The 115,343-nt window shown below is 47.0% G+C and carries 108 protein-coding genes and 1 riboswitch (1 of these 109 running past the window's edge); of the genes, 40 read left to right on the top strand and 68 right to left on the bottom strand.

Annotated elements, in window-relative coordinates; translation table 11 throughout:
- Positions 1-702 carry the 3' portion of an HAD family hydrolase gene (locus L6I86_RS28685; protein WP_236291877.1) on the top strand. The gene continues 33 nt to the left of window position 1, outside the view, so the window shows 702 of its 735 coding nt (coding positions 34-735); its start codon lies beyond the left edge, outside the window; the stop codon is at positions 700-702.
- Between the two features lie 51 nt (positions 703-753).
- Here L6I86_RS28685 and L6I86_RS28680 read toward each other — a convergent pair whose 3' ends face one another.
- Both L6I86_RS28680 and L6I86_RS28675 read right to left on the bottom strand, forming a co-directional pair.
- Complete coding sequence (locus L6I86_RS28680) at positions 754-1,665, bottom strand: ABC transporter permease (protein ID WP_236291876.1); 912 nt, start codon at positions 1,663-1,665, stop codon at positions 754-756.
- Between the two features lie 19 nt (positions 1,666-1,684).
- A complete protein-coding gene (locus L6I86_RS28675; RefSeq protein ID WP_236291875.1) occupies positions 1,685-2,620 on the bottom strand; it encodes an ABC transporter ATP-binding protein in 936 nt (311 codons plus the stop codon).
- 273 nt (positions 2,621-2,893) lie between these two features.
- Here L6I86_RS28675 and L6I86_RS28670 point away from each other — a divergent pair, with 273 nt between their 5' ends.
- Both L6I86_RS28670 and L6I86_RS28665 read left to right on the top strand, forming a co-directional pair.
- Positions 2,894-4,096, top strand: coding sequence for a sensor histidine kinase (locus L6I86_RS28670; protein ID WP_236291874.1), 1,203 nt, complete (start codon positions 2,894-2,896; stop codon positions 4,094-4,096).
- A gap of 39 nt (positions 4,097-4,135) precedes the next feature.
- On the top strand, positions 4,136-4,819 hold the full coding sequence (locus L6I86_RS28665) for a response regulator (protein ID WP_236291873.1): 684 nt from the start codon (positions 4,136-4,138) through the stop codon (positions 4,817-4,819).
- 67 nt (positions 4,820-4,886) lie between these two features.
- On the opposite strand, the gene L6I86_RS28660 is transcribed toward L6I86_RS28665, so the two are convergent.
- The 3 genes from L6I86_RS28660 to gltB all read right to left on the bottom strand — a co-directional run bounded on the left by L6I86_RS28660 (position 4,887) and on the right by gltB (position 11,664).
- A complete protein-coding gene (locus L6I86_RS28660) occupies positions 4,887-5,363 on the bottom strand; it encodes a hypothetical protein (protein ID WP_236291872.1) in 477 nt (158 codons plus the stop codon).
- 197 nt (positions 5,364-5,560) lie between these two features.
- Positions 5,561-7,045: a glutamate synthase subunit beta gene (locus tag L6I86_RS28655; protein WP_236291871.1), complete on the bottom strand. Its 1,485-nt coding sequence runs from the start codon at positions 7,043-7,045 to the stop codon at positions 5,561-5,563.
- Between the two features lie 26 nt (positions 7,046-7,071).
- Positions 7,072-11,664, bottom strand: a complete 4,593-nt coding sequence (gltB, locus tag L6I86_RS28650; RefSeq protein ID WP_236291870.1) for a glutamate synthase large subunit — start codon at positions 11,662-11,664, stop codon at positions 7,072-7,074.
- Between the two features lie 374 nt (positions 11,665-12,038).
- On the opposite strand from gltB, the gene L6I86_RS28645 reads away from it, so the two are divergent.
- The 4 genes from L6I86_RS28645 to L6I86_RS28630 are packed head-to-tail and all read left to right on the top strand — an operon-like array spanning position 12,039 to position 15,358.
- Entirely contained in the window at positions 12,039-13,016 is a 978-nt protein-coding gene (locus L6I86_RS28645; RefSeq protein ID WP_236291869.1) for an HD domain-containing protein, read from the top strand.
- 26 nt (positions 13,017-13,042) lie between these two features.
- Positions 13,043-13,618, top strand: a complete 576-nt coding sequence (locus L6I86_RS28640; RefSeq protein ID WP_056608434.1) for a thymidine kinase — start codon at positions 13,043-13,045, stop codon at positions 13,616-13,618.
- 33 nt (positions 13,619-13,651) lie between these two features.
- Positions 13,652-14,830 (top strand): MGDG synthase family glycosyltransferase, encoded by a 1,179-nt coding sequence (locus tag L6I86_RS28635; protein WP_236291868.1) that lies wholly within the window; start codon positions 13,652-13,654, stop codon positions 14,828-14,830.
- A 27-nt stretch (positions 14,831-14,857) separates the two neighbouring features.
- Entirely contained in the window at positions 14,858-15,358 is a 501-nt protein-coding gene (locus tag L6I86_RS28630; protein ID WP_236291867.1) for a hypothetical protein, read from the top strand.
- Positions 15,359-15,470: 112 nt separating this feature from the next.
- Here the strand turns inward: L6I86_RS28630 and L6I86_RS28625 are convergent, their stop codons facing one another.
- Positions 15,471-16,661: a WD40/YVTN/BNR-like repeat-containing protein gene (locus tag L6I86_RS28625; RefSeq protein WP_236291866.1), complete on the bottom strand. Its 1,191-nt coding sequence runs from the start codon at positions 16,659-16,661 to the stop codon at positions 15,471-15,473.
- Positions 16,662-16,851: 190 nt separating this feature from the next.
- On the opposite strand from L6I86_RS28625, the gene L6I86_RS28620 reads away from it, so the two are divergent.
- Together L6I86_RS28620 and L6I86_RS28615 are read left to right on the top strand one after the other, a co-directional pair.
- Positions 16,852-17,868 carry a M23 family metallopeptidase gene (locus L6I86_RS28620; protein WP_236291865.1) on the top strand — a complete coding sequence of 339 codons (1,017 nt, stop codon included), beginning with the start codon at positions 16,852-16,854 and terminating at the stop codon, positions 17,866-17,868.
- Positions 17,865-18,317: a bactofilin family protein gene (locus tag L6I86_RS28615; protein ID WP_236291864.1), complete on the top strand. Its 453-nt coding sequence runs from the start codon at positions 17,865-17,867 to the stop codon at positions 18,315-18,317. The genes L6I86_RS28620 and L6I86_RS28615 overlap by 4 nt, the downstream gene beginning before the upstream one ends.
- 76 nt (positions 18,318-18,393) lie before the next feature.
- Here the strand turns inward: L6I86_RS28615 and L6I86_RS28610 are convergent, their stop codons facing one another.
- From L6I86_RS28610 to L6I86_RS28585, 6 genes are all read right to left on the bottom strand, one after another.
- Positions 18,394-19,419, bottom strand: a complete 1,026-nt coding sequence (locus L6I86_RS28610; protein ID WP_236291863.1) for an ABC transporter substrate-binding protein — start codon at positions 19,417-19,419, stop codon at positions 18,394-18,396.
- A gap of 13 nt (positions 19,420-19,432) precedes the next feature.
- A complete protein-coding gene (locus L6I86_RS28605) occupies positions 19,433-20,197 on the bottom strand; it encodes an ABC transporter permease (RefSeq protein WP_171632455.1) in 765 nt (254 codons plus the stop codon).
- Positions 20,130-20,969 (bottom strand): ABC transporter ATP-binding protein, encoded by an 840-nt coding sequence (locus L6I86_RS28600; protein WP_236291862.1) that lies wholly within the window; start codon positions 20,967-20,969, stop codon positions 20,130-20,132. Before L6I86_RS28600 ends, L6I86_RS28605 begins: the two co-directional genes overlap by 68 nt.
- Positions 20,970-20,995: 26 nt before the next feature.
- Positions 20,996-22,255, bottom strand: a complete 1,260-nt coding sequence (locus L6I86_RS28595; RefSeq protein WP_236291861.1) for a DUF445 domain-containing protein — start codon at positions 22,253-22,255, stop codon at positions 20,996-20,998.
- Positions 22,256-22,799: 544 nt separating this feature from the next.
- Complete coding sequence (locus L6I86_RS28590) at positions 22,800-23,447, bottom strand: HD domain-containing protein (RefSeq protein WP_236291894.1); 648 nt, start codon at positions 23,445-23,447, stop codon at positions 22,800-22,802.
- The gene (locus L6I86_RS28585; RefSeq protein ID WP_236291860.1) at positions 23,447-24,463 is read right to left on the bottom strand and encodes a TrmB family transcriptional regulator; all 1,017 of its coding nucleotides are present in this window, start codon (positions 24,461-24,463) and stop codon (positions 23,447-23,449) included. Before L6I86_RS28585 ends, L6I86_RS28590 begins: the two co-directional genes overlap by 1 nt.
- Before the next feature lie 164 nt (positions 24,464-24,627).
- Between L6I86_RS28585 and L6I86_RS28580 the strand changes: the two genes are divergently transcribed.
- Positions 24,628-25,080 (top strand): flavodoxin, encoded by a 453-nt coding sequence (locus L6I86_RS28580; protein WP_236291859.1) that lies wholly within the window; start codon positions 24,628-24,630, stop codon positions 25,078-25,080.
- A 273-nt stretch (positions 25,081-25,353) separates the two neighbouring features.
- On the opposite strand, the gene L6I86_RS28575 is transcribed toward L6I86_RS28580, so the two are convergent.
- The 17 genes from L6I86_RS28575 to arfA all read right to left on the bottom strand — a co-directional run bounded on the left by L6I86_RS28575 (position 25,354) and on the right by arfA (position 44,631).
- Complete coding sequence (locus L6I86_RS28575; protein WP_236291858.1) at positions 25,354-26,040, bottom strand: MgtC/SapB family protein; 687 nt, start codon at positions 26,038-26,040, stop codon at positions 25,354-25,356.
- 143 nt (positions 26,041-26,183) lie between these two features.
- A complete protein-coding gene (locus L6I86_RS28570) occupies positions 26,184-26,873 on the bottom strand; it encodes a response regulator transcription factor (protein WP_236291857.1) in 690 nt (229 codons plus the stop codon).
- On the bottom strand, positions 26,870-28,345 hold the full coding sequence (locus tag L6I86_RS28565; RefSeq protein WP_236291856.1) for a sensor histidine kinase: 1,476 nt from the start codon (positions 28,343-28,345) through the stop codon (positions 26,870-26,872). Before L6I86_RS28565 ends, L6I86_RS28570 begins: the two co-directional genes overlap by 4 nt.
- 4 nt (positions 28,346-28,349) lie before the next feature.
- On the bottom strand, positions 28,350-29,102 hold the full coding sequence (locus tag L6I86_RS28560) for an ABC transporter permease (RefSeq protein ID WP_236291855.1): 753 nt from the start codon (positions 29,100-29,102) through the stop codon (positions 28,350-28,352).
- Positions 29,095-29,832 (bottom strand): ABC transporter ATP-binding protein, encoded by a 738-nt coding sequence (locus tag L6I86_RS28555; protein ID WP_236291854.1) that lies wholly within the window; start codon positions 29,830-29,832, stop codon positions 29,095-29,097. Before L6I86_RS28555 ends, L6I86_RS28560 begins: the two co-directional genes overlap by 8 nt.
- Positions 29,833-29,900: 68 nt before the next feature.
- The gene (locus tag L6I86_RS28550) at positions 29,901-30,836 is read right to left on the bottom strand and encodes a hypothetical protein (RefSeq protein WP_236291853.1); all 936 of its coding nucleotides are present in this window, start codon (positions 30,834-30,836) and stop codon (positions 29,901-29,903) included.
- A 348-nt stretch (positions 30,837-31,184) separates the two neighbouring features.
- Positions 31,185-32,345 carry a Ger(x)C family spore germination protein gene (locus L6I86_RS28545; RefSeq protein WP_236291852.1) on the bottom strand — a complete coding sequence of 387 codons (1,161 nt, stop codon included), beginning with the start codon at positions 32,343-32,345 and terminating at the stop codon, positions 31,185-31,187.
- Positions 32,342-33,793, bottom strand: a complete 1,452-nt coding sequence (locus L6I86_RS28540; RefSeq protein ID WP_236291851.1) for a spore germination protein — start codon at positions 33,791-33,793, stop codon at positions 32,342-32,344. The genes L6I86_RS28545 and L6I86_RS28540 overlap by 4 nt, the downstream gene beginning before the upstream one ends.
- Entirely contained in the window at positions 33,790-34,884 is a 1,095-nt protein-coding gene (locus tag L6I86_RS28535) for a GerAB/ArcD/ProY family transporter (protein ID WP_236291850.1), read from the bottom strand. Before L6I86_RS28535 ends, L6I86_RS28540 begins: the two co-directional genes overlap by 4 nt.
- Before the next feature lie 309 nt (positions 34,885-35,193).
- Positions 35,194-37,518, bottom strand: a complete 2,325-nt coding sequence (gene helD / locus L6I86_RS28530; protein WP_236291849.1) for an RNA polymerase recycling motor HelD — start codon at positions 37,516-37,518, stop codon at positions 35,194-35,196.
- 36 nt (positions 37,519-37,554) lie between these two features.
- Positions 37,555-38,526 (bottom strand): ABC transporter ATP-binding protein, encoded by a 972-nt coding sequence (locus tag L6I86_RS28525; RefSeq protein ID WP_236291848.1) that lies wholly within the window; start codon positions 38,524-38,526, stop codon positions 37,555-37,557.
- Positions 38,527-38,558: 32 nt separating this feature from the next.
- Positions 38,559-39,350: an ABC transporter permease gene (locus L6I86_RS28520; protein ID WP_236291893.1), complete on the bottom strand. Its 792-nt coding sequence runs from the start codon at positions 39,348-39,350 to the stop codon at positions 38,559-38,561.
- Complete coding sequence (locus tag L6I86_RS28515; RefSeq protein WP_236291847.1) at positions 39,347-40,123, bottom strand: ABC transporter permease; 777 nt, start codon at positions 40,121-40,123, stop codon at positions 39,347-39,349. The genes L6I86_RS28520 and L6I86_RS28515 overlap by 4 nt, the downstream gene beginning before the upstream one ends.
- A gap of 18 nt (positions 40,124-40,141) precedes the next feature.
- Positions 40,142-40,294: a hypothetical protein gene (locus tag L6I86_RS28510; RefSeq protein WP_236291846.1), complete on the bottom strand. Its 153-nt coding sequence runs from the start codon at positions 40,292-40,294 to the stop codon at positions 40,142-40,144.
- Between the two features lie 178 nt (positions 40,295-40,472).
- Positions 40,473-42,413 (bottom strand): LTA synthase family protein, encoded by a 1,941-nt coding sequence (locus tag L6I86_RS28505; protein WP_236291845.1) that lies wholly within the window; start codon positions 42,411-42,413, stop codon positions 40,473-40,475.
- Between the two features lie 186 nt (positions 42,414-42,599).
- Positions 42,600-42,932: a c-type cytochrome gene (locus L6I86_RS28500; protein WP_236291844.1), complete on the bottom strand. Its 333-nt coding sequence runs from the start codon at positions 42,930-42,932 to the stop codon at positions 42,600-42,602.
- 184 nt (positions 42,933-43,116) lie between these two features.
- Positions 43,117-44,631 carry an arabinosylfuranosidase ArfA gene (gene arfA / locus L6I86_RS28495; protein ID WP_236291843.1) on the bottom strand — a complete coding sequence of 505 codons (1,515 nt, stop codon included), beginning with the start codon at positions 44,629-44,631 and terminating at the stop codon, positions 43,117-43,119.
- A gap of 167 nt (positions 44,632-44,798) precedes the next feature.
- Between arfA and L6I86_RS28490 the strand changes: the two genes are divergently transcribed.
- Complete coding sequence (locus L6I86_RS28490; protein WP_236291842.1) at positions 44,799-45,704, top strand: ArsR/SmtB family transcription factor; 906 nt, start codon at positions 44,799-44,801, stop codon at positions 45,702-45,704.
- Between the two features lie 101 nt (positions 45,705-45,805).
- Here L6I86_RS28490 and L6I86_RS28485 read toward each other — a convergent pair whose 3' ends face one another.
- Positions 45,806-47,203 carry an MATE family efflux transporter gene (locus tag L6I86_RS28485; RefSeq protein WP_236291841.1) on the bottom strand — a complete coding sequence of 466 codons (1,398 nt, stop codon included), beginning with the start codon at positions 47,201-47,203 and terminating at the stop codon, positions 45,806-45,808.
- Between the two features lie 158 nt (positions 47,204-47,361).
- Between L6I86_RS28485 and L6I86_RS28480 the strand changes: the two genes are divergently transcribed.
- From L6I86_RS28480 to L6I86_RS28470, 3 genes are read left to right on the top strand one after another with little or no spacing between them, the layout of a single operon-like run.
- Entirely contained in the window at positions 47,362-48,252 is an 891-nt protein-coding gene (locus tag L6I86_RS28480; RefSeq protein WP_236291840.1) for a helix-turn-helix transcriptional regulator, read from the top strand.
- A gap of 60 nt (positions 48,253-48,312) precedes the next feature.
- Entirely contained in the window at positions 48,313-49,512 is a 1,200-nt protein-coding gene (locus L6I86_RS28475) for an MFS transporter (RefSeq protein ID WP_236291839.1), read from the top strand.
- 49 nt (positions 49,513-49,561) lie between these two features.
- Positions 49,562-50,239 carry a TIGR00266 family protein gene (locus L6I86_RS28470; protein WP_056608336.1) on the top strand — a complete coding sequence of 226 codons (678 nt, stop codon included), beginning with the start codon at positions 49,562-49,564 and terminating at the stop codon, positions 50,237-50,239.
- Between the two features lie 152 nt (positions 50,240-50,391).
- Here L6I86_RS28470 and L6I86_RS28465 read toward each other — a convergent pair whose 3' ends face one another.
- Both L6I86_RS28465 and L6I86_RS28460 read right to left on the bottom strand, forming a co-directional pair.
- Complete coding sequence (locus tag L6I86_RS28465) at positions 50,392-50,802, bottom strand: MerR family transcriptional regulator (RefSeq protein ID WP_236291838.1); 411 nt, start codon at positions 50,800-50,802, stop codon at positions 50,392-50,394.
- Positions 50,803-51,783, bottom strand: a complete 981-nt coding sequence (locus L6I86_RS28460; RefSeq protein ID WP_236291837.1) for an aldo/keto reductase — start codon at positions 51,781-51,783, stop codon at positions 50,803-50,805.
- A gap of 360 nt (positions 51,784-52,143) precedes the next feature.
- Between L6I86_RS28460 and L6I86_RS28455 the strand changes: the two genes are divergently transcribed.
- From L6I86_RS28455 to L6I86_RS28440, 4 genes are all read left to right on the top strand, one after another.
- Positions 52,144-52,344 (top strand): hypothetical protein, encoded by a 201-nt coding sequence (locus L6I86_RS28455; protein WP_056608318.1) that lies wholly within the window; start codon positions 52,144-52,146, stop codon positions 52,342-52,344.
- 315 nt (positions 52,345-52,659) lie between these two features.
- A complete protein-coding gene (locus L6I86_RS28450; protein ID WP_236291836.1) occupies positions 52,660-53,088 on the top strand; it encodes a GreA/GreB family elongation factor in 429 nt (142 codons plus the stop codon).
- Between the two features lie 90 nt (positions 53,089-53,178).
- Positions 53,179-54,063, top strand: a complete 885-nt coding sequence (locus L6I86_RS28445; protein ID WP_236291835.1) for an AraC family transcriptional regulator — start codon at positions 53,179-53,181, stop codon at positions 54,061-54,063.
- A 111-nt stretch (positions 54,064-54,174) separates the two neighbouring features.
- Entirely contained in the window at positions 54,175-55,464 is a 1,290-nt protein-coding gene (locus L6I86_RS28440; RefSeq protein WP_236291834.1) for a glycoside hydrolase family 27 protein, read from the top strand.
- 66 nt (positions 55,465-55,530) lie between these two features.
- On the opposite strand, the gene L6I86_RS28435 is transcribed toward L6I86_RS28440, so the two are convergent.
- The 13 genes from L6I86_RS28435 to coxB all read right to left on the bottom strand — a co-directional run bounded on the left by L6I86_RS28435 (position 55,531) and on the right by coxB (position 71,048).
- A complete protein-coding gene (locus tag L6I86_RS28435; RefSeq protein ID WP_236291833.1) occupies positions 55,531-56,811 on the bottom strand; it encodes an ABC transporter permease in 1,281 nt (426 codons plus the stop codon).
- Complete coding sequence (locus L6I86_RS28430; protein ID WP_236291832.1) at positions 56,804-57,709, bottom strand: ABC transporter ATP-binding protein; 906 nt, start codon at positions 57,707-57,709, stop codon at positions 56,804-56,806. Before L6I86_RS28430 ends, L6I86_RS28435 begins: the two co-directional genes overlap by 8 nt.
- A gap of 102 nt (positions 57,710-57,811) precedes the next feature.
- Positions 57,812-59,437 carry an extracellular solute-binding protein gene (locus tag L6I86_RS28425; RefSeq protein ID WP_236291831.1) on the bottom strand — a complete coding sequence of 542 codons (1,626 nt, stop codon included), beginning with the start codon at positions 59,435-59,437 and terminating at the stop codon, positions 57,812-57,814.
- Positions 59,438-59,481: 44 nt separating this feature from the next.
- Positions 59,482-61,842: a helix-turn-helix domain-containing protein gene (locus L6I86_RS28420; RefSeq protein ID WP_236291830.1), complete on the bottom strand. Its 2,361-nt coding sequence runs from the start codon at positions 61,840-61,842 to the stop codon at positions 59,482-59,484.
- A gap of 146 nt (positions 61,843-61,988) precedes the next feature.
- Positions 61,989-62,870, bottom strand: coding sequence for a carbohydrate ABC transporter permease (locus L6I86_RS28415; RefSeq protein WP_236291829.1), 882 nt, complete (start codon positions 62,868-62,870; stop codon positions 61,989-61,991).
- Positions 62,871-62,880: 10 nt separating this feature from the next.
- Positions 62,881-63,837, bottom strand: a complete 957-nt coding sequence (locus L6I86_RS28410) for an ABC transporter permease (RefSeq protein ID WP_420851945.1) — start codon at positions 63,835-63,837, stop codon at positions 62,881-62,883.
- 85 nt (positions 63,838-63,922) lie between these two features.
- On the bottom strand, positions 63,923-65,542 hold the full coding sequence (locus L6I86_RS28405; RefSeq protein WP_236291828.1) for an extracellular solute-binding protein: 1,620 nt from the start codon (positions 65,540-65,542) through the stop codon (positions 63,923-63,925).
- A gap of 229 nt (positions 65,543-65,771) precedes the next feature.
- Positions 65,772-66,227 (bottom strand): DUF420 domain-containing protein, encoded by a 456-nt coding sequence (locus tag L6I86_RS28400; RefSeq protein WP_171632365.1) that lies wholly within the window; start codon positions 66,225-66,227, stop codon positions 65,772-65,774.
- Positions 66,228-66,243: 16 nt separating this feature from the next.
- Complete coding sequence (locus L6I86_RS28395) at positions 66,244-67,101, bottom strand: cytochrome c oxidase assembly protein (protein ID WP_236291827.1); 858 nt, start codon at positions 67,099-67,101, stop codon at positions 66,244-66,246.
- Positions 67,102-67,200: 99 nt separating this feature from the next.
- Positions 67,201-67,518, bottom strand: coding sequence for a cytochrome C oxidase subunit IV family protein (locus tag L6I86_RS28390; RefSeq protein ID WP_057315113.1), 318 nt, complete (start codon positions 67,516-67,518; stop codon positions 67,201-67,203).
- A complete protein-coding gene (locus L6I86_RS28385; protein ID WP_173121103.1) occupies positions 67,519-68,133 on the bottom strand; it encodes a cytochrome (ubi)quinol oxidase subunit III in 615 nt (204 codons plus the stop codon).
- Positions 68,130-69,965 carry a cytochrome c oxidase subunit I gene (gene ctaD / locus L6I86_RS28380; RefSeq protein WP_420851946.1) on the bottom strand — a complete coding sequence of 612 codons (1,836 nt, stop codon included), beginning with the start codon at positions 69,963-69,965 and terminating at the stop codon, positions 68,130-68,132. Before ctaD ends, L6I86_RS28385 begins: the two co-directional genes overlap by 4 nt.
- 66 nt (positions 69,966-70,031) lie before the next feature.
- Positions 70,032-71,048: a cytochrome c oxidase subunit II gene (gene coxB / locus L6I86_RS28375; protein ID WP_236291825.1), complete on the bottom strand. Its 1,017-nt coding sequence runs from the start codon at positions 71,046-71,048 to the stop codon at positions 70,032-70,034.
- Positions 71,049-71,326: 278 nt separating this feature from the next.
- Here coxB and L6I86_RS28370 point away from each other — a divergent pair, with 278 nt between their 5' ends.
- From L6I86_RS28370 to L6I86_RS28355, 4 genes are all read left to right on the top strand, one after another.
- Positions 71,327-72,022, top strand: coding sequence for a hypothetical protein (locus tag L6I86_RS28370; protein WP_236291824.1), 696 nt, complete (start codon positions 71,327-71,329; stop codon positions 72,020-72,022).
- Positions 72,023-72,232: 210 nt separating this feature from the next.
- Positions 72,233-74,347: a DEAD/DEAH box helicase gene (locus L6I86_RS28365; RefSeq protein ID WP_236291823.1), complete on the top strand. Its 2,115-nt coding sequence runs from the start codon at positions 72,233-72,235 to the stop codon at positions 74,345-74,347.
- A 159-nt stretch (positions 74,348-74,506) separates the two neighbouring features.
- Positions 74,507-75,094 carry a guanylate kinase gene (locus L6I86_RS28360; protein WP_056608264.1) on the top strand — a complete coding sequence of 196 codons (588 nt, stop codon included), beginning with the start codon at positions 74,507-74,509 and terminating at the stop codon, positions 75,092-75,094.
- A 150-nt stretch (positions 75,095-75,244) separates the two neighbouring features.
- The gene (locus L6I86_RS28355) at positions 75,245-76,384 is read left to right on the top strand and encodes a conserved virulence factor C family protein (RefSeq protein ID WP_236291822.1); all 1,140 of its coding nucleotides are present in this window, start codon (positions 75,245-75,247) and stop codon (positions 76,382-76,384) included.
- A gap of 88 nt (positions 76,385-76,472) precedes the next feature.
- Here L6I86_RS28355 and L6I86_RS28350 read toward each other — a convergent pair whose 3' ends face one another.
- Positions 76,473-77,720 carry a M48 family metallopeptidase gene (locus tag L6I86_RS28350; RefSeq protein WP_236291821.1) on the bottom strand — a complete coding sequence of 416 codons (1,248 nt, stop codon included), beginning with the start codon at positions 77,718-77,720 and terminating at the stop codon, positions 76,473-76,475.
- A gap of 190 nt (positions 77,721-77,910) precedes the next feature.
- Here L6I86_RS28350 and L6I86_RS28345 point away from each other — a divergent pair, with 190 nt between their 5' ends.
- Positions 77,911-78,753, top strand: a complete 843-nt coding sequence (locus L6I86_RS28345; protein ID WP_236291820.1) for a C39 family peptidase — start codon at positions 77,911-77,913, stop codon at positions 78,751-78,753.
- Positions 78,754-79,386: 633 nt separating this feature from the next.
- On the opposite strand, the gene infC is transcribed toward L6I86_RS28345, so the two are convergent.
- Complete coding sequence (gene infC / locus L6I86_RS28340; RefSeq protein ID WP_236291891.1) at positions 79,387-79,872, bottom strand: translation initiation factor IF-3; 486 nt, start codon at positions 79,870-79,872, stop codon at positions 79,387-79,389.
- A 117-nt stretch (positions 79,873-79,989) separates the two neighbouring features.
- Between infC and L6I86_RS28335 the strand changes: the two genes are divergently transcribed.
- Positions 79,990-80,298: a hypothetical protein gene (locus L6I86_RS28335; protein ID WP_056608254.1), complete on the top strand. Its 309-nt coding sequence runs from the start codon at positions 79,990-79,992 to the stop codon at positions 80,296-80,298.
- Between the two features lie 30 nt (positions 80,299-80,328).
- Here L6I86_RS28335 and L6I86_RS28330 read toward each other — a convergent pair whose 3' ends face one another.
- The 5 genes from L6I86_RS28330 to L6I86_RS28310 form a co-directional block, all read right to left on the bottom strand.
- Positions 80,329-81,360, bottom strand: coding sequence for an LLM class flavin-dependent oxidoreductase (locus L6I86_RS28330; RefSeq protein ID WP_236291819.1), 1,032 nt, complete (start codon positions 81,358-81,360; stop codon positions 80,329-80,331).
- 131 nt (positions 81,361-81,491) lie between these two features.
- Positions 81,492-82,151 (bottom strand): class I SAM-dependent methyltransferase, encoded by a 660-nt coding sequence (locus L6I86_RS28325; RefSeq protein WP_236291818.1) that lies wholly within the window; start codon positions 82,149-82,151, stop codon positions 81,492-81,494.
- A gap of 41 nt (positions 82,152-82,192) precedes the next feature.
- Positions 82,193-82,891 (bottom strand): phosphatase PAP2 family protein, encoded by a 699-nt coding sequence (locus tag L6I86_RS28320; protein ID WP_236291817.1) that lies wholly within the window; start codon positions 82,889-82,891, stop codon positions 82,193-82,195.
- A 42-nt stretch (positions 82,892-82,933) separates the two neighbouring features.
- Complete coding sequence (locus L6I86_RS28315; RefSeq protein ID WP_236291816.1) at positions 82,934-83,599, bottom strand: TVP38/TMEM64 family protein; 666 nt, start codon at positions 83,597-83,599, stop codon at positions 82,934-82,936.
- Between the two features lie 226 nt (positions 83,600-83,825).
- Positions 83,826-84,056, bottom strand: a complete 231-nt coding sequence (locus tag L6I86_RS28310) for a hypothetical protein (RefSeq protein ID WP_236291815.1) — start codon at positions 84,054-84,056, stop codon at positions 83,826-83,828.
- Positions 84,057-84,214: 158 nt separating this feature from the next.
- Between L6I86_RS28310 and L6I86_RS28305 the strand changes: the two genes are divergently transcribed.
- Both L6I86_RS28305 and L6I86_RS28300 read left to right on the top strand, forming a co-directional pair.
- A complete protein-coding gene (locus L6I86_RS28305) occupies positions 84,215-85,645 on the top strand; it encodes an FAD-binding oxidoreductase (protein ID WP_236291814.1) in 1,431 nt (476 codons plus the stop codon).
- 1 nt (position 85,646) lies between these two features.
- Positions 85,647-86,198 carry an MFS transporter gene (locus L6I86_RS28300; RefSeq protein WP_236291813.1) on the top strand — a complete coding sequence of 184 codons (552 nt, stop codon included), beginning with the start codon at positions 85,647-85,649 and terminating at the stop codon, positions 86,196-86,198.
- Positions 86,199-86,250: 52 nt separating this feature from the next.
- On the opposite strand, the gene L6I86_RS28295 is transcribed toward L6I86_RS28300, so the two are convergent.
- Positions 86,251-86,811, bottom strand: coding sequence for a hypothetical protein (locus L6I86_RS28295; protein ID WP_236291812.1), 561 nt, complete (start codon positions 86,809-86,811; stop codon positions 86,251-86,253).
- A gap of 250 nt (positions 86,812-87,061) precedes the next feature.
- Here L6I86_RS28295 and L6I86_RS28290 point away from each other — a divergent pair, with 250 nt between their 5' ends.
- The 6 genes from L6I86_RS28290 (at position 87,062) to L6I86_RS28265 (ending at position 93,108) form a co-directional block, all read left to right on the top strand.
- Positions 87,062-88,102, top strand: a complete 1,041-nt coding sequence (locus L6I86_RS28290) for a BMP family lipoprotein (protein WP_236291811.1) — start codon at positions 87,062-87,064, stop codon at positions 88,100-88,102.
- Between the two features lie 95 nt (positions 88,103-88,197).
- On the top strand, positions 88,198-89,697 hold the full coding sequence (locus L6I86_RS28285; RefSeq protein ID WP_236291810.1) for an ABC transporter ATP-binding protein: 1,500 nt from the start codon (positions 88,198-88,200) through the stop codon (positions 89,695-89,697).
- A complete protein-coding gene (locus L6I86_RS28280; RefSeq protein ID WP_236291809.1) occupies positions 89,690-90,757 on the top strand; it encodes an ABC transporter permease in 1,068 nt (355 codons plus the stop codon). Before L6I86_RS28285 ends, L6I86_RS28280 begins: the two co-directional genes overlap by 8 nt.
- Complete coding sequence (locus tag L6I86_RS28275; protein ID WP_236291808.1) at positions 90,741-91,664, top strand: ABC transporter permease; 924 nt, start codon at positions 90,741-90,743, stop codon at positions 91,662-91,664. The genes L6I86_RS28280 and L6I86_RS28275 overlap by 17 nt, the downstream gene beginning before the upstream one ends.
- Before the next feature lie 33 nt (positions 91,665-91,697).
- Positions 91,698-92,375 (top strand): sulfite oxidase-like oxidoreductase, encoded by a 678-nt coding sequence (locus L6I86_RS28270; RefSeq protein ID WP_236291807.1) that lies wholly within the window; start codon positions 91,698-91,700, stop codon positions 92,373-92,375.
- A gap of 1 nt (position 92,376) precedes the next feature.
- Positions 92,377-93,108, top strand: a complete 732-nt coding sequence (locus L6I86_RS28265) for a nucleoside phosphorylase (RefSeq protein WP_236291806.1) — start codon at positions 92,377-92,379, stop codon at positions 93,106-93,108.
- Between the two features lie 350 nt (positions 93,109-93,458).
- Here the strand turns inward: L6I86_RS28265 and L6I86_RS28260 are convergent, their stop codons facing one another.
- Positions 93,459-94,310 carry a sugar phosphate isomerase/epimerase family protein gene (locus L6I86_RS28260; RefSeq protein WP_236291805.1) on the bottom strand — a complete coding sequence of 284 codons (852 nt, stop codon included), beginning with the start codon at positions 94,308-94,310 and terminating at the stop codon, positions 93,459-93,461.
- Between the two features lie 142 nt (positions 94,311-94,452).
- Between L6I86_RS28260 and L6I86_RS28255 the strand changes: the two genes are divergently transcribed.
- Positions 94,453-95,304, top strand: a complete 852-nt coding sequence (locus L6I86_RS28255) for an AraC family transcriptional regulator (RefSeq protein WP_236291804.1) — start codon at positions 94,453-94,455, stop codon at positions 95,302-95,304.
- Between the two features lie 61 nt (positions 95,305-95,365).
- Positions 95,366-95,755 carry an MmcQ/YjbR family DNA-binding protein gene (locus tag L6I86_RS28250; protein WP_056608201.1) on the top strand — a complete coding sequence of 130 codons (390 nt, stop codon included), beginning with the start codon at positions 95,366-95,368 and terminating at the stop codon, positions 95,753-95,755.
- 71 nt (positions 95,756-95,826) lie between these two features.
- On the opposite strand, the gene L6I86_RS28245 is transcribed toward L6I86_RS28250, so the two are convergent.
- The 8 genes from L6I86_RS28245 to L6I86_RS28210 all read right to left on the bottom strand — a co-directional run bounded on the left by L6I86_RS28245 (position 95,827) and on the right by L6I86_RS28210 (position 103,083).
- Entirely contained in the window at positions 95,827-96,942 is a 1,116-nt protein-coding gene (locus L6I86_RS28245) for an aminopeptidase (RefSeq protein WP_236291803.1), read from the bottom strand.
- 3 nt (positions 96,943-96,945) lie between these two features.
- Positions 96,946-97,557, bottom strand: coding sequence for an ArsR/SmtB family transcription factor (locus L6I86_RS28240; protein WP_056608195.1), 612 nt, complete (start codon positions 97,555-97,557; stop codon positions 96,946-96,948).
- Positions 97,558-98,450: 893 nt separating this feature from the next.
- A complete protein-coding gene (gene thiE / locus L6I86_RS28235; RefSeq protein WP_236291802.1) occupies positions 98,451-99,110 on the bottom strand; it encodes a thiamine phosphate synthase in 660 nt (219 codons plus the stop codon).
- A complete protein-coding gene (gene thiD / locus L6I86_RS28230) occupies positions 99,107-99,949 on the bottom strand; it encodes a bifunctional hydroxymethylpyrimidine kinase/phosphomethylpyrimidine kinase (protein WP_236291801.1) in 843 nt (280 codons plus the stop codon). The genes thiE and thiD overlap by 4 nt, the downstream gene beginning before the upstream one ends.
- Positions 99,950-100,279: 330 nt before the next feature.
- Entirely contained in the window at positions 100,280-101,047 is a 768-nt protein-coding gene (locus L6I86_RS28225; protein ID WP_056608186.1) for a thiazole synthase, read from the bottom strand.
- Positions 101,048-101,051: 4 nt separating this feature from the next.
- On the bottom strand, positions 101,052-101,255 hold the full coding sequence (thiS, locus tag L6I86_RS28220) for a sulfur carrier protein ThiS (protein WP_056608183.1): 204 nt from the start codon (positions 101,253-101,255) through the stop codon (positions 101,052-101,054).
- A complete protein-coding gene (gene thiO, locus L6I86_RS28215) occupies positions 101,239-102,462 on the bottom strand; it encodes a glycine oxidase ThiO (RefSeq protein WP_236291800.1) in 1,224 nt (407 codons plus the stop codon). Before thiO ends, thiS begins: the two co-directional genes overlap by 17 nt.
- A gap of 15 nt (positions 102,463-102,477) precedes the next feature.
- The gene (locus L6I86_RS28210; RefSeq protein WP_236291799.1) at positions 102,478-103,083 is read right to left on the bottom strand and encodes a thiamine phosphate synthase; all 606 of its coding nucleotides are present in this window, start codon (positions 103,081-103,083) and stop codon (positions 102,478-102,480) included.
- Between the two features lie 143 nt (positions 103,084-103,226).
- Positions 103,227-103,325, bottom strand: a riboswitch (TPP riboswitch).
- Between the two features lie 182 nt (positions 103,326-103,507).
- Here L6I86_RS28210 and hflK point away from each other — a divergent pair.
- Positions 103,508-104,515, top strand: a complete 1,008-nt coding sequence (gene hflK, locus L6I86_RS28205) for an FtsH protease activity modulator HflK (RefSeq protein WP_236291798.1) — start codon at positions 103,508-103,510, stop codon at positions 104,513-104,515.
- Positions 104,512-105,384 carry a protease modulator HflC gene (gene hflC, locus L6I86_RS28200; RefSeq protein WP_236291797.1) on the top strand — a complete coding sequence of 291 codons (873 nt, stop codon included), beginning with the start codon at positions 104,512-104,514 and terminating at the stop codon, positions 105,382-105,384. Before hflK ends, hflC begins: the two co-directional genes overlap by 4 nt.
- A 336-nt stretch (positions 105,385-105,720) precedes the next feature.
- On the opposite strand, the gene L6I86_RS28195 is transcribed toward hflC, so the two are convergent.
- Positions 105,721-106,470 (bottom strand): MBL fold metallo-hydrolase, encoded by a 750-nt coding sequence (locus tag L6I86_RS28195; RefSeq protein WP_236291796.1) that lies wholly within the window; start codon positions 106,468-106,470, stop codon positions 105,721-105,723.
- A gap of 108 nt (positions 106,471-106,578) precedes the next feature.
- On the opposite strand from L6I86_RS28195, the gene L6I86_RS28190 reads away from it, so the two are divergent.
- Complete coding sequence (locus L6I86_RS28190; RefSeq protein WP_236291795.1) at positions 106,579-107,028, top strand: Lrp/AsnC family transcriptional regulator; 450 nt, start codon at positions 106,579-106,581, stop codon at positions 107,026-107,028.
- A gap of 45 nt (positions 107,029-107,073) precedes the next feature.
- On the top strand, positions 107,074-108,057 hold the full coding sequence (locus tag L6I86_RS28185) for a bile acid:sodium symporter family protein (RefSeq protein WP_236291794.1): 984 nt from the start codon (positions 107,074-107,076) through the stop codon (positions 108,055-108,057).
- A 43-nt stretch (positions 108,058-108,100) separates the two neighbouring features.
- Here the strand turns inward: L6I86_RS28185 and L6I86_RS28180 are convergent, their stop codons facing one another.
- Positions 108,101-108,739: an SdpI family protein gene (locus L6I86_RS28180; protein WP_236291793.1), complete on the bottom strand. Its 639-nt coding sequence runs from the start codon at positions 108,737-108,739 to the stop codon at positions 108,101-108,103.
- Positions 108,736-109,014 carry an autorepressor SdpR family transcription factor gene (locus L6I86_RS28175; RefSeq protein ID WP_056608162.1) on the bottom strand — a complete coding sequence of 93 codons (279 nt, stop codon included), beginning with the start codon at positions 109,012-109,014 and terminating at the stop codon, positions 108,736-108,738. Before L6I86_RS28175 ends, L6I86_RS28180 begins: the two co-directional genes overlap by 4 nt.
- Before the next feature lie 217 nt (positions 109,015-109,231).
- Here L6I86_RS28175 and L6I86_RS28170 point away from each other — a divergent pair, with 217 nt between their 5' ends.
- Positions 109,232-110,572 carry an MFS transporter gene (locus L6I86_RS28170; protein WP_236291792.1) on the top strand — a complete coding sequence of 447 codons (1,341 nt, stop codon included), beginning with the start codon at positions 109,232-109,234 and terminating at the stop codon, positions 110,570-110,572.
- A gap of 178 nt (positions 110,573-110,750) precedes the next feature.
- Positions 110,751-112,748, top strand: a complete 1,998-nt coding sequence (locus L6I86_RS28165) for a hypothetical protein (protein WP_236291791.1) — start codon at positions 110,751-110,753, stop codon at positions 112,746-112,748.
- Between the two features lie 55 nt (positions 112,749-112,803).
- Here the strand turns inward: L6I86_RS28165 and L6I86_RS28160 are convergent, their stop codons facing one another.
- The 3 genes from L6I86_RS28160 to L6I86_RS28150 form a co-directional block, all read right to left on the bottom strand.
- Positions 112,804-113,346: a GNAT family N-acetyltransferase gene (locus L6I86_RS28160; protein ID WP_236291790.1), complete on the bottom strand. Its 543-nt coding sequence runs from the start codon at positions 113,344-113,346 to the stop codon at positions 112,804-112,806.
- Positions 113,347-113,371: 25 nt separating this feature from the next.
- Positions 113,372-114,460, bottom strand: coding sequence for a low temperature requirement protein A (locus L6I86_RS28155; RefSeq protein WP_236291890.1), 1,089 nt, complete (start codon positions 114,458-114,460; stop codon positions 113,372-113,374).
- Positions 114,461-114,527: 67 nt separating this feature from the next.
- Complete coding sequence (locus L6I86_RS28150) at positions 114,528-115,058, bottom strand: P-loop nucleotide/nucleoside kinase family protein (RefSeq protein ID WP_236291789.1); 531 nt, start codon at positions 115,056-115,058, stop codon at positions 114,528-114,530.
- Between the last annotated feature and the right edge of the window lie 285 nt (positions 115,059-115,343).

Raw genomic sequence — 115,343 nt, 5'->3', positions numbered from 1 at the left:
GACACGTTGGTGCATTGCAATAAATACTTTGACTTCGTCATTGACCAGTTCGTAGATTTGATGCTTACTTGGTATTCAGGCCATGGTCTAACTAAGCAGGATATCAGGCAAAAACAGTTGCAAATCGACCTTGCTGGTATCCAAATTCATGGCTTTATGCCGGAGCGGTTTCCGCAATCGTTCGTTGAGACATACCAATGGTTCGCGCAGCACTACAACCGTCCAGTAAGTAGCAAAGAAGTTGACTGGCTCATGCAGCTAGGTCACACGGTTTACAGTTACACCGTCGAGCCATACCCACTGATGAATGAAACCCTTCACAATCTTCAACAAGCTGGTCACAACTTGTTTCTGTATACAGGCGGAGATGTTTCTATTCAAATGAAGAAAATCAAGGATGTCGGTCTAGATCAATTTTTTCAGGATCGTATCTTCGTTACCGTCCATAAGACACGTGAGTTTATGAATACATTGATGCAGGAGAAGCAATTTGACCGACAGCATACGTGGATGATCGGCAACTCCATCACAACAGACGTGCTGCCAGCGCTCCATGCAGGCATCCATGCGATTCATATCCCCGTTGCAGATGATTGGGTATTTAACAATGGGACGATTGACGTCACGCCGAAGGGCGCGTTTTACCAACTGCCTTCCCTGCTGGAAGTGCCAGAGGCCATCCAATCGTATATTAACAAATAAAAAAGAACAATCCCCCGGTGAAAACTGTACCGGAAGGATCGTTCTTTTTCATTATGCCGCGACGTCACGTCTGCGAAATATTCCCCAGGAAAGGACATTAAATAACAAGAAGTAGCACACAAGCATAGTAATGGAGAATCCCAACGTCATTCCCTCCGCTAGCGGCTGTCCCTCTAAATACTGAGTGAGATCCGTATTCGCGAATAGGAAGTATTTGCCCCACGTATACCGCAAGAACAATAAGGTAATCACTTGGCCAGCGAACATGATGAAAATGCTAAGGCCGATCGCAAGAGAAGCACTGCGAAACACGGTGGAAATCATAAAAGCTAGTGTAACGATCATCACGAGCTCAATCAATTTAAGTCCATAAGTCGCCAACACATAGAACAGCATGTTCTTCTCTTGCACCTGCCCTGCGGCATTCACAATTAAATGAGGGAGACTCAGTCGCTCAAAGCCATAGGAGAAGCCGTTCACAATCAGAGCAGTAATGAACAAAATGACCAGTAACGTAGCTGCAAAAATAAGTGTTGTCAGATACTTCGACAATAAGATCTTCGACCGGCTAGCAGGACGAATGAGCAACAGCTTAATGGTTCCCCAAGTAAACTCCCCTGCTACCATATCTCCAGCAATAATGACCGTGAAGAGCGTAACCACAATGATTAACCCAGAAGCAGTGAGCATACCTTCCCATAATGTGTTATCAATCGGTGGGTAATTGTGATCCAGCATGTATTGCTGAAGCGCACTTTGTTCCCGCATCTGCTTCTTAAAATTCTCTGGGATATCCGCATTTGCAAGCTCTGTCTTATTGTGTTCAATCGTTTCTGCAGCCCTTATTTTCCAGCTATCATCATTGTTGTTCGTATCGGAATGCGATAACACACCAGTGAGCACGACAATGACAATTAACAAGACCACTAGAATCCATGTTCGAAGCCGATTATAAATCTTCATATGCTCATTCTTGATGAGATTAAGCAATAGGATCACTTCCCGTCATTTCTAAAAATTGATCTTCCAGCGACTTCATGGTTTTGCGGATGCCATAAACAGAAATTCCCGCCTCTACGAACCGCTTATTCAACAAAGCTATCTCTTGTTTGTCGAGATCCATAACAAGTTCGGCATCGATAACTTCCACTGGATACCCTTGAGCAGAAACTAACTTCACTGCTTGTTCAATTGCGTCCACCTCATAGACGACCCGCTGTTTGCCGTCCTCCTGAACATATTCCTTGATAAGTCTAACATCAACTAATTTCCCATTTTGAATAATGGCCACGCGGTCACACATCAGTTCCATTTCTGCTAAAAGATGCGAAGAAACAATAACTGAAATTCCTTCATCACGGGTAAGCTTACGCAAATGATCTCGAAGCTCCCGTATGCCAGCTGGGTCCAACCCGTTAGTCGGCTCGTCCAAAATAAGAACTGACGGTTTATGCAGAAGAGCTTGCGCAATCCCTAGTCGTTGCCGCATGCCCAGCGAGTAGGTTTTCACCTTGTCATGAATACGATTCGTCATCCCGACAAGATCGATCACCTCCCCAATTCGCTCCTCGCCAATACCTGGAATCATCCTGGCATAATGAACCAAATTCTTATAGCCGCTTAAAAATTTATACATTTCCGGATTTTCTACAATCGCACCAATATGACGAATCGCTTGTTCAAAATGCGTGCGAATCGAATACCCACCAACACGGATATCCCCCTCCGAAATCGACATCAATCCTACCATCATACGGATGGTAGTCGTTTTTCCCGCACCATTGGGCCCGAGAAATCCGAACACATCGCCACGCGGCACCTCGAAACTTAGCTTATCAATAATGGTCTTGGAACCAATGCGTTTGGAAATATTATCCACGTTAACAATGGGTGTACCAACCTCTTGTGATGCTGACATTCGACATCTCCTCTCTTTTTTAACCAATATAATCCAATCCTAGCTTACTTCCGCTGTCATGCCTAGTGATAAAATCTCTATCGATGCCAATCATAGGTGTGCGACCGCGTTTAAAGGTAGATTTTATCGCCAATAGGAAAGTGGTTTTCGGTTCCCGAAAACTGATCTTTCCTATGTGGAGATATTTCAGTCATATGACTGCGCTCACTATGGCTTTTTCCTAATTTTATGTACAATGGTAAGATACGAACTGTTAGTAAAAGGAGCTCATCTATGATCCAAAGAAGACCGTGGCACGGTGTAGAGTGGTCACTGTTTATCGTCTTGACCGGCGCTGCACTACTTGGTTTACTGTATAGCTGCCTTCACATCTATGAACAACCATTCTCCCACATCCTGTTAACCATATTGGCCATTTTACTCTCTTATGGGGTTCCTTTTATATTCTGGCGACCCCACTACATTAATCCGACATGCTATCCGATTGCTGTTCTACTAACCGGTATCCCCCTGCAAATTTACTTGGCTTGGATGGAGCAAGACGCCTTACTTACCATTAATTGCCCAATTATGGTTATTGGATTCCTCACCGATCGAAAAAATGCGTGGTGGACCGCCCCTATTTTCATGTTAGGCATGCCGATGACTTACTTTTTCCTTTTACATAGCGGCATGGGAGTCGGACAACTATTTAGTTTTATCCTGAATGCTGTTCTCTTCTTCGCAATCGGATTAAGCTTACAACGCGCCGTTACTTCGAACGAGAAGACCGAGAAGCTTCTAGGCGAGAACCAACGTCAATACCATTTGATCCATGAGCAAAATAACGTCCTTGAGCAGTACGCGAATCAAATTGAGCAGCTTACTTTAGTTGAGGAGCGCAATCGGATGGCTCGTGAGCTTCACGATACGGTAGGACATACGTTCACATCCGTCATCATGGGAATGGACGCCGTCTCGTATTTGATCGAAGTTTCGCCCGAGAAAGCCAAGGAGAAGCTCGACGTCCTGCGCAATGTGACTAGAGGTGGTCTAGAAGAAGTGCGCCGCAGTATTCATCAGATGGTCCCCCAAGAGGGCGATCTGCTGCTATCTCAGCAACTGGCACGACTTGCCAATGAATTTGCCTTGCACACAGGAACACAGATTCACTTCACAACGGTTAGTGACGAGTTCGAAATTCCCAAACAAACCAAGCTTTCATTAATTCGTTGTCTACAAGAATCACTGACGAATGCCAAACGCCATGGTAAAGCAACTTCTATCGAAATTGTACTAACCTATGCCGATGACCAAATCTCCCTTCGCATTGAAGATGACGGAATAGGCACCGATCAATTGAAAATGGGCTTCGGTATTGCAGCGATGCAAGAACGGATAACGGCGCTGCAAGGCACTTTACAAGTACGCTCTTTGCCTGAAGAAGGGACCGTTGTCCATTGTTTTATTCCTGTCAAACGTTTTCCAACCTTTTAAACCTATAAACCCTTTTAATCGCTGTGAGGAGGATTTGCTATGACTGTAACCCAAGCTCCGCTCAAACTGCTCCTGGTCGATGATCAGGATTTGATTCGTGAAAGCTTACACATTGTACTGGGCATGGACCCCGATATTGAGGTTGTTGGCTTAGCTGAAAACGGGCATGTCGCTGTAAAACTGAGTGAAGAAGTGCAACCCGATGTCGTTCTAATGGATATTCATATGCCGATTATGGATGGCGTTGAGGCTACACGTCAGATTAAAGCTACCTGGCCGCATATTCGTGTCATCATTTTGACTACCTTCCAAGAAATTGGATACGTCGTAGATGCACTTAGTGCTGGAGCTGAAGGCTACTTGCTCAAAGCCATTCATCCCAAAGATCTTGCTACAGGGATTAAATGGGTTCATCAGGGCGGCACCTTAATTCCGCATGATATTGCCAAAATGCTTGTCCAGCAAGCTCGTGACGGTGGAAGCGGGGCTTCCACAGAAGATAAGGAAGAGAGCAATATTCGAACAGAGACTTACGGCCTCAGCGAACGTGAGTTACAGGTACTTCACAGCATCGCCGACGGCCTCAATAATCGTGAGATCGCAGAGAAGCTATTCTTGTCTGAGGGTACAGTGAAAAACTATATCTCCAACATCTATTCGAAAATGGACGTCCGAGACCGTGTTCAAGCTTCGAAAAAAGCACATGATGAGGGAATTCTGTAATCGAGGGGAATTTCATAAATAAAGACCGCTCTTCATCTAAGAAGAAGCGGTCTTTGCTATTACACGACTATTCAAAGAGCTTCTCGAGAAAACCCTTTTTTCTTTTGCGAATCTTACTATAGCTCTTTACTCTTGAAAAGGGTAGGGGCGTATCTTCCGTTGACGAATCATGGATTGGCCCAGCGCTAAGGCTGCCTTCTTCCGATATCACTGGCGTATATTGAAGCTCCATCTTATCTTCTTGATTCGCCGCATGCTGATGGACAACAATGGTGTTAACCAGCTGCTCATGCAGTTTGTTCTCAAGCTGGTGCCTGCATAGTCGTAGAAATTGCTCTTGCTGTCTATTCTGGAGTTCAAACTGCTCATGAAGTTGCGCTTGGAGCTCTTTTACCTGCTTGGAAAGTAGCATGACGGTCTTTTGCAAAGAATGCAGATCCTGCGCCCTGACTGGCTCATCGCTGCCAACCTCATCAGAATATTCCTCATTCCCGACCATTAATGCTTGTAACTCCTCAGCTGTAAGAAGATCTTCTTTCCTCATGCGCTTCCCTCCATTCCGTACAACTTGCAGCCTATGCTTGGACTGCTCTTTCTTCTATTGTACATGAGTTTACAGAAATGTTCACGTTTATTAGTCTAATAAAACGAACCAACTGATGGGCACAATCTCGCTTTCTCCACTAGACAAGAAAAAACTGCTCACAGGTAACTCTCTACCCGCAAGCAGTCTAACAAAGCTTATGGCAAATTCGACGATCCCATCAAGAAGCGATCCACTTCGCGTGCTACAGCACGACCTTCGTTGATCGCCCATACCACGAGACTTTGTCCGCGACGCATGTCGCCAGCAGCGAAAACGCCATCTACGTTCGTAGCGAACTTCCCGTAATCCGCTTTCGCGTTGGAGCGCTCGTCTTTGGCTACGCCGAGCTGATCTAATACCGTGCTTTCTGGTCCCGTGAAGCCCATCGCAATCAACACCAGCTGCGCCGGATAAACCTTCTCGCTGCCAGGCACTTCAACAGGCACGAACGCGCCTTTATCGTTCTTCTGCCACTCGATCAAAACAGTGTGCAACTCCTTCAAGTTGCCGTTCTCATCCCCCACGAATTTCTTCGTGTTGATTAAGTACGTCCGCGGGTCTTCGCCCTGAAGCGCAGCTGCCTCTTGCTGACCGTAGTCCACTTTCAACACCTTCGGCCACTCTGGCCAAGGGTTGTTCGCTGGACGTGTCTCCGGTGACTTCGGCATGATCTCAAACTGCGTCACGCTCTTACATTTATGACGAATGGAAGTTCCCACGCAGTCGGTTCCGGTATCACCACCACCGATAACGATTACGTCTTTGCCCTCAGCGGAAATGAATTCACGATCCGCATGCTCGGAATCAAGCAAGCTCTTCGTGTTCTTGCTCAGGAATTCCATCGCCAGATGCACGCCGCCGAGCTCACGACCCTCGATCGGTAGATCACGGCCCTTCGTAGCTCCGCCGCACAGGACGATCGCATCGAATTCCTCTTGCAGCTTCTCAATCGGGTAGTTCACACCAACGTGAGCGCCCGTTACGAAAGCAATGCCTTCGGCTTCAAGCAGATCTACACGACGCTGGACATACTTTTTGTCCAGCTTCATGTTCGGGATACCGTACATCAACAAGCCGCCAACGCGGTCTGCCCGTTCAAATACGGTAACCCAATGTCCAGCTTTGTTCAACTGCGCTGCTGCCGCAAGTCCGGAAGGACCTGAACCCACAACGGCAACCTTCTTCCCCGTACGCGTTTCCGGCGGTTCAGGCTTGATCCAGCCTTCATCGAAGCCTTTGTCGATGATCGCTTTCTCAATGCTTTTGATCGTAACCGGCGTGTCCTTCAAGCCTACTGTACAAGAGCCTTCACAAGGCGCCGGACATACACGGCCTGTAAACTCTGGGAAATTATTCGTCTTGTGCAGACGGTCCAAGGCTTCACGCCATTGACCGCGATACACGAGATCATTCCATTCTGGAATGAGATTGTTCACTGGGCAACCAGCGGCCATGCCGCTGATCAATGACCCTGTGTGGCAGAAAGGAATCCCACAATCCATACAGCGGGAGCCTTGTACCTGTAATTTATCTTGCGTTAGTGGTGTCGCAAACTCTTTCCAATGGCCGATTCGGACCAATGGAGAAGCTTCGGATGCCACTTCACGAGCATGTTCTATAAAACCGGTTGGTTTACCCATTTACGTTTAATCCCTCCTGAGTTTCGTTAATTTCCACCGACACGGGAAACATCTCTCATATTCGCCTCGAAAGCAACCATGACCGCTTCTTGTTGGCTTAGACCGGAGCGTTTCACTTTCTCGATAGCATCAAACATCCGTTTGTAGTCCTTCGGTATAACCTTCACGAACTTCCAAACGTACTCATCCCAGTGCTGAATAACCTGGTGGGCAACGCTGCTATCCGTAAATGTGGCATGATGCTGGATCATCGTTTTCAATTCATTCATCTCATACGTTTCTTCCAGCTGCTCGAGGTAAACCATCTCTTTATTCACTTTGCTTTGGAAGTCACCATTCACATCCAGTACGTAGGCAATACCGCCTGACATACCCGCTGCGAAGTTACGCCCTGTTGGACCAAGGACAACGACTCGACCACCCGTCATATACTCACAGCCATGATCGCCGACACCCTCAACGACGGCACGCACACCACTATTTCTTACGCAGAAGCGTTCGCCAGCGATACCACGGATGTAAACATCTCCATCTGTAGCACCATATAGGGCCGTATTGCCGATAATCACGTTATCTTCCGGTACAAAAGTCGACTTACTGGATGGGAAAATCGCCAGCTTACCGCCAGACAATCCTTTCCCTACGTAGTCATTGGCATCTCCTTCGAGGGAAAGTGTGATCCCTTTGGGTACAAAAGCACCAAAGCTTTGACCTGCTGATCCTTCAAAATGTAGACGAATCGTATCGTGCGGCAAGCCATCTACACCGTGACGGCGTGTGACTTCGCTTCCCACGATCGTTCCGACAACACGGTTCACGTTCGTAATTGGCAGAATCGCGTGTACATGCTCTTTGCGCTCAATCGCTGGCTCACAAATAGCAAGCAGCTTCGTCATATCCAAGGAGCGATCTAAGCCATGGTCCTGCTCCATTTGGCAGAAGCGACCGACTTCTTCGCCCATGTCCGGTTGGTGCAGCAGCGGCGTAAGATCGACGCCTTTGGCTTTCCAATGCTCGACCGCTGGCTTGGACTCCAAGATATCGGTACGTCCAACCATCTCCTCGATCGTGCGGAAGCCAAGCTCTGCCATCATCTCACGCACATCGTTGGCGATGAAGGTCATGAAGTTCACAACATGCTGAGGATCTCCAGCAAATTTCTTGCGAAGCTCCGGATTTTGCGTAGCGACCCCAACCGGACAAGTGTCCAAGTGGCAGACGCGCATCATCACGCAGCCGATCGTAATCAATGGAGTCGTTGCGAAGCCGAACTCCTCGGCACCGAGCAGCGCAGCAACGATAACGTCGCGCCCGGTCATAAGCTTGCCATCCGTCTCAACGACGATACGGCTGCGCAGGTTGTTCAGTACGAGTGTCTGATGCGTCTCCGCCAGACCGAGCTCCCACGGCAGACCCGCGTGACGAATACTCGTCTGTGGTGACGCGCCTGTGCCTCCGTCGTAGCCGGAGATGAGGACAACGTCCGCTTTCCCTTTGGCTACGCCGGCAGCGATCGTGCCAACTCCGACTTCGGATACCAGCTTAACGCTGATCCGTGCCCGTGGGTTGGCATTCTTGAGATCGTGGATCAGCTCTGCGAGATCCTCGATCGAATAAATATCATGATGCGGCGGCGGCGAAATCAAGCCTACGCCTGGCGTCACTCCGCGAACCTCGGCTACCCACGGGTACACCTTGGTTCCCGGAAGCTGACCGCCCTCGCCGGGCTTCGCGCCCTGCGCCATCTTGATCTGAATCTCGTCAGCATTGACGAGATAATGGCTCGTGACGCCGAAGCGGCCGGACGCCACCTGCTTGATGGCACTGCGGCGAAGATCGCCGTTCGCATCTGGCGTGAAACGCTCCGGATGCTCGCCGCCTTCGCCGGTATTGCTCTTGCCGCCGATGCGGTTCATCGCAATCGCGATGGTTTCGTGCGCTTCTTTGGAGATGGAGCCGTAGGACATGGCTCCCGTCTTGAAGCGCTTGAAGATTGATTCGATCGGTTCCACCTCTTCGATCGGAATCGGTGTGCGTCCCGCTTTGAAGCTCAGCAGCCCGCGCAAAGCCATATATTTCTCGTCTTCTCGTTTGACGAGCTTACTAAAGTTTTTATACATGCCGTAATTGTTCGTACGAACAGCTGATTGCAGAGCATGCACCGTTTCTGGGGTGTAGATGTGATCTTCCCCGTCTCTGCGCCATTGCAAGTCGCCGCCTGTATCCAGCACACGATCGCGTCCCTCTTGCTCAGAGAACGCACGGCTGTGACGCATTAGGGCTTCCTTCGCCACCATTTCGATACCGATACCACCCACTGGGGTATACGTCCAAGTGAAGTAGCTATCTACCAGCTCTTGGCTCAAGCCAATCGCTTCAAAGATTTGCGCCCCGCGATAGCTCTGAATGGTGGAAATTCCCATTTTCGCTAACACTTTGACGACACCCTTCGTGACAGCTTTGATGTAGTTATAGACTGCCTTCTCATGATCGACGCCAACTAACTGCTTACGCTGAATCATGTCATCAAGCGTTTCTAACGCCAGATATGGGTTGATTGCACCTGCGCCATAGCCGAGCAATAGGGCAAAATGGTGCACTTCACGCGGCTCACCAGACTCGACAAGCAAGCTGACTTTCGTCCGCGTGCCTTGACGGATCAAGTGGTGATGTAAGCCTGATGTTGCGAGAAGTGCCGGAATCGGCGCGTTCGCACTATCTACACCACGGTCAGAGAGAATAATCAACGTAGCGCCGTCGATGATTGCTTGATCGGCAGCCACGTACAAATCTTGCATCGCACTCTCAAGCCCAGCAGTACCTGCCGATGCTTCGAAAAGCGTCGACAACGTGACCGTTTTGAAACCATCACGCTGAATATGACGCAGCTTCGCTAGTTCTTCATTGGAGAGGAACGGCGACTTCAAACGAATTTGGCGGCAGCTCTCTGGCTCCGGCTTAATCAGGTTGCGCTCTGGCCCAATCGTGGTGCCCTGCGCCGTAATAATTTCTTCAAAGTTCGCATCAATTGGCGGGTTCGTTACTTGTGCGAACAATTGTTTAAAATAGTTATAAAGCAGCTGCGGACGGTCTGAAAGCACCGCAAGCGGCGCATCCGTACCCATGGAACCGATCGGATCCACACCTGTTTTGCCCATAGGCTCAAGGGTCTTACGCAGTTGTTCGAAGGTATAGCCAAACGCTTGCTGACGCTGAAGAATCGTGTCCTGGTCAGAGCCAAGTACAATTGGCGCATCTTCCAGATCCTCTAGGGATACGAGATGCTCATTCAACCAATCCCGATACGGCTGCTCGCTAGCGATGCCGCTCTTGATTTCTTCGTCGGTCACGATGCGGCCTTCTACCGTATCCACAAGCAGCATGCGTCCCGGTCTTAGACGGTCTTTGTACAAAATGCGCTCAGGCTCGATATCCAGCACGCCTACTTCAGAAGCAAGCACAATCAAATCATCCGTTGTCACATAGTAACGAGAAGGACGTAAGCCATTTCGATCGAGTATCGCTCCGATCTGACTGCCATCTGTGAAAGCAATAGCTGCAGGACCATCCCACGGCTCCATCAAGGTGCTGTGATATTCGTAGAACGCCTTTTTATCATCATCCATACCTTCATGCTTAGACCAAGGCTCGGGTACCATCATCATGGCGGCATGCGGCAATGAACGGCCTGAAAGCATTAGGAACTCTAGTGTATTATCAAACATTTGGGAATCGGAACCATCCGTATCAATTACAGGTAGAATACGTTTGAAATCTTCACCAAATAATTCAGAGTCACACATCGCTTGACGCGCGTGCATCCAGTTGACATTACCACGAAGTGTATTGATTTCACCATTATGAATCAAATAACGGTACGGATGCGCACGTTCCCAGCTCGGGAACGTATTGGTACTAAAACGGGAGTGAACGAGCGCTAAGGCAGACTCTACCTTCTCATCTTGCAATTCCACGTAATACGCGTCCACTTGCTCAGGTGTTAGCATCCCTTTATAGACAATCGTTCTGCTAGACAAGCTAGAATAGTAAAATTGCGATCCCCGATGGGATAGTTTGATAGCGTTTTCAGATAATTTACGAATAATGTATAATTTGCGCTCAAAATCAAGATTCGTCGCAGTATCTGCGCTTTGGCCGATAAACACCTGACGAATATATGGTTCAGCGGATATTGCAGAATCCCCCAACGAACTGTTATTTGTTGGAACGGTTCTCCATCCAAGAAATTGTTGCCCTTCTTGTTTGACTATTCGCTCAATGGTACTTTCACAAGCTTGACGTGCCTCTAATTCTTGAGGCAAATAGACCATACCTACGCCATAGCTACCAGCAGTTGGAAGTTTAATGTTCTCTTGTTCACAGGCGGATTGAAAATACGTGTCTGGAATTTGCATCAAAATGCCTGCGCCATCCCCCGTATTCGGGTCACTGCCTTGCCCGCCTCGATGATCCAAATTGCAAAGTACACGAAGCGCTTGCTTGACGATGGCATGAGATTTGACACCCTTGATATTGGCAACAAAGCCTATACCGCAAGCATCATGCTCATTCCTCGGATCGTACAGTCCCTGTTTGGGCGGTAATCCTTTAATAGTCATGTTGTGCAACCTTTCTTCCCTCGTTTTTCGCTGGACTTTGTTAAACGCATGCTTTAAAGTGCTAAAAAGTAAGAATTCAATGCTTCATATTTCGACTACATCCGCAATAAGTAGAGGAAATATTCTCAATATTTTTTCTATTATATTAACACTTGGTTTCCTATAGTTCAATTTAAAAATATTTAAATTGAAAAGGTTTTCATTTTAATAGAATCGCTAGTTGCATCATATTGTATAGGCACGATAAATGTTCTCATTTCCTATATAAATACAACTGGCTGTGCATGTGATAGCAAACTTTCTATGTTTCATGCTATGATAGCTAATACCGCTAGAACATACATCCAGATTCCACATCTTAGGAGGAGCTCTGTTTGAGTATACAGCATACTTTTGGGGACGGCATGATTAGGGAGCCTCTTTATCAATGGCAGCTAGAAGCTCATCCGGTTGAAATTGAGCTTTTCCGCTCAAAGCCGGTACGCCGCCTGAAGTTTTTACATCATTTCGGAGCATCGGCTCTATTTTCACCACTTACACATTCACGCTTCGAACATACGGTTGGCGTTTGGTCACTCATGGCTCACTTTTGCCCAGAAGAATCTCATCTGCGCATTGCGGCACTGCTCCATGATATCGGGCACCTGCCTTTCTCCCATGCGGTTGAGCGGACACTTGGGTATAATCATCACCGTCAAACCGAACAATTAATCGGGCAAGGCATCATCGCGGATATTCTAGTCAAGCACGGCATTTCGCCGCGGGCAATTATTGATCTTTTGAAACAAGAAACACCGCTAACGAACAAATCAACGGTTCTTGGACTCGATCACTTGGATAGCTTCCTGCGCGATACTTACTATGCTGGTCGTCAGACGCTGCCGCCTTCGGAAGTAGTGAAAGGACTTCGCTTACGCGGACCCTACATAGAAGCGAATGAGGCTTCAGCTACAGCGCTTATTGATGCGATTGTTGAAGAACATCGACTCATCCTGCACCCGCAATTTCTAGCAATGGATGCACTGCTGGCGAAAGCAACGGCACATCATTGCGAGGCAAATCCAGGCATGAAGGATCGAATCCCCGCACTCATGGATCATGAGTTGATTCAGGAGCTGCTGCAGAGCAATAATGAGACGGCTCGCGAAATAATTCATGTGCTCATGTATGAGCCCCATCGCATTCAAATTGCCCAAGAACCTGTACCAGGCAGCATCGAAGTCAAGATCGGGAAGGTTTACAAAAAACAACCGCTAATTGGCGAAAAACTCGCCACTGAAGTCAGCTTTCAAGCTGCTGTGAAACTGGCTGAACTAGATAGCATGGCCGCAACTTATTTTTTCACCATATAAACATCCGCAGAAGGGACTGTCCCAGCTTGGCAAAATTGTACTTTCGTTATGGCACGATGAATAGCGGTAAATCGATTGAAGTCTTACGCGTAGCTCATAATTATGAGGAACAGGGCAAAAAAGTACTTCTCCTCACTTCCGTTATGGATGATCGTTTCGGTGTTGGTAAGGTCGCTTCCCGCATCGGTATGCAAAAAGGAGCCATCGTCGTAGACGAACATTTGGATATGGTCGCTTTGGCGCAGACTGAACGTCCAAATTGCATTTTGGTCGACGAGGCTCAGTTCTTGAACAAAGCCCAAGTCTCTCAATTGATTGAAGTCGTCGATGAACTGGATATTCCCGTTATCGCTTACGGACTTCGCGCTGATTTCATGGGACAATTATTTGAAGGCAGTAATGCACTTTTGGCTGTGGCGGATACGATCGAAGAAATTAAAACCGTTTGTTGGTATTGTGATAAAAAGGCAATCATGAACATGCGTTGCAAAGACGGCGTTCCTATCTTCCATGGTGAGCAGATCCAGATCGGTGGGAATGAAAGTTACGTTCCTGTGTGTCGCAAATGCTATGCATCTAAGAAAAAAACAGATCACACCTAGGATAGATATGATTTACAAAGAAAGGTGAGTTCCTTGCGTAAAACACGGATTTTGCTATTATCTGAGGGCTTCGGGAAAGGACATACACAAGCTGCTCATGCGCTGGCTGGCGAGCTTCGGCAATCCTCGTCAGACATGATTACCCGAGTGATTGAGCTTGGCGCTTTTTTGCATCCTACCTTAGCACCTTGGGTCTTCTCGGCATACCGCCGCACGGTAACATCACAACCCAGACTGTACGGTATGCTCTATCGAAATCATTATGATAAAAGGCCGAGTCGTGTAGCCAGTCTTGTGCTGCATCGTATATTCTATTCACGAACGAAAGCGGTTATTAAGCAGTTGAATCCGGATTTGATCGTCTGTACGCACCCATTTCCTAGTATTATTGTCTCTAGATTGAAACGCGCAGGACTGAATGTACCTCTCTTTACCGTGATCACCGATTACGATGTTCATGGGACGTGGATAGACGCAGCAGTAGACAAATATTTGGTATCCACGCCCCTTGTTAAAGAGCGTCTCCTGAACTGTGGCGTTCAGGACAAGCGTATTGAGGTTACCGGTATTCCGGTTCATCCTAATTTCCGCAAAGCTCATAGCAAGGAGCAGATTCGGCAGGAATTCGGTCTCAAAGCCATGCCTACGGTCATGGTTATGGGTGGCGGTTGGGGTGTTTTTAAAAAGGAAGAAAAGGAAGAGCTGCTGACCTATCTGGCAAGTTGGAGCCAAGATATTCAACTGCTAATCTGTCTCGGCACGAATGTGAAAGCACGCCTCCAGCTGCTGGAGGAGGATGTCTTCCGTCAGCCGAACATCCATCTCATTGGCTATACCACCGAGATTAGCAAGCTGATGGATATCTCCGATTTGCTGATTACGAAGCCTGGCGGGATGACCTGTACAGAGGCAATGGCCAAAGGTATCCCCATGCTGTTCTACAGCCCGATTCCCGGGCAAGAAGAAAAAAACTGCACTTATTTTCAGGAAAATGGCTACGGACAGCGCATCACATCCGTCGCGATGATTGACCACTGGTTTAAACTGCTGCTCGAGCAATATCCCGAGCTTGCCAAGCGGAGAACAGACATCCGTGAAGAGCAGAATGAGGAAGATCAAAGCTGTGCAACAGCGATCATTGCGTACTTGGAGCAATCGGATAAGCGTTCCTATATTCAGGCATCATCAAAAACACCGCTCATACAATGGTAGTAACCATTGTGAGGGCGGTGTTTTGTTATGAATCCCATTCACCGATTCGGCAAGCAAGCTATTTTTGCTTATTTAATGATCTGGTTTGTTGGCAGCCTATGGATGATGGCCGTGCTTGGCAGCAGTTCTTTTGAGCGTAAAATACTGGGCGTGGATTTCGTCCTCTATCATGAGTATGCTTGTTTCGGCTTTGCAGGAGCGCTTGGTGGTGCGCTTTATGGTTTGCGCATGTTTCATGAGCATTATCAAGAGCTCACCACACAATGGATCTACTGGTACCTCATGCGGCCTATCCTGTGCTTCGGTTCTGCGATTATCACAATTATCCTATTCGCGAGCGGCATTATGCTGCTAGAAGTTGGCGATTCGATGTCAGCGCGTATCAGCATAGCCTTTCTGACCGGTTATGGCTACGGGAAGTTCATGGAGAAGCTGCGTGATCTAACCTCCACGTTCTTCAATGGGAAGAATACAAATGGAACGAGTGGGAATGGAAATGGAAACGGGAGTGATACACCTACGAAGTGAGTTGGTTATGTGTCGTGCGAATAGACATGTGGTGCAGATTGCGATGGGGGTGAGGAGTAGCTAGCTGCATATAAAAAAGCCACCGCGCAAATACAGCCGCGGTGGCTTTCAATCAAGGTGCATCGAAAGTATGCACCTTATTCCAGTTCACACCACCGCTGCGGGTGGTGTACATCACACTCGGCTGCTCATTATCATTCGTGATGAGCCAGCCGTTATTCGCATCTGCCATACCAAGCAGCAGCTCGCCGTACCCCGTGAACGACTCCGTACCGTTCACCCAGGTCTTGCCGCCGTCCTTCGTCCAACCGACGGAGTTCGGCTTGTCGCATGCCGGGCAAGTGCCGCCCATGAACGCTACGTCGGTGTTCACGACGTAGAGAGGGCCGGGCTTAGAGCCCGTGTTCTTCGGCCCCGTCGTATCCCCCATAGGGAATCCAGGGGCCGGTCCTCCACCAGCAGTGCTGTTCACCAGCACGGTCTGCCAGGTCTTCCCGCCGTCTTTCGTGTGAAACAGCGAATAGGAGGTTTGTGTCATCCCCGATTCCCCAATCAGCTCAATCCACGCGTCATCCACGCCAACGGAGCGAATGACATTGCCTGTCAATGTCGCCACGGTTTTGCGTGACATGACGGGTTTCCAATTTTGCCCGCCATCCTGCGTCCTCAAGACTTCGATCATGTCTTCTACTTGTCTAACGGCCCAACCGTTCTTGTTATCATGAAAATAAGCATCCCCTTGCATACCTGTTGGAACTGGCAGCTTCACCCATTTGACACCACCATCCATGGTCTGTGCATTGCCGCTAAAGGCTTCCTGCTTCGACACGAAGTGAAGGAACGCTTGATTGGGAACGATACCGACTGTCGACCAATGAGCCCCGCCATCCTGCGTATTGAACAGCTTCCCTGTACCTTCCTCCGTTGCCCAAGCATCCTGATCATTCAAGGCAAATAGTTGCCCAACTTCTCCAATACCCGTGTATTGCACCTTCCACTTCCCACCACCGTCATCGGTATGAGCGATCCACCCTTTGCCGCCAATCCAGCCCTTCCCAGCATCCGCTAGTCTCAGCGCAGTTACCCCTTTCATAAGAGCCGTTGTTCCCTCACTGCCTTTGGTCGGTAGGGTTGTCGGCTCTGCGCTAGGTGTCGCGGGTGTTGTTGTTGGCTCCGCCCCCGCCACTGAACTCGATATCGGTGATTCTGAAACGGTCACATGACCACTCGTCTGTCCGGAAGATTTACACCCAGTTAAGGCAAGACTTGATATGGCTAACAGCAGCAGTGTTCTTTTTAACATCATCCGTACTCCCTTCACTTTCATGTGTAGTTGATATTTCATAGACGTTACCAAGGAGGGAAAAGTTGAACTCACTTCCTTACCATCATCCCCCATTTCAGAGAAATTAGGCATGACTCACCCGACTGAGGAATACAATCGTAAACAAGAAGGGGGACATTGTTAGGTTACGGAAAGGGAGGAGGATCTGTTGAAATTCATTTGGGGCAAAAAAGAACTCACCTTCATGATCATTCCGGGTGCCAACCGCCGTACGGTGAGGTTCAAGCTTCCACACAGCTCTTTGTATATTGTGCCTAGTGTGATCCTACTTGTGCTGATCGGGTTTTTCCTGACGATTTATATCATGAATACCCAATCTCATCAAACTCAAAACAGCATGCAGCAAGCTTTCGATGGACAAGAACGTCAGTTGGTTGATCAAATTACACACAAAACAAGTGAAATTGAGCAGCTGCAAATTGATTTGATTGATCTCGCTCAGCAGGCCGATGAATTTAAGGTAAAGCTAGAGGAAATTAAGAAAATAGATCATGTGATAGAACTCATGAGTCAACCAGAAACCGTAAACGGGACAAGCAAAAAAGTAGCAAGCACCCCGAGCTCTAAGCCCGTGAATGGAACGAATGTTGATATTGGCGGTACCGATGTACCTATCACTACGGATGATGTATCTACCCTCGTTAGCAGCACGAAGCAAGGGCTTTTTTCTTTAGTTGGCGATATTAATGAACTCCTCGTCAATCTAAATGAATCCGAAGCCAAAATTAAAGAAGCTGAACACTTACGCAGTATTACGCCTACACTATGGCCTATCGCTTCGCACAGCATTACTTCCGGCTTCGGCATCCGTATAGATCCTTTTACATTCAGGCCCTCCATGCATACAGGCTATGATATCGATGGTGAATACAATGATCCAGTCTATGTAACTGCCGCAGGAAAAGTCATTGCTGTGGGCTTTGATGGCGAGCTCGGCAACTATATCATCGTTGATCACGGCAGAGGTATTGAAACGGAGTATATGCATTTGAATAAAATATTGGTAAAACGCGGAGAATCTGTAACAAAAGGTCAGCATATCGGTCTCGTTGGTTCTACTGGACGCAGCACGGGCTCCCATCTTCATTATGAAGTTCATAAAAACGGAATCCAGATTGACCCTAAACCTTATCTCATTTCAGATCGAAAGGATGAACGTAAATGATTGGAAGCTCGAAATTAAAACGAATTGATACGAAAAGTACAGACACGCTGATTGGCGCCAGTACGATCTGTGAAGGCAAAATAATGTCCGAAGCCAGCCTTCGCATTGAGGGTCAAATGAACGGTGACATTGAATGTGCTGGTGACATCACCATTGGTGAAAACGCTGTCGTCCAATCGAATATCCACGCACGTGATGTGATCGTAGCTGGCAAAGTGAAAGGCAACATTTATACCAAAGGCAAATTGATCGTGACAAGCTCTGGGGTCTTGATTGGAAATATTGATGTGCGGTCCTTCATTATCGAGGAGGGTGGCATCTTCCAGGGAACTAGTGCGATGAATGCAGCTGCGGTGCAAAATGATAAAAGCGGAGGCGGCAAGGTCATCGATGCCAAGGCGCACAAGCAGCAAAAAAGTGAGCAACAAGCTGCTTCTGGTGGAAATTAGAGCAGCATTATATACAAAGAGCTCGTCTTCATCCGCTGGCGGCGGGTGTTACGAGCTCTTTCTCATTTCCCTGATCTTATTTCCCGGCCTTGACTTCGGACAGCATGGAGAGATCCACAAACCGGCTAAGATCCAGCTCCTCTGGCTTAATACCTTTGATATATCTAGCGCCGATAGACACCTTCACCATCTCTTCCATCACTTTGACATTAACGTCAGTGGTCAGCTTGAGGCGGCTAAGCGAAGCTTTAATCAAGCTTTTGTCCATGCCTTTGCCGCTGTATTTCTTCAGCTGGTTATTAATCAGATCGTATGCTTGGTCAGGACTGCTTTGAATGAACGTAATGCCATCCAGATTAGCCTTAATCGCGCCCTTCACAATGTCACGATGCTTGGCAATAAACGTATCGCTGGCCACCATAATAACCGTTGGATAGTCGCCATTGTTAGGCGGGATCGCCTGCCAATCGGCAACGACTTTACCGAGCCCAGCCTTCTCAATCTGAGTTCCCCATGGTTCAGGGACTAAGGCGGCATCGATTTCTTTCTGACGGAAAGAGATCAGCGTATCCGCTGGTGAGCGGACGATGAGATGTGCGTTCTCCTTGCCTCTGCCGAGCGAAATGCCTGCTTGCTGAAGCAGCAAACGCAGTGAAATTTCGTTCGTATTCCCTTTGGCAGGGATCGCGATGGTTTTATCTCGCAAGTCTGCGGTCGTCTGGATACCTGCGTCCGATCTCGCAACCAACACGGCACCGCCGTTATTGGATCCGGAGACCACGCGGAAATTACCGCTTTTCAGAAAAAAAGTCGTCGCAGGTCCTGGACCTACGAATCCTACATCGATATCCCCCGTCGCCATCGCGATAGACAGATCGGAACCGTTATCGAAAGGTGTCACTTCGATCTTGACTTCGTCGCCCCATTCTCGGGCAAAGTAACCTTTTTCCAGCGCGATGTAGGCGGCGGCATGGGTCACATTTTTGAACACACCAACTCGAACGACTTGTGGTTTACCAGAAGCTGTCAACTTTTCCTCACAGGCACTCAGGAGTGTTATAGCGAAGAGTAGTAGCAGAAGTACTTTAATGCGACTTGTCATCACGCCCACTCCTCTACGACTTGGAGCCAGCGAGGCCGTAGCGCTCTAGCACTTTATCTTCTAGTTTTTTGAAACAGAAATGGTCTGAAACCGTGCCTAGTACAGCGATAATAATGACGATACAGAGCATCAGCGAGGTGTCACCGAGATTACGCCCATCCTGCAAAAGCTGACCTAACCCCGCGCCTTTGGCAATTAACTCACCCGCTACAAGAGCCCGCCAAGCAAATGCCCATGCTGTACGTACACCGTTGATCAAATGAGGGAAAGCAGCCGGAATCATGACCTGAAGGAACAAGTTAAAGCCATTCCCCGTTCCCATCGTCTGAGCGGCGCGCAAATAAATCGGCGGGATATTCTTGATCCCTGTACGGCTTGCCAATGCCATCGTCCAAGTAGCTCCAAGTGTCGTGATGAAAATAACGGAGGTTTCGTTTAATCCGAACCAAATAATAGCAAAAGGCAACCAAGCAATACTCGGAATTGTCTGCAAAGAAACGACTAAGAAGCCTAGCGTGTCATCAAGCAAACGATATCTAGCAAATAGAAAGCCTAATGTTGTCCCTATCGCGAGTGATAAAGCAAAGGAAATGAGTAGCCGCAGCATACTCGCTCCAGCAGCCTGCAGCAGCTCCCCATGCACGATGCCATCATAGAAAGCTTGCAGTGTCTGGGAAACCGATGGGAATTTCCATCCCCAGCCGAAGATCCTATATCCCGCCTCCCAAGCTATCAGAAGCAGTACCAGAAAAATCGTTCTTCTTAATGCTGTACTCATCGCCAGTCTCCTCTCTCACAACTTTCTCCAGCTCATCCGCCAGTGCGTCCATAATCAACGCCTCCATATGATGGAGCACGGAATCTGCGCTGTCCCGAGGTCTCGCTGCTTTGACAGAGAACTCCTTCTTGATCGTGCCAGGTCGTGTGGACATCACCAGAACCCGATCCGACAGGATAACTGCTTCGCGAATATTGTGGGTAATGAAGAGAATCGTTTTGCGCGTACGCATCCATATTTCTTCCAATTCTTTATGCAAAATAAGGCGTGTTTGCTCGTCTAATGCGGCGAAAGGCTCGTCCATCAGCAAAATTTCCGGATCCATCGCGAGCGCTCTGGCAATCGCTGCCCGCTGTTTCATCCCGCCGGAAAGCTCATGCGGATATCGATCCGCGAACCGGCTTAGATGCACAGACTTAATCTGCTCCATCGCCATCTCGTGGCGCTCTTTCTTCGCAATTCCCTTCTGCTTGAGGCCAAAGGCGACATTGTCTAGAACCGTCAGCCATGGGAACAACCCATGCTCTTGAAAAACAACGACGCGATCCGCTCCAGCGCCTGTTACCTTTTTACCATTGACCTGAATGATGCCTTCAGATTGCGTATCAAACCCCGCTACAAGGTTCAGAACCGTCGATTTTCCACAGCCTGAAGGGCCCAGTAGCGAGACGAACTCCCCTTTATTAATCGTCAATGTGATGTCATCCAACGCCTTATAGCTGCCCCCAATGCGCTGAACGAACGTCTTGCTGACTCCCTTAATCTCGATCAAGCTCTCTCATCCCCCACGTTGTCGCATTAGAATAACATTTTCAAGCCTGCCAAGCCTAACCCAATGATGAATCCGCAAATCGCACCATTCACCCGAATCCATTGTAGATCGCTGCCGATCTTCTCTTCCATGAGCACCGTCAACTTCTCGTTGTCGAGTTTGTCTAGGTTCTCTTTCACCAGTTGGCCGATTTTACTGTGATTTTGTTCCACATAGGACGCGATCTGCTCTTGAATCCAGTCTTCACCCTTGTGCAGCATATCAGGGTTTTCGCGAATGGATGTAAGCATTTTGCGTATAATGGGCACCACATGCTGAGGAACAAAGTCGGGCTCATCGATGAAGGCTTCCGCTTTTTCTTTTAGTTTAGTTAGTAAATGCGCTAACTTCTCATCAAGGTCGAACAGTTCAGGAAGCTTCGCTTTCAGTTTTTCCAGCTCTGCTAACAGCTGTGGATTACGCTCTAACTTGTGCAGTTCGCTCCGAATAAACGTGAGCACAGATTCCCTGCGCGGGTGGTTTTTCGTGCGCATTTGCTCGATGTAGCTGAGTACGAAATTCTGAATAATCCCGCCAATTTTCTCCTCGTTCACCATACCAATAAACGCATTCACGGCAAAAGCCATGAACCCATTCGACTGCAAGCCTTCAAACGCTTTGATCGCCATAGCCCCCAGCTGATCACGCGTGTCTGCTTTAATTGCCCAGGCCGCTACTTTGTCTAGGACAAAATCGAACGTTTTGCCGTCATAGCCGCCATCTTCGATGCTTTCCACAATAGTGCGTACGAGTCGGCTAGTATCAACGTCTTGGAGCGCTTTATGTATTTCCTCTGCTAGAAGAGGTGTTAATTTCTCTAGGTCAATCGCTTGAAGCGCTTGTTTCGCTAGCGCCGTGAGCCCTTTGTGTAAGGACGCATTATCCAGCTGCTTGTCTGCCAGCTCTAGGCCGCGCTCCAAGAATCGAATTTGCTGCAAACGTGCACGAATGGTTTCTTTGGAGAGCAGCTCATTCTGTACGGTGGAGACGAGCGCCTTCGTAATCTTCTCCCGATTGTTCGGCAGCAGCGCCGTGTGTGGGATGGGAATGCCCAGCGGATGACGGAAAAGGGCGCTAACTGCGAACCAGTCAGCCAAGCCGCCGACAACGCCTGCCTCGAACCCACCTTGCAGGAATGTGCCCCATACGGTAGAGGACACGGCTGTTGGCAGCGTAGCCAGAAAGCCCGCGCCCATAACACCAAGTGAAACCGTTGCTATATACTTTGCTTCTTTTTTCATCGTCATAACATCTCTTTCCTCGTGTGGTTGATGAATCATTCTTTCTATTTTATCACATATTGGAAAGAAACGTGGTACGGGGGTTAGAGGGGGAGGAAATTAGGGAGAGTGAGTACGGCGAAACGTGATTATTGCTGGCTCAGTAGCACATCTGCACGAATCTCACTCAGAGACGTCAAAATGGCTCGCTCGCTAAACTAATTAGACTCAAATGATGTAACTCTGACGTGAGAGGTCGATTATTGCTGTCTCAGTAGCGCATCTGCACGAATCTCACTCTGAGACGTCAAACATGGCTCGCTCGCTGAACTAATTAGACTCAAATGATGTAACTCTCACGTGAGACGTCGATTAATGCTGGCTCAGTAGCGCATCTGCACGAATCTCACTCTGAGACGTCAAACATGGCTCGCTCGCTAAACTAATTAGACTCAAATGATGTAACTCTCACGTGAGACGTCGATTAATGCTGGCTCAGTAGCGCATCTACACGAACCTGCTCTTACGACCAAAAAAAAGAGAGCCACCGTCGGCTCTCCCCCTATAAATCTTATCGCTCGCCTTCCCACTCTGCATAAAACTCCTGCAGATACAGCTCCATGAAGCGATGCCGCTCCTCCGCGAGCTGCCTCGCGTAGGCCGTATTCATAAGCTCCTTCAGCTTGAGGAGCTTCTCATAAAAGTGATTGATCGCAGTGTCATTGCCCCCGCGATATTCCGCCTCTGTCATCTGCTCGCGCGCGATAACGGAAGGATCATGAATCGGGCGGCCTTTCCAGCCCGAATAAGCAAACACGCGCGAGATACCCACCGCGCCAATAGCATCCAACCGGTCGGCATCCTGCACGACCTGGCCCTCTAGCGTGCGCATCTTCGGTCGCGCGCCGCCCTTGAACGACATCGTGCTGATAATCTCCAGCACGTGCTCTACCTGCGCCGCCGGCGTGCCGCTGGCGGCGAGCCAAGCCTCCAGCTCGCGCTGCGCCGCAGCTGGATCGGCGTTGAGCTTCTCGTCGACAACGTCGTGAAGTAACGCCGCAAGCTCGCAGACGAAGCTGTCAGCGCCCTCTTGGGCGGCAATGCGCTTCGTCGTCTGCACCACGCGATAAATATGCCACCAATCGTGGCCGCTGCTATCGCGCTCTAGCTTCTCCTTCACGAGCGTCTCCGCCGCGAGTAGTATCCGTTGTTGTTCCATCATTTCTTCTTCTTCCTCTTTCCTTGTCCAGACTTTCTTTGTTCAGGCTTTTCTTGTTCAGACTTTCCTTGTTCCAACTTTTCAGGATTATCTTCTCTAGCGCTCTCATCACTCAAAAGCTCTCCGCCAGATACGCCTTCATCCAGATGTCCGAGCTCTCCGGCAATCTCATTGCCCGCATGAAGCTTGAGCGCAACCACTTTGCCCTCATCTGATTTCTTGGGTTCAGGCACTTTTCCATCTATCTGTTTTTGTATGATTTTCTTGAAATTTTTGCCGTATTTATCCTCAAGCTTCGTACCCATATCTTGCTGAAGCTCCTGTAACACGACACTACTGCAAAAATGATTATACAGCAACTCCACCATCGCAGGATGCTCGGTTATCATCGCTACCGTGGGATCTTCGACACCTCGCGTGCCAATAATCGCCAGTTTACGATCAATAAGTATCGCGAATTTGCGCCCCTGCTGCCCTTTCAGACCCTCTCCACGTTTACGTGCAAATGGGTAGAATCCAGTTCCGGCATCGCGCGTCGGCATGACAATGACACGCACGCCCTGTGCAGACACCTCGCGGATATCATCCCTCAGCAGCTTCGCTTCCTCTGGAGACAGATCACAGAACGCTTCCTCGTGCGCTTTCCTAAGCTCCGAACGAATACGTTCGATAACCTTGGTTTCACCCTCCAAGCTGAAATACTCCGACATCTGCGTCTCTTGCTTGGGCAGATGCTCTTTCACATAACGGATGGAGGCTTGCAGCTCCGCTTCCATTCGCTCGCCTATTTCCTCAATCGGCACACTTTGATATACGGTGGGTTCACCATGACTCGTGAGCACTGCTCCCTTTTCTGCGAGCTTTTGTAAAGCTGCATATACGTTCGAACGCGATACGCCAAGCCCCTTGGCGATTTCATAGCCAGTTTGCGTGCCACTCACTGCTAGTACGTGCAGACACTTCGCTTCCAAATCCGTGAAGCCAAGGTTTTTCAAATGCTGTAGAACATTCTCCATGGCGCAGCCCCCCTCATATCCCTATTGTAGCATGATCAAAAGCATAGTCGTATCGTTTCACAGTACGTCCTACAGAATTTTTTATATTGACAATGATAATCATTATCAAATAATATGATGGAAGTTAATGGGTTGCTTTTTATATAACCAATAGGAGGTCCATCATGTCCAAAGTTATCATCGTATACGCAAGCATGTCTGGAAATACAGAAGAACTCGCCGAGGCGATTGCAGCCGGCATTCAAGAGGCAGGGATCGAGCCTGTTCTCAAAAACGTTATGGATACGAACGCAAGTGAGCTCCAGCAATATGAAGGTGTTTTACTTGGAGCTTATACGTGGGGAGATGGCGACTTACCAGATGAGTACGAAGATTTCTACGCCGAAATGGATGACATTAATCTCGAGGGACGCAAGTTCGGCGTATTCGGTTCTGCTGATTCCTCTTACACGTATTTTGGCAAAGCGGTGGATACACTCGAAGAGAAGCTAGCTGAAATTGGCGGGGAAAAAGTATTCGATGGCTTCAAAGTGGAACTTAATCCGTCCAAGGATGAGAAACAATTGTGCCATGAGCTGGGTCTTAAATTTGCTGCAGCACTGAGTCTTTCAGCCTAAATAAAATAGCCATCTGCTCCGAAAACGCAATTTCGGGGCAAGCGGCGGGCGGCGGCAGACCCATCTGACTTCCTTGCGCACAATTTTTGTGCGCTAGCCGGCGACGGCAGGCCCCGCTGTCTTCCTTGCGCACATCTTTTGTGCGCTAGCGGGCGATAGACTAGCAGAGCCCGCAAGACCGCCACGTTCAGAAGGTTAACCTGCTCTGCTCTTTTACTTTTCCAAAATGAAAGACCGGAAAGCAGCCTCTGTGGCCACGATCCGGTCCCCTTCTTACAACGTTTCTACTTCGGCAATCTCGATATATGCCATACTTTTCATCTCATCATACACTTCAGAAGCATATTTCCGATCCACATACACGATGAAATTTAGCTCCTGCAGTTCTTGGTTCAATTCTTTGATGTGAACACTTTTCATTTTGTACCCTTTAGCAATAATCGCCTTGATAATCGTCGTTAAATTCCCCTCATGGGAAACGATCAGACGCACGCGAAGATCTTTCATGATCAGCGGTCTCGGCCCCATTTTTTTAATAAAATAAGGTAACACGATTACGCTGATGAGAATGAGCATGAGTCCGAAGAAGGCTTCAACGTAGAATCCAGCTCCAACTGCAATTCCAAGGCCCGCAGCTCCCCAGATCATAGCAGCCGTTGTCAGTCCAATAATGACATCATTGTGCTTGCGAAGAATAACACCTGCGCCAAGAAAACCGATCCCGCTCACCACTTGCGCCGCGAGCCTCATGGGATCCATAACATGCAAACCAGCAACAGCGTACTTATTCGCCGATTCAATCGATACGATTGTCAATAAGCAGCTGCTTAAGCAAATGACAAGTGACGTCTTCAATCCCAGCGGTTTATTCCTAATTTCCCGTTCCAATCCAATAATTAATCCAAATATTGCTGAAATCCCAAGTTTCATTAAAATATGCAAATCTACAGTAAATTCCATCATCGCCGCTCCCCTAGTTAAGTAACCTTTACAATATCTTAACAAAGTGACGATGTAAATAAACATTTGTCAAATGGGAAAATGTTTATGCCGAAAACCAAAAAGCCCGCGAAGAGTTAGGCAACGCTCCCAGGCTTAGTTAATTAGATTCGGAAGCGATAGCCCGCTCCCCATATGGTTTCAATATACTGTGGATTGGAAGGATCCTGCTCCACTTTCTCTCGCAGCTTGCGGATATGCACGGTCACTGTGGCGATCTCCCCCATGGCATCCATGCCCCACAGAAGATCAAACAATTGCTCCTTGCTGTATACCCGATTGGGATTCATTGCTAGATGAGTCAGCAGATCGAATTCTTTGGTCGTGAACATGACCTCCCGCTCATTCACAAACACGCGCCGCGCTGTTTTATCAATCATCAACCCGCGAATGCGAACCTCATCATTCTTCGTCTCACGACGTCCCATCAACCGTTCGTACCGGGCCAAATGGGCCTTCACTCTAGCTACCAGCTCACTTGGGCTGAACGGTTTGATCATGTAATCATCGGCACCAAGGCCGAGTCCGCGTATCTTGTCGATGTCTTCTTTTTTAGCCGAAACCATGACGATTGGAATATCCTTCACACTCCGAATACGTCGGCAAATTTCAAAACCATCCATAATCGGAAGCATAAGATCGAGTATCACGAGATCATAGTCGATCGACAGCGCCCGCTCCAACCCACGTTCGCCACTCGTTTCAATATCAACCTCATACCCGTTAATTTCCAAATAATCACGTTCTAGCTCGGCAATGCTTTGTTCATCTTCTACGATTAAAATCCGACTCATGTTTCGCTTCCCTTCCCCTGATAAAGTGGTAAGGCCATAAACACGGTAGTGCCCAGCCCTAACACGCTAGTCGCACCAATGCGCCCGCTATGCTCTTCAATGATTTGCTTCGCAATTGCCAGTCCTAGTCCGCTGCCTCCTGTTGCCGTATTGCGTGAAGGATCTGCGCGGTAGAAACGGTCGAAAATATGCGGAAGCGCCTCCTCCGAGATGCCCTGACCATTGTCCTTGATTTGAATAACGGCGAATTCATCCTGTCGCGACACACTTAACGTAATCTGACAGTTGCTTTCATCACTGTATTTAATTGCATTCTCTATTATGTTTAGAAGCACGCGTCGAAGCTTATCGCGATCTGCAGTAACCAGTATCGGCTCTTGTGGCAGATCGGCAAGTGTAAACTGGACTCCTTTTTTCTCCATATCAAATTGCAATTCCTGCGTACAATCCTGCACGTAGTTCCCTAGATCGACGGTCTCGAATTGAAAAGGAACTTTCCCCAGATCCAACTTGGAAAATAGAAATAGCTCATCAATCAGCCGATCCATATCCGCCGCTTTGTTATAAATGGTTCGTATATATTTATCCAGCTTATCCGGCGAATTCGAAACACCGTCCATGATGCCTTCCACATAACCTTTGATCGCAGTGACTGGCGTTTTTAAATCATGCGAAATATTCGAAATAAGCTCCTTGCGGTTCTCCTCATATTGGAGTTGAAGCTCCACGGATTTCTTGAGTTTACGGCGCATTTCTTCAAAAGCAACGCTGAGCTCGCCAAGCTCATCCTTGCGATGTGGGACGATTTCGAAGTCCAAGTTGCCTTCTTTAATGTCTTCAGCCGCTCGTTTTAACGCACGTAACGGCCTTATAATGCTCCGGGAAACGAAGTAGGTCAACACGCCATTGGTAGCGATGAGTATAAATATAAAAGTTAAAAAAACCGTTTTGGAGAATTGGTGTAAATATTTCTGAAAAGGACCGCCATCTAGAAACACGAATACCGTTCCTTTACTCTGATCCGAAAACAAAAAATCCTGCTGTCTAGTTATCCACAGGGAACCTTGATTACGCTGAAATTTCCCTGGTGGTGTACCATAAAGTGGGAGCAGCGAGGTGTCACCAGCTTCTTTATCTTTGAGATAGGAAGATAAATACGTAATACTTTGATCCTTCCGAATGATCAGCCCCATATTGATTTTGTGAAAACGCTCGTTCAAATCCTTCACAAACGTTTCCTGTAGAAAAGCATCGGGATCCGTTTCAATCTTGGCCTTGATATAAGCAACATTTTCCGCTTCCTGATCGACGACGCGCTTAATGGGATTGCCATGCGAAAAGTCGACATCAAAACCGGATTTCAAGCTTCCGAAAGTGGCGATGCTGATCAGAATGACGGCTAGCCCAAAGAGCACAAGCGGTACAAGCAGCATGGCAATATAGGATAGGACTAGCCGTACGCGAATCGACATCGGGTCAGAGCTCCTTTTTATCAAACAAATAATAACCTGCTGTAAAAAATAGTATACTGCACGCTGTCAAAAACATAAAGATCGAGAAGATCTTGCTCGTCACCATCGAACCGCCGACCCAAAGCATATGCCAATCCATGTAGGCTGTTGGTGAGTAAGTTGCGATTTGTGGGAGGAAGAACGCCGCTACTTTGAATGCCAAGTATAACAGGATGCTGACCGTCAGCGCCGAGCTGCTGCTCGAGAAAAACTGCGCCAGACATACCGCGGCGACACTCAATGCTAGCAGGGGTACAAAGGCAGCGCCGTAGGCGAGCAACCAATTGCCGATTGTGCCTATCCCACCGAAATGCTGAAATAATAATGCGGAGAGTATCGATGCGACGAGGGCCACGACTAAATATAGAGCAATATAGATGGCCAGCGCTAATTGTTTGGATGCGAATACTTTAAAGCGGGAGAGTGGTCGGGTTAGGATATTTTTCATCGTGCGGTCCCCCATCTCACCGGAGAACACATCCGCGGCACCCATGAACACGAACAGAGGCAGGAAAATCGTCGTAAACAAGCCCAGCATGACGATGGGGAAATCCTTCGCCGAGATCGCACCGATCCCAATACCATCCTGGAACCTCGAGAGCAGAATACCTGCTAGAATGGGTAGCAGCAAGGTGACCGCTAGAAAGAAGATCGTTTTCTTTTTGTAGGCAAGTTTCAACGTCTCATTCCATACATTGGCTGTTAAAATACTAGGCATTAGCGGCAAGCCCCCTAACTTCTTGAATTTCCCGTAGGTAAGCGGCTTCCAAGGATGGGCTGCCATTGATTAAATCGGAGACGAGTCCCTCACGGACGAGCTTCCCTTGATGGATAATGCCAATGCGATTGCACATCAGCTCCATTTCGTGGATGAGGTGAGAGGAGATTAAAAACGTGATCCGTTCTTCTCGTGCTAGCCGCAGGATGATTTCACGAATATGAACCATCCCCTCGATGTCGAGACCGTTCGTCGGTTCATCGAGAATGAGAAGTTCCGGCTTTGAGAGCATCGCGGCCGCCAGTCCGAGCCTTTGCTTCATGCCCAGTGAGTAACCTGCTACCTTTTCATGCTGGAAAGGGGTTAAATCCACGATCTCGAGCACTTCGTCTATTCGCTGCTTGCTCACACCTGGATACAACCGCGCTGCTTGCTCCAGATTCCGTCTGCCGCTCATGTAGGTGTAGGCTTCTGCCGTTTCGATTAATACGCCAACCTTCGCCATCGCTTGCTCATACTGTGTTTTCACGTCGTAGCCAAACAGCTTTACCTGACCTTGCTGCGCCTGAGATAGGCCAGTCATGATCTTCATGACGGTTGTTTTCCCCGCTCCGTTTGGCCCAAAGAAGCCATATATATCACCACGCTGCACCGTCATATTCACTTGATGGATGCCGCGGAGGTTACTAAATATTTTCGTTACATTACTGAGTTCCACAACGTGTTTCATGCCGTTCCGCCTTTCAATAGGGAAATGGGGAGGAGGGCCGAGGTTGACGGCTCCCCCTTTGGTGCTTATTAGTGCTTGTCGCCCCATTTTTTGTGGCCCGACATCTCATCGAATTTCACGTTCTCTACTTGCTTCCCGCTCAAATCAACCGTATCCGGTGTTGTCGAGTTCAAGCTGGACAATGTCATGTCAATGCGAAGCACAACATCATGTTCGGCACCTTGCTCATCTTTACCAGACAAATGAATTTGTGCCGATTGACTCGTAATGTGGTCGTCTCCATCCACGCTCGCATTCACTTCCACTTCATCCATAGAAATATCGGAAGAAAGCTGCGGCAGGCTGTTCCTTAATGTCGTGAGATCAATCCCCAGCGTGTTCGCTTTGGTTGGCATTGGCTCATCTTTGGCCATCGTGCCATGTTTGATGACTAGTGAACCTACGGTATTCACAATCGGAGAGATCTGGCTGCCGGAAAGCTTGAAATGAATTTCCTTCCCGTTACCCGCTGCGTCGTCCATCGTGACATAATTTTTCAAGTTGCCGACTAGGGCATCCACCACATTTTCCACTTCGCTGATGACTTCTGGGTCTGCGGTATGGTTGCCGTTGTTATGTCCTTTGAACTTCGCTGGCGCGTTGTCACCTTCAATGACTTTGTAAACATCAGAATCGGCTGTTTTGATAATCTGCTTGCCATCTTGGCTGAAGAATTGAATCGTTTGTTGCTCATTAGTGCCATTAATTACATTCACTTGTGCACTTCCAGCGTGGTCGGTTCCGCCGGTTTTGATCGTTGATTTGACTTGGAGCAAGGATGCTCCATTGTCTTGCAAAGACACATTTACTTGGCGTGTTACGTTCGTAATCGTCGCTGTTTGTTTTACCGCTGTTTTGAACGCTTCATATCCGGGAGCCTCTCCCACACCTGCATATACGGAAGTCACTAGCATCATGCTGCCAACTGCTACACCTAATCCCAACATCGCTAACTTCTTATTCATCTCGTCCTGCCTCCGCGTAATCCATACGCTTTCTCTAATTTGGCTGCGCCTTGCGCTTCCATATTGACTATCTTAGCCCTCAAGAGTTAATTGCCACTAAACCGCCTATTAACACCTCCTAAAACAATTCTTAAATATTTCTAAACTGGTGGTAAGAGCGTTTTGGGCGTTAACTAGTTAGCAGTCATGGTCCAGCTAATATTGCATTGTCCCTCAAAATGAACAATAGATGTAAAAAGTACATGAGGGGCGGACCCGGCGCGGGGAGTTAGGTATACCAGTAAAATAAAAAGCCGCCTCCTGAGTATCGAACCGTCAGTGGGCAGCCTATATAAGCCTATATATAAACTAATATTGTTTCGTTTTTTCATTCATTTTGAGCATACCAGAATGGAGAACCTTCACTTTCACCGTAATGTTACCGAGCTCATAGTCACTAATTGGTTTTTCACCATAGTTGGTTAATTTCGCCCATACTTTGAACTCATCTCTATACAAAACATGCTCTAAAGAATACACATCAATGCTGAGGCTTTTACCAAGCTTAAATGTCTGCTCAACCTCCTCCTTGATTTGATTGGAAACTAATTTTTCCAACTCCATCTCATTGATCTCTTCAAAAATTTCAGCAACGCCAATGGGTGCTTTAATCTCAACATCGAAGATGGCTTGCCCTCCCTGCGTTCGTACCTTGATATGAGACTTCGGTTTGCTATTCACAGTTTGAACTGCCTTCCCCTCTCTATACACAACGATCGGAGTACGACTCGTATATTTATTTAACCATCTAGCACCAATAAATTGCTTTTCAGATAACCATTCTAATTTATTTTGCTTGTTCATGGTATAAGCGCCGTTCACTCTTAGTTTCGGATCTGGCTTTTCATTTTTGGCCCATACCTTTTTTTCGATATCTAGCGTGGGGAGCATCACGGTATACCCAGGTTCACGTAATTTAGAAGCCACCCAGAACAAGCGATGCGGAGTAATGAACGAATGTTGACGATAAGTTTCTACCGGTTGCATTAAAATAGAGTTTACAGGTGAGACATTAAAGAAGGGGATCACGGAGAAAATGGCCTCGATCGACTCATCCGTGCTGTACACCCATTGCGTAAACCTCGTTTCACTATACCGAACGGACCCGTCTGTATATTTACCAATCCCTTGATCTAGTGCACTCTTTGAGAACAAATATGCACCCACATGGCCCCAAAAAACGCGCTGCTGAGATGTGCGATAAAGCTTATTAAACGCATCGCTTACCGTTGTTCCTTCCTCTTTACCAACCCAAATTAAAGGCGGTTGCGAAGATTGCCCCCCTTCTTGTTTCGCCACGCTGGCGAAATCCAGCATTTGTCCATAAACAATGTATTTCCCATCTTTAAAATCAAAACCAATCGCCGTCATGTAATTCGTATCTTGAATGGTTTTCATATCCCAACAGCCTGTTTGGCTAATCAATACGACTACGCCCGCAACCAATTTCAACAGAGCTGTTTTCCTCATGAAGGTCCCCCGCCTTGCCGGGTGTCATCTTTCGGACTGAGAGCATGCGGTCGTCGTCTTAACTTCTTCCAAGGCTTGGCCAATAAAGAGGTGATCATTTCCCCGAATTGAGGAGGCGAGAGTGGAGATAGATAGGGTACTCCAAACGACTCGAGCGTAGACATGAAGAGAATAAGACCCATGAGAGAGATCATGAAGCCGTAGATACCAAACACAGTGGAAATCAAAAGAATAACGATACGTAATACTGTAATTGTACCGGCGAGAGATTGATTAACCAGCGTGTACATCGAGATTGTGGACAAGGAAGTAACAACCAGCGTTGTAGGACTAGTAATCCCCGAGCGGATCGCCGCATCCCCAACAATTAAACCACCTACTACTGTGACGGTTTGTCCAACAACTTTAGGCAATCTGGCACCCGCTTCTCTGAACAATTCAAATAACATCAGCATAACGATAAAATCCATCGGTCCGGATAAAGGCAATCCTAACCTTGAGGAGGAGATGGTGGCCACGAGTTGATACGGAATTTGATCTAAATTAAAACTGGAAACCGAAATCCACAATCCAGGTAATAATACCGAGATCAGCAAACCTAGCACTCTCAGTATTCGCTCAAATGCGACGAAATAGAAGGGATTATGAACATCTTCAGGAGAGTCTAAAATAAAGCTCAAGGAAGCTGGCGCAATGAGTGCCATCGGCGAGCCGTCTACGATGACCGCAAATCGCCCGCGAAGCAGGCTGTCCGCCACAAAGTCTGGTCTCCCCGTATAATTTAACAGCGGAAATAAAGAAAAAGCTCGCCCTGATAAGGCATCATTGAGCTGCGCACTGCTAATAACCGCATCGACATTAATCGTTTGCAATCGGTCTCTCGCCTCTTGGATAATCGACTCGTTGATGACGTCGCCTAGATATAATAAGGCAACTACTGTGTTGCTTTTTCGCCCCAAATGTATCTTCTCACAGCATAAGCTCGGTGTGGCCAACCGTTTGCGGACTAGGGCGATATTTGTGATTACTTCTTCCGTAAATCCATCGCGTGGTCCTTTAATGGAAGTTTCCGTACTAGATTCTTCGGGAGAACGATTTGGAGGTGCAGCAATATCCATGGCATATATAGCTTGGGTATTTTCAAAAAATAAGATCAGTTGTCCCGCATAAACAGCTAATTTCATGTCGGATATCATTTGATTACCCGTCAACTGCACCAGTTGCAGCATCGAGCTTACATCCATAGCGTCTTCATTTCGATTAAAATCACTTTCAACAAAAGCCTGCATCTTAGGCAGTACGAGACCATTAATCATGTCGGTCCTTACCATGCCTTCGCAATACAGCATCGTAACACGCTCGGTCATTTCCCCGTACGTCACTGGATATGTTTTGATAATGATGTCGTCCGAAAGAGCAAACCATTCACGGAAATCTTGCTCATTCACAAAGCATCCTTCTCCTTTCGCCGTATAGGCAGCATCGCGACTACAAGCAAGAACGACAGCAATACCAAGCCAACTGCAAGCATGACTGTATAGTGATAGTTTTGCAGCCACAGCACCATTTGGTTATCAGATATGGGGTACATGCATAGACCTAGCAGACCTAAACTAATCCAAATGAGGATGTGCGTTCTGGTCGATTTCTTCTGCACTTTCAACATATCCACAATAATGAACATCAATATCGAGGTACGCATGCAGGCACCAGAAATCCATTGAAAAATAGATAGAAAGTCCAAGTGGGAAACATATTTCCCAAGTGTCACCATTCGCCATTGTTCAAAAGCTGGGAACCGTATATCTGCCGCCTCGAAAGGTCCAAATATGGCGATCGCTCCGGTTAAAGGACCAATTGTAAGCCCAATTACACAAGTGGACAGAATCAACAATCCTCGTAATCGGATACGGGTTCGAACATGATGCTGTATAACGAGAATACTCAAAATCTCGAAGGAAGCACTGCAGGTTAGAAGCACACAAATGAAAGTCGGACCATACCCATGTGTAAAAAGTGGCGTGAGCAGCGTGTAATCCTTATATTGAAAGTTCGCCCCCATTACAAAGTAACCAAGGACAATAACAGCTGGTAACAAGATACCCGATGTAATCGCAATCGCTTTAATTCCTTCTCTTGCCGCGAAGAAGCAAAATACAATAAACAACAACATAATCAGAAATACAGGAGTTCTTGGAAGATAAGTAATATGGGTCCACATGGTTACATCTTTGATGGTAACCACGGCATGCGTAAAACAGATCAATATGAAGATCAATTGAACGAAATACGTCCCCCATTTTCCCACTCTCATTCTGATCCATTCGATCAACTCTCCCTGTTTCGTTCGTCTCACGAGGAAATAGATCAGACAGGCCATCATCAGCATGGGGATAAGCGCCAATGTGGCCCCTATCCAAGAGTCCCTCTTCCCGTAGTGCAGCAGCACAGGGATAAGCAGGACATGATTCGTTATCGCAATCGAAATGATTACAATACAATATAGTTGAAGTGTAGTTATCCGATTTTTTACTGGCATAAGGTTCTCCCACTTTGATATGAGGTGAATATATAACAACGGTATCGTTAAGTTTTCCCGCAACTGGGAATTTATGCGTATAAACACAACAAAGCCGCCTCCCGTGGGTCGGAAGGCGGCTTATGCGGCCGATTACATTAATAGAATGTTGCCAATATGATAACCAACAAAATGTACAATACCAGTACAACTGCTGTGCTGGAGTATCCAACGTTTGACATGGTTAGTTCCCCCTTCCGCCTGCTATACCTGATCTTGGTTGCTCCATATATTCTATGTTAGGCAGGGCGGATGGGTATGGACGGATGTCTATTTATCGGGAAGAAAAGGGGTTAATTCACCTAGAAAACAGACATCCAGATAGTGAAGTGCCCGGGTGCAAGCCGTGTAAAACAGCTTGCGTTCCTTCGCCTCCGCGTAGACAGCCGCTCCGGCGTCGTAGAGAATAACCGCGTCGAACTCGAGCCCTTTGGCGAGGTACGCCGGCAGGATCATCACGCCTGCTTCGTAGTGCAGCGTGTCTTTGCTGATCCGCGCGAGCTCCGGCAGCAGCGGCTTCAAGCGCCCGTGCGCAGACTCCGTCTCGCGCTCGGTCTTGCAGATGATCGCGATGGAGCTTGCGCCGCCATCGCGTCTCAATGCCGCCGCCTCTGCGACGAGGCGGATCAGATCTTGCTCGCTTGCTGCGCGCAGCAAGCGCGGCTCTTCGCCGCTGCGGCTGAACGGTTCCACCGGTTCGCCGCCCGGCAAGACCTGACACGCGAATTCGGTGATCTCGCGTGTTGAGCGGTAACTCTTGACGAGACGGATCGTCTCGGTCTCGTCTTCCCCCATCAGCTCGCTAATCGAGCTGTAGGATTGTTCTTGCTGCGTGGCGTCTGATCCCCCACCAGCACTGACGAGCTCGCTCACATTCGCGTTCGCGTGTGTGAAGATCCCTTGATTCCAATCGCCGAGCAGTGTGAAGCGGGCGCGTGGGAACATCTTCTTCAAATAGGCATAGTGAAAAGGTGAATAATCCTGCGCTTCATCGACCAAGCAATAACGAATCGTACCCACACGCAGTTGGCCTTCGACGAGTCCTTTCAAATACACAAGCGGTGTTGCATCCTCATAGCGCAGATGGCCTTGCTCTAGCGCTTGCACTGTAAAGGTGCTGATCGTCGCCCATGCTTCAGGCAGAGGCTGACCAGCACGCTTCACCAGTTCATGTTGAAGGCTCGTATCCGTAAACAAGGCTTGATACATGCCGAGCACGTCAACATAGGCTAATTTCTGTGCTTTTTCGCGGAGCGGCGTGATCGCTTTGTGCGCTTTGACTCTGCTCATTTTCTTCATCTCGGGCTCTGAGCCCATGTATTTCGGCTCACGCACAAGTTTGCGATAAAACCGCTTCTGCACATCCGCTTGAAACACGTCCAGCTGTTCCAATATCCATTCTGACAGCTGCTCCATGCGCTCACCGATAGCAAGAATCGAAGACTTACCGTAGAATCGTTCGCTCAACTCCTCTGCGGTGATCAACACCTTCTTACCCACAGCCAAGTCAACGAATCGGATCCCGCCTTCTTTGAGCTTATCCCCATAGGCTTCAATCACACTTAGGAAAGCCTCGGAAGTTTTGTAGGTAATGCTCTGCAATCGTGCAGCGTACAAAGGATCCTGTTCGGTACCTGTCAAAATAAATTCGAGCTGATCATACGGATCCTCCAGCTTCAGTCCGGTATCCGTTAATTTATGTGTTAAATAATCTTGGAAGGTCGTTTGCTGCATGGTCGCTTCCCCCAGCTCTGGCAGAACGCGAGAAACGTAATCGCTGAACAGCGAGTTCGGCGAAAAGAGGATCATATTATCGGCACTAAGTGTCGTCCGATACTTATAGAGCAAATACGCGATGCGCTGCAGCGCAACGGACGTTTTGCCGCTGCCCGCCGCGCCTTGGACGACCAGCACCTTGTGATGATCATCACGGATAATCTGATTCTGTTCACGCTGAATCGTGGTCACGATGGAGCTCATCTTCTCATCCGCGCTGCGGCTGAGCATCTTCTGCAGCATCTCATCACCGATCGAGATGCCCGTATCGAACACATCCTGCAGCTCCCCAGCTTTGATGATATATTGGCGCTTGAGCCATAGCTCGCCGCTTACGTCCATCTCTGGCGTGCGGTATGTCGCCGGACCCGGCGGATAGTCATAGAACAAGCTGGCAATCGGCGCTCGCCAGTCATAGATGAGAATTTCATCGGTCTTACTGTCGATGAACGACGTCAAACCGATATAGATTTTCTCCCGCTCCTGCTCGCCCTTCTCTTGAAAATCTATCCTGCTGAAATAGGGCGCATCGACCACACGCTCTAGCTTACGCAAAGCATCCTGTGCTAGCCGGTAGCTGCGCTCCTGCCCTTGCAGCACATGCTCCTGCTGAGCCATACTCGCAGCCGTTTCAATCAAATCATCGTCATTGTCAGCATTGACGGAAATATCGTCCCAGAAGCTACGGCCAATCGCCGTCGCTTCCGATCTCCGATCATCTACTGTTTGGCGTAGTTCTATAATACGCCGCTGAATATTAGATCGCACCACAGAGACGCGCTGCGCTTCCTTCTCTCGTTCTTCATTCCCTATCGCCATGGTTCAGTCCACTCCACTCCCAATGATTTCTATATTTTAAAGATACACGTTCTGAATGACTTCTTCAAATTCCGGTTCTTCCATATGTACATCATCCATATCGCCCCAACTGCTCACAATCCGAAGAACGTCCATCGCCTTCAGCTCTTGTCGGTTACACGCAATCGTCAGCCTGTTCGATTCTTGTGCGATCACACGAAACGGCAGCTCCCAGCTATCCGGCACTTGAATCGCCCCCCGATAGGAAACCTTCATCATCGTAGGTAGCCCAATACGATCTCTCAGCTCGTCTATGGAACCATCATAGCCGATTTGCCCATGATTAATGACAATAACTCTTGGGCAAAGCTGCTCAATATCATCCATGTCATGCGTCGTTAACAAGATCGTTTTCCCGAAATCCCGATTCAGTGTCTGTAGGAAACCGCGGATATTTCTTTTGGCTACCACATCCAGGCCGATCGTAGGCTCGTCCAAGAACAAAATATCCGGATCATGCAGCATCGAAGCTGCCAAGTCGGCTCGCATTCGCTGTCCGAGGGAGAGTTTGCGAACGGGAGTATCTAGAATCTCTTTTAAATCGAGCAGCTCCGTCAATTCACCTAATCGTCTGTGCGCATCCGCCGCTTCTACGCGATACATCGCGAGGAGGATTTCGTAGGAATCCTTCACAGGGAGATCCCACCATAGCTGGCTTCGTTGTCCAAAGACAACACCAAGCTGTCTAACGACCTGCTTCCGTTGTTTCTGCGGGCTTTTGCCATGAATCAAAACCTCACCAGAGGTGGGGTGCAGGATGCCTGTGAGCATTTTGATCGTCGTCGACTTCCCCGCCCCATTTGGACCAATATACCCGACGAACTCCCCGGTCTCAATCTCGAAGCTCACATCGCGCACGGCTTCTTTCTCTTTATACTGCCTGGAGAATAAAGTCCTAAGCCCCGAAACCATGCCTTCCTGGATGACGGGGGATTGAAAGGTTTTGCGTAAATGCTTGACCGTTATCATTAGGGCCTTGCCCTCCCTTTTGGTTAATATGATTAACTACCTGTACTTTGATAGCGAGAAAGTCCTAACTTCCAGAATCGCATGGCTAGCCAAAGAACAGCTGCAGCGACTATTAATGTGCCTAACAACATGCCCACGCCACCTTCATTCCTCAATACATAGAGGGCAGGAATGTAGTTGACGAAGCCTACTGGAACGAGCACTAGCAGCGCGCCTTGCAACCATTTGGGATAGATGCTAAGCGGATAGCGGGCTGCTGTTTGGGAGGCGTCCTCGGTCATATTTTGCAAAGACTCAATACGTGTGAGCCAGAAACCTGCAGCCGCCGTCGCCAGCCCAATGGCGAATAAAATCACAGCACCAGTGAGGATGATAAACCCCGTTAATGGAATAGCGATCCAGCCAATTTGCCCGCTCCAAATAAGCGCTTTCATTGAAATAATCAACAGGATCAAGCCTTGGCCGATTTCAGCAATGAGAATCCTTGAATTTTGGGTCATTAAGGCAAGCAACACAGGGACAGGACGAATCAGAATCGCATCCAGATCGCCGGACACGAGATATTTCTCCAGATGGTGCACATCGGAGGCGAGCGTGCGATAAATCGCTTTGGAAATCATCATCACCCCGTACAAGTAACTCACCTCATACAGTGTCCAGCCATGAATTTGGCCAAACTTCATCATCACCAGCGCCACCATCAGAAATTCAGAGATTTGAATGAACGAAGACATGAGGGTCGAGAACACAAAATTAAACTTATACTGCATGCGACTTCGGAAACTTGCCCGAATGAGCAGCATAAACAGCCGAATCGAGATCATCCGCCTTGCACCTCCAGCTTCTTGCGAACCACCTGGGTAACGGCCAAGCAGACACAAGTAAACCCGATGCCCCAAAGAATTGCACCTAGCACTACAGTGCCATGTTCAAGTCCAAGGTAGATTCGAGTTGGGTAATAGAGTAAATAGGGATATGGCGTGTACAAGCTAATGGTCCGAAGCCAGCCTGGCAGCCATTCCACAGGGATAAAAAAGCCAGATAACAGCATAGCGAACGAATAGTTAACCCAGTACAACCAACGGGATTCCGTCGTCCATAGGGCGGCTACACCAATTAAGTAATTCAAACAGATGGAAATATAAGAGGCCGTGACGAGTGAGAGAGCTGTCCATCCATACACCGAGGCGATCTGTGGCAGCTGTAAGGAGAAGATGAAGACATAGAGGACATAAATCGGAATGCTTTTATATAAAAATTGATACCACACTTGGCCCCATTCACGGCTCATCGCTTGATAAAATAAATGCACTGGCCGCATCAGATCGACCGCTATTTGACCCGTCCTGACCGATTGCTCGAGCCCGAGTCCATTCGTCGTAAACTGTGTAATCCACAGAATCGCCTGGTTAAAAGCAATGTAACTTACAATGCCTTTGGCACCGTATTCGCCTAGCGATGCATCGCTGCCTAAGCTGGTCCAGATGCTGGCATAAATAAAGCCGAACACCGCACTCACGGCATTATGCAGCAGATGCGAGCCACGATACTGCAAGTTCCTTGCGTACGCCTTGCGAGCCAAAACCGCGAAAAGCATAAAACACCTCCTGTTTTGTCATTCAAGATCCGTTTGACTTTTCGATTTTTGTGCAGTCGCCGCGTAGAGACGGAATCCCATATTACCAAAATAACCCTGCCCCTGGCAACCATTATTTCTTGCAGGGGCTGAAACGGATGATAATGGGATAATTAACTGTACAGTTTCCATTTAATCAGTTAATTCATTCCTTTTCCACGAAAATAGATGGAGGTTTTCCAGTTAATATAGCGCGAACGCCAAGTAGTGCGGGGGTATTTCTAATTGTTAGGTTGACTTAATCGTACTTAAACGCAAAAAATCCGCCTCCCAAGTTACACTCGAGAGACGGCCTATTATCCAATTTGCACTACTGCGCACTTGCCGGCTTTGCGTCCTGGCTGCCTTGCGCTTCAGACTGAGGAGCAGCGACAGGAACACCAAATTCAGCATTGTAGTCTGTTTGCGTACCTTTGGTCAAATAATCATGATCCAAATAAGTGGCCAGATACTGTTTACCGAACATCAAGTCATACTGCACATTCCGATAATCGGCGATGAGAGGTGCCGCGGATTCCGGAACCGTTGCATGCAGCTGTCCATCTTGATCGACAATCAAATTGCTAAGAAGTCCTGGCACTTGCTGTGCCAACTCGGCATTCAGAGCGAAATTCGCTGGCTTTTCCATATGAAGCATATCAAGGACATGAGCTCCTAAGAAGGAATCACTTAGCATGGGAATGTCTTGCTTCGGCATGTCAAAGTTGGACCATGTCACAAGTGGGATGCTGTGCATCTTCTTGATTTCTTCCAACGACCATTTGTTAGCATCACTTGTTGAAATGAAGCCTGCTTCTTTATACACCTGATAATCCATGCCAAGCATCGGTAAATGGTCACCATAAAAGACGATCATCGTCGGCTCATCTGAATCCTTGAAATGGTCAATCATCATTTGCAAGCTTTGATCCGCGTCATGTGCACCTTGCGTATACGTTTCTAGAATACTTTTGGCTTGCGCTGAAAGATCACCAGTTGCTTTGAACTGATTTTCTCCGTAGCGCGGATCATCATAGGGTCCATGATTTTGCATCGTTACGGTATAGATAAACATCGGATTTTCCGTTTTATCTACTTCACTAATCACGTTTCTTGCAACCTCGGCATCGGAGATGAAGTAACCTTTCGTTTCCGGATTGTCGAAGTGTTCACTACTCTTAAAGGATTCAAAACCAAGTTGCTTATAAACGTTGTTCCGATCCCAGAACCATCCTTCATACGAGTGAATCCCCATGCTCTTGTACCCTTTATCAGCAAAATAGCTAGCCAAACTTGGAACTGGCTTCGAAATATACTGTTGGTACGGAATGGATCCGCCAGGTAAGAAGCTCATTGAGTTTCCAGTCAATACTTCAAATTCCACGTTGCTCGTACCGCCACCATATTGTGGAGACAGCAAATAACCAGAACTAGACTCCTGCTGCAAACGGTGAATTGTCGGAAGTGGGTCTTCGCTGAACGTTACATTCTCTAGTAGGGTAGGATCCCAGAATGCTTCGCTCATGACGAAAATAACATTGGGCTGTTTCCCGTCAGCAAGAGTAGCTTTCGCTTTACGGACGCCTGTATCCTGTTGCACAGAAGCAGCTTGCACAGTAGCTTGTTGAATATTGGATGCTGCCGCAGCCAGTGCTTGCTCACTGTAGGTATCCGGCTTCTGTACGATCGAGTTCTTCACATTGAGTGTGAAGGCAAGCGTTAGACCATTGTTTGCGTAGTTTTGCTGCTGATCCCAAACAATCTCATTGACACCTGCGTGGTCTAAGATTTTACCAGCTAACGGTGTTTTGATCCCAAATGCATACAAGGCATAGAGCGAAAAAAGCCCTAAACCGATTCGAGCGATAACAGGTATGGTAACACGCGGGATCACCCATCGAAGCGCAAGAACGATGAGAATCATAGCTGCTACAGCACATATTCGAATTAAAGCAGCTTTACCTGTTACTAATGAAGCAATGTCCATACTTTCTTTGTTCAGCAATATATCCCAAGGGAAGAACGGCTCCCCGATCATTTTCACTTTCATATACGAGATAATTGCCATCAGACCCAGTATGAAGGTCGTAATGGATCCAGAAATTGCCAAAGACCCTACAAGGGCATAAATGAAGGCCAACAGACAGAAGGTTAACCCTACATTTAACATAAATAATGGTTGATTACCTGTCATCCACTGCATGGTTTCAGGGAAATTACCACGTTCAAGAAATTCCATACCAACAACAGACAAAATTGGTAAACCGATCATAAATAAAACTAATGAAATCGATGCTCCCAGACGACTTGAGCTCTTTTCACTCGAAAGACGCTTCCGGGGCTTCAAATTCAAGTGCATCTTACATCACTCTCCTCATGCCCCTAATTGTAAATGTCAATTGTGAAGGAATTATGTAGCTAACCTTAATATAACCTTAACAATTCCAGTTTATGTAAATTACTTCAAACCGGCTAACCAAGCTGCAAGTGCTTTCAATTCCTCTTCCTTCATCGTGACCTGGAACGGTGGCATCCCGCCACCACCCTTTTGTATCCGTTTTACAATTTCAGCTTCCGTGAGGCGTTCTCCCACTTTTTGAATATTTGGGCCTTGCCCACCTTGTAATTGATTACCATGACAGGAGATACAATAATTTTGATACAGCTTTGGAACATCTGCATTGGCAGAAACACTCGCACTCGGTGTTGCCGATGGTTTATCTCCACAAGCCGATAAACTTATTGCTGCAATCAGCAAGAAGCCGCCAACAAGGCCTACTCTCATATTCATGTGCGCAAACTCCTTCAATCTCTTTTCTCTCATCATACCAGAGCGTGGATTGGAAAAGAAAGAAGAGCCGCGTGCACCATCATATAAGCAGCCTTGATTTCTCTACCAACAAGGCTTCTCATATGATTATTATGGTCCAAATCGCGGCTTTTTATAGGTGCATCACATCATTTATCTGATATTTTTACGCCAATTTAAGACGAATCACATTCCAAGAAGCCTTACCAAGAACAGCCTCAATTTGTCCATTCGTCGAGATCGTCGCATTCCCTGCGGAATGTGGCTTCACACGATCGGGCGCTTCCAACGTATTCGAAGCCTTGAGATCCTCATGCTCCAATACGATATGCTCCTTGATGTGAAAGCCGCCGCCGAAGCTGCGGAGATCCATCTCTAAAGGGAGTGCTTCTGTCAAATTACGATTCACTGCGAAAATAGTTAACTCTGATGCGTCCTCGTTGTGCACGGCAACAGCCTCGAGATAAGGTACGTCCGTGTAGTCCTTCGCGTCATACATCGGTGACTTAATGAGTGGTACGAGAACCGTTCCACGGCCGAATACACTTGCATGCAAATAAGGATAATATATTGTTTGCTTCCACGCGGCGCCGCCATTCGCGGTCATAATTGGAGCAATCACATTAACCAATTGAGCCAAGCAAGCCATTTTGACACGATCCGCACGTTTCAGCATGGAAATTAGCATACAGCCAACAAGAAGCGCATCTTCATGATTATAGATGTCCTCCAGCTGTGGCGGTGCAATGGACCAAGGCTCGATTTTACGATCAGCATCATTTGAGTGATACCACACATTCCATTCATCGAAGGAAAGATTGATCTTCTTCTTGCCGCGCTTTTTGGCCTGAACGTAGTCAGCCGTAGCAATCACGGTATGAATGAAGCGGTCCATGCCTAGGGATTGCGCTAGGAAATTCGCAGAATCTTGATCGCGGTTGCCATAGTACTGATGGAGTGAAATATAATCAACATGATCATACGTATGTTCGAGAACCGTTGCTTCCCAATCTGGGAAGGTAGGCATGAGCAAGCCCGAACTGCCGCAAGCGACAAGCTCGATCGAAGGGTCGACCCACTTCATCACTTTCGCTGTCTCACAGGCGATGCGGCCATATTCCACTGCCGTCTTAGTTCCGGTTTGCCACGGACCATCCATTTCGTTGCCTAAGCACCACGTTTTGATGTTATGAGGTGTACGGTAGCCATGAGAAATTCGCAAATCACTCCAATAAGTACCGCCGGTGATGTTGCTGTATTCAATGATATCCCTTGCCTCATCAGGGCCGCGAGTTCCTAGATTCACAGCCATCATGGCATCCGTGTTCGCTTTGCGGCACCAGTCCATAAACTCATTAAGGCCGATCAAATTCGGCTCAATCGTGCGCCAAGCAAGGTCAAGACGTCTTTTACGCTGATCCACAGGTCCGATGCCATCCTCCCAGTTATAACCCGATACAAAGTTCCCACCGGGATAACGAACAATCGGCACATTCAGACCTTTAACTAACTCCAGCACATCTCCGCGAAACCCTTGTTCATCTGCTTGTGGATGTCCGGGCTCATAAATCCCACCATACACTGCACGTCCCAAATGCTCAATAAAGGAACCATACAACCGTGGATCAACTTCTCCTACTTTAAAATCCTTGTCAATAATCATGCTTGCTTTCATAGACATTTAGCTCACCTCATCATATAATTAATAAAAATATAAATTAGTTAATATAACTATTATGTATAGCTCATATTAAACAACAAAAAAGGATGAAGATCAAGACCTTTCACCCGTTTTTGTTGCATTCATATTTATGTTAATCAGAGGATACGAAAGTAGGCGTTGAAGATATGATTCACACGACAACAGACCGCAAATGGCTACCCCTATATGAAGCGTTAGCTAGCGATGTGCGGCTGCACATTTTGGAGTTATTGGCTGAGGAAGAGATGAATGTGAAGGATTTGGCGCAGCGTCTTTCCCTAAGCAGTGCGATCGTGACAATGCATGTCAAAAAGTTAGAGACCGGCGGTCTCATTCATACGAAGCTCGTTCGTAAGCAAGGAGGTACACACAAAATCTGTACATTGGCGCTCGCGCGCATCGACATTCAACTCCCACAATCCACAGAACAGCAACGATTATTCAGTGAAGTATCTGTTCCTGTAGGTCACTATACGCGCTATGAAGTACACCCAACTTGCGGTTTAGCTTCAGCTGAGCGATTGATTGGTCAGTTTGATGACCCCCGATTCTTCTTCGAGCCAGAGCGCATGCATGCCAAAATCCTTTGGTTCGCCAAGGGCTTCGTTGAATATCGGGTCCCCAACTATATGCTTCCCGGTCAGACTTTGGAGGAAATCGAAATCTCGCTGGAAATCGGCTCGGAGGCACCGGGTATCGCAGCCAATTGGCCATCCGATATTCACTTTTATGTCAATGATACACTGCTCGGCTATTGGACAAGCCCAGGCGATTCCGGCGCTGGGCGCGGTCTTCTTACCCCATCTTGGTGGTCGGACTATACGAATCAGTATGGTTGGTTGAAGGTTCTTCGTATCACCGAAGAGGGGACATTTCTCGATGGACAACTGCTTTCCACCGTTACAATTCAAGACCTTCCCCTCTCACGCAACGAGTGGACCTTACGACTAGAAGTACCCGATCATGCCGAGCATGTCGGTGGATTGACGCTGTATGGCGAAGGCTTCGGCAACTACAATCAGGATATTCGGTTTCGCACATACCGGAAGTAAATGGCGAATAACTAAGCATACGAAAGGGGAACAAAGTGACACCCATCACTCTTGCTCCCCTTCCTAAACTCGGCATAATCGGACTCCATTACTGGATTGATTTAAGCACTATGAACATTGCGAACTTTTCCCTCAGTAGCTCCTAGAGGGTCAATGCTATTCGTCCGTCCTTCTGCCGAACGCAAATACTTCTTTCGCCGCCAGCGGATAGCCACCAGAATACCACGAAGATACTCATCGCACATCATCGCTATGTAAATACCGGTTAGCCCTAAACCGTAATGTAAACCCAGCACATAGGAGAGACCCGCAGCAACGCCCCACATCGAGAACAGCGAAATCACCATATTAAAACGGGTATCACCAATCGCATTGAGTGCATTACCAAAGCCCATATTGACCATTCGGCCTGGCTGCAGTACCGCTGTCAGCACTAAACAAGAAAGGGCTAGCTCAATGATCGCTTTGTCTGAACTGAAGAAGCCTAAGAAGCTTTTCCCGATGATTAAAAGAAGAATGCTGTTGCACATAACTAAGCCCAGCCCAATCCACGTGCCGCGGTAGCCTGCTTTGTACGCCGCCTGCGTTTGCCCAGAACCGAATAGATGCGCAATCTGGATTTGTGCGGATAACGCAATCGAATAACCTAACATGAAGCAGATCGATTCTAGTGTATTCATATACGTTCTAGCGGCCAAAGCTGCAGCACCCATCGTTGCCAAAAAACTATAAATCGCGAGCTGCGACAGCACCCAAGACGACATATTGACGCCGAGCGGCCAGCCAATTCGGATAATCTCACTAAACAGCTTCCGGTTAAAGACACCAAGATCACGCCATCTAATCCTTCGCTCAAAGACCGAAACAAACATGTAGAGAAGCAAACAAGTCGCAAGTAACCGACTTAGTAACGTTGAGATCGCAACCCCCGTTAAGCCTAGCTGTGGAAATCCGAAAGCACCATTGATCCAAGCGTAGTTCAACATAACATGGATCACATTCATCCCGATCGCGATAATCATCGGTCCCTTCGTGTTTCCTGTATTCCGAATCGCCGTGCTGAGTGTAGCTGTTAATGCCGTCAATACCATGCCACTGCCGACAATTGAAATATACGTATGTGCCAGCGGGATTAACCGCTCTTCTAATTGAAACAGCCTCGCAAGTGGAACTGCCTCTACGTACAGGATCACACTGAGAATCGCACCAATAAGTCCGCTTATCGTAACTGCCATAATACCGACTGTTCGTGCAGATTCCTGCTGCTTAGCCCCAATTTTCTGCGCTATGAGAATACCTGCACCACTTGCCACGGTCATGAATAATATCATAACCGCTTGAAAGATCTGGTTCGCTAAGCCAACGACCGCTACCGCATCGTCTGAAACGCGGCTTACCATAAGCGTATCAACAGCTCCCAAAAGCAGTTGCAGCAGTAATTCTACGAATATTGGCCATGCCAGGAACCATAACGAATATTTATTTTTCTCAGCCTTCATGTACACGGCACCATCCAGTATGATTCTCTATTTATTATGAAAATGAAACTTAGTAGTCAGTTCAAATTATAGCTGTTATAGTTGAGTTCATGTATCAACATCGCAACTGAAACTTATACAATTCCAACTTTTATGATGGATTAAAGCAGGTGACTTTCATGGCATTTCTTGAGATTACAATCCCTCCTCTGCCCCACTATATCACGAGTGGGTTGAACGCTATTCCAAAGGGAGGGCAGCACCCTAGTCGTAGCAACATCCAAGTCTTTGATCTTCTTATCACCATTTCCGGCTGCTTCTACATCGGTGAGGATGATGCCAGATTCGAGGTTGGGTCAGGACAAGCCGTCATTTTGCGGCCGGACCGTTATCATTTCGCGACACAGGTATGCTCCGAGATAACTCACACCTATTGGCTGCATTTTCATGTAGGCGGTGCATGGGAGTTGATTAATCCTGCTGCCGTTGCCCCTGTCTCCTTGGAGGATCCGGCTCCGGAAGAAGCTGTGGTAGAAGCTTTCGCCGTGGAACCCTTCACGATGCGTATTCCACAATTCACGACGCTGCAGCACCCTGAGAAAATGTACGAGATCTTCGACCAGCTTTTGCAGCTGCAGCCTCGTGCGCATGTGAGCAGTGTTCGTTTTGCTCAACAGCAGCTATTCCAAGAAATCCTGTATCACCTTGCCGCGTCTGGTGAAACGGATCATGCCTCTGCCTCCAGAGCTTGCGCTGAGAAAGCAGCCTCGTACTTAAGGCAGCATTTTCGTGAATCGGTTTCAGCTAAACAACTGGGGGACGAGCTCAATTTCCATCCTGTATACATAGCTCGCTGTATGCAAAAAGAGTACGGCTGCTCCCCTATCACCTACCTCCTGAAATTAAGAGTGGGGCACGCCAAGTTGCTGCTCTTGCAAACGGAATTACCCATTGCTCATATTGCTCAGGAAGTTGGTTTTGAGCAGGCTGCTTATTTCGCCGCTAGCTTCACCAAGCTGGAAGGGATGTCGCCTCGTAGCTATCGGCAGCAGTTTTCACAAGGGATCTAGATGCTTGGGGATCGATCCATTTATGCTATACTGAGAAAAAAAGGATAAGGAGTCCTCATCATGGCAACCCCCTTACATTGGAAAAAGTCATTATGGATACTCTGGGGCGCGAACTTCTCCATTACGTGTGGCATGAATCTGGTTCTTCCTTTCTTACCTCTCTATATCGGGGAGTTAGGTGTTCATGACCTTGATGATATTGTCCGTTGGACAGGCTGGATCGTGGCTGCCCAATTCATCACTTCCTTTTTGACCCAGCCGCTATGGGGAGCCATCGCAGATCGACGCGGGCGCAAAATCATGCTGCTTCGCGCCGGATTCGGGATGGCCATCGTAACAGCACTTATGGGCATCGTCACATCGCCCTGGCAGCTCTTATCGCTGAGGTTGCTGAACGGATTCTTCTCCGGTTTCATCTCGATGGCGGTTTCGTTACAAGCCTCTCTGACACCGCGTGAGCATTCAGGGAAGTCGCTTGGAACGCTGCAAACTGGCGCTATTGCAGGCACACTCATCGGCCCTTTAATTGGCGGTGTGCTGGCAAGCTTTCTCGGGTACCACCATGTGTTCTTCTTCACAGGCGGACTTATGCTGTGCGCTAGTCTCATCGTCATGGTGTTCATCAAGGAGGAACGGAAGCCCGCTTCTGACAAAAAGGTTAAACAGAAGACACAGTGGCGTTTGTTTCGCCCCTTATTGCCTGTTTTTGCCGCATCGCTGATCACTCAGATCGGAATGATGAGCATCGAACCGATCGTAACGGTGTATGCCAAGACCTTATACACAGGGGCGCACTTGGCTTTTTTTGCCGGACTTATCGTCGCGATTACCGGTATCGCCAATTTATTCGGAGCTCCTACATTGGGAAGGCTAGGTGACCGAATCGGTCAACGTATGACGCTGGTCATTGCCCTCGTTATGGCGGCAGTCGCCTTTATCCCGCAGGCTTTTGCCACTAATATCACGATGCTGTTGGTCGGTAGATTCCTGCTCGGGTTGTTCATCGGTGGCATGATTCCTTCGTTGAACGCACTGGTCATGAAGCTTGCAGCTCCAGAGATTCAAGGCACCGCTTACGGATTCAATACGTCCTCACTATTCCTTGGCAATCTAATCGGTCCCCTGCTCGGCAGTCATTTGGCTGCTGCGTACGGCTTCACATCCGTTTTCTATGTCACGATGAGTATTTTGCTAATCTGCGCGGTGTTCGTGTATGCGAATCGCAGCTTGGATGCAACCATACGGCCCAAAGAGGCGTAGAGAAATAAGGGTATTTGAGCATCTAAACTAATTAAAATGGAGGGTTACGATGAAACACGAAATTTTATATAAAGGCGCATTTCCTATGCTGCGTGTGCAGCTTGAAGCTGGTGAGAATATTAAAGCAGAAGCCGGTGCGATGGTCTCCATGTCCCCGAATATCGAGCTCAAAGGAACGGTGGATGGCGGGATCATGAAGGGACTCGGCCGCATGCTCAGCGGAGAGAAGTTCTTCTTTCAAGAATTGACCCCCAATCGTGGATCAGGTGAGGTCCTGCTCGCCCCTGCCGTGATCGGCGATATTGAGGCGGTCGAGCTAGACGGTTCGTATAAGCTCTATGTGCAGAAAGACGGCTTCCTTGCCGGCACCTCCGGTATCCAGGTGAATACGAAGATGCAGAATCTGATGAGCGGCTTCATGTCCGGCGAAGGTTTCTTCATCGTGGAGATCAGCGGTAGAGGCACTGTGTTCCTTTCTTCATATGGCGCGATTCATGCGGTTAACTTAAAACCAGGCGAGGAAGTGCTCATCGATAACGGACACCTTGTTGCTTGGCCGGATTATACGCAGTATACGATTGAAAAGGCCGCAAAAGGCTGGATTTCCAGCCTTACCAGTGGTGAAGGCGTCGTCTGCCGCTTCCGCGGCGAAGGCGTCGTGCTCATTCAAACGCGGAATCCGAAGAGTTTCGGCGGTTGGATTAAGCAGTTGCTGCCGGGTAGATAAGCAGCTGTCTTCAAAGAGGTGGCTGTCCCCAAAAGCCATAATTGGAATGGAAAAGGAGCTAAGCATGTTTGCGCTTAGCTCCTTTGTCTTTTTGTGGATGCCTTCAGGTATTATCATTGTACAGGCCAGTTTGGCCCCCTCTTTATTTCCCTTTATTTCCCCTTATTTCCCACAAAATCAACAGGAGAAAATCCAGTTATCTGATGAGCAGTGCCGATCATCTCATCATATCTATCTATTTTACCCTCTAGTCGTTCAAGTACCTTCTGCATATCTGCCATTCTTGTTAGGAGTTCTTTATGCTGCTCGACTAAGAGTTCTTTCCTAGTCTCCAACGTTTCGTCACCTTGTTGAAACAGTCGCACGTAGTCAATCAATGTTTCGACTGGTAGACCTACGCCTCGCATACATTTAATAAACTCAACCCACCTGCAGTCTTCTTCGGTATAGTCCCTAATTCCGCTGTTTTTACGGTTCACCCGTGGAATAAGTCCGACTCGTTCATAATAACGCAGCGTATCCTGCGATAACTCAAATTTCTCACTTACTTCAGCGATCAACATTTAGACTGCACCAACTACGCGATGTGGAACATATTGTTCTTCCAGTGACGAAATTTCTTCAAGGGTCAGCTTAAGCGAAAGCGCGTCTACCGCATCATCCAGATGAGACATTTTCGTAACACCGATAATTGGCGCTGTTACAGGTTCTTTCTGCAACAACCAGGCAAGAGCAACTTGCGCGCGAGGAACGCCGCGTTTCTCTGCGATTACTGCAAGGCGATCTACAATTAATCGATCCACATTGGCAAATGCGTCATACTTCATTCGCTGAGCCTGGTCCGTTTCGGAGCGATGCGTGGTTTCCGACCAATCACGCGTTAATCTTCCGGATGCCAGCGGACTGTATGGGATTACGCCGATTTTTTGATCCTTGCAAAGCGGCATCATCTCCCTTTCCTCTTCACGATAAATGAGGTTTAAGTGATTCTGCATCGACACAAATCGTGACCAGCCATTTTTCTCAGACACATGCAGGGCCTTTAGGAACTGCCAGGCGTACATCGCAGAAGCACCAATGTATCTTGCCTTCCCCGCTTTCACTACATCATGCAGAGCTTCCATCGTTTCTTCGATCGGCGTATGATAATCCCAGCGATGGATTTGATACAGATCAACATAATCGGTTCCCAAACGCTTAAGGCTCTTATCAATTTCACTCAGGATGGCCTTCCGGGAAAGACCAGCCCCATTTGGGCCTTGATGCATACGGAAATGAACTTTTGTTGCAAGGACAATTTCATCACGATTCGCATAATCCTTCAGTGCTCGTCCAACAATCTCCTCGCTTGTTCCATCTGAATAAATATTCGCCGTATCAAAGAAATTGATTCCAAGCTCAAGTGCTTTTTTAATAATAGGACGACTGTTCTCTTCATTCAGCACCCAAGGATGAGTCCACCGTTCTGCAACTCCAAAGCTCATGCAACCAAGACTGATCCGCGATACGTCCAAACCTGTATTTCCAAGCTTCACATAATCCATTTGATGAATCCTCTCTTTCCAGTAGCTCATAATTCTCACATGTTTAGTTTACTCTCTGGAGTTAACTCCAAGTCAAGCTTATAGTTCCCCTCTTAAGGATAGCTCGGAAGCTGTTGCCAAAATAATGGACGGTCCCTTGCGAACTGCCGTACGGCCAGCTTTGATCCTTTTTCAAAATTGACACAAATTAGTTAAAGTGATATGGTCAAAGCAACAAGACGTTCCGCTTTTTTTTGCGGGATGTCTTGTTGTACTTTTATGGATATTGTACATCTATTGTATTTACTTTGCGAAAGGGTGAGGTCTTATGTGATTCTGCTGTACATGCTAGAAAATCGACAATTTAGGGAGGAATTCTAAGTGATTCAGGTAAAGGAGTTTTTAGATACGGATGCGTCTTACGCGGAGACAAGAGCTAATCAGTTTTTAGCCGAATTGAAAGATGAGCAAATTGTTAATGTTTGCTATGGATCTATCTTGAAGTCATCTGCAAGCGGGGTGGGTTTTCAACGTAGTGCAATCCTTGTAGTTTATAAATCGGGAGAAAGTAATCCCAAGTAAACGAGGTGTTCACACTAAAATGGAGACCTTCTTTAAACTGCTCTCAGTCATCTCTACAGTTCTTCTTGCTGTATTCCTATTTTATTCAATCTTACAGAAGTATTGAAAAAATAGTTATTGAGAAAACCTCTATCGAAGCCATTCAGGGATGAGCGTCCGCGTTTAGAGGTAGGTTTTATCGCCAATAAGAAAGCGGTTTTCGGGAACCGAAAACGTATACTTTCTTATGTGGTAACAAAAATATTTTTTCGGAGGTTTTGTAAATGAGGCAATTAGATCGATATTGGAATTTAATCATGTGGGGAGGAATCTACGATGAACCGTAGTCGTATGTCCAACCCTACCCGTAGTCGACTTGTTGATCAGCTTGTTTTTCTTGACGAGCAAACGACGATGTACCTTAACAGTTATCCTTCACAGCAGAAGATTCAAGTGCATAAGAGTATTAAACAATATGTAAAAATATTAGAGAGATTACTTGAGCTTGATGATGTTAATCTTGTAAAAACATTGAGCAAAGTTACGGTAATAGGAAGTAACATTACTATTTGTTACGAAGAGGAAGGATCAAATGAAGTATTTACAGTGGTCCTCCCAACAGAAATAGATCCTGATCAAAATAGGATATCGCTGTTTTCGCCAATTGGAAATCAATTGTTATCGAAATCAACAGGTGAAACCTTCATTCTTCAAACTCCGGAGGCAGAATATTCCGTTCGGATTGTAGGGACTGCACTTAGCTAAAAGTAACGGTTATACTTGAGACTAAAAAGCACCCAAACGGGTGCTTTTTCCAAATTCATTCACATATTCATACAAGGGGAACCATCGATTATGGTAGCAAAGGACAACTACGGCGTTTACGGGTACCGCTTCCAAGAAAACCCCGTACTTCCGCTTTACCAGTTATTTGCCGTCGGATTTCAGGATATTCGGCAGCAAGAATATGACTGGGACGGCATGAAACGAATTGACGGGCCCTTATATTTATTCCAATATACGATTTCTGGACGAGGGAAGATCGAGCTAGATGGACATCATCACGATGTGCCAGAGGGAACTTCCTTTTTAGTTGAAATACCCGGCACACATCGCTACTACTTACCTGAAGACAGCTCGCATTGGACGTTCTATTTCGCTTTATTTAGGCAGAGCCATTTGCAGCATCTGTGGCAGGGAATACTTCAGGAGCTTGGACCCCTGCCGCAGTTCGAACCCCGCAGCTTAGTCATTCGTCGGCTCGAGGCCATCTACTCAGAAGCCCGAATTGGAGCAATAAAAGACGGCTATTACGCATCCTCCCTTGTTTATAGCTTCATGATGGAGCTTCTTCGAAGCAGCAGTGCGCAGCGCCAGGACCGAAGTACTTGGCCAGAGATCGTACGTCGGGCAGCTGATTATATGGAGATTAACTTTCGAATACTGGAAGGACTTGATCAAATCGCAGAAGCAGCTGGCAGCTCAAAATACCATCTGGCACGTACCTTCCATCAAGCGACTAACTTCTCACCGATGGCCTATACTTCTAAGCTCCGAATCGAACTAGCCGTGAAATTACTTCGGAGCAGCTCATTGACCGTTGAAGAGATTGCTAGAGAGGTCGGCTACCAAAATGGCAGCTATTTTAGCAAAGTATTCCGCAGCTGGACCGGCTACTCACCAAGCAGGTTTCGTGAAGGAAAGGAACTTCTTTCAATCGATCAGATCATGTTTGACTAGTTACATACCGCAATATTTTACATGTGACAGCAAAACATTGCGCTAGCTTCCCTAACAACTTCGTCTTATTATATGGCTATTACTTTAAACGAGAAGGGACGAGTTCATGTAATGAGCATTCATCACCAATGGGCTGCCATGCCGCCGCTCGGCTGGAATAGCTGGGACTGTTATGGCGCAGCCGTCAATGAAGAAGAGGTACGTGGGAACGCGCAATATATGGCGGAACATCTAAAACCTTACGGCTGGGAATATGTTGTCGTCGATATACAATGGTACGAACCTGGAGCCGTTTCTTCGGCTTATCGTCCTTATGTCCCCCTTGAGATGGATGCTTTTTCCCGTCTCGTTCCAGCTGCAAACCGTTTTCCATCCGCTACAGATGGACAAGGTTTCAAGCCCTTGGCTGATTATGTTCACAGCCTGGGATTGAAGTTTGGTATTCATATCATGAGAGGTATCCCACGACAAGCGGTTCATGCGGATACACCGATACTAGGGACAAACGCAAGCGCACGGTCCATTGCCAAAACGTGGAATGGCGCGATATGCAAGTGGAATACAGATATGTACGGCGTCGATCCATCAAAGGAAGGCGCACAGGCCTATTATGATTCCTTATTTCAGCTTTACGCCTCGTGGGGTGTCGACTATGTCAAAGTCGACGATATCGCAGATTCATTGCTCTACGGCATTCAACTAGATGAAATTCAACTTATTCGAAAAGCAATTGATACGTGTGGACGCCCGATGGTGCTGAGCCTATCTCCAGGTCCAGCACCCCTTGAGTACGCAGAAGAGTTGAAGGCAAATGCTAACCTATGGCGTATGACCGATGATTTCTGGGACATCTGGCGGCTACTCTATGGCATGTTCGAACGGTGTGAGAAATGGGCTCCGCATGTCGGCTCAGGAAGTTGGCCGGACTGCGATATGCTGCCTCTCGGTCACATCGGCATTCGTTCCGTCGACGGCGGAGCTAGCGACCGCTGGACCCGATTCACAAAGGACGAGCAGAAAACAATGATGACTCTTTGGGCGATTTTCCGCTCGCCTCTTATGTTTGGAGGAGAGTTAAGGGACAATGATGAGTGGACATTGTCCCTACTCACGAATGAAGAAGTGCTGGATGCCCTTCGTAACGGGCGAAATCCCCGTCAATTGTACCGGGAGGAAGAGCGGATTGTGTGGACTTCGGAGGGGACCGATGGCGTCCGTTATGTCGCTCTGTTTAATGCTGGTGATGAAGTTCAAACAGTTCAAGTGACATCTTCCCAGCTTGGTATTGATTCAATTGGAAGTGTGCGTAACCTATGGAATCGCGAAGAACTCAGTACGCCTGATGAGCTTTCTTTTACACTTGAGCCGCATGCGTCTATGCTTTTGAAGCTTTCTCTTTAAAACAAAAAAGCGATCTCTAGCCATATTGGCTAAAGGTCGCTTTTTGCTTTTATGAATATCCACCCACTACCGATATGCACGCATCGCTTTGCGCAACTCCTTTAACGTAGGCCGCTTGCCGTACATCAGCACGCCGGTGCGGTAGATCTTCGCTGCAAGCCAAGCCATCGCGCCAATCGAAAGCAGCTGAATGATGATAGAAAGCGCGACCTGCCAGAACGGCGGGCTGCTCATTCCGATACGTAAGAACATAATCATAGGCGAGAAAAATGGCACGAATGACATCGTCACCACGAACGGTGCATTCGGATAGTTAAGTCCGAAGATCGCAATCATGAACGCCGCTACGATGATATAGGTGACTGGCATAATGGCTGGCCCCACATCCTCAGTGCGGCTGACAAGCGAGCCTATTGCTGCGAAAATCGTCGCATAGATGAAGAAACCGAGTAAGTAAAAAATTAAGAAATAAACGATCAATGATATTTCCAAATCGCTCCAGCTGATATTCAGATCCTTGATGGCCGAGGCATCGCTAAATTGAATATTAAGGACAGAAACGGCGATGAGTACAGCAATTTGTGATAGCGCCAGCAAGCAAATGCCAATGATTTTACCAAACATCTGCTTCAGCGGTGACACGCTTGTAATGAGTAATTCCATGACGCGCGTGCTTTTCTCCGCTGTGATTTCCGTTGCAACGAGATTCCCAAATCCAATTGCACCCATGTAAAGCATGAAGAGTAGAATATAAACCAGAATATAAGACAACCTCATTTGGGACTCTGTTTTGCCCGTAACAGCTTGATCCGTTGTGGATATTTGCACGGTTTCCAAGGACACCGGCGTTTGGATATCCGTTTTTAGCGTATCTGGCAGACCAGCTCCTTGCAGCACCATATCCGTCTTGATTAGCTGAAGTGCCGTTTGCAGCTTACCTTTTGGTGAGGAATCCAGCGTTCCTGTGGATTTATAGCGCAGCTTCGGGAATCCGCCCTGTTTCCCATCCGTGAACTCTAAGTATCCCTTAATCTTCTTATCCACGATTTGCTGTTTCCCATATGCCTCATTTGCTTCTACACTGCCTTGATCTGAAAGGGGTACAATTTGTATCTCTGCATTCGGCTGATTGGTATAAAAAGCTTCTAATTTGGATGCCACAATTGCTTGTTGCGTACCAAATACCCCTATTTTCATCGCCTCATCGGAAGAAAATTGCTTAATAATCGTTGGAAGATGGATCAAAAGCGACATCAGGATTAGTAGGATGAGACTCATCACTTGAAACGATTTCGTGCGAAAGCGAGACAGGAATGTAAATTTAATGACTGTCCATATACTATTCATTTTGGCTTCCCACCTTCTGGATAAAAATTTCATTCAAGGTAGGCTCCATAATTTGAAAACGCTGCACAGTGGACCGTTCCATCGCGTATTGCAGAATATGCTGCGCGGCTTCTGGTTGCGCAATGCGAAGCTCGTACCCATTTAGCCCTTGGTTCACAGAAGTTACGCCTTGAAGCTTCTCTAACCCCTCTACACTCGTCGCTGTCTCCAGTACAACTCTCTCCTTAGGGAAGCTCGCTTTAATGTCCTTTAAGCCACCTTGAAGAATCGTATTTGAGCGATGCAGCATACAGATATTTTCACAAAGCTCCTCCACATGCTCCATCCGATGGCTGGAAAATAAAATCGTTTTTCCCTCATCGCGCAGGCTTTTCACCGTTTTCTTCAGCAGTTCTACATTCACTGGATCCAGTCCACTGAAAGCTTCATCCAGAATTAGGATATCGGGATTGTGTATAACCGCGGCAATAAATTGAATCTTCTGCTGGTTCCCTTTGGACAGCTCTTCAACCTTACGGTTGTAATAATCAGGAACCTCAAATCTTTCCAACCATAACTTCAAGCTGCGCTCTGCTTCGCGTCGTTTCATGCCCCTAAGTTCAGCTAAGTATAAGATCTGCTCGCTAATTTTAACTTTAGGATATAAGCCACGCTCTTCAGGCAAATACCCCATTAAGCTGCGCAGTTCTTCCCGATATCCTTGTCCATTCCACAATATGTTACCTTCATCTGGGTATATGAGTCCGAGTACCATCCGCATCGTTGTCGTTTTGCCGGCCCCGTTTGCGCCTAACAAGCCATAAATTTCTCCCTGCTTGACTTGCAGCCCAATGCGATTCACGGCGGTTTTATCCCCGTACTGTTTCGATACGTCTTGTACAATCAAAGGGTATGTCATCACTTGAGCCTGCCTTCCCTCACGAATTGCTTGCGCTTACTATTTTACATGAAAGTGGAAAAATAATGAATTTCTTTGCACAAAATAAAAAAAGAGAAGCCATCAACGCTTCTCATAGCGATTTAACGCTAACTTCTGAATTTCAATCGCCCGATCAATTTTGGATGATTTCATTTTGCTAACGTAGCTATCGAACGCCTCAAGCGGCTCAACGCCGAGGATAATCTTCAGAGACATCTCATCGACGAGTGTCATCACATCCATCATAATCGAAGAAAATTCAGCACTCTCCAGCTCCGTCTTCGGAATTTGCGGTAACGTGTACGATTCAACTTGCGTATCTGCCCAGATGCCAATGGCTTTCCTTTGCTCAGGCAAAGTGTAATATTGCTCAACATACCGAGCATCCTGTACAAACGGCCCAAAATAGCTTGCTCTCGTATACATCGACAAGGCTTGCGAAGGTGCCAACTTGTCTGGATTTCGCAGGATCCAATCCGTATACGTCGGATAGCCGTCTTTTAACGTATAGCTCGTTCCTTCAATCCCGAAATTGAAGAGCATATGCCCCTCGTCGCTATAGCCGTAATCAAGCAGCTTGGCAGCCTCTGCCGCATGTTGACTATTACTTGAAATAGCTACCCCACCGGTGCCTACATAAGCGTAGCTTTTCTGCCCGAATTTAGGCTTATCGCCTTTATGCAAGACGGGGTAAGGGGCAGCAGCAAATAAAGCTGATTTGATTTTCTCCTCGACAAGCGGCTGCCATTTCCCAATCCCTGCCCCTGCATTCCAAATCGTTGCGCCACTTCGCCCCGTTACCATATTGGAGTCCATCGTCTTGGTATCCACGGAAGCGATATTCTTATCAATTAATCCTTCCTCATACCACCCTCGGAAAGTCGCTAAGAAATCTTGGTAGCCCTTCTCCATGGGACCAAACTTGACCTCACCATGATCTTGATAAAAGCCTTTGCGAATCCCATAAGCGCCTACAAAAGCGCCGCCTTCAATCCCGAACAGCGGATTCGGCACGCCTAGAAATGTTAACGGAGCTGCGATTCCTTTCTTCTCCTTGAATGCCTTAAGCACCGTATGCCATTCCTCTATCGTGGCGGGAACCTCTAGTCCAAGCTCGTTAAGCCAATCCTGACGGATAATGGGCCCTTGATACGTACGAAGCTTATCATCACCACGGATGAATGGGAAAACGTAATAGCTGCCGTCATCGGTCCGAATTTGCTTATCGATTTCGGGATGCTCCTTTAAGTACTGCTTCAGATTAGGCGCATACTTATCAATGACCTCATTTAATCTCAAAATATAGCCATCTTTGATCGCCTTTTCAGGTCCGCCAGGGAAGCTGTCCCACTCGTACTCCATCATATCAGGCAGGTCGCCAGAGGCTAATAAGACATTCATCGCTTCCTTGGCTTGATTCGCAGACGGCTGTATGAAGGAAAGTTGGACTCCAGTCCTCTTCTGCCATTCTTGGAAAAAGGGAATATCCTTGAACTTCGCTTTCACACTCGCGGCATTCCCATTCAACTCTGACCAATAGGTCAGCTTCGTAGCTGCAGGCTCAGACTGCTCCTTATCTTTAACCGTAGCTGTAGGCTGCCCTGACGGTGTCGTAAGCGGCGTTGGGCTCTCAGATGAGCATGCTGTCAGCCCAAGGGTGATTATACCTAGAAGTAATAGCGTCTTGCTGCTAGCTCGTCTGCTCATTCTGTTCTCCTCCCCGTATGCATCTGTTTATCATCCTATCCTCATCAGTTCATTTCCTTATATTTCCCAGGCGTTATTCCCTCGTATTTCTTGAACACACGAATAAAGGTAGCTACTTCATTATAGCCAACGAGCCGCGCAATCTCCGAGATTGAATCTTGCTTATAGCTGATCATCTTCTTCGCTTGTTGAATGCGGTATTTCGTGATGTAGTCGAGCAAACCCTCACCTGTCTGGTCCTTGAATAATTTGGATACATAGCTGCCTCTTAAGGCAAAGTTTTCACCTATCGTATTCACATTCAAATTAGCATCTTGATAGTGCTCCTCGATATATTGCATAACTTTCGCGATAAGTTCCCGCAAGGTTTCCGTCCGTTCTTTCGTCTGGTTCGCTTCTATCTTAGAAGCGGCAAACGCACATACCTCTCTGAGTAACAGCTGCAGCTCTTGCTGCATTTCCAGAATGGTATCGCAGGCAATGATTTTATCCATCCATAACGGGTTATCCCCTAGCCAAGGCTGTGTAGTCCCGTCCCCAAGCTCATTCATCGCTTTCACCATCGTACCGACGAGATTGAAGATGAGACATCTAGCCAAAGTAAGCGACACCAGTGGCTTATCGAAATTACGTCCCATGATCTCGTTCATGCTAGCCGAGGCTTGCTCAATATCTCCCGTTTTGATGAGATTAATAATTTGCTGCTCTACTTGGAGCGGATAATAGTAGCCCAGCTGCAGCTTATCGGCCGTGTCGATTCGGATCTCATCGTAAGTGATGATCTCTCTCTTCCCTCTGACCATCTTATATTCCATCGCGTCCAAAGCTTCACTATAAGCCTCGGCAACCCCAACCAGAGAAGGGTGAACACCGCTAATAGAGATTGTTAGATCCATATGGAATCTTGTCAGGAATCGCTGCGCTTCTGCAGCAATCCAATCCAGATCAAGTTTCCGTTCTGCCGCATCCGTTTCTGCGAAGTTCACCAAACATACCATCATGTCGTCGATCTCAGCCACATAACCCGCATGCTGGCGATGTCCGACGAGCTCTTCAACGACATTCGTGATGATGAACTGCATCAATTTTCGGCGTTCATTAATGTCCATACCTGGTAAATTCGTAGATATACTATCGGAATTCTCAACCGCAAACAAAATAACCGCGAAGTGATTCGAAATCAAATCCATATGAAAGGTTTTGAACGCTTCCTCATACGAAATGAGCGAATCAATTCGCCCTTTTAATAATCGATTTAACATATTGGAACGAAGCACGTGATGGTGAGATTGCAGCTGCAGCGCGATTTGATCCTTCTCATTCCGTGTATGCGAGATCACTTTCTGAATGAAATGCAGTTCATTTCCATCCGCACGTTCTTCGAAGGCATTTTTATCAGAAATCGATTGAACCAAACGTTGAATCGGTGAGTAATTACGGCGTAGAAAGAACCACGTTAGCACCGCTGCACCAAATAAGCTAATTAGTATGCTAATGTAAGTAAACTTGCGGACATACTCCGCTTTTTCCCAATATATACGGCTTGGAATGATCAGCACATATTTCAAATCAGAAACAGCCGATTGAATATAGAAAAGCTCTGATTCTCCATCCTGTGAAGGTTTGTAAGTCACGTTATCCTCATCTTGCAATTGCTCCAAAATGAGATTCTTATTCAACGTCACAGGGACATTGGAGAGTAGAACTTGATTGTCATGATTAAGGATGACGATTTGCCCACCGCTAAACCCTGAGATGCTTTCGATTGCCTTCTCGAACCGTTCCCTATCAGCCATCACAACGACAGTACCTGTCTGCTTACCATTCAGATCCTTGGGCAAGTGTGTGACGTACGCGATGGAGGAGGCAGATGGACCAGCATCTACGCGGGGAAGGATCAGAAATTGGTTATTCGTAGCTTGGTGGATCGTATCTAGCCATTGTTCATACCTGATGGTACCTGTATTGTGAATTGTATCAAACGCTGTATGTAGATCTCGCATATTTCCTGGACGAAGAATCGAAGCCTCCTGATCCCAAGTCACATAGAATTCATCGATTGTCGCATACGAGGTTTGGTACATCCGAAACTCTTTCACTAATTGAAAAGCCAGATATTGATCATCATTGGTTCGCATGTTGGAGTACATCAGACTTTGTAACTTAGCATTCCAAGTAATTTCCATATTCAACCGTTTCATCAAATCGAATTGCGTGTCGATCGTGTAACGGACTTGTTTCAATAAGGAATCATTCGCACGATGAATTTCACTTTTTAATGCATGACTAGACTGCGAGTATATGAGGATGCTCATCAACATAGGCACGAATAGTACGGCACTGTAGGATAACAACCAGGTAAATATAATACTTTTTCTTTTGGGCCAAAAAAATCGAAGCTTCACTTGGATCTCCTCCCGCTGCGCACCTTGAAAATTCCTCTGAAGGGATTGTCTCCTTCACTCTATTATACCTCTGTTCGCAAGGGGAGGAATGTCCAAAATGACAAATCCGATTGATAAAAGCGCTACTCGACCCCTATTTCCATGGTCTACCCCTTCAGGGAACCTACCATAACCCCTTTGACAAAGAAGCGTTGTACGAATGGATAGACACATAGAATAGGCAATGTCGCCACGACGATCGTCGCATATTTGATGGTTTCTCCGATCTGGAAACGATCACCCGCATCAGCTCCCACGGACATGCCATCTGTTGAGTTGGAAATTAAGATTTCCCTGAGAACCAGTTGTAGCGGGAAGAGGTCTCGGTTCTTGATAAAGATCGATGCATAGAACCAACCATTCCATTTATCTACCGCATAGTACAGAATCATGACGGCAATGACGGGCATGGAGAGCGGGATGATGATTCGGAACAATATCGTAAAGTGATTGGCCCCATCGATTTTGGCCGACTCCTCTAAGCTGTCTGGTATCGCCATAAATGCTGTTCGCATAATAATCAAATTAAATGTGGAGATCGAGAATGGAATAATTGTCGCCCATAGGGTGTCGAGCAAGCCTACATTTTTGACGATCAAATAGAGCGGGATTAACCCCCCATGGAAGAACATTGTGATCACGATAATGATCATAAATGCCTTATTCCAGATGACATTTTTTCTAGATAGCACGTAGGCACCTAACGCTGTCATCAGCAGGTTCACTAGCACACCAGCGACCACAATAAACATGGTGTTTCGGTAACCAATGAGAATTCCGGGGTTCTTCATAACCCCTTTATAGGCTTCCCAACTAAAGCCAAGTGATTTATATAAAATCCCTTTGTGCGCAACTAATTCATTGGCATTACTGAACGAAGCAAATAGAACGTAAAGTAACGGGTACAACGTAACCACAACAAGTAGGGTCAAAATCAAATGAATAGCAACATCGAATAGTCTTTCTACGAAACTAGGACCTTTTCTCATCAACATCACCTCACCATAAGCTGCTTTCATTTACTTTACGACTAATGTAATTCGCTGTAATGAGTAGGATTAGATTGATAATGGAATTAAATAAGCCGACAGCGGAGCTGTAGCTCCACCCAAACTCCAGCAACCCTTTACGATAGACGAAAGAAGATATCACGTCTGCCGTTTCATAACTGACAGGATTATAGAGCAGAATAATCTTCTCAAAGCCTACGTTCAACAGATTACCCATACGCAAAATAAACATAATCGCAATCGTCGGCATGATACCTGGCAATGTGATATACATCATCTGTTTCCAGCGACTTGCGCCATCCATGCGTGCAGCTTCATACTGTTCCGTATCAATGCTCATTAACGCTGCAATATAAATAATAGACTCCCATCCAATACGTTGCCAAATCTCGGACAAAATGTAAATCGGCCGGAACAACTCCGCTTTCTGCAGCATCGCTTGCCCGTCATACCCGAAGGACATCGCGATATTGTTAATGACACCATCTGCATTCGTAAAGTCTGTAATAATCCCGCAAATGACGACAAGCGATATAAAATAAGGCATATACGTAATCGTTTGTGCAACTCGCTTGAACGTCTTACTTCGTACCTCATTAATCAAGAGGGCCAAAATAATCGGAGCAGGAAACTCAAATATCAAAGAGTACAAGCTGATGACCAGCGTATTTTTCAATATGCGCCAAAAATAAAAAGAGCTGAAAAAATCATGAAAATGCTTAAAGCCTACCCAATCACTGCCAAGGATTCCCTTCATAGGTGAATATTCCTTGAAGGCAATTAAGGCACCATACATCGGTGCATAATGGAAAATCAGGTAATAAACGAGCACAGGTACCATCATGAGGTATAAGTATTTATTAGCTATAAAATCACGGATATATCTATTTGTCCCCGTTCGTTGCTTCGTAAGCGTTACGCCTTCCAGTGGCTGTGTATTTGCCATCTCCATCCTCACCCTCTCACCAGTTTACTTATAGAGAAGGGAGATCTCAGATCCCCCCATCTCTCCATGCTTAACGAAGGAAAACTTATCGCTTGTTATATCGATCAAGTGCTGCTTGCTGAATCTCAATAGCGCGGCTTAAATTCAGAGACTTCATTTTATCCACATACTTCTCAAAGCCATCTACGGGCTCGTTACCCAAAATAATTTTCAACGTCATTTCATCCACCAACGTGTTCATGTCGCCCATGATTTTCGCGTATTCGGAGCTTTCTTCCGGTGTAGGCGTTAGAGGCGGCAAGCTATATTTGGCTGTATCGGTTTTCTTCCACACATTGATGGCATCGCGTTGGGTTGGCAGTACAAAGAACTGTTCCGCATATCGCTTATCTTGGATAAATGGACCGTTGTAGCTGCCGCGAATGTACATGGACATCGCTTGTGCAGGTGCTAACTTATCTGGATTTTTCATCAGCAAATCGGTGTATTTCGGATACCCATCTACCATCGAGTAGCTGACACCCTCTGTTCCGAAGTTGAAGAACATGTGACCTGCTTCACTGTACCCATAATCCAGCAACTTCACAGCTAATTCTGGATTCTTGGATTTGGCCGTTACCGCGACAATCCCTCCAGAGGAATACGGGTTATCCTTTTGACCAAATTTCGGCGTATCGCCTTTCTTGAGTACCGGATATGGCGCTGCTACCAGCTGTGCTTTTGGATCTTTAGCCTGGATCAGTGGCTGCCATTTGCCTATTCCACCGCCTGCGTTACCAATACTTGCCCCTGTCGCTCCCGTTGCGAAGCTGCCATCCAAGGCTTTCGTATCCACTGTAGCAATGTTCTTGTCTAGCAAGCCATCTTGAAACCATTGGTGGAAGGTCTTCAAGTACTCTTTAAAGCCGCTTTCCGACGGTCCGAATTTGATTTTCCCATTATCCAAATAGAATCCGCGGTTCACGCCAAATGCGCCTAAGAATGCACCGTTGTACGATTCATTGAAAAATCTTGGTTTGCTGATAAAGGATAATGGCGCGGCTGCACCCTTCTTCTCTTTAAACGCCTTCAATGTCGTTGTCCAGTCATCAATCGTTTCAGGTACAGGAAGTCCTAACTCATCTAACCAGTCTTTACGAATCATCGGGCCTTGGAAAACTTGTAAATACTCATCTCCACGAATGAAAGGGAATGCATAATAGCTGCCGTTATCTGTTTTCACCATCTTGTCGACATCTGGATGCTCTTTGAGGTATTTCTTCAGGTTAGGCGCGTATTTATCAATCAGATCATTCAATTTCAAAATGTAACCATCTTTAATGGCTTTCTCAGGTCCACCTGGGAAATCACTCAGAAAGTTGTATTCGATCATATCTGGCAAATCGCCAGATGCGAGCATCACGTTTAGCGCTTCTTTGGCTTGTCCTGTCGGAGGCGCTAAGAATTTCAGCGGAACTCCGGTTTTCTTCTGCCATTCTTGGAAAAAGGGAACATCGGCATGTGTCGTTTTCACACCTGTTAAGTTCCCGTTCAACTCACCCCAATAGGTAAGTGTTTTATCCGTTGTCATCGGATATGTCGTTGCGGTAGTTGTAGCTGGTGATTGTGACTCACTCGTTGTTGTCGTTGTTTCCGTCTTCGAGGAACAGGCAATCGCTGTGCCCATCATCATGATAATCATGGTTGAAGCTAAAATTTTCTTCATTCGTTGACCCTCCACTACATGTTATGTTGAGATGCATCTCTTCCTTAAGCGTAGTGGAATCAATCGGATTAACCTATGAGCAATATGAAGAATGGCATGGTCATTTCGTCATGTCCAATTGTTGTTTTCTGCAATCCAATGGGCGAAATCACAAAATCAGCCCTATTTTAGACAAAAAAATAGCACGGAATGATGATCTTTCACATCATTCCGTGCTATTTGTAACCTTTTATAAACCGAAAATGGCATCAATGACTGGCTTCGTTGTTCCGCCTGGATACAAGACATACAACAATACATAAACCATTACGCCCGTTGGCGCTGTTAGCAGCCATACAATCGCTGCAACTTTACCGATTTTCTTATGTTTTAGGAATTTCTTTTTGTAAGCGAACCATAGCGTGACGAGGCCAAGAACGCCTCCTATTGTAGCCAAGGTGATATGGAAGAACAAGAACAAATGATAAGGCAACTTTAAGCTCTCCGGCCCACCAAATGCCGTGTTTCCTTCAAATAAGGTTCGGGACATGTAGATGATGAAAAAGGCTAAAGCGAAAATAGCGCCTAGAACCATCAGCTTTTCATGCGTATCCCGGTTTCCTTTGACGATATGATACCATCCGAATCCAACAAAAATGGCACTGATCACAATAAACATCGTAGAAATCGTGGGTAAAATGTGCATCTTTCTAATCCTCTCTCTAAGCGCGATTCCAGTTCCCGCCTTGATTATTCAAGCTATCTTGTGATGGAATAGGATCCAACTCATCCTCATCTTTGCGCTCTCGGCGATACCAGCGGAAGAAAATATATGCTAATGTAGCACCATAGATAATCTCTTGCAAGATCTTCATGATGACACCACCGAGCTGTTGATCATCGAGCGGTGACAAATGAGCAAAAGGAACAGTGACGTTGTTATACATATCGTAGATAATTGAATCCGCAAAAATGATAAGCGCACATGCGGGTGTCAGAAGGACACCATTTCCGAAAATATAGGCCATCTTCTTCAAATCGTTCAAGCGATTCAGCTCAGGAAGCGGACAAAATACCGGAAACCACATAATAAATGCCGTCACTAAGAGCATCGTATGATAAGCAAGAAGCGGTACATCATTCTTCATCAAGTAATCCATAATAAAAGGCATATGGTAAATGGAGAATAGCATATTAAACATGAATAATGCGATCAGAGGCCGGGTAAAGAAGGAAAATAGGCCGCGGAACACCCTATTTTTCATGCACGAACGAACCAACCAAGCCGGTGTTCCTAACCAAATGAGGATCGGTACGATCAAGTAAAGAATCGTTTGTTGCAGCATGTGCATACTGAACAAGTAGTGATGTCCAATATAGTTAATTGGACTTCCTTGCCCAATATAGAATAAGATTAGCCCTGCATAGAAGAGAAGTTGCTGTGAGATCGAAATTGGCTCTGATTTAGCTACTCTCACCATGCCTTTCACGACAAATCGACCATAACTATATCCGATTACGACGACGATCAACAATAAAACAGGATTCCACAAATCAAAAAATCCACCAATCTGACTCATACCTGCATCTATCTCCTTTCAAGCTGACTATTTCCAAATAACTCTGTTTAAAAAAAGAGGAGGCACTTTGTCTAGACAAAGTTGCCTCTTCTTCCTTTTTTACCACCAAACCCAGTATACGGCTGTGATTACACCTGTAAGAGCAACGAACGCTCCTGCAAAGATAAAGATTAGAGGGAACAAATGTCCTCTCTCTTTGGCATGCATCCAGAAAAGCAACTGAACGAGTGCCTGCACGATCCCAAGGGACACGATGAAAATTAAGATAAACGAACGATCCAAGTCTCCGTATAGTACGACAGCGAATGCCAACATCGTGAGAAGAATCGAGATAATGTAAGTCAAATAGTGATTCACTGGTGAATCGTGTTTCACTCGCTTGCTAGGTGCGTGTGTATCATGAGAATTGCTGCTCATTTAGTGACCCACCTTCCCCATCAGATATACAACTGTGAAGATAAATACCCAGACTAAGTCAATAAAATGCCAGTACAGAGATGCGACATAAAACTTAGGTGCCGTAACAACTGTAAGACCTTTCTTAAGTCCTTGGAAAATCAACAGTGTAATCCAGCAAACACCGAATGCTACGTGAGCACCGTGGAAACCAACCAACGTGTAGAACGAGGTGGAGAAAGCACTGGTTGTAAATTTGTGACCTTCATGAACGTACTCATAAAACTCATAGATTTCCATTCCTAAGAAGGAAAGACCGAACAAAACCGTAACTGCCAACCAAGCTAGTAATTGACCTACTTTTTGACGGTGCATCGCAATAATCGCGAATACACTCGTCAAACTGCTCGTCAAGAGAATAAACGTTGACCAACCAACTGTTTTAAGCTTGAAAAGCTCTTGAGCTGTTGGGCCATCCGGAACAGAGTTCCGAAGGGCAATGTAAGTTGCGAATAAGCAACCGAACAATACAACCTCAGCGCCAAGGAAAAGCCAGAAACCAAGAACTTTATTTTTCCCTTCGAGGGTAGCCGTTTCCGGATTAGCAGGCAGTGCGCCCGTGTGATGACTACTCATGCCTTTACCCCCTTATGATCGTCTTCAAGTTCTTCCGGCTCAATATGCCAACCGTGGTCATCATATACGGAACGCAAGAACATGGCAATGAAAGTAACTACGATACCTGCAGCAGCTACATAGTAGTTTTTGTACATGAAGCCAAAACCAGCGATAAACAAACCAACAGACATCACAAGCGGCAAGATCGATGCCGAAGGCATGTGGATCGAACCAATAGGCTCAGCTGGTGTCATTTGCTTGTTACCAGCCATTTTTTCTTTCCAGAAAGCATCCAAACCACGAACAAGCGGAGTTTGTTTGAAGTTATATTCAGGTGCAGGTGACGGAATTGTCCACTCCAAGGAGCGTCCATCCCACGGATCTGCGGGAGCTGTGATTGGTTTTCTTGCCGTTGCAATGATGTTAATAAGGAACACTAATGTACCGATACCCATTAAGAATGCTCCAACTGTTGAAACTAAGTTACCAACTTCGAGTTGATACCCTGGTTGATACGTAAAGACGCGTCGCGGCATCCCCATTAGTCCCAAGAAATGCTGCGGGAAGAATGTCAAATGGAAACCGATGAAGAACAACCAGAAATGCAATTTACCTAAGCCTTCACTTAGCATACGACCGAACATTTTCGGCCACCAGTAGTAAAGACCTGCAAACAAACCAAGTACTAAACCACCAACGATAACATAGTGGAAATGCGCTACTACGAAATACGTATCGTGATACTGGAAGTCAGCCGCTGGAATCGCAAGCATAACCCCTGTTGTTCCACCCATTACGAACGTTGGAATGAAAGCTGTAGCGAAGATGTTCGCTGTTGTGAAACGGATTTGTCCACCCCAAAGCGTGAACAACCAGTTAAAGATTTTCACACCTGTAGGAACCGCAATCGCCATTGTAGCAATCGCGAAGATCGAGTTCGCTACTGGACCTAATCCTGATGTAAACATATGGTGGACCCAAACCATGAAGCCTAAGAATCCGATTAGCACTGTTGCAAATACCATGGAGCTGTATCCGAACAGTCGCTTTTTCGAAAAAGTAGAAACGATCTCAGAAATAATACCGAAAGCTGGAAGAATCAAAATGTAAACTTCGGGATGCCCGAAAATCCAGAACAAATGTTCCCAAAGCACGTTATTACCGCCTCTGGCAGCATCGAAGAATGCACCACCGAAGACGCGGTCAAACATTAGCTCAACCAAAGCAACCGTAATCGCAGGGAAAGCAAGAACGATCAGACCTGAAGTTACAAAAGCAGACCATGTAAACATAGGCATACGCATGTATGTAAGACCAGGAGCACGCATGTTGATAATCGTCACGAGGAAGTTAATCCCCCCGATTAGTGTCCCGATACCTGCAATTTGCAAACCGAGTACGTAGAAGTCCGTACCTTGTAAGTTACCCTCTAGCGTTTGTCCCCAACTTGCGTCGGTGATCGAGGATAAAGGTGCGTATCCCGTCCAACCTCCGTCAGGAGCACCGCCTAAGAACCAACTTGTGTTCATAAGCACACCGCCGGCAAAGAATAACCAGAAGCCAAGTGAGTTAACAAAAGGGAAAGCAACGTCCCTTGCACCAATTTGTAGTGGAACGATGGCATTCATGAAAGCGAAGATAACCGGCATTGCCGCAAAGAAAATCATCGTTGTTCCGTGCATCGTTGTTAATTGGTTAAATGAATCTCCAACGAAAATTTGTTGGTCAGGATAAGCGAGTTGTATCCGAATCAAGATCGCTTCAAGTCCTCCTACGAGGAAGAAGAAGCCGCCCGCTAGTAAATACAGGATACCGATTTTCTTATGATCGACAGTAGTAAGCCAATCCATAAGCCCGGTATGTTTTTTTACTGGATGAGAGTGAGCCAACGTATGAACCTCCTTTACATCAAGAGTTTATTTCAATGTTTGTAAGTACGTAACAATATCTTTAATTTGACCGTCATCTAATTTACCGTTAGCTTCTTTACCGAAAGCTGGCATTTTGTTACCTGGTTTCAGTTCTTGCGGATTATGTATCCACGATGCTAAGTTCTCAGGTGTCTTCTCTAGGATACCTGCAAGTGTGTCGCGATCTGCGAAGCCTTTAAGGTTAGGTGCAACCCCTGGGCCGCTAGCATTAACAGCATGACAAGACATACAGTTTTCTTTGAAAAGCTCTTCACCCTTTTGTGCAGAAGCCGGCACGGTAGAAGGTGCTTTCATTTTCGCAACCCAAGCATTAAAGTCTGCTTCAGACTTAGCCGCAACGGTAAAGTTCATCAAAGCATGTGAAGCTCCACAAAGCTCTGTACATCTACCTTGGAACGTTGCAATTTCATCAGCTTGCAAGTACAGCGTATTACGGATACCTGGGTTCGTATCGACTTTACCACCTAGAGATGGTACCCAGAAAGCATGGGAAACGTCTGCTGAAACGACATCAAAAGCAATGATTTTGTCCTTAGGAATCACCAGCTGTTGAGCTGTCGCGATACCAAGGTCTGGATATTCAAACTGCCACCAGAACTGATGCGCAGTGACTTTCACATGGATAGCGTCTTTGTTCTTGTTGTAATTCTCGGAGTGTTTGAATGTGTAGGACACTGTTGGCACCGCAAGTACTAACAGCAAGAGAATTGGGATTACCGTCCAGATAATCTCCAAAACATGACTTCCTTCGACTTGTTTCGGTATGCTCTCGTCGCCTTTACGCTTGCGAAAGCGAACTAAAACGTACACATAAATCGCAAATACGACAATTACGACAAAAATCATGATAAAGAGACTTAATTTCATTAAATAAAGCTGCTCCGTCGCCACAGGACCTTTTGGCACTAAAGCAGATAAGGTTGGGTCTCCGCACCCAGTTAGCATGAACGTCATCACCGCTAAAAGGGGTAGCAGACGCCAGAACTTTTTCAATTGACTCATTGTATCAACCCCACTTTTAAAACAATATTTTTACCACGAAGGCCATGCCCATGTCAATTCACTTTAATAACTATAAATTCGTGAAAACTTTTTGTCAATCGCTGTAGGAGAGTTCACAAATTGTTCTTAAACAGCGTCTGTAGCGATATATTTCCCTTCATGGTTATTTCCATACACCCACCTCTTTATGCATAAATGCCTTTATTTGTGAAGACGAATAATTAGACAGAAACATCTCATCCTATAGACAATAAATCGCATTGGGAGGTCTGTTAATTATGTTTAGGAAGTTAGGTTTTCCGATTTGTGGAATCATATTCCTACTGCTCACATTAACCGCATGTGGCTCTAGCGGTAAAGAGTACAGAGGCGATCGTGATGACTCTACTAGTTCGAATTTTGGCGCTCATGTCGAAAAAGCGGAGCAGCAGGATAGAGCCTATCAAGTACAACAACTCTCCGGTCCAGTCACACATAACAATACGAAGTTGGAATACAGTCAATACCTATCGGATCAACTGCATACCTTGGACGGTGTAAATACAGCCCTTGTGATGATTACAAATCAGAATGCGTATGTCGCATTAATGATGGATAGCAGTGCGGTTGGCACGAAGGGATCGACGAAAGAAACGAATAATCAAGGAACGCAAAAGGGTTTTTACAATGATAATAATCCCTATGATGACTCCCTACCGTCTAATGATCTGAATAAAGGTTACAATAGTTATGAAACGGCTGTGCATCATAATTTACTTTCTCATCCGTTCAAACAAGCTATTGCCGAGAAACTACGTGTCCTTAAACCAGATTTGATGGATATCTATATTTCGGCAAATCGGGATTTCCTTAATAAAATGAATAACTACGCACAGGAAAGCTGGAAAGGCAATTCGCTTATGCCTCTTCTAACCGACTTCAATCAGACTGTGACTCGTGTGTTTGGAACGGCACAATCCTTACCTCATGACTAGATAGATTAGGGCTAACCTCCTATAGGAAGCTTTATTTCTAATAGGGGGTCTTACTACGTCTTTTGGAGCACAACCAGCATGTAAATCTTCTATTAATAAAGTAGTTTATTTCTGCTTGTGGGTCGGCTCCTGTTTTCATTTGTCTTTCATTCCTGTACAATGAGGGAATCGTCTTTACTAAGAAGGAAAAAGGGAGCTGGCCAATTACCCATGTCAAATGGATTTGCCTCATTAGGTATTAGAGAACAATTAGTTCAAGTTTTGCAAAATCAAGGTGTCGTAGAACCGACCCCCATTCAACGAGAAGCAATTCCAGTATTGTTAAAAGGTTCGGACGTTATCGCACAAGCTCAAACAGGTACAGGTAAAACCCTTGCCTTTGTACTTCCTATATTAGAAACAATTGATGTAGAAAGCTCGGATGTTCAAGCGCTTATTCTTACACCTACTCGTGAGTTAGCGATTCAAATTAGCAATGAGTTGAAAACCCTTGTCCCAATCACAGGTGCGAAGGTCCTAGCTGCCTACGGTGGGCAAGATGTAGAAAAACAGCTTAGAAAGCTACAAGGCAACATACATATAGTAGTAGGAACACCGGGAAGATTGCTTGATCATCTTCGTCGCGGTTCTATCAACTTCTATAAATTGAAAATACTCGTATTAGATGAAGCAGATCAAATGTTGCACATGGGCTTCTTGCATGAAGTTAAGGATATCATTGCGCAAACGTCTCCTTATCGCCAAACGCTGCTCTTCTCTGCAACGATGCCAGAACAGGTCATCAATTTGTCTAAGGCTTATATGAAGGAAGCAAAAGAAATTAAAATTCAAAGTAAACAAGTCACTTTGGCTGAAATTCAGCAGGTACTTGTCCCTACGACTGATCGTGATAAACAAGACGCTCTTATTGCAGCAATTAAACAATATAGGCCCTATCTTGCGATGATTTTCTGTCGGACCAAAGCCAAAGCGATTGCGCTCAATGAAACGCTGCAAGAAATCGGATTAATGTCCGATGAGCTGCATGGTGACTTGTCTCAAGCGAAACGTGAACAAGTGATGAAACGTTTCAGAGAAGGACGTATCGAACTCTTAGTCGCTACGGATATCGCAGCTCGCGGTTTAGATGTGGAAGGCGTAACGCATATCTTCAACTATGATGTACCTCAAGATGCCGAAAGCTACATTCATCGGATTGGTAGAACGGGCCGTGCAGGCGAGTCAGGCGTTGCTGTGACTTTCGCAACGCAAAGAGATATGCCAACAATTGAGCTTATCGAAAAAGGCATCAAAATGTCATTGCGTGGTGCTGATGGACAGCAAAGACGTGTTGTTCGTTCCAATTCGGAAGACTACGTGGAGCAAGATGGCAGAGGGTCTGCACGTAAAGGCGGAGCTGGCGCTTCCTCACGCGGTGGCAGACGTAATGACCGTGGCGGAGCGCCTGAACAACGCAGCGGCGGACGTGCAGGAAGACCTGGAGCACGCGAATTGCGCGGGGATCGCGCAAACGTCCAGTACGGCGGCGAGCGCAAAACAGGTTTTGGTTCCAAAGGCGACAAATTCGGCTCACGCGGAGGTTCAGCTGGTGCTGGGCGTTCAGGCGAAAGACCGGCTAAAGTGAACTCGGAGCGTAGCCCGAATACATGGGGACGCGCTACAGTTATTCACGAATCGCCAACTACGAATTCGGCCCCAGCTCGCGGAGCGAACATTGGCGCAGCCAAAGCACGCGTAACCGGTTCCTACAATGGCGGCGGTGAAGGTACCGAACGCAAGCGTTCAGCTCCACATGGCGATAAGTCTTACTCGCCATACAACAAGTACGCTGGCGCAGGTCGTGATGACGCGGCTAGCGCGTCTCGCAACATTCGCGGCGGCAAGGGCCGTGGCGATGGAGCTGCACGCGGTGCTGCTCCTCGCGGTGAGGGCTTCGGCGCTCGCACAGGCAGCGCTCCTCGCGGCGAGGGCTTCGGCGCTCGCACAGGCAGCGCTCCTCGCGGTGAGGGCTTCGGCGCTCGCACAGGCGGCGCTCCTCGCGGCGAGGGCTTCGGCGCTCGCACGGGCGGCGCTCCTCGCGGTGAGGGCTTCGGCGCTCGCACAGGCGGCGCTCCTCGCGGTGAGGGCTTCGGCACTCGCACAAGCGGTGCAGCTCGCGGCCGGAGTGATGAGCGTGGTGCGCGCAGCGCAGCACCTCGCGGTGACAGCTTCGGCTCACGCGGCGGCGCTCCTCGCGGTGACAGACCAAGTGGCCCACGCGGCGGGCAAGGCGGCGCTCGTGGAAGTGCGCCAAGAGGCACACGCGGCGGTGGCAGCAAACGCTAGGCTTGCTGATGAAGCGATTTCATGCAAGTCTTTACCGATGAAGCCTTACGATGTTAAACTATAAGTATGGTTTATTCAGATTCAATTTTATAAAAATCGTTTCAACCCGTGCTCGCACGTAGGATTTACCCCCCCATCCAATCGAAGGAGGTATGTTCCATGTACGCATTAAAGGATAAGGAAATGATTTTTGTATTCACTGGCCCACACGGGGCAGGCCGAAAAACCGTTGCGGAAATGTCCGGCTCCACGCTGGGGATGAAACAAGTGATTTCGTACACCACACGACCTCCAAAACCAACAGAGGAAGATGGTCAAGATTATCACTTCATCTCACCCGCCCAATTTGTTCAGGCACAAGCTGGCGGTGAATTCATCGAGGTAAGTACCGTTAATGACCATTTATATGGAATCAAAAGTTCCGATATTGAACGAATGTTCCAGCAAAGTGGCAGCATCTACTTGATTCTGAATCGTTTTGGTGCCGAAACTCTCAAAAAGCTATATGGTGACCGTGTCGTCCAAATCTTCATTTATGCCCAGCGAGACACGCTCGAAGAGCGAATGAAAGAAAGCGGAGATTCCGAAGAGATCGCCTCTAAATATTTGTCCGACTATGAAAATGAATTAGCTTATCGAGATCAATGCGACCATGTTTTTGAAAATGTGGACCTGGCTCATACGGTATTTGATCTTACCAAAACATTGGATTTATATTTAAATCGTAATCTGGTTGACTTGGACTAGAAACGAAGGGTATTATCCACTTAGACTAAAATGAAAAAACAAGGGCACTAGCTGCCGCTAAAAGGCCTGGACGGTCCCCCGTCCGGGCCTTTTCATCTAACGAATGAACGGCTTCGCAAGTCGTCCGTTCCTACTAAGGAGTTGAATGATATGAAAATCATTTCCATCGAACCTACACCTAGCCCCAACTCCATGAAACTTAATATGGATGAGTCCTTACCTGCCGGTGTGCGAGAAACATATACGAAGAAGAATCTAATTGGCGCCCCCGAGGAAGTGCAGAAACTGCTTGCAGTGCCCGGTGTTATTAGTGTGTTCCACGCAGCCGACTTCATCGCGGTAGACCGCAGCTCGAAGGGTGACTGGCAGTTCATCCTGGCGCAGGCGCGCGAGATCTATGGCGAAGCGCAGCCTGCTGCTGGTACTGGATTGCCAACCGAGCAGCCTGCAGCTGACGCTGCCTTTGGCGAAGCGCAAGTGCTCGTGCAGATGTTTCGCGGTATTCCGCTCCAGGTGAGGGTACGCGCAGGCTCAGAAGAAGCGCGCGTCGCTATGCCGGAGCGCTTCACGCAAGCCGCGGTGCGCGCAGGTACGGCTTCGCCGAACCTGATCAAAGAGCGGAAGCTCGAGGAGCTCGGCGTCCGCTACGGCGAGCTTGGGGACATCGCGGGCGAAGTCGTCCAGGAACTGGACGCTTCTTACGACGATGCCCGCGTCGAGGAACTGGTCTCCCGCGCGATGCAGGAGACCACGGATGCCCCTGTGGAGGAGGCTGCCACAGGAGATCTTGTCGCAGCAGCAGAACAGCTGCGACACAGTGATTGGAAGCTGCGCTACGCCGCGCTTCAGAAGATCCAGCCGTCGCTGGAGACGCTGCCGCTTCTCGTCCATGCCTTGCAGGACGAGAACACGTCGCTTCGGCGACTGGCCACGGTGTACCTCGGGGACATCAAGGAACCCGAGGTACTGCCCTATCTGTATCGTGCCCTCGAGGACGATACAGCTTCTGTGCGTCGGACGGCAGGCGATACGCTGTCCGATCTTGGCGACCCCGCCGCCATGCCGGCGATGGCCAAGGCACTAAAAGACCGCAACAAGCTTGTCCGTTGGCGCGCGGCGCGCTTCCTTTATGAAGTCGGGGACGAGTCCGTGCTTCCAGACCTGAAGCAAGCGGCAGACGACCCCGAGTTTGAGGTGCGGATGCAGGTCAAGATTGCCCTCGAGCGTATCGAAGGCGGTCATGCCGCTGAAGGATCTGTTTGGCAGCAAATGACACGCAGAAATGAGTAGCTGAAAATATTAAAAGCACGAATGCCTACTTTCCCTAATGGAAGAGTAGCGTTCGTGCTTTTTTTGGATTTTTGCCTACTAGACTCCTTTATTTCTTATACCGCTCAAAATACATAATTCTCTCCTCAATCGTCGGATGAGAGCCACGGAACCACTGCACCAGTTTTGGCTGAGTAACGGGACTGAGATTTTCTTTCGCGATATGCTGAAACGCCCGAATTGCTGCATCCCCATCCCCCGTCATCTGCATCGCATAGACGTCTGCACGGTGCTCGATTACCCTTGAGAACGCATTTTGAGCTGGAGATGACAGGAAACTCATCAACGAGATGAGCAGCAGAAGAATTGGTAATGCAGCAAGATCTCTTTCCCCTCGCATGCCCCAAAGCGAACCCCAGCGTTTTAAGATGTGCCGGTACGCATGGAAAGCCAACCAGAAGCCAACCAAACTGAGTGCAACGCCATAGGCAATTCCCCAATAGATATGCCGCTCTACGTAATGCCCCATCTCGTGCGCCATCACCGTCAGGATTTCATCCGGCTGCAATTTATTCAGAATAGTATCCCACAGCACAATACGTGCGTTCCCACCGATCCCATTGACATAAGCGTTAATGGCATTCGTTCTCTCCGACATGTTAACCTCATAAACCTGATCAGTCGGGATGTGCGATTTGGCAGCAAGATCAAGAATTTGCGTTTTCAATTCCTGATTTTGAAGTGGCTGGAACTGATTGAACAACGGGTCCAGTACCACAGGCTGAATAAACGTGACGAATAAGATTAATGGAATGGAAATTAACCACAACCATACCCACCACCGCTTAGGGCTCCACCTACTAATCCATCTGAAAACCCCTACCATGAGTATCGTGCCCACGATATCTATGAGAAATGTCTTAACATAATCCTTTAGAAAAATGATAGGTGTCTCATTGGATATGCCGTAGGCTTGGTCGATTTTGAACAGAAACACATCAATTGGAAGAAACAGCACGTCCATAACGAGGGTAAAAAGCACCACAAAAAGGAACATCTGCAGGAAAGAAGCTCGGAATACTTTCTCCGCGAGTTGACGGAAGCTGACGGCTATACCGAATAAGGCCACGGTCACACCCATTTGCAGGGGAGCGCTTAAAAAGAACGTTAACGAATGAATCCTTGAAAGTGTCTCCGCTTTGGCAATTTCTGCATGGGTCATGAACGTATTCGGATCCGCCACAGAACCAACTAAGCTCATAGGGATTTGAAATAAATCCCCTTTTAAGAAATATAAAATCACGATAACAGCATAACAGGCAAAAGCAGCTGTACACCACAAATAGAAACGTTTCATCCCATGCCTCCACGTTCATCTTGATTGGCTGATCTTCTATAGAAATTAGTAGTTTGGATAAGCTTGTTTACTTAGTCTATGCGAGCAATCCAGCTACGTATGTGTCTCAAGGCATATTTGGGATATCATGTCTTGCATTCTCCATCCTCCCATGATGTAATGAGAACATTGACAGGAACGGACGTGCTACATGAAGAAATTAAAATTGCTCACACTTCTATTGCTGGCTTTGACCAGTTTTACACTTATTCTACTCCTAAAAACCAATTCTCACGAAGCGAAACAACTCCTCACGCTAGCCAGTCCAAACGGAGAAGTTGCAGATCAGCATTTTTCCAGGGAAACCGCAACGGAAACCCCATCACCCATTGAAGCTGTCGTAGAAGAGGCAGAAACCGATACTAACCCGACATCCATTGATGAAGCCCCTACTCTCACTACACATCATGTTCAAATCCAAGCGATTCCCGCGCTCTCACAGCTCCCCGAGCTGCCAAATGGTTGTGAAGCTGTCGCTGCGACCATGCTGCTGAACTGGGCCGGACTGCCGCTAACGAAGGAAGAAGTGGCTCATGCCCTCCCCACGGGAGATATGCCCTATGAGAATGAGTTTGGTGCTTTTGTTGGCGCAAATCCCAAAGATGTTTTCGTTGGCGATCCTTTTGATATCGGCTATGGGATTTATCATACCCCAGTGGCTAAGCTGATGAATCAGTGGTTACCAGGTCACGTTCGTGATCTGACAGGAACCTCCTTCGAGGATTTGCTTGGTGTCATCTCCAAAGGCAGTCCTGCTATGATTTGGGCAACTGAGCATATGGATAGTCCTTATTTCGACTTGGAGTGGGAAGATGAGAATGGTGAGCTTGTCCCATGGTATCAGCCTGAACATGCCTTATTACTAACTGGCTGGGATGATGATTATGCTTATTTGAACGATCCGATGACTGGTGAACAAGAAGCCTATCCACTCGCTTCCTTCAAGGAAGCATGGGAGTTCATGGGTTCGCAAGCAATCACGATTATCGGATAACGACTAATGCGTTTGTGGAATGCACCATCGCACTGTTAGAAAACCTATATCGAGGCCATTCAAGGGTGAGCGACGCGTTTATAGGAAGGTGTTATCACCAAATAGAAAGATGTTTTCGGGATCCGAAAACTTATACTCTCTATTGTGGTCAAAAATGCAAAAGAGCACTTTTGGATTAGTTTTCCCCTCTGTAATTGGAAATTGATGCAAATAGGCATCAATTTTGATCGATTTGAGGAAATTCTCTTTAAATTGGTTAAAAAGGTTGCCTATTTGCACGCATTTTTCAATTTCGACTCTAAATAAGTAGAAAAGGTTGTATTTTTGCATTTTTGAGAAAAGCGGGAGAGAGTTTGTGTGTATTTGAAGTTGCTTGAGTTGCTTGAGTTGCTTGAGTTGCTTGAGTTGCTTGATTAGATGGGTTACTTGAGTAACTTGGGTAGCTTAATTAGCTTGAGTTTCTGAGTAGCCTAAGTAGCACCCACAACTCGACTAATATCCGCAGTTTCTGCAGATAAGTTAATTTCTGCAGCATAGAAAGCAAGCTACCCGCTTGCTTCGTCCTCCCCATAACCTACATCCACCACCTCAAAAAAAGCATGGACCTCCCCCCAGGGGTTGTCAATGCTTTTTCTACAAGGGATCCAGCTGAACAGCAGCTTGCTTGCCGCTCAGTTGAATGCCAGTATGCTTCTTCCCGTGGGAGCCAAGCTCCTTCACCAGCATTTCCAGCAATTCCTTGGCTTTCACGCCTTCCTTGCCGGAGATCTTAACGACCATCAGGACGGCGTCACCGCCCTTCAAAATACGCTCAGCTTGCTGACGCTTCGTATCGAGATCATGATCCTCGATGTTAGCCGTCAAGCGCATCTCCTTGACCTTCGGACCCTGCTCTTGCTTACGGGCCTGCTGCTTTTCCTGCAGAGCCTCTTGTTTGGCTGCGCCTGCTCCAATCAGCTTACAAGGAGGCGGGCTGCTCATGAGCGAGGTACAGACGAGGTCTACCTTTAACTTTTTGGCAAGAGCAAGCGCTTCTTTCGTGGACATTACACCTAAATCCTCACCCTGCAGCCCGGTTACCTGAACTTCGGAAGCTTTGATTTTCTCATTCTTAATAATCATTGTGAATACACCTAATCTTTCGCTATAATGAACCCATCCACCCGTAGGTGGATTGAGGTTGGCCTAGTTATTACGCGTGTTGCAATCGTTGTATAAGGAGCTGTCTGTTATCCGATGAATAATAAACAATTAGAAGAGCAAATGATCGAAAATTACAAACGTGAAGAGCATATGATGATTTTGGTTTTTGCACAGTGGTGTATTAATCATGGTCTGGATCCCGCAGCACTTTATCATAGCGCCTATCCAGATCAACCGAATAATGAAGCACTTGAGAAAGCCCTTGAATTAACGGTGCCGAAAGAGGAAGCCGGCGAAGTGCCGGATGACACTTTGCTTGGCGTGCTTTCCCTCTTTGGCAATGAAGAGCTGGCGTTCATTGTGACGCAAGAAATCGATAAGCGGCCGAAACGCACACGCTAGGCGATTTCTCATTTATCTGATCTCGGCGCTCTAGATTACATAACTGTGCTGATGACTTAGATGAAAAGCATCCGCCAACAATTCAACGGTCCGCAGTCTTGTTTCCACTTGGTGTCCACCTGCAACGACCATCACTTCATCGACACCATAGCTTTCGGCGAGTCGCAAGATTTGCTCCCTGACCTGACCGGGATTCCCCACGATCATCCGCGAGCGATTGTCTCTCACACGGGTTTGATCCCAATCGGAATACGTATATTCTGCTGCTTCCTTCGGCGATTTCACTCCGGTGAACTCGCCTTTTTCCATTTGCAGAATACGCAAATCGACCGAGGTCGCAAGCTCCTCTGCCTCCGCTGTCGTTTCTGCGCACAGCACATAAATACAGACCGTCGCCTGCGGCACGACATTGAGAGCGGACGGCTGGAACGAGCTGCGGTAGCTTCGCACCGCATGCTGACCTCCCGCGCCGTTGATGAAGTGCGCGAAGCAGAAGGCTGCGCCTGCCTGCGACGCATACACCCCGCTCTGCCCGGTGGAGCCTAGCAGCCACACCTGGGGCATCGAGGCTACCAAAGGAGTGGCACGGATGCCCTCGAACACATGCCCAGGTTCCACCGAGTCGGTGAGGAACCGCAGCAAATCCGTGACTTGCGCGGGGAACCGCTCAAGTCCCTCGAACAGATCGGCGCTGACGCCACGCAGCGCCTTGGCCGTATGCGGCGTGCCGCCAGGTGCACGCCCGATACCAAGGTCGATGCGCCCTGGGTAGAGCGCCTCGAGCATACGGAAGTTCTCAGCGACCTTGTAGGCGCTGTAGTGAGGAAGCAGCACGCCGCCAGAGCCAAGCCGTATGCGGTTTGTGCGAGCAGCAAGCGTTGATATGAGCACCTCTGGAGAAGAACCTGCAAGCCCATCTGAATTATGGTGCTCTGACACCCAGAATCGGGTATAGCCTAGTCGATCAGCGAGTTTCGCTATCGCAATCGTTTGTTGTAATGCCTCACTATGGGTAAAGCCGGATGATACCGGTGACTGATCAAGAATACTTAGCTTTAGCATAGTCATCCCTTCTTTCTGAGTCTTCTGCTGATGATGACATCATAATTATACAACGCTCGGCTCACAAAAGAAAAAAGGACAAACCGAAGTGGCGTTGTCCTTTGAGGTGTGTAATTACCGTAGTCGTTATGTTAAACACTTATTTTTTCAAGTACAAATCGAATACACCATAAGTCCCTGCCATAATAGTCAGAAGTAATCGCATTAACTGGCTTCGTAAAGTCATGATCTCCGACCAATTGCAACCCCGAAGCCGCAATCAAACTTAGAAAGCTATCAACATCTACATCCGGATAATCAACGGTAATAATCAATTTGCCATCATCTTTCAAAACTCGCTTAAACTCTTGCAGGGAACGAAGCTGCACTTCTGTGTCTTCGATGTGTTCCATGACAGAAATACAGAAGGCTACATCGAACTTAGCGTCTTCATAAGGCAAATTTGAAATGTCAGAAACAGCGAATTGGGGAATACTTAATATAGGCAGGTTAATTTGATCTATATTCTCTTTCCCAATATAATATTCCAGCTCTTTGATAATTTCGTTTGTATCTAATATACGTTCATCCATGTCGCAAGCGTAGACTTCTTTACATTTGTCCGCTAAATAATACTTAAAGGGATGACCCAACCCACAGGCAGCATCTAGAACAATGTCACCTTTTTGGGCAAAATGGGAAGCCCAGATGTACTCATAATGTCTACTCCACCAATGATCAGGCAACCGATAAAAGATGTCTTGATTCTTGGTATCTTCATAAGTAAAGAAGCGAGATGTATCTACAGCCATGCACATTTCCCCCGTATATCTTTTATATGTATTGTTATTTATTACATATTCTCCAAGAATGTGTATTTCCCTACCTGAGTGGATTTCATGACTCTTCTGCGCCTAATCGTACGAACCGCGTGCATACAGCCGATAAGCCCGAGACCACCAGCCGTGTAGCCAGCCAGTACATCACTTGGATAATGCACACCGAGGTAAATACGACTAAGCCCGATACATAGAATAACTAGAACTGCAATTGGTGGTATCAGCCAAGCCACTCTCCATGTTTGTCGTACATTCACCCATAACAAGTAGGCAAGCAAACCATAGAAGAGGATGGAGACCATCGCGTGACCGCTGGGAAAGCTGAAACTATCCACCTCAATTAACCATACCTCTGCAGATGGACGATCGCGTTGAATGAGCTCTTTTAACCCAGAATTTAGAAGCCATGCACCGAGTACGCCAACGAATAAGACAAGGGTTTCCCATCTATGCTTGAATTTAAAATACAACAGTCCAGCTACTAGAAAAAAGAGAATAAATTCCGTGGATCCACTTCCCATTAATGTGAAAAATTTTGCAACAGAAGTCCATGTATCTCCCCTCTGCTCCTGAATGTAACCGCCTACATATTGATCAAAAGCTTGCAACCATTTTGCTGAAATACTCTGCGACAACACAATAAAAATAAGGAGCAGAGCACCTGCTCCCCCTAAGCTCCAGATCAAATCCCTTGCTACTACTTTCCCCTTCATCTGTTTCATGCCCTCCCACGGCGAATTGTTTATTCTTACCTCTTACGCTGCTTGGCGCACTTTGCGCCCTTGCCTTTTCTTAATAATCAATGGAACGATAGCAAAAACCGCATACATCGCTACGGCTCCGAGAAACTTCCATGACCAGATATCATTTAAGGAAGCACCAAAAACATTATAAACAATTGCTCCCGGAATAATCCCGATGAATGTAGCCCACGTATAGTCCCAGAAACGGATCTTCGATAATCCAGCGCCATAGCTGATCCCATCGAATGGAAAGAAAGGCATAAGCCGCATATACAGCACCACCATGAAACCTTTTTCCTCTGCTTTTTGATCAAAGGATAGCAGCTTAGGGCTTCGTAATATGCGTTGAAAGCTGCCGCGGCCCCATTTGCGTGTTATGTAGAAAGACAGCAAGGCTCCCGCACCTGCACCAATAATATCGTAGATGGTCCCCCAAAAGGCACCAAATACATAGCCCCCATAAAGTGTCAAAGGTGTTGCCGGGAACAAAACCAACGGCCTGAGCGTATACGCCAGGATATACAACAGACCCCCAAGCGGGCCCAAATCACGAAGCCATCTCGTGACCCAATTCAGATCTATATGCTCCCATACACCTGTCCATTTCAATACGAGTAATCCCAGAATAGCAACAACAAACCAACTAATTAGCAACCAAAGCGGCTTTGAACGCGCCATGGCCCGCCTCCTTCATACTCCTGATTCCCAAAACTTTCAGGTGGAACTTCCACTCCATCTTACACAAATATACGGGTCGATATCAACTTGCCTGATGGACATAGGTTCACTTCCGTTTTAAGACAGTTTTAAGACAGATCAAAGGTTGATTTTCATGAAAAAAAGAGCGGTCTTCCGCTCTTTTTTGTATATTTCACGACTAAATCTCGTAATTCCGCCACTCACCTTAGTCAATTGAGCTAAAGTTAAAAACCAAATAAACAATAAGCACTACCTGCAAGACACCAACGAATAGATTTAACGTTAAGGCCAATTTGGCATATCTGCTTTTTAAACTACTTGCACTTAAACAAACGCCTATGATGAAAAAAATCATGCCTAATAAACTAGAAAATAAGAAAGAAGAAATAAACGATAATCCCGCTGCTGCAATAGCCAGTTTGATTCGTAAATTCATGATAAGCACCTCCCCATTTGACCTTGCTGAGTAATCTAATTTCAATTGACATATCAAAAGGTGGGAATTTACACTATAGGAATATATTAGAATTTTTCCTTCGAAGTAGTCAACCCCAGCAACCATTTGCCATGTTCAACAAGTTGGGAGATAAGCATATGAAGAAGATTGTCGTTCTACTTTTATTAACTGCGCTATGCCTGTGGCAGTATGCAAGGACCTTCGTCGCTGGTGAGGATCCCTTTTTGCGATCGGATTACAGCAAACTTCGACCTGTGAAGATTGAGCGGGTTATTCCAACCAAAGAAATAGCGCAGCTTCAAGAGATTGTACGAGAAGCACGAGAGAAAGAGCTCAAAATCTCCATTGCCGGCCAGCGTCACAGCCAAGGGGGGCATACCTACTACAAGGACGGCATTGTGCTAGACATGACACCATTCAATAAAGTTCTCGCCTTTGACGAGAAGGCTAAGACAATTACTATACAATCAGGTGCCACTTGGGCAGATGTACAGAAGTACATCAATCCGTATGGACTCGCGGTAAAGACTATGCAGTCGCAAAATATTTTTACCATCGGAGGCTCGATCTCCGTCAATGCACATGGCCGCGACATTCGGAATGGTTCACTTATTCGTTCGGTCGATTCCTTCCGGCTATTGGGGGCTGACGGCCAAATAAAGAATGTTTCACGATTTGAAAATGCGGAGCTATTCCCGTTGGCGTTAGGTGGGTACGGTTTATTTGGTGTCATCGTGGATGTGACTTTGTCGCTTACGGATGACGAAGTGTACGAAATGACTAGTGAAACCATGACGACAGAAGCCTATTCGGACTACTTCCTTAACCAGGTTAAGCAAAATCCCGACATCCACATGCATCTCGCACGTATTTCTGTCGCGCCGGACACCTTCTTAACGGAAATGTATGCTACAAATTACAGAGCTCGACCTGATCTCTCTCTTCCTAATTATAATAAATTAAAGCTGAATGACAGCTATGTGCTGCCTCTGAAAATTCTATTTGGAGTCAATCGAACCTTTGATTGGGGGAAAAATGCATTTTGGGACTTACAGCGGTATTTCCTTATCGGTCGCAGCACAATCCTATCTCGCAACAACGCTATGCGCTCCGAATCTGATTTTATGGACTATAGCTCGGATACCAAAAATGATCTTCTTCAAGAATTCTTCATTCCCGTGGAACATTTTGCATCTTTTATTAACGGCATAAAACCTATCCTCAAAGAAGAACAATTAAACCTATTAAATATTACGGTTCGATACGTCAATCAGGATGAAGAAGCGGTGCTTTCGTATGCAAAAAGTGACATGTTCGCTCTCGTCTGTCTGTTCAATACCCCGCTAAGTGAAGAAGGACAAGCTCGTATGACCCATGGGATCCAGCGGATTATCGATCAATTAATGTCATTAAACGGTTCCTATTACTTGCCTTATGCTCCCTTCCCTTCGGTAGAGCAGTTCCGAACGATTTATCCTAAGGCCGAAGCCTTCTTCCTAGCAAAAGATAAGTGGGATCCGCAACATTTGTTTATGAACCAATTCTATGACGATTATAGGGGGCACTAAGATGAATGTGCGTATGCTCATCAAATCCCAAAGCTTAGCGACGTTGGCGGCGGGGATGATATATCCCTACTACTTGTTGTTTCTGAAAAATCTCGGCAGTACGTATTCCGCATATGGCCTCGCTTTTGCCATATTCACAATAAGCTCGGCAGCATCCGCCATTTGGCTAGGAAAGCTCGTAGACCGCTCGTCAAAAAAGCTCATGGCAGGAAGCTCCCTGGGCATGATGGCGGCGATGCTCATCTTCCCTTGGATTCCTTCTTACGGCTTCGTCCTGCTTCTCCAAGCTTTCATGGGTGTATGCAATGCCATGCAGAAAATGAGCGAGCGCGGATTGCTCGCTGACGGGACTAAGCCCGGGAACCGCGGCGACACGCTTGGCAATTACCACTTTTGGACATCCGTAGCATCTGGATTTGCTGTTCTTATTGGCGGTTATATCATTGATTGGCTAACGATTGATGTGTTGTTTTATGTGAGTGCGTTCATTTACGGAGGGAGTGCGTGGATGACGCTTCGCATGCGGGAAGAAACGATGGCGAGTAACATATAGGAAATGGACAAAGAACCTTCGCCACCCTACTGGGCAGCGAAGGTTCTTCCCGTTACTTCGTCACGTAAACCGCTACTATTCCACAGGCGGTTGCTCCCCGTAAACCAACGCGATTGTACTCGATATCCATACGTGCGGTTACAGCATTCGGCGGTGCAATTGTGGACGTTGTATAGGTTTTGAAATCCGTGATATTCCCACGAACGGATGTATTCTCAGGTGTAATGTAGTCAGTCCTTATGACTCCCCCTGTCGAATTTAAATACACAGCGCGAATATTCACACCATATGTGCTGTTATCGCCTGTCAACACTTGTGTTTTGAATTTGGCAGACATCCGATATTCTTGGTTAGGTATGACAGGAATATTGCCTTGGTTCACCGTCAATCTGCTTTTGTTAGGAGCCGGCGAGCTGATCTTCAATGACCTTAAGCCGTCTGGATGATAAATCGTATCTACCATCACGATCGGAGCGACAGTCGTAACCGTCGTATCCACCCATATTCCCCATTTGTCCGCAGTTCTCGTCGTCCAGCCCGGCTGCACGGTCGGCGTCAAATTCTCGAATGACCCATTCTGGATCACGTTCAGCTCTTCATGGTGATAAACCATGATTCAGGCAGACTATCCGTGATTCATATTTCAGGATTTTCATACCGTTATTTTATTCCAAAGTCTGCTATTGGATTCTGTCCACAATTTTTAGTATAATTGCCGGTAGACTTCACACCATGTCGAATAGTGTGCGATTATGTCGAACTAACAAAAATATTCTTTGACTATATCCGAGTGTTTTGGTAGGATATAAATACAGAACTACGGTTAATAAAATCATACATATAGATAAAAGGGAGAGAACATGATGAAAAAAGCATTAATTTCTATTTTTGCAGTAACAGTTTTACTGGCAGGTTGTGGTACTGCTAAGACAGACACAGCAACGCCTGCGGCATCTGCAGCTGCGGGTGCAACGAAAGCACCAGCTAAGTCTGATAAGAAAATTATTCTAATCACGCCTGAGAAAATCGGTGTGAATCCCTTCTTCGCACAAGAAGACGAAGGTGTGAAAAAAGCTGGTAAAGAATTTGGTGTTACCGTTAAAACAGTTGAATCCACGGATGCAAGTGCGATTGAGCAAAACCTACGCGCTGCCGTTGCTGATAACTATGACCTCATTATTACAAGCTCCTTCGAGTCTGAAGATGCTCTTAAGAAAGTTGCTGCTGAAAACCCTAAGAAATCCTTCGCGATTATTGATACTGTCGTTGACCTTCCAAACGTTCGCAGCGTTGTGTTCCGTGAACATGAAGCTTCCTACTTGCTTGGTGCAGCAGCAGGTCTTGCTACGAAGAAAAATATCGTAGGTATGGTTGCCGCAGTTGATATTCCACTCATCAAGAAATATACAGTTGGTTTCCAAGAAGGTTTGAAATCCACGAATCCCAATGCGAAATTCATTGTTAACTATGTAGGAAGCTTTACAGATCCTGCTAAGGCGAAAGAATTAGCGTTAACGCAATTCGCACAAGGCGCAGACTTCATTGCTGGCGCATCCGCTGTAGGTGATCTTGGCGTGTTCGAAGCTGCGAAGGAAAAAGGCTTCTTTACTTCCGGACAAGATATTGACCGTACAGTTACGGATCCACAGCACATCGTTCTTTCCCAGTTGAAAGGCACAGATGCTGTGGCTTACCAAACGGTAAAAGATTTCGTGAATGGCACATTCACATTCGGTTCTGTTGACTACGGTTTGAAAGAAGATGGCGTTGGTCTTACTTTCGTAACGAAAGATACAAAGACAGCACTTAGCCCTTTCATTGGACAAGACGTAGTAACGAAAGTTAAAGCTATCCGTGATGATATCGTTTCTGGTAAAGTGAAAGTAGAAAATCCAGTAAAATAATTATCCGTACCATAATTGCATATTTTTGACCTGGGAACTGTTTACGGCGACGTAAGCAGTTTCCTCATGTCTAGGTAGAGGAGCGAAAAGCCGCTATGCTGCTTCAAATGCGTCAAATTACGAAAACATATGGCAATTTAACAGCGAATTCGGACGTTGATTTCTCGCTGCGTCAAGGTGAGATTCATGCATTAGTCGGAGAAAATGGAGCCGGTAAAACGACGCTAATGCGTATCTTGTACGGCATGGAGCAGCCTTCGGCTGGCAGCATTCTTTTGAATGGGAAAGAAGTCGTGTTTACCAATCCCACCGATGCAATCCGTAATCGGATTGGGATGGTGCATCAGCATTTCATGCTTTTCCCGTCATTTACAGTGGCTGAAAATATCGTGATTGGCAACGAGCCCAAAGCTGGGCTTGCCTTTGATCGTAAAAAAGCCGCCTCCCAAGTTGAGGAACTTTGCGCGAAATATCGCTTACCCATTGATCCAAACATCAAGGTGGCTGAATGTCCGCTTGGTTTGCAGCAGCGTGTAGAAATCTTGAAGGTGCTCTATCAAGGTGCCGATATCATTATTTTGGACGAGCCTACTGGTGTACTGACCCCGCTGGAAGCGAAAGAGCTGCTCGTTATTATGAAAAGCTTAGCGAAACTGGGCAAAAGCTTCATTATTATCACGCACAAGTTGCATGAAGTTATGGAAGTCGCAGATCGGGTAACCGTGCTTCGGGACGGGAAAATGACCGGAACTGTAGACGCAAATGCTACGAGTATTGAGGAATTGTCCAAGTTAATGGTTGGACGTGATTTGAAGCAGCTGCAAAAACGCACTGCGAATACGGGCCAAGCTGTTCTTCAACTCAAAGACGTATCCATTCATGGCGATAAAGGAAAACCTGATCTCGATCGCATCAATTTGCAAGTGAAAGCTGGTGAAATCGTTGGTATCGCAGGTATTTCAGGCAATGGTCAATCGGAACTGATTCAAGCGATCTCAGGGCTTCAATCCATTGATCAGGGAGAAATCCAACTATTAGGCAAACCTATTCAAGGACGTTCCGTCCGCGAAATTAGAGATATCGGGCTATCCCATGTACCCGAGGATCGCTATCAATGGGGCGCTGCCAAAGAAGGCACTGTGCTAGAAAATGGCATCATGGGCCATCATAAAACCAAAAGCCGATCTGGCTTTTTACAAGGAAAAGAGCTTCGTAACATGGTCAGCGGCTTCATTCAGCAGTTTCAAATTAAAGCCGGATCTCAAGAAGCAAAAGTGAAGTTTCTTTCCGGCGGTAATTTGCAGAAGCTGATTGTCGCCAGGGAAATTGCTCAGCATCAACCCTTCTTAATTGCAGCTGAACCGACGCGCGGTGTCGATATAGGCGCTATGGAATTGATTCATGAAGAATTGCTGCGAAAACGCGATGAACAAGGCGCTATTTTATTAGTATCCTCTGAATTAACCGAGATTCTCAAACTATCTGATCGTATCGTCGTCATGTACGAAGGACGGATTGCCGGCGAATTATCAGCAGAGGACGCAACAGAGGAACAAATCAGCTTATGGATGGCAGGAGGCGATTCCAATGCTTAAAAGTCGATTAAATCTAAGCGCTTGGATTCAACCGCTGCTAGCCGTGGTCATCGGCCTACTTGGTGGTGCGATTGCCATTGCCCTCATTGGCGGTTCCGTCGTTGATACCTATGCGCAAATGTGGAAAGGTGCCTTCGGCAGCTTCTACTTCTTAACGAATACATTAACACGCGCTACCCCGCTCATTCTTGTTGGGTTAGGCGTATCGATCGCTTTCCGTGCCGGATTCTTTAACATGGGGTCCGAAGGTCAAATGATCCTTGGAGCGCTTTCAAGTGCCATGGTCGCTCTTTACTTACCTGGACCTGCCATGTTTAAATTAGTAGCTGCTATACTAGGTGGGATTCTAGCAGGCGGTATCTGGTCCGCTTTTGCCGGCTGGTTGGATGCTAAATTCCGGATGAATTTGATCATTACGACCCTGCTGCTGAACTATATCGCGGCTCTATTTGCTGGTTATATGGTCGCCTACCCGTTCAAAGACAAGACAGGTTCTGCTGCGCTAGCACAAACAATGATGATCGATAAAAGCGTCTGGCTGCCCAAGTTGTTTCAAGGTATGAGTATCCACGCAGGCTTTATTATTGCGATTGGACTTGCCGTTCTCTTATTCTTATTCATTAAATACACCGTCGCTGGCTATGAAATCCGTATGCTTGGCTACAATCCGTTGTTTGCTGCCTATGGCGGCGTCAACAGACGTAAAGTGATGCTCGCGAGTATGTTTGCCAGTGGTGGTTTCGCGGGGCTAGCCGGGGCTGTTGAAGTCCTTGGTATGCAATACCGCTATACAGACGGTATGATTTCGAACCCAGGCTACGCTTGGTCGGGTATCATGGCAACGCTGCTTTCCGGTGCTCACCCGCTCGGTACGGCGATCGCGTCTATCCTCCTTGCTGCATTGCAAACGGGCGGCAGTGGTGTTGAACGTAACACGGACATTCCGTTGGAAATTTCCAGCGTTATTCAATCCTTACTGATCTTGTTTGTAACGGCCAAGTTCAGCTACACCCTATGGAAACGACGGAAAGGGGGCAAAAGCGATGCAGCATCTTCTTGATGTAGCTTTATTTAACTCCATGTTTCGCATGGTAGCTCCGATCCTTCTAGCCGCACTCGGCGGGGCGATCTGTTCAAGAGTCGGTTTGTTCAACGTCGGCTTAGAAGGATTTGTGCTCGTAGGCGCCTTCTCTGCGATCGTGGGCAATTACTATACAGGCAATGTATTTCTTGCGGTGCTTATCGCTGTTGCCGTGACCATGCTGTTTTCATGGATTTTTGCCTATATGAGTATTCATTTACAGGCCAATGTCATCGTTGTCGGTATTTCCTTTAACTTTCTTGCCCTTGGTTTGACCGCGTTTTGTTTGAAAGCCATCTTTCATGTCAAAGGCGCCTTCTATGATAAAAATATGATCGGATTGCCGAAGTGGGACATCCCCTTGATTAAAGATATCCCTGTCGTTGGCGGGATTATTTCCGGGCATTCCCCGCTTGTTTATCTGGCTTTTGTCCTTGTATTCGTGCTTCAGTATTTCCTGTTTAAATCCGTTACTGGCTTCCGTATGATTGCTGTTGGCGAAAACCCTGTTGCTGCGAAAAGCATCGGTATTAAAGTGGGCCGGATGCAATATTTGGCCGTACTTATCTGTGGCGTCCTTTGTGGACTAGCAGGTGCACAGCTTTCACTCGGACAAGTTACGATGTTTACCGAAGGCATGACAGCAGGCCGTGGATTTATCGCACTCGTAGCCACGATGCTAGGTCAATCCAACCCAATTGGTGTCATGGCGTCCAGCTTACTGTTCGGCTTAATGGATGCCTTCAGTATCCGACTTCAAGGCTTCTCTTTACCCACTCATTTCACACAAATGCTGCCGTATATCGTGACATTGCTTGCGATGCTGTTCTTCCGTAAAAGCAACTACTTGGCAGATGCACAGAAAGCGAATGGCAGTTCGCGTTGAGAAATTATCAAGATATGCTTAGGAGGATGACAGATGCATAAAGACACCAAAGCGGAGCGCATTAAGCGCATGCAAATCCCCGCTGTAGACGTTCCACCAGAGCTTGCTGGTCGGATTCCACCTGGTCAAGTCGTGACGGATCGTTTCCCTATTTTACATGAAGGAGAAGTCCCGAAGTACGATATGGCAGCGTGGTCGCTGCGCGTTTTTGGAGAAGTAGCCGAAGAGAAAACATTCAGCTATGACGACATATTGGCTTTACCACACACACAAATCCAGTGCGATATTCACTGCGTGACCCGTTGGTCCAAGCTGGATACGGTATGGGAAGGTGTGCGCTTCCGTGATTTCCTTCAACTGATCGATGTCAAACCCGAAGGAAAATATGTCATGATCCATGCGGACAATGACTATGAAACAAATGTGCCACTCGCCGATCTCATGGGAGATGATATCTTGTTGGCCACGACTTTCGATGGCAAGCCACTCACGCTGAAGCATGGTTGGCCACTTCGCCTTGTTGTTCCGCATTTGTATTTCTGGAAAAGTGCCAAATGGATTCGCGGCATCGAGTTCATGGCGGAAGATCACGAAGGCTTCTGGGAGCGCAATGGCTTCCATAACGTCGCAGATCCGTTCGAAGAACAGCGCTTCTCCGGCGAAGCCATTCCAATCCCCGAAGATGAGTGGGTCAGAAAGGAGTTCGATTAAGTTGTTTTTATCTATCTTACAAGTCAATTCGGAGGACTTAACTCCCTATGCCATCGTGTGCGGCGACCCGTTCAGAGCGGAGGCCATTTCCCGTAAGCTGGACAATGCGCGTGAGCTTTCATTCAGCCGAGAATATCGAACTTACGTAGGCGAAAAGAATGGCGTTCCCATCACTGTCGTGAGTCATGGTGTCGGATCGCCAGGAGCAGCAGTTTGCTTCGAGGAGCTCATCAAAGGCGGCGTAAAGACGCTGATTCGCGTCGGAACCGCTGGATCTTACTCCGCCGACGTCCCCCCAGGAAGTCTCGTTGTAAGCACAGCTGCGGTACGTGAAGAAGGCTTAACTCGCCAGTTAGTTCCTCACGGCTTCCCCGCTGTAGCTGATCACGCGGTTACTCGATCGCTGTATGAAGCGGCTTCTGAAACGGACGGACTCGTGAAGCAAGGAATTACCGTTACCTTGGATGCTTTCTTCCAAGGGGTCGAGGAATTCCCTCACCGTAAATACAAGCAAGCTGGCGCTTTGGCCGTAGAGATGGAAATTTCCGCCCTCTATGTCATTGCTTCGCTGCGTGGTGTGCGTGCTGGTGCAATTGTTGCCTTGGACGGTTATGCAGATGCCGATCTACGGGAAGTATACAACCCGCATACGGATGTCGTTTCTGGCGCCATTGAGCGGGAAATTGATGCTGCGATTCGTGCGATTGTGAAATTGTATACGGAAGACAACTAACGCTATATTTGTAAGCCCGTCAGGAAATTCCTGACGGGCTTTTATAAAGATGCAGCACTAATTCCTACATATTCATCTGCAACTCTCCTACCTGATTCTCCGCTACCCATCCTACATCCTACTACTCTCCTGCTGATCATCCGTTCCCCAACTTCCCCCCTGCAAAAGTGCAAAAGAACATCCTTTTCCACCATTTCAACACTTTTCACCTGATTGAAGACCTTATTTCCGCAGCAGCACAACATAACCCCGTCGTTGTGCCCCTCACTCTCACTCATACTCACTAGCGCGAAAAACCTTCAAATCCACTTTAAAGTGGATTTGAAGGTTTTTCGCTTATCTCATTTATTTTACGCCAACCATTGCTTCACTTTTGCTGAGAAATTATTCAGCATCTCTTGTGAACCGAATTGGCCGCTGAAATCTTCAATACCAAGGTAACCGTCGTAGCCAACAGCTTTCAAATCACCAAGCACTTGCTTCCAGTTCACGATACCCGCATCAATTGGTGTCCATTCGCTTTTCCAAAGCTTAATGCCATCTTGCTCTTCACCTGAAAGTGTCCATGCTGCATTCTTAACATGCACATGTGCAAGGTATGGCCCTAGCAATTCAAGACCCATACGGTGGTTCTCGAACCCTTCATGCACCATGTTACCCGCATCGTGAAGCACACCAATGTTCTCCGGTTTGAAACCAGATACGAGTCTATGTGCTAGACCAGCACTCGCAGTGATCGTATTGTGATGCGTCTCTACTAAACCTTTAACGCCATACTGCTGGGAAAGCTCTTGGACATGGTGAAGGTAGTCCACTGCTTTAGCAAACAAATCATTATAGTTTTTGCTCTTATCGTAACCAGGTACGCCAACACGGATGAATGGCACGCCGATTTTTTGAGCTGCTTTAAACACATGCTCCGTTTCAGCAACATCACAGTTATTCAAATACGGTGTAATGCTCAGGTTCACAAGGTTCTCGTTCAGAGCTGCTTGCTTAAAACGTTCTAGTTCAGCATCGGAAGCTGCCGGATCGATTGAGCAAAGATTATTTCTCCAGAAGGATGGCGTCTCTCCAACTGCGTCAGCAGGAATATCTTTGAAGCGCCACTCAATGCCAGTAATACCAGCAGCGGCAGCAGCTTTAGCAAGCTCTTCAGGTGTAAAGTCTGGTGTAGCGACAGTAAATACGGATAATTTCATATATAAGCCTCCTTAAGTATAAGCAAGATCAGGTTGAATGTTTATCTCTCCTATATTTTGCAGTATAATAAAAACGTATTCATTGCATTAATTGGGCAAAAGATTGCTAATATTGACTCCAACTCACAGAGGAGATCTTCACATGCAGGAAATGTACAAGAATCTCGATCGGCTGTTGACTTTCCGACATGCTGTAACCCATAATCCAATTCCATTGGATTTTCACCAGCATCAGGACCAATATGAAATCTATTTCTTCCTTACCGGGGATGTTCATTATTTTATTGAAAAACAAGTGTATCCCCTCCAGTACGGCGACCTGCTGATCATGCATAGCAATGAGCTGCACCGGCCTAATTTTCAATCGAAGAAACAGCGCTATGAGAACGTTGTTATTCATTTCAATCCAGAGCTGCTCCAACATATGAATTCTCAACAGTTCGACTTGTTGAACTGCTTCAATAATCGTGTATTTGGTGAGCAAAATCGCATGAGACTGACGCCGCCGCAAATTGACGACATCATGAAACTCTACGATCGTATGGAAATGCATCGCCGACCGCAGGCACTGCCAGGTTCAGAAATCCTTTATTTTGCTACTTTTATTGAGCTGCTCGTTTTTATTAATCGAGTCTTCCAGAATCAAGGGAAACAAGAAGAACAGGTCATGATGCCAGACAAGCTCTCCTCTCTGTTCACGTATATTGATGAAAATTTAGATCAGGATCTGTCGCTCGAGGTACTCGAACAAGTTGTCTTCATGAATCGCTCCTACCTATGCCGGCTTTTCAAAAAACATACTGGCAGCACCATTCATGAGCATATTCTGTTCAAGCGCATCGCCAGAGCCAAACATTTGCTGCGCGAAGGCTCCACCGTCACCGACACGTGCCAGCTCGCTGGCTTCAACGATTATTCGAACTTCATTCGGACTTTTAAAAAGGCCGTCGGCCTGCCCCCCCGTCAGTACCAATCGCAGCAACGACGGGTGTAAGTGTACTAAGCAGTTTTGCTTACCTTGGAAAATCTCAATCCATACTTAGGAGTTGACCCTTGTGTCCCACAGTCAAATTGCCTCCCCGGAAGGATTGGCGCTGGTTGCCAGACTCCGCGATTTTTGCACAAAACTGCCGGTAGTAGAAGAAAAGGTTGATGGCTTTGGCCACACTACCTTTCGTGTAAAGGACAAACCTTTTATTTTTGTAGGTGAGAGCGATGACCAAGTCTCAACATCTTTCAAAACGAACCTTACTACTCAAGAGTTCCTCTTAGGTCAGGATGGCACGCCTTATAAGAAGACGCCATATATCGGCCAGCATGGCTGGGTTAGCATTATGAACATTGAACTCGTGCCATGGGCAGAGATTGAAGATTTGATCGTAGAAGGGTACGCGCGAACGGCACCTAAAAAGATTGTTCAGCAGTTGAAAGCCACAATGTCATAACCCCGTTGTTATTACAAAAAAAGGTTGCCCAGGTCTCAACGACTTGGGCAACCTTTTTAACTATTCAGAACCTATTTCAGGTTCTCTGGGTTCAATACAAGAAGCTCAGGCAATACGAACATACCATCCTTACGGATCAACACATCGTCAAACCAAATTTCGCCGCCACCATACTCAGGACGTTGGATGTTCACCATATCCCAATGCAGCGAAGATTTGTTGCCGTTGTAAGCATCATCATAACAATTACCAGGTGTGAAGTGGAAGCTTCCGTCGATTTTCTCATCGAACAGAATATCTTTCATCGGGTGCTGAATGTAAGGATTCACGCCAATCGCGAATTCACCTACATAGCGTGCGCCTTCATCCATGTCGAAAATTTCGTTGATACGATCCGTGTCATTCGCCGTCGCTTTAACGATCTTACCATTTTCGAAATGAAGCACCACATTCTCGAAAATAAAGCCATCATGCGGTGAAGGTGTATTATACGAAATTACACCATTGACGGAATCACGCACAGGAGCGGAGTACACTTCGCCATCTGGAATGTTAAGCTCTCCGTCGCATTTCACGCCGCCAATACCTTTGATCGAGAATGTCAAATCTGTACCCGGGCCAACAAGGCGCACTTTGTCAGTGCGATCCATAAGCTCTTTCAACGGATCCATCGCTTTGGACATTTTGCCATAATCCATCGTACATACATTGAAATAGAAATCCTCGAACGCATCCGTACTCATACTAGCAAGCTGAGCCATCGAAGATGTTGGGTAACGAAGAACAACCCATCTTGTATCCTTGATGCGGACATCGAAATGTACCTGTTGATAGTACACGGAATTGTACAACTTCATCCGATCAGCCGGAATATCCGACAGTTCATAAATATTCGCACCACCGCGAACACCTATGTAACCGTTCATTTGCTTCATTTGAAAGGCATCTACATCTGCCCATGTTTGCATTTGAGCTTCCGTACCGTTCATAACGAGCTCACGAATCACAGCATGGTCACGCAAGTTAACAAAAGGATGTGCACCCGCGGCGTGAACCTTTTTGACGATTTCTTTGACAAGAGCAGAATCAATCCCATAAGCTTCAATTAAAATATTTTCACCTGGCTGTGCCTTAACTGAATAATTCACCAATACATCAGCAAGCTTAGTTAATCTAGGATCCAGCATGTGTTATCTCTCCTCTTCATTGGCGGGTTCGATGGGGTCAAATCCTCTTTCATGTGTTTGAAAGCCGACCGTCGTCAAATAGAACCATTCCCCATTCTCCTCTTGCTCGGCATCTAGTTCATAAATAAGCGCACGGAATTTCCTTAACCATTCGGCATATTTCGCTTTACTCATTTTGACTTCAACCTGCGTCATGATAATCGGCCACTGGGATCGGTCTGGCGATGGAATTTGAAACGCCTCTTCGGGGGCATTAATCGCTCTGTTTCTAGCATGTCCAAGTACACTTAATGTACGTTCTCGGTAATAATTTTCTACCTCCGAAACATACGGGAGCAAGTTCTCACCAGGCACAAAACCACGTGCTACGGCACGATAAAATTTTTGCACAATGCCATTCTTAAGCTCCGTACGAACAACGCAAATCAAATTATGACGTTCAAGCTCATTCAAATGATAATGCACTTTGGCGCGCGCCATCCCTAACAGTTTAGCCAACTGCTGACCCGTATAAGCTTTCTCTATAAGATATAGCAGTACTCTAGCGCGAAGTGGATCACTAATTGTTTTGAGTTGTTCGAGTTCTTCAATGATATAAACAGGCTGCAGTTTCATCGTGGATCCGACCTCCCTCTCCAGTACCAAGATGAACGAATGCACCCTATGCTAGAACGAGTTTCACCTCGAAAAAGCCTTGCTACAAGCGCCTCTTGGTCTTCTTATAATCTCTTAAAGAGATTAATTAAACGACGGTCAAATCTTTTTAACCGTATCATAATGCTAAACAGAATCTATGTCAATTGCGGTTTCTGACTACCTAATCATTCAGTACGAGGCCTTTTTCCATGCGACATTTCACCGCTTTAAAGGATTACCGAAATTAAGCTTTCTACTATGGTAGCAAAAAGGGACGTTTCTGTCACCATTAAAGGTAGAAACGTCACCAATAAATTAACTTGCTAGGTTGTATGGCTCCATTCAAATGGAGCTCTCTCATCTATCGATTGTTTAAGAGTAGTAATTTTAGTAGTACATCAGATGACAGATAATGATTTTTGTCATTTGATAGCTCTGTGGTGGATGATGGAAATGAGGGTCTGGAGGGCTATTCTATCAACGCTCATAAACAGCGATTTCAGTTAACAAATTTTGATTTTTGTCATTTGATAGCTCTGTGGTGGATGATGCGAATGAGGATCACGGAGGGCTATTCTATCAACGCTCATAAACAGAGATTTCAGTTAACAAATTTTGATTTTTGTCAGTTGATAGCTCGGTGGTGCATGTTGCGAATGAGGATCCGGAGGGCTACTCTATCAAACGCTCATAAACAGGGATTTCAGTTAACAAATTTTGATTTTTGTCAGTTGTAATTCTTTAACCTTAGGTGGTAATACATTGTTCAAATTTCAATTATTTAAACCGAGTTCTTCATCTAACAGAAAATGATTTTTGTCAGTTGATAGCTCGGTGGTGGATGATGCGAATGAGGATCACGGAGGGCGAAACTACGGGAAAAGCAGCGTGCGCAACGCCGCTGCAGCCTCGCGCGGTGAGCGCGCACCAGCGATGGCGCTCACCACTGCCACGCCGTCCGCCCCTGCGCGGATGACGGCGCCTGCATTCGTGGCATCGATCCCCCCGATGCCCACGAGCGGCAGCTGGATGCCTCCTGCGCGCATCCGCGCTAGTACGGCAGGCCCCTGGACTTCCCGCGCATCGAGCTTCGTGCGCGTGGCATACTGGGGGCCTACGCCAAGATAGTCGGCGCCTTCGGCCAGCGCCGACTGGGCTTCGCCCAAATCGTGGGCCGACACGCCCACGATCATACTCGGCAGCCGCTCGCGCACCGCGGCGGCTGGGGCATCCTCTTGTCCGATGTGAATACCATCGGCCTCAAGCTCTAGAGCCAGCCGTTCATCATCGTTCACGATGAACGGGATCCCGCGCTGCGCGCAAAGGCGGCGCAGCCGCGCGCCCAGCGCGAGCAGCTCCGGCCCCTGCAGGGCACCCGGGCCCTTCTCGCGCAGCTGGAACATCGTAATGCCGCCGTCGATAGCGGCTTCCAGCACTTCATACGGATCAGCCCCGCCACAATTGGGGCTGCCCATCACCAAATACAAACGCAGAGCTTTGCGTATCTCTTCAGCATTCAACACTGTGCTCATCGCACACCTCGCGTTGCCGTATCTTTCGAATCAGCGGCTCGAACACCCTGCTGATAAGCCCAATGATTCGTCGGTCCATGCCCGCTTCCGATATGTAAAGGCTCCGAAATCGCAGCGTGGATGAAGCTTTTCGCCAGTTGCAAGGACGCCTTCGTCGTGAGTCCCTGGGCCAAACCCGACGTCAAAGCAGCTGCAAATGTGCAACCTGTGCCATGCGTATGTTGGGTAACCAAACGTTTTGAAGTGAACTCCGTAAAGGAAACTCCATCATACAGCAAATCCGTCGCTTGCTCCGTATTCGCTTCATGGCCTCCTTTAATCATCACGTGCTTGCAGCCGTATGCATGAATTCGAATGGCTGCCTTCTGCCGAGAGTCCCCGTCCGTAATCGATATCCCGCTAAGCGCCTCCGCTTCAGGGATATTCGGCGTCACCACATCAGCTAATGGCAGCAACGAATGGATCATCGCGTCAATCGCCTCTTGTTGCAAAAGTGAAGCTCCGCCTTTGGCAATCATCACCGGATCTACAACGATCTGCTTCCACCCATACGTTTTAATCGCCGCTGCCACAATGCGAATAATATCACCGCTGAAAAGCATCCCTGTTTTGAGTGCATCCGGCCGTAAATCTTCACCAATAGACGCCAGTTGGCGTTCAATCGCTTCCACACTCATCGGGTAAACACCTTGCACACCTAGCGTATTCTGCGCGGTAACAGCCGTAATCACGGACATTCCGTACACACCGAGTTCTTGAAATGTCTTCAAATCTGCCTGAATACCAGCGCCACCGCCGCTGTCCGAGCCGGCAATCGTCAATGCTTTGTAAATCGCCATGGTACTCCCCCCTACCTACTTTTCGCTACTATTTATCTTAACGGTCATGACAGACGCTATCGTCGCCTATTTCACGATCTCCATAATCTAACGGACACGGCAGTCGTTATTGCAGCTGAATTCTCCAAATGAGCAGGAAATTCGACTGAATAGCGACCTCTGTGTCCGTTAGCTTTTCAAAACTTCATCTATATATCAAATAACGGTTCCTGTGTCCGTTAGCCAAGAGATGATCAAGATCAAGATCAAGATCAAGATCAAGATCAAGATCATGATCAAGATCAAGATCAAGATCAAGATCAAGACCAAGACCAAGACCAAGTCCTAGACCTAAACCCGGCTCAATCCATCCATCGGACTGCTCGCCGACGCATATCGCTTCTTCGGAATGCGCCCTGCCTCAAAGCCCGCGCGTCCCGCTTCGATCGCAAGTTTCATGGCGTAAGCCATTTTGACAGGATCCTTCGCACCGGATACCGCCGTGTTCAGCAGCACACCATCTGCTCCCATTTCCATCGCCAATGACGCATCGGAAGGTGCACCAATCCCTGCATCCACGATGACCGGAACCGTCGCCTGTTCGATAATGAAACTTAGGTTCAAAGGGTTAATGATCCCCTGCCCCGTGCCAATCGGTGATGCGCCAGGCATAATTGCATGTACGCCAAGCGCTTGCAAACGTTTAGCTAGCAAAACATCGTCCGATGTATATGGAAGTACAATAAAGCCTTCCTCCAGCAGCATTTCTGAAGCTTTCAGCGTTTCCACTGGATCGGGCAGCAGCGTCATTTCATCCCCAATAACCTCAACTTTGATCATGTCGCACAAGCCTGAAGCTTTTGCTAAACGTGCGATGCGAACCGCTTCTTCAGCTGTTTTGGCACCGGCCGTATTCGGCAGCAACGTGAAATTCGACGTATCCAGCATGGACAAGAAATTCGGCTGACTCGCCTCAAAAATATTCATCCGACGAACCGCAAACGTCAAAATTTGAGACTCACTGATATCAACCGCTTGTTTTTGAATCTGAAAATCAGGAAACTTCCCCGTACCTAGCAGCAAACGTGAACGAAACTCATATGGACCGATTTTTAACATGTCTTTATCCTCCTCCAACGAAATGAACGATCTCAATTTTGTGACCTTCCGCCAGCTCAGCACCAGCGTGGTCCTCTTTATGTAAAATGGCTGCGTTATGCTCAACCACGAGCATTTTGTCGCTTAGGTCGAAATGCGCAAGCAGCTCCACAACGGTCCGAATCGTATCGGGTACGTCAACCTGCTGACCATTAATGTGCAGTTTCAATGCTTATCAATTCCTTTCCTGTAGCTGAAAATGTGCTTTGATCCTGCTGACTTACTCGCGTGGTCTCTGGCGAAAAATCCGGGCTGAAGGCATCCAGCCAAGGGGCTATCTCACTATTCCCCTGTTCGCCTGCGCTGTCTCCACCCAAAATCAAATCCGCCATCACCCTCCCGGTGATCGGGCTCAGCAAGATCCCGTTGCGGTAATGACCGCACGCTGTGTACAAGCCCTCCACCGTAGGCAACTTGCCGATGTAGGGCAGTCCGTCGCCTGTCTGCGGGCGCAGCCCCGACCAAGCTTTCTCCCACTCGGCATCGCCGAGTAGCGGCATCAGGCCCCTCGCGCGATCCATCAGCTCGGCCAAGCCAGAGAGCGACACCTTGCGGTCATAGCTATTCGGCACGACCGTCGCGCCGACCACCAGCCGTCCGCCGGCTTTCGGAACAATGTAGCACCCTGGCGAGAACAGGGTTTTCTTCAAAGTAGGCTTCGGCGTCCTAACGGAGAAGCACTCGCCCTTCACGGGATACATCGGCAAGTCGATGCCGATGCTCCCAAGCAGCTGACCGCTCCACGTGCCTGCGGCGACGACCACGTGGTCGCTGTAGAGCGGACCGGCGGCCGTCAGCACGCCGATGACGCGCTCCTGCGCGGTCAGCAGCCCTTGCACCTGGGCGAACGATTGCACCTTCGCCCCAAGCACTTGCGCCGCCTGCGCGAATGCCGCCGCCAACAGCGGAGCATCAACCTGCCCATCTTCGGGCAGGTACAGGGCTCCGCGCGTCGCTGCGCTCAGCGCGGGCTCTATAGCCGTGGCTTCAGCGGCGCTGAGCCACTGAGCCTTCTCGCCCGCGGCGCGCTGGAGCTTCTCCCGCGCGCGCAGCTCCTGCTCTTGATCGTCGCTGAGCGCGACGTTCAGCAGCCCCTCACGGACGAGACCGATGTCGATGCCCGTGAGTTCTCGAAGTTCCCCGCTCAGCTCGGGGAACATGGCACGGCTTTGGCGCGCCCACTGGAACAGGGCGCCCGTGTCTTCCATCTCGGACTGCGCACCGAGCATGCCTGCGGCCGCAGCCGAGGCTTCGGTGCCTAGCTGGCTGCGCTCCAACAGCGTGACGGATTGCCCTCTTTTAGCCAAGTAATACGCGATGGATGTACCGATAACACCGCCGCCAACGATGATGACATCTGATCTTGATGCTGACATTTCGCTCACCTCTATTTATTGAAGCTCATCATGATAGGCCAGAACGGCTCCAAGGGGATCCGCTGCATCCCATATTCCGCTCATTACTGCGATGCCAGATGCTCCTGTATCCAGAACGGACTTTACCCTCGCAGGTGTCATCCCGCCTATCGCAATCACAGGAATATTAACGTGATTAACTAGTTGTTTTAACTGCTCCAAGCCCCTAGGCGGCACGCCTTGCTTAGAGTTTGTCGCAAAAATATGACCGAACATAACATAATCGGCCCCTTCTTTTTCACGCCATTTTGCCTCATCTGCATGGTGCACAGAGACTCCGATGCGCTGTATCCCGCGGCAAAACTCATCCTGAATAACAAGAGACGGCGTTGTACCTGGAAGTTGAAGCCCCCCTGTTTGCAAGGCTAGAGCGATAGAGGGAAGACCGTTGACGTACAGGCTTTTGGCTGGAATCCCTTGCTCCAACAAGTACTGAACACCGATAAACACTTCATCCAAGGACTTCGTTTTCTCGCGAATATGAATCGCTGTGACATATGGGTGGATCTGCGCCGCAATCTTTGCGATCTCGGACCATGTATGCTTCCCGCCCGATATAACATGCAGTTCTTTCTGTGACACGCAAGGCTCGACTCCTTTCACGCAACATCGCTTCTCTTTCACCAGCGCCCTTCATCCTGACTTTGCTCGTAAACACAAAAAAACCACTTTCCTCAGGAAAGTGGTTGTAGGCTGCCTCATCATAAACAGATATAAAATCGGCTCCAAAACTCGTTCCACTTTCCTCCGCTGGCATAAACCAGATCAGGTTCAAAGGGTTCAGTCTACACTGTCTCAGCCTCTCGGCGCCCCTAGGGATTCATTCGTATGCAATTACTAAACATCATAGCATGACAGCCAACTCTTGGAAATAACAATTTTCCGTTTCAACTTGCAGTTGACCTAGCCATTCTCAGCACGCTGAGAATTACGTCTCTCTATTGAAACCATTTCCAAAACTTCCCGTATAGAGTATCAGTAAAACTTATATTAAGGGGTGTTTGCCATGGAACCATTTGTACTGCCAGAACCCGATCGACGAAGACCCTCTTCCCTCCCGCCAGGCTTGATGACCAAAATTGTTATCGGCCTTGTTATTGTTCTCGCCCTTATTTTTGGATCGTCCACCTTCTACACGGTACAGGAGCATGAGAAGGCGGCTATTTTAACATTAGGCAAATATACAACAGAGAAGGAAGCTGGGCTTCACTTTAAACTCCCTTTCCCTATTCAACAGGTGATTGTATTACCTGCCAAAAAGACACAACGTATCCAAATCGGCTTCCGTGAAGTGGGTGGCAAAATCACTCCCGTAGAAGAAGAAGCGATGATGATTACGGGGGATGAAAATATTTTATCCGCTGATGCCGTGGTGGAATGGAATATCAGTGACATGCGTAACTACTTGTACAATATTGATAATGCCGAACTGTTCCTACGTAACTCCACAAGCGCAGCGATTCGTTCCGTTATCGGCGCTACTGCGCTAGACTTTGCCATTACCGAAGGAAAAACCGAGGTCCAAGGCAAGGTCAAAGAACGATTGATTGAGATGCAGACGAAGTATCAAACGGGTATTCATATTGTCGATTTGAAATTCCAAGATATCGAGCCGCCAGCTGGCGATGTGCAGAATGCGTTTAAAGATGTAACCAACGCACGCGAAGAGAAAAACACGAAGATTAACGTGGCGACGAAATACGAAAATGATATCCTTCCTAGGGAGCGCGGTAACGCTCAAGCATTGCTTGAGAATGCCGAAGCACAGAAGAAATCACGGATTTTGAATGCGCAGGGAGATGTGGCGAAGTTTAATGCCCTGTATGCGGAGTATGCCAATAATAAATCAGTTACAGAGAGCAGGCTCATCATCGAGACGTTAGAGAAAATATTGCCAAACGCCAAAATTTTCATCAGCGACAGCACTGGCGAAACGGTCAAATATTTACCAATTAATGAGCTGTTGCGCACACCTGCTGCTGCGGCCGGCACGACTGGAGGGACTGCGAAATGACCTTACAAAGCAAATGGATTTTGAGATCCATCCTTGGTGTCGTTCTCGTCATTTTCTTCTTGATTTCCATCTTTATTGTCAAAGAAGGCCAATACCGCGTCGTTCTCAAATTCGGAGAAGCTGTTCGTATCCAAACAGAACCTGGCATTCATTTTAAAATCCCATTCATTGAATCGGTTCGCACGCTTCCTAAATATCAGATGGTGTATGACAGCAAACCTACTTCCATTTTGACCAAAGATAAGAAGCCGATCGAAGTTGATAACTATACGGTATGGCGGATTGATGATGCTCAGCAATTCTTGCGCACGATTCAATCGATCACTGGCGGAGAAGAGCGTATTGATGCCGCAGTATATAACACCGTTAGACGGAAGCTATCGGAGATCAATTACAGCGATATCATTAGTGAAAACACGCAACGTGGTAACTTGAACGATGAGATTACGAAGGAAGTTTCCGAGTTAATGGAGCGCGATAACTATGGTATCCAGATCGTCGATGTGCGCATCAAGCGCACGGATCTGCCTGATTCCAACAAGCAAAGCGTGTATAAACGGATGATCTCTGACCGCCAGTCTATTGCCGCAAAGTACTTGTCCGAGGGCGATGAAGAGTCCAAGAAAATCACCTCCAAAGCCGACAGACAGGCAAGTGAGTTGATCGCGCAAGCTCAAGCGGATGCGAAGAAAATTGTGGCTGAAGGCGAGCAAGAAGCGGCTAAAATCTACAACTCCGCTTACGGCCAGGATCCTGCCTTCTACAATTTCTACCGTACATTGGATAGTTACTTGGTGTCATTTAAAGGGGAGCCGGTCATCATGCTGCCTATCGATTCTCCGTATACGAAAATTTTACTTGGCAAATAATAGTAGATCCCCAAGTAAGTGTAACAAAAGCATGCACATCTGAGGATGGCATGCTTTTTATTTATGTCATTAATCATTTTCCAATGAGCAGCCATTGGATTTATCCAGTGATTTAACCGTTTTGGGAGGTTCATTCTCAACTTCCATTGGATAATTCCATTCTTAACCTTCCAAATGGGTCGATTTCGTAGGAAAATCTGACATTCAAATTGGATTTATCCAATCATAGTTGGATTTTTCATCTCAAAATCCGCATTCTACTGTATTTATCCAATGGCACATATAGGAGGGAGCGAGAACCGTGGAGTGGCTTAGCATTGAGTTATGGGTTATGAGTTAATACACCCAAGCCCCATCCTCCGGAATCACAACCTGCTCCAACAACCCTTCCACTCCCAATCTGTCCCGCAACTCCGCTCTCGTCACATGACAATGATTGATCGCATCCATGTGCACGGCAACGATTTTCGTGAATGGCGCGTACTGGCACAGGCTCACCACATCGTTCGCATCCATTGTGATGGGATCCCCCACTTCGAACTGCGCACCGCCCGCATTGACGATTGCCCAATCTGGCAGATGCATTTCCAACGCTTGCTGTACGTCGTCACACCAAATCGTATCCCCCGCGAGATATAGTGTTGGCTCGTTCTCCGCTTTGAACACAAAGCCCGAAACCTGCCCCATCAACTTCCCAATCTCCCCAGTTCCATGCTGCCCAGATGTTCGGAACAAGGTTACTCCCTGTTGCGTAAGTGACTCCTGGATCGCCATTACTGACGTGAATCCAGCTGCCGTAAAGGCTCCTTCATCCCCTGGTTGGCACAGGATAGGCGTTGATTTGGGCAGTGCTTCCGCTGCTGCTCCATCCCAGTGATCCCCATGCAAATGTGTCACAATAATCACGTCTGGTTGACCTATTTCTGCTAACGGAACTGGCAGAGACACGATTGGATTTCGCCTAGGATTGGCTGTATTCACGATCGGTGGGTTTACCCCCGCGTCACTAAACATCGGATCAATCAGGAATTTAATGCCAGCGTATTCCAGCCAAAATGTGGCATGGCGAATGAGTTGAAGCTTCATTTTCAAAGCACCTCTTATCTTCTAATTGTTGTTCTGCTACAATTGTAAAATAATTGGCTTGTTTCTCATACAATCTGCTGAAACGAATATACGATTTTCCATTTCATTGTGAAAGGAATTCAACACGTGCTAAGCAACCCACCGATCGATGAGATCGATTTACGTATCTTACAGCATTTGCTCCAAGATGCTACTCAGTCGCATAAAGCGATTGGTCAACAGGTTCATCTAACTGGCCAAGCGGTCGGCGCACGCGTACGCAAGCTCCAGGATCTCGGCATCATTACGGGTTATACTGTAAACTGGAATCCCGAGAAAATCGGGCAGGTCGTGCACGCGTTTATCGTTGTTTTTATGAAATCTAATACGGCACATCAAGCTTTCCTCACATATATTCAACACCAAGAGAGTGTTGTAGAGACGCACCGCGTCAGCGGCGAAGGCTGTTATTGGATGAGAGTGCGCGTCCGTACGCCCCTTGAATTGAATGCTTTCCTGGATGAACTTCTCACCTATGGCAATTACAAAGTCAGTCTTTCCATCGGGCAAGTCAAATAGCAGTCTGCTTCGCCTCAAGCTGGTCACGAAAGGATGTTCACCTAGATGCTGCCTCAATTAAATCGTCAATTAGAAAAGATTTTGCCGCTGATCACACCCATAAGTGTCCTTATCGGTGTTCTACTCGGAAGTCACTTATCTGGATTTACTTATTTGTCGCCATGGTTGTTTGCATTCATGACTTTTTCGGGGAGCATCGCTTCGAGCTTCAAAGAATTCATTAAGGTCGTCGTTGGGCCACTGCCCCTTATCACTACTTTGTTCATTTTGCATGTCGGGATGCCGCTGATCGCACTCGGACTCGGTCATGCTGTCTATAGTCATGAACCGCTGACAATTACGGGACTTATTTTGGCGGCAGCCATTCCAACAGGGATTACAAGCTTTGTGTGGGTGGCCATTTATCGAGGCAATATTGTATTAACGTTATCGATCATCCTGATGGATACGATTCTTTCACCCTTCGTCGTGCCGTATACGCTCTCGTTATTGGTTGGCACCAAAGTGCAGCTCGATACGTTTGCGATGATGAAAGGTTTGTTCTTCATGATCGTCGTTCCTTCTCTCATTGGGATGGGGCTGAATCAATGGACGCGTGGGAAAATTAAGGAGCAATGGGGAGGCCGTTTAGGTCCTTTTTCGAAAATATTCATGGGCGTCGTCGTTGCCATTAACAGCTCCGTCATCGCTCCGTATTTGCGTGACTTCAACGCAAAGCTGCTCGGCTTGGCAGGTTTTGTACTTATCGTGGCCTCACTTGGCTACATGATCGGTTGGCTTGTCGCTAGATTGTTCCGCTGGGAGCAAGATGTCGTGGTTGCCCTTACTTTTAACAGTGGTATGCGTAATATTAGTGCGGGCGCGGTACTCGCTGTAGCTTACTTCCCGCCACCCGTGGCGATCCCAGTCGTGCTTGGCATGCTGTTCCAGCAATCCCTTGCTTCTCTCTTCGGCTTTCTGCTGAATCGGAAATATGCCTTGAAAAGTGACACGCCAAGCTTACATGTTAATGGTGTTAAACAAATGTGAAAAAGACTGCTCAGCAATCGCTGGGCAGCCTACATGCTCCTCATTATTTCGATAGCCGACTAAACATCACATACGAATAAATAATCGGAATGAAAGAACTAATGACGATAGCGGCTATAAATATGCCGATCGCAATTGAGCTCGTTAAAAACGCTGCAATGAAGGCAACAATGCCGCCAATCATCATCAGTGGACCTCCCAAACGATGTGTCTTTCGCCAAATTTCTTCGTTAGCGAGCGTCCACGGTGTCCGTATGCCAAACGTATAGTTGGGCTTCACTTGTGTTAAAAAGTTCCCCATCACAGCAAACAACACGCCCAGCAAAATCATCGTCATTTTCTTAAAGTCCAAGCTGTAGCCCAAGTTAAAGACAATGATCGCCCAACCTACGATAGCTAAAAGGATCGTAACTCCGAACCGCGTCACCTCAAATGCTGCAGGAAATTTCTCGAAATTTGCTTTCTTCGGATCGATCGCTCTCATAGCCCGTATGAATAGCGGCAGCAGACCCAGCAGTACTAGCATGAGCAGCGACATTTCTTTACTCATCGTCCCATTCACTTCATTATTTACGCCAAAATGGCTCGCCATCGTGGCCGGAAGACGGTTATACAGAATGAAGCCCCCTATCGCTGGGGAAAGGCTAATCACAAGTAACAAAATTTCCTTCCATTTTTTCATGACGATTCCTCCTCATCTTTTTTGTTAAGTATGTTAAACATCCATCCGATGACGTCTTCAACAACTGTAGTGTGCAAAGTATACAGGATATGTTGTCCATGACGTTCATCCATAACGAGTCCCGCCTGTTTAAGCAGGTTCAAATGATGCGATATGCTCGGCTTACTAATCTTGAAATGATCAGCAATATCACCAGCATTCATACTCTTTTCTCGCAGCAGTTGCAAAATTTCACGACGAGTCGGGTCCGCTAGCGCTTTAAATGCCTCATTCAAATGGAAGTCCCTCCTTATTTAGATATTTGTCTAAATGTATAATAAAATAATACATCGATTATTCCCACCTGTCAATTGGCATGTGCCTTCAACTGTTTTGGCTATTAGACGATGTAGGTTTATAATAAGAAAGAGATTTTCGGTCACCGAAAACTTACACTTTCTTATGTGGTAAAGAAATCAAACTTAACTTCTCGCGTCAGACAGGATGGTACTCATGAACGATAAAATTGTAATGCCCGTTTGGACAATCGGTTTGTTCATTGTGGTTATGAATACGACGATGTTCAACGTCTCGATTCCCAGTATTATTCAAGATCTTAACATCACGGCGGATCTTGGATCCTGGGTCATCTCCAGCTATTCCATTGGCTATGCCTTATCTACGGTTATATACAGTAGACTCTCCGATGTGGTGCAGATTCGTAAACTGCTCACGGTAGGGCTTATTGTGCTCGGACTTTCCTCAGTGTTCGGACTGTTCGCAACGGAGTTCCACACACTGCTGGCGGCACGTATTCTACAATCCGCAGGCGCTGGGGTGATGGCAGGACTTGGATTGGTTCTCGCCAGTCGCTACATCCCGATTGAACGAAGAGGCTCGGCGATTGCGATGATTTCCGCTGGGAGCGCGATGGCCTTCGGACTCGGCCCGATCGTTGGCGGATTAATAAGCGAATACTTTGGCTGGAATGGGTTGTTCGCCATTACCTGCCTAGTCTTAGTCATTCTTCCCATTCTCTTGCGCTTGCTTCCCAAAGAACAGCCTGTGCCGTTCCGATTTGACATGCTAGGGGCGCTATTGACGGTCCTCAATGCCGCGACCTTACTGCTCGCGGTCACGCAAATTTCTGGCGTTTGGCTTGCCATTAGTGCCATCTCCTTTGGCATACATGTCTGGCATCTACGGCGATCAAGCGACACGTTCATTAATCCTGTATTGCTAGCGAATCCAGCGTTTCGGAAGCTTGTCGTCATTGGGTTCTGCATCTTGGTCCTGAACCTTGGGAATCTATTTCTAATGCCACTCGTTCTGGCCAAAGTGTTCCATCAATCCGCCATGACCATCGGTTTAACGATTGCGCCAGGAGCGATTCTGTCGGCGTTCTTAACCCGCTTCGTCGGCCGTTGGATTGATCGATTCGGCAATCTGCGGTTTCTGCTCATCGGCCACGGAGTTTTATCCCTGGTGATGATCGCATTCGCGACATTGCTTGGTGCTTCACCGCTTGTCGTCATGATCGGTTATCTTTGTTTCTCTCCTGCATTTTCCGCAACAATCGCATCGTTAAATAATGAGACTTCACGCATCTTGCCGAAGCATTTAATTGGCTCGGGCATGGGACTTATGCAGCTGATCCAGTTTTTTGGAGGATCCATGTCCGTTGCGATATGCGGCATTCTAATTGAAATTCAGCGGAATACGTCATTCCTTCATGCGTACAAGCATGTATACGGTTTATTAATTCTGGTTGGTCTTTGCTCACTAGGCATGCTTCTGTGGTACAGGCTCTCAGGGATGCGGGTAGGTATCGAGGATAGCGCGGCAGCCAAATAGAACGGAACGACGATTCAAATGAATAAAGGCATCTTCGCTCCCCATCTCGGGGTGAAGGTGTCTTTTTTGAGTAATTAACCATTGGATACACTTTTTAGCTTTTTAGCACAACTTATTATCCATTTTATAGTAGAACATACTAGGTGATTGAAATAACCAATAAAGGAAGTGACAGATGATGTGGAAAAGGACAATAGCGCTAGGGCTAATCGCTATAGGTTTGCAAGTCAGTCTTGGAGCTTCTTCAGGAAACGCTTATGAATATGAAGATACACCAACGGAAGTCGCGGACGGGATCCATATCCCCAGAGAGCTAACGCTGCTTGAGGACATTCCTTATTATGTGATTCCGAATGCCCTATTGAACAAAGCGGAAGGGTCCATCTCCCCACAAACTGTTAAGGTCATTGAAGCCGAAAACCACTGGTCAGGCGCTTGGAATTGGTGGAAAATTCATACGGACGCTGGGGATCGATGGATTAAAACCGCTCCTTGGCAATTCGATACCCCGCCGCCAACGACAATCAATTTGATGACCGAGACTCCTCTATATGCGAAGCCTTCGGAAAACAGCAAGCCAACAGCAGCCCTTTCCCCACAAGAAGTCCAAGTGGTCGACGCAGAAAAAGGTTGGTTCAGGAATAGCTCTGGAACAGGCGAAGTATACAATCCAAAAAAGTGGCTTAAAATCCACACAACTTGGCTGGGAGATCAATGGGTTCATTTAAATCTAGATCAGATCGGTAATTTTTATCCGGCAGATCAAATGAGTTATTTTTCAAATTATTACTATAATCTTAAGCCTCAATTCGATTATCAAACTTATCAAACAGATGGAACTCTTTCGAAGCAGTTTGCGCATGTGACCGGTAAATTTCGCACTTTTCTCGGCACCTATTATCAAATTGAAACAGCTGATGGTGTGAAATGGACATTTGGTGGCGGACAACCGATCGTAGCCGAAACCAAGATCATTAAACGAACACATCCAAGTGCGTTGTATACGTATCCCTCCTCCCAGTATGAGGATGAGCCTAAGCTCATTCTTACGGGTGACTTGCCTTACTATGAGAAGACGTATAACGAGTACATCACGAATTATGGCTATGACGGTGATTGGTATCACGTTCGTACTCCTCAAGGTGAAGGCTGGTTTAATCCTACATTTGCCGAGCCTGAGGATGCAGTCGCTGAGACCGCAACGATACAACTTAACTCTCCTGTCACGGCGCTTTTTCGGTATCCAAATACAGGAATTATCCTCAATCATGGACAGATCGGCCCACAAACTCTCCATCCAATAGCTGCTTGGACAGACCCGAATGGAATCCGTTGGTTCCAGATTAACTCTTTCGTAGGTGAGTCTTGGATCCATCTTGATCCCTTTCAGGATAGAGTGATTCTGAAAGATCGCGAAACAGACGCGGTTATCCAAAGCGATTCTTCCTATCAAGGAGCTTTCTTGCAAAATGAGAAAGGTGCCTATACCGACGGTAGTGAATCCATCGGATACGACGACAAGCAAGGAGAACCCTTTCTAGATACTGCCTTTCTAGCACGTTTGTATCATTTCGAGCTAACAGGTCCCGATGTCGCGGGCTGGTGGACTTTAAAGGACGATTCTGGATATGCTTTTCAAATCAAAGCAGGGGATCTTCAAGCTAGTACCCTCTGGGATGGTAAACTTGTTAAACCATTGAAACTATCGTCTTCACCCGATCCCTCTAGCAAGCAAGGCCCGCCATTCCTCAGTCTGACCGATGTAAGGACTTTGTTTGGAGCTACCACAAGCGTTAACATCGGCAATAACATTGGGAAGATGGTCACTTTAAATGCTCAGCGGTATACAATTGATCATTTACAACTACCACCTAATGCGGTTAATCATCAATTACCAATATCAGGACTTATCTATGAAAATCGGTATTTGGATTACAATAGCATCGCTCCAGTTTTTCAACTTACAGTGAAGAACCGAGATTTGGGCGAAACATCCACAACCGAACAAGTTGCCGCGATGAAGCTACTTTATGATTTAGGCTATAGTAGTAGGCTTTACGACATTTCAATGGATCACCCACTTCAGCCAGGGATGAATCATTTCACTATTCGTTTCCATGCGGGTGAACGCATTATTTGGCAGCGTGATTGGGACATCATGGATACGGCGAAATAGCCTTATGTACAAGAAAGCAGGTTGCCGAGGCAACCTGCTTTTTCACACTCTACAATTAACCACGCCTCCACTCACGCTTTAGCATGCCATATACGATAAGGTCGATGTAATGATCGTTCAGCCATGCAGCATCCCGAATCTGCCCTTCTCTCGTAAACCCTAATTTCTCCGGAATGGCGCGGCTTTTAAAGTTGCTATCCCCACATCTGATTTCGATACGATTTAGGCCCAGTTCGTTAAACGAATAGTCCACAAGCCATTGGCAGGCTCGGGTCATGATGCCGTGTCCTTGAAAGCCTTCTCCTAACCAGTAACCCAGACTAGCGCAATGATTAGCCCAATTGATCGGGTGAAAACCGATGCAGCCTGCGAACTCTCCTTTGAACCAAATGCCAGCATTGAAGCCATTATTGGATGCCTCTTGACTCTGACAGTGCTGGATAAAAGCTCTAGAATGATCGCTATTCCGTGTTGCATCTACCCATGGCAACCATTCTCTCAGGTAGTCACGACAACTGTCTGTTAATGCAAATATGGCTTCAGCATCCTTTGGTTCGAGTGATTTCAGTGTGAGATCAGCATCCAGTTCAATGCGCATATCTTCTTCCCCTCCAAGTGATTTCTCAAGTCGATCCCTTCGCATAAACTGCAAAAAATAACATCATTTCTCCGATGATTACGTAATTCGGCACTTCGAATATCAGATTTAACCCAAGAAATACAGCTAGTAAGCCTAGAAACACGGCTAGATGAGCTATCTTTAATCGTTGGTGTGCATGTCTATACTTGTGGAAGACTAGCGATGTCGAGAAAAAGTACAAAAGCACAGAGCCGAAAATAAAGCTTAACATAAACCCATAATTCAACTGCTCCAAGAATAACAGTTGGATCGATGCGGCAATCATGCACAAGGATAAATAGATGAATAAATGACCATAGATGATGGTCTGACCTGCCGTTTCTAAGGCTTTGTTCACTTTCTTCTCAACATTCTCAAAGTATTGCCACCACATCGCAATGATGAGCAAAAAGGTGAGTGATGCGAAAAGTATAGATCGCCATGTCCAATCACTGGACTGTAAGACAGTCAGTATGCTTATGACCGATTCCCCAAGCAAAATCAGCGTAAATAACGAGAACCGCTCTAATAAATGATGGGTATTAATCGGACTTCTGACCAAGTATTTCCGACCCAATAGGGGGAGCAAAATATCCACCATAATGCCCGCATACAACACCGCGTATCGAATCCACGAGTCAAAAAATAGGGAGAGTGCCGATATGGCAAGCCCGATCCAAAAACGGCTGCCTAAATATCGTGCAGTAATCCGTCGATGATCTTCTTCTTTTTTATGAACAGCCAAGTATTGAATCGCCGTCATCGCTCGCAATCCTAGGTAGCCGATGAGAAAGGGCACAAAATACTGATCAAAGTCGACGGACAAGCTAGCCGTCATTATTAACACGAAAAATAATTGCAGAATGAGAAAAACACGATGCGATGTACTGTCCCGTCCAAACCGATTGACAAATAGGGACTGCCCCACCCAAGCCCACCAAATCGGAATAAAGATTAGAACGAATTTGCTTAAATACTCCAGTGGGATCGTTCCGTGATGCACATGCAGCAAGACGTGACTTGCTTTGGAAACAGCTGCTACAAAAAGCAGGTCGTAGAATAGCTCAAGCCAGGTTACCTTTTTCTCGACCATTGCTTTGATGTGATGCAGCCCTGATGCGGGATTGTTCATTATTGGGCTCCTTTACTAAATTTCATCGTCATTCTGATTTCAGCCTATATCTGTCGTTACTCCGAATGTCATCTACGATTTCATTCAAATTCTCAACTCGGTGTGAGCTTGTATCCTTAACATGCCTCGGTTCTAATCCAGAATTTTCAAATTCATCGATGAGAATTAGGCAACGTTCACCCATTTGATGCTGCGGTAATCTCGTTTGATCCCTCTGTAGGAGCGTCGATTTGTCTGTCCACAATACCACATAAACAACATTCGTATTTAATGCTATTAATTGCTTTTGAAGCCACTTCGCCTCTTCAGGAAATGTCACATAATCGACGACCACATCTACACCATGTGTAATAAAATTAGATGTAAGCCGCCAAATGTTTTGCCAAATAAGTAATAACTCTGACCGGCTTTCCCATGGTTTCTCCCGACCATTCACGTGCATATGACTGACAGCATCACCTGAAATGTAAGCAGAGTTTGGCAAAGCTTTGGCCAACGCTTGGGAAGTCGTAGATTTTCCCACCCCTGCTGGTCCAGATACCAGATAGACAGTTTGCATGGTTAACACTCCTTATCGCAGGCAATATGAGTCTCCCCCTCAAGCCTCACGTTCTCCCCTAAAAATGTCTTCTCCACGTATTCGAGATGAACATCGATAATCCTGTAGCTCCAGGGTAGAGTTTAACTGTATAACCTACAGCTAATTTCCTCGAATCCAACTGATTATCAGAATTTGATGGAAAATTGGACCTCTGTCAAGAAAGTAGACACCTATTAAGAGAATTAACTAACTTCTTTGTAGTAGTTTTCTTCATATTGAACTGGTGAAAGGTAACCTAAAGAA

The organism is Paenibacillus allorhizoplanae (assembly GCF_927798215.1).
Lineage (GTDB): Bacteria > Bacillota > Bacilli > Paenibacillales > NBRC-103111 > Paenibacillus_E > Paenibacillus_E allorhizoplanae.
Note: the sequence above shows the minus strand (reverse complement) of the source record. Positions and strands in the feature narration are given on the sequence as shown.

Excerpts from the sequence above, each read along its gene's own strand:
- L6I86_RS28680 (WP_236291876.1), bottom strand. The coding sequence starts at position 1,665 with ATGAAGATTTATAATCGGCTTCGAACATGGATTCTAGTGGTCTTGTTA.
- L6I86_RS28675 (WP_236291875.1), bottom strand. The coding sequence starts at position 2,620 with ATGTCAGCATCACAAGAGGTTGGTACACCCATTGTTAACGTGGATAAT.
- L6I86_RS28670 (WP_236291874.1), top strand. The coding sequence starts at position 2,894 with ATGATCCAAAGAAGACCGTGGCACGGTGTAGAGTGGTCACTGTTTATC.
- L6I86_RS28665 (WP_236291873.1), top strand. The coding sequence starts at position 4,136 with ATGACTGTAACCCAAGCTCCGCTCAAACTGCTCCTGGTCGATGATCAG.
- L6I86_RS28660 (WP_236291872.1), bottom strand. The coding sequence starts at position 5,363 with ATGAGGAAAGAAGATCTTCTTACAGCTGAGGAGTTACAAGCATTAATG.
- L6I86_RS28655 (WP_236291871.1), bottom strand. The coding sequence starts at position 7,045 with ATGGGTAAACCAACCGGTTTTATAGAACATGCTCGTGAAGTGGCATCC.
- gltB (WP_236291870.1), bottom strand. The coding sequence starts at position 11,664 with ATGACTATTAAAGGATTACCGCCCAAACAGGGACTGTACGATCCGAGG.
- L6I86_RS28630 (WP_236291867.1), top strand. The coding sequence starts at position 14,858 with ATGAATCCCATTCACCGATTCGGCAAGCAAGCTATTTTTGCTTATTTA.
- L6I86_RS28625 (WP_236291866.1), bottom strand. The coding sequence starts at position 16,661 with ATGTTAAAAAGAACACTGCTGCTGTTAGCCATATCAAGTCTTGCCTTA.
- L6I86_RS28615 (WP_236291864.1), top strand. The coding sequence starts at position 17,865 with ATGATTGGAAGCTCGAAATTAAAACGAATTGATACGAAAAGTACAGAC.
- L6I86_RS28610 (WP_236291863.1), bottom strand. The coding sequence starts at position 19,419 with ATGACAAGTCGCATTAAAGTACTTCTGCTACTACTCTTCGCTATAACA.
- L6I86_RS28605 (WP_171632455.1), bottom strand. The coding sequence starts at position 20,197 with ATGAGTACAGCATTAAGAAGAACGATTTTTCTGGTACTGCTTCTGATA.
- L6I86_RS28595 (WP_236291861.1), bottom strand. The coding sequence starts at position 22,255 with ATGACGATGAAAAAAGAAGCAAAGTATATAGCAACGGTTTCACTTGGT.
- L6I86_RS28590 (WP_236291894.1), bottom strand. The coding sequence starts at position 23,447 with ATGGAACAACAACGGATACTACTCGCGGCGGAGACGCTCGTGAAGGAG.
- L6I86_RS28585 (WP_236291860.1), bottom strand. The coding sequence starts at position 24,463 with ATGGAGAATGTTCTACAGCATTTGAAAAACCTTGGCTTCACGGATTTG.
- L6I86_RS28580 (WP_236291859.1), top strand. The coding sequence starts at position 24,628 with ATGTCCAAAGTTATCATCGTATACGCAAGCATGTCTGGAAATACAGAA.
- L6I86_RS28575 (WP_236291858.1), bottom strand. The coding sequence starts at position 26,040 with ATGGAATTTACTGTAGATTTGCATATTTTAATGAAACTTGGGATTTCA.
- L6I86_RS28570 (WP_236291857.1), bottom strand. The coding sequence starts at position 26,873 with ATGAGTCGGATTTTAATCGTAGAAGATGAACAAAGCATTGCCGAGCTA.
- L6I86_RS28565 (WP_236291856.1), bottom strand. The coding sequence starts at position 28,345 with ATGTCGATTCGCGTACGGCTAGTCCTATCCTATATTGCCATGCTGCTT.
- L6I86_RS28560 (WP_236291855.1), bottom strand. The coding sequence starts at position 29,102 with ATGCCTAGTATTTTAACAGCCAATGTATGGAATGAGACGTTGAAACTT.
- L6I86_RS28555 (WP_236291854.1), bottom strand. The coding sequence starts at position 29,832 with ATGAAACACGTTGTGGAACTCAGTAATGTAACGAAAATATTTAGTAAC.
- L6I86_RS28550 (WP_236291853.1), bottom strand. The coding sequence starts at position 30,836 with ATGAATAAGAAGTTAGCGATGTTGGGATTAGGTGTAGCAGTTGGCAGC.
- L6I86_RS28545 (WP_236291852.1), bottom strand. The coding sequence starts at position 32,345 with ATGAGGAAAACAGCTCTGTTGAAATTGGTTGCGGGCGTAGTCGTATTG.
- L6I86_RS28535 (WP_236291850.1), bottom strand. The coding sequence starts at position 34,884 with ATGCCAGTAAAAAATCGGATAACTACACTTCAACTATATTGTATTGTA.
- helD (WP_236291849.1), bottom strand. The coding sequence starts at position 37,518 with ATGGCGATAGGGAATGAAGAACGAGAGAAGGAAGCGCAGCGCGTCTCT.
- L6I86_RS28525 (WP_236291848.1), bottom strand. The coding sequence starts at position 38,526 with ATGATAACGGTCAAGCATTTACGCAAAACCTTTCAATCCCCCGTCATC.
- L6I86_RS28520 (WP_236291893.1), bottom strand. The coding sequence starts at position 39,350 with ATGATCTCGATTCGGCTGTTTATGCTGCTCATTCGGGCAAGTTTCCGA.
- L6I86_RS28515 (WP_236291847.1), bottom strand. The coding sequence starts at position 40,123 with ATGCTTTTCGCGGTTTTGGCTCGCAAGGCGTACGCAAGGAACTTGCAG.
- L6I86_RS28510 (WP_236291846.1), bottom strand. The coding sequence starts at position 40,294 with ATGGAAACTGTACAGTTAATTATCCCATTATCATCCGTTTCAGCCCCT.
- L6I86_RS28505 (WP_236291845.1), bottom strand. The coding sequence starts at position 42,413 with ATGATCGGTTTACCAATTTTGTCTGTTGTTGGTATGGAATTTCTTGAA.
- L6I86_RS28500 (WP_236291844.1), bottom strand. The coding sequence starts at position 42,932 with ATGAATATGAGAGTAGGCCTTGTTGGCGGCTTCTTGCTGATTGCAGCA.
- arfA (WP_236291843.1), bottom strand. The coding sequence starts at position 44,631 with ATGTCTATGAAAGCAAGCATGATTATTGACAAGGATTTTAAAGTAGGA.
- L6I86_RS28490 (WP_236291842.1), top strand. The coding sequence starts at position 44,799 with ATGATTCACACGACAACAGACCGCAAATGGCTACCCCTATATGAAGCG.
- L6I86_RS28485 (WP_236291841.1), bottom strand. The coding sequence starts at position 47,203 with ATGAAGGCTGAGAAAAATAAATATTCGTTATGGTTCCTGGCATGGCCA.
- L6I86_RS28480 (WP_236291840.1), top strand. The coding sequence starts at position 47,362 with ATGGCATTTCTTGAGATTACAATCCCTCCTCTGCCCCACTATATCACG.
- L6I86_RS28475 (WP_236291839.1), top strand. The coding sequence starts at position 48,313 with ATGGCAACCCCCTTACATTGGAAAAAGTCATTATGGATACTCTGGGGC.
- L6I86_RS28470 (WP_056608336.1), top strand. The coding sequence starts at position 49,562 with ATGAAACACGAAATTTTATATAAAGGCGCATTTCCTATGCTGCGTGTG.
- L6I86_RS28465 (WP_236291838.1), bottom strand. The coding sequence starts at position 50,802 with ATGTTGATCGCTGAAGTAAGTGAGAAATTTGAGTTATCGCAGGATACG.
- L6I86_RS28460 (WP_236291837.1), bottom strand. The coding sequence starts at position 51,783 with ATGGATTATGTGAAGCTTGGAAATACAGGTTTGGACGTATCGCGGATC.
- L6I86_RS28450 (WP_236291836.1), top strand. The coding sequence starts at position 52,660 with ATGAACCGTAGTCGTATGTCCAACCCTACCCGTAGTCGACTTGTTGAT.
- L6I86_RS28445 (WP_236291835.1), top strand. The coding sequence starts at position 53,179 with ATGGTAGCAAAGGACAACTACGGCGTTTACGGGTACCGCTTCCAAGAA.
- L6I86_RS28440 (WP_236291834.1), top strand. The coding sequence starts at position 54,175 with ATGAGCATTCATCACCAATGGGCTGCCATGCCGCCGCTCGGCTGGAAT.
- L6I86_RS28435 (WP_236291833.1), bottom strand. The coding sequence starts at position 56,811 with ATGAATAGTATATGGACAGTCATTAAATTTACATTCCTGTCTCGCTTT.
- L6I86_RS28430 (WP_236291832.1), bottom strand. The coding sequence starts at position 57,709 with ATGACATACCCTTTGATTGTACAAGACGTATCGAAACAGTACGGGGAT.
- L6I86_RS28425 (WP_236291831.1), bottom strand. The coding sequence starts at position 59,437 with ATGAGCAGACGAGCTAGCAGCAAGACGCTATTACTTCTAGGTATAATC.
- L6I86_RS28415 (WP_236291829.1), bottom strand. The coding sequence starts at position 62,870 with ATGAGAAAAGGTCCTAGTTTCGTAGAAAGACTATTCGATGTTGCTATT.
- L6I86_RS28410 (WP_420851945.1), bottom strand. The coding sequence starts at position 63,837 with ATGGCAAATACACAGCCACTGGAAGGCGTAACGCTTACGAAGCAACGA.
- L6I86_RS28405 (WP_236291828.1), bottom strand. The coding sequence starts at position 65,542 with ATGAAGAAAATTTTAGCTTCAACCATGATTATCATGATGATGGGCACA.
- L6I86_RS28400 (WP_171632365.1), bottom strand. The coding sequence starts at position 66,227 with ATGCACATTTTACCCACGATTTCTACGATGTTTATTGTGATCAGTGCC.
- L6I86_RS28395 (WP_236291827.1), bottom strand. The coding sequence starts at position 67,101 with ATGAGTCAGATTGGTGGATTTTTTGATTTGTGGAATCCTGTTTTATTG.
- L6I86_RS28390 (WP_057315113.1), bottom strand. The coding sequence starts at position 67,518 with ATGAGCAGCAATTCTCATGATACACACGCACCTAGCAAGCGAGTGAAA.
- L6I86_RS28385 (WP_173121103.1), bottom strand. The coding sequence starts at position 68,133 with ATGAGTAGTCATCACACGGGCGCACTGCCTGCTAATCCGGAAACGGCT.
- ctaD (WP_420851946.1), bottom strand. The coding sequence starts at position 69,965 with ATGGATTGGCTTACTACTGTCGATCATAAGAAAATCGGTATCCTGTAT.
- coxB (WP_236291825.1), bottom strand. The coding sequence starts at position 71,048 with ATGAGTCAATTGAAAAAGTTCTGGCGTCTGCTACCCCTTTTAGCGGTG.
- L6I86_RS28370 (WP_236291824.1), top strand. The coding sequence starts at position 71,327 with ATGTTTAGGAAGTTAGGTTTTCCGATTTGTGGAATCATATTCCTACTG.
- L6I86_RS28365 (WP_236291823.1), top strand. The coding sequence starts at position 72,233 with ATGTCAAATGGATTTGCCTCATTAGGTATTAGAGAACAATTAGTTCAA.
- L6I86_RS28360 (WP_056608264.1), top strand. The coding sequence starts at position 74,507 with ATGTACGCATTAAAGGATAAGGAAATGATTTTTGTATTCACTGGCCCA.
- L6I86_RS28355 (WP_236291822.1), top strand. The coding sequence starts at position 75,245 with ATGAAAATCATTTCCATCGAACCTACACCTAGCCCCAACTCCATGAAA.
- L6I86_RS28350 (WP_236291821.1), bottom strand. The coding sequence starts at position 77,720 with ATGAAACGTTTCTATTTGTGGTGTACAGCTGCTTTTGCCTGTTATGCT.
- L6I86_RS28345 (WP_236291820.1), top strand. The coding sequence starts at position 77,911 with ATGAAGAAATTAAAATTGCTCACACTTCTATTGCTGGCTTTGACCAGT.
- L6I86_RS28335 (WP_056608254.1), top strand. The coding sequence starts at position 79,990 with ATGAATAATAAACAATTAGAAGAGCAAATGATCGAAAATTACAAACGT.
- L6I86_RS28330 (WP_236291819.1), bottom strand. The coding sequence starts at position 81,360 with ATGCTAAAGCTAAGTATTCTTGATCAGTCACCGGTATCATCCGGCTTT.
- L6I86_RS28325 (WP_236291818.1), bottom strand. The coding sequence starts at position 82,151 with ATGGCTGTAGATACATCTCGCTTCTTTACTTATGAAGATACCAAGAAT.
- L6I86_RS28320 (WP_236291817.1), bottom strand. The coding sequence starts at position 82,891 with ATGAAGGGGAAAGTAGTAGCAAGGGATTTGATCTGGAGCTTAGGGGGA.
- L6I86_RS28315 (WP_236291816.1), bottom strand. The coding sequence starts at position 83,599 with ATGGCGCGTTCAAAGCCGCTTTGGTTGCTAATTAGTTGGTTTGTTGTT.
- L6I86_RS28310 (WP_236291815.1), bottom strand. The coding sequence starts at position 84,056 with ATGAATTTACGAATCAAACTGGCTATTGCAGCAGCGGGATTATCGTTT.
- L6I86_RS28305 (WP_236291814.1), top strand. The coding sequence starts at position 84,215 with ATGAAGAAGATTGTCGTTCTACTTTTATTAACTGCGCTATGCCTGTGG.
- L6I86_RS28300 (WP_236291813.1), top strand. The coding sequence starts at position 85,647 with ATGAATGTGCGTATGCTCATCAAATCCCAAAGCTTAGCGACGTTGGCG.
- L6I86_RS28295 (WP_236291812.1), bottom strand. The coding sequence starts at position 86,811 with ATGGTTTATCACCATGAAGAGCTGAACGTGATCCAGAATGGGTCATTC.
- L6I86_RS28290 (WP_236291811.1), top strand. The coding sequence starts at position 87,062 with ATGAAAAAAGCATTAATTTCTATTTTTGCAGTAACAGTTTTACTGGCA.
- L6I86_RS28285 (WP_236291810.1), top strand. The coding sequence starts at position 88,198 with ATGCTGCTTCAAATGCGTCAAATTACGAAAACATATGGCAATTTAACA.
- L6I86_RS28280 (WP_236291809.1), top strand. The coding sequence starts at position 89,690 with ATGCTTAAAAGTCGATTAAATCTAAGCGCTTGGATTCAACCGCTGCTA.
- L6I86_RS28275 (WP_236291808.1), top strand. The coding sequence starts at position 90,741 with ATGCAGCATCTTCTTGATGTAGCTTTATTTAACTCCATGTTTCGCATG.
- L6I86_RS28270 (WP_236291807.1), top strand. The coding sequence starts at position 91,698 with ATGCATAAAGACACCAAAGCGGAGCGCATTAAGCGCATGCAAATCCCC.
- L6I86_RS28260 (WP_236291805.1), bottom strand. The coding sequence starts at position 94,310 with ATGAAATTATCCGTATTTACTGTCGCTACACCAGACTTTACACCTGAA.
- L6I86_RS28255 (WP_236291804.1), top strand. The coding sequence starts at position 94,453 with ATGCAGGAAATGTACAAGAATCTCGATCGGCTGTTGACTTTCCGACAT.
- L6I86_RS28245 (WP_236291803.1), bottom strand. The coding sequence starts at position 96,942 with ATGCTGGATCCTAGATTAACTAAGCTTGCTGATGTATTGGTGAATTAT.
- L6I86_RS28240 (WP_056608195.1), bottom strand. The coding sequence starts at position 97,557 with ATGAAACTGCAGCCTGTTTATATCATTGAAGAACTCGAACAACTCAAA.
- thiE (WP_236291802.1), bottom strand. The coding sequence starts at position 99,110 with ATGAGCACAGTGTTGAATGCTGAAGAGATACGCAAAGCTCTGCGTTTG.
- thiD (WP_236291801.1), bottom strand. The coding sequence starts at position 99,949 with ATGGCGATTTACAAAGCATTGACGATTGCCGGCTCGGACAGCGGCGGT.
- L6I86_RS28225 (WP_056608186.1), bottom strand. The coding sequence starts at position 101,047 with ATGTTAAAAATCGGTCCATATGAGTTTCGTTCACGTTTGCTGCTAGGT.
- thiO (WP_236291800.1), bottom strand. The coding sequence starts at position 102,462 with ATGTCAGCATCAAGATCAGATGTCATCATCGTTGGCGGCGGTGTTATC.
- hflK (WP_236291798.1), top strand. The coding sequence starts at position 103,508 with ATGGAACCATTTGTACTGCCAGAACCCGATCGACGAAGACCCTCTTCC.
- hflC (WP_236291797.1), top strand. The coding sequence starts at position 104,512 with ATGACCTTACAAAGCAAATGGATTTTGAGATCCATCCTTGGTGTCGTT.
- L6I86_RS28195 (WP_236291796.1), bottom strand. The coding sequence starts at position 106,470 with ATGAAGCTTCAACTCATTCGCCATGCCACATTTTGGCTGGAATACGCT.
- L6I86_RS28185 (WP_236291794.1), top strand. The coding sequence starts at position 107,074 with ATGCTGCCTCAATTAAATCGTCAATTAGAAAAGATTTTGCCGCTGATC.
- L6I86_RS28180 (WP_236291793.1), bottom strand. The coding sequence starts at position 108,739 with ATGAAAAAATGGAAGGAAATTTTGTTACTTGTGATTAGCCTTTCCCCA.
- L6I86_RS28170 (WP_236291792.1), top strand. The coding sequence starts at position 109,232 with ATGAACGATAAAATTGTAATGCCCGTTTGGACAATCGGTTTGTTCATT.
- L6I86_RS28165 (WP_236291791.1), top strand. The coding sequence starts at position 110,751 with ATGTGGAAAAGGACAATAGCGCTAGGGCTAATCGCTATAGGTTTGCAA.
- L6I86_RS28160 (WP_236291790.1), bottom strand. The coding sequence starts at position 113,346 with ATGCGCATTGAACTGGATGCTGATCTCACACTGAAATCACTCGAACCA.
- L6I86_RS28155 (WP_236291890.1), bottom strand. The coding sequence starts at position 114,460 with ATGGTCGAGAAAAAGGTAACCTGGCTTGAGCTATTCTACGACCTGCTT.
- L6I86_RS28150 (WP_236291789.1), bottom strand. The coding sequence starts at position 115,058 with ATGCAAACTGTCTATCTGGTATCTGGACCAGCAGGGGTGGGAAAATCT.